This is a genomic window from Pseudomonas cremoricolorata DSM 17059 = NBRC 16634, from assembly GCF_000425745.1.
Lineage (GTDB): Bacteria > Pseudomonadota > Gammaproteobacteria > Pseudomonadales > Pseudomonadaceae > Aquipseudomonas > Aquipseudomonas cremoricolorata.
The window spans coordinates 1-86663 of sequence record NZ_AUEA01000018.1; the positions used below are offsets into that span (position 1 = coordinate 1).

70 protein-coding genes and 1 tRNA gene are annotated in these 86663 nt (G+C 63.9%); 40 read left to right on the forward strand and 31 right to left on the reverse strand.

Features of this window, described 5'->3' with window-relative positions; translation table 11 throughout:
- The first annotated feature begins 82 nt into the window (after positions 1–82).
- Genes H618_RS0118080 through H618_RS0118095 form a run of 4 tightly spaced genes read left to right on the forward strand, consistent with a single transcriptional unit; the run spans position 83 to position 2830 of the window.
- Entirely contained in the window at positions 83–559 is a 477-nt protein-coding gene (locus H618_RS0118080) for an aromatic-ring-hydroxylating dioxygenase subunit beta (RefSeq protein WP_028696406.1), read from the forward strand.
- A gap of 10 nt (positions 560–569) precedes the next feature.
- The gene (locus H618_RS0118085) at positions 570–1310 is read left to right on the forward strand and encodes an SDR family NAD(P)-dependent oxidoreductase (RefSeq protein WP_028696407.1); all 741 of its coding nucleotides are present in this window, start codon (positions 570–572) and stop codon (positions 1308–1310) included.
- A gap of 51 nt (positions 1311–1361) precedes the next feature.
- Positions 1362–2321, forward strand: coding sequence for a PDR/VanB family oxidoreductase (locus H618_RS0118090; RefSeq protein WP_028696408.1), 960 nt, complete (start codon positions 1362–1364; stop codon positions 2319–2321).
- Between the two features lie 11 nt (positions 2322–2332).
- On the forward strand, positions 2333–2830 hold the full coding sequence (locus H618_RS0118095; protein WP_028696409.1) for a flavin reductase: 498 nt from the start codon (positions 2333–2335) through the stop codon (positions 2828–2830).
- Between the two features lie 11 nt (positions 2831–2841).
- On the opposite strand, the gene H618_RS0118100 is transcribed toward H618_RS0118095, so the two are convergent.
- A complete protein-coding gene (locus H618_RS0118100) occupies positions 2842–3321 on the reverse strand; it encodes a MarR family winged helix-turn-helix transcriptional regulator (protein ID WP_028696410.1) in 480 nt (159 codons plus the stop codon).
- Between the two features lie 206 nt (positions 3322–3527).
- On the opposite strand from H618_RS0118100, the gene H618_RS0118105 reads away from it, so the two are divergent.
- From H618_RS0118105 to H618_RS0118145, 9 genes are all read left to right on the forward strand, one after another.
- Positions 3528–4664 (forward strand): amidase, encoded by a 1137-nt coding sequence (locus H618_RS0118105; protein ID WP_028696411.1) that lies wholly within the window; start codon positions 3528–3530, stop codon positions 4662–4664.
- Complete coding sequence (locus tag H618_RS0118110; protein ID WP_028696412.1) at positions 4661–5176, forward strand: nuclear transport factor 2 family protein; 516 nt, start codon at positions 4661–4663, stop codon at positions 5174–5176. The genes H618_RS0118105 and H618_RS0118110 overlap by 4 nt, the downstream gene beginning before the upstream one ends.
- A gap of 206 nt (positions 5177–5382) precedes the next feature.
- Positions 5383–6591, forward strand: a complete 1209-nt coding sequence (locus tag H618_RS0118115; protein WP_028696413.1) for an MFS transporter — start codon at positions 5383–5385, stop codon at positions 6589–6591.
- A 119-nt stretch (positions 6592–6710) separates the two neighbouring features.
- Positions 6711–7610 carry a transcriptional regulator FeaR gene (feaR, locus tag H618_RS0118120; RefSeq protein ID WP_028696414.1) on the forward strand — a complete coding sequence of 300 codons (900 nt, stop codon included), beginning with the start codon at positions 6711–6713 and terminating at the stop codon, positions 7608–7610.
- A 123-nt stretch (positions 7611–7733) separates the two neighbouring features.
- Positions 7734–9221: an aldehyde dehydrogenase family protein gene (locus tag H618_RS0118125; RefSeq protein WP_028696415.1), complete on the forward strand. Its 1488-nt coding sequence runs from the start codon at positions 7734–7736 to the stop codon at positions 9219–9221.
- A gap of 255 nt (positions 9222–9476) precedes the next feature.
- The gene (locus tag H618_RS0118130) at positions 9477–10415 is read left to right on the forward strand and encodes a helix-turn-helix domain-containing protein (RefSeq protein WP_028696416.1); all 939 of its coding nucleotides are present in this window, start codon (positions 9477–9479) and stop codon (positions 10413–10415) included.
- Between the two features lie 265 nt (positions 10416–10680).
- A complete protein-coding gene (locus H618_RS0118135; RefSeq protein ID WP_028696417.1) occupies positions 10681–11820 on the forward strand; it encodes an ornithine cyclodeaminase family protein in 1140 nt (379 codons plus the stop codon).
- A gap of 27 nt (positions 11821–11847) precedes the next feature.
- On the forward strand, positions 11848–12270 hold the full coding sequence (locus tag H618_RS0118140) for a RidA family protein (RefSeq protein WP_028696418.1): 423 nt from the start codon (positions 11848–11850) through the stop codon (positions 12268–12270).
- Between the two features lie 43 nt (positions 12271–12313).
- Positions 12314–13609, forward strand: coding sequence for an NAD(P)/FAD-dependent oxidoreductase (locus tag H618_RS0118145; RefSeq protein WP_028696419.1), 1296 nt, complete (start codon positions 12314–12316; stop codon positions 13607–13609).
- Between the two features lie 6 nt (positions 13610–13615).
- Here the strand turns inward: H618_RS0118145 and H618_RS0118150 are convergent, their stop codons facing one another.
- Positions 13616–14419 carry a class I SAM-dependent methyltransferase gene (locus H618_RS0118150; RefSeq protein ID WP_033727777.1) on the reverse strand — a complete coding sequence of 268 codons (804 nt, stop codon included), beginning with the start codon at positions 14417–14419 and terminating at the stop codon, positions 13616–13618.
- A 173-nt stretch (positions 14420–14592) separates the two neighbouring features.
- On the opposite strand from H618_RS0118150, the gene H618_RS0118155 reads away from it, so the two are divergent.
- Positions 14593–15579, forward strand: coding sequence for a zeta toxin family protein (locus tag H618_RS0118155; protein ID WP_028696421.1), 987 nt, complete (start codon positions 14593–14595; stop codon positions 15577–15579).
- Between the two features lie 166 nt (positions 15580–15745).
- On the forward strand, positions 15746–17539 hold the full coding sequence (locus H618_RS0118160) for a thiamine pyrophosphate-requiring protein (protein WP_028696422.1): 1794 nt from the start codon (positions 15746–15748) through the stop codon (positions 17537–17539).
- A gap of 47 nt (positions 17540–17586) precedes the next feature.
- Here H618_RS0118160 and H618_RS0118165 read toward each other — a convergent pair whose 3' ends face one another.
- On the reverse strand, positions 17587–18360 hold the full coding sequence (locus H618_RS0118165; protein WP_028696423.1) for an alpha/beta fold hydrolase: 774 nt from the start codon (positions 18358–18360) through the stop codon (positions 17587–17589).
- A 187-nt stretch (positions 18361–18547) separates the two neighbouring features.
- On the opposite strand from H618_RS0118165, the gene H618_RS0118170 reads away from it, so the two are divergent.
- Positions 18548–19873, forward strand: a complete 1326-nt coding sequence (locus tag H618_RS0118170; protein WP_154660684.1) for a hypothetical protein — start codon at positions 18548–18550, stop codon at positions 19871–19873.
- Between the two features lie 97 nt (positions 19874–19970).
- A complete protein-coding gene (locus H618_RS0118175) occupies positions 19971–20720 on the forward strand; it encodes a FadR/GntR family transcriptional regulator (protein ID WP_028696425.1) in 750 nt (249 codons plus the stop codon).
- Between the two features lie 60 nt (positions 20721–20780).
- Here the strand turns inward: H618_RS0118175 and H618_RS0118180 are convergent, their stop codons facing one another.
- From H618_RS0118180 to H618_RS0118205, 6 genes are all read right to left on the reverse strand, one after another.
- Complete coding sequence (locus tag H618_RS0118180; RefSeq protein ID WP_028696426.1) at positions 20781–22361, reverse strand: aldehyde dehydrogenase (NADP(+)); 1581 nt, start codon at positions 22359–22361, stop codon at positions 20781–20783.
- Between the two features lie 25 nt (positions 22362–22386).
- A complete protein-coding gene (garD, locus tag H618_RS0118185; protein WP_028696427.1) occupies positions 22387–23940 on the reverse strand; it encodes a galactarate dehydratase in 1554 nt (517 codons plus the stop codon).
- A gap of 76 nt (positions 23941–24016) precedes the next feature.
- The gene (locus H618_RS0118190) at positions 24017–25381 is read right to left on the reverse strand and encodes an MFS transporter (RefSeq protein ID WP_028696428.1); all 1365 of its coding nucleotides are present in this window, start codon (positions 25379–25381) and stop codon (positions 24017–24019) included.
- A 103-nt stretch (positions 25382–25484) separates the two neighbouring features.
- Positions 25485–26396 (reverse strand): 5-dehydro-4-deoxyglucarate dehydratase, encoded by a 912-nt coding sequence (gene kdgD, locus H618_RS0118195; RefSeq protein WP_028696429.1) that lies wholly within the window; start codon positions 26394–26396, stop codon positions 25485–25487.
- Positions 26397–26867: 471 nt separating this feature from the next.
- On the reverse strand, positions 26868–27362 hold the full coding sequence (locus H618_RS0118200) for a DUF934 domain-containing protein (protein WP_028696430.1): 495 nt from the start codon (positions 27360–27362) through the stop codon (positions 26868–26870).
- Positions 27346–28998: a nitrite/sulfite reductase gene (locus H618_RS0118205; RefSeq protein ID WP_028696431.1), complete on the reverse strand. Its 1653-nt coding sequence runs from the start codon at positions 28996–28998 to the stop codon at positions 27346–27348. The genes H618_RS0118200 and H618_RS0118205 overlap by 17 nt, the downstream gene beginning before the upstream one ends.
- Before the next feature lie 212 nt (positions 28999–29210).
- Between H618_RS0118205 and H618_RS0118210 the strand changes: the two genes are divergently transcribed.
- From H618_RS0118210 to H618_RS23025, 3 genes are all read left to right on the forward strand, one after another.
- Complete coding sequence (locus tag H618_RS0118210) at positions 29211–30278, forward strand: ABC transporter substrate-binding protein (protein WP_028696432.1); 1068 nt, start codon at positions 29211–29213, stop codon at positions 30276–30278.
- A gap of 169 nt (positions 30279–30447) precedes the next feature.
- A complete protein-coding gene (locus H618_RS0118215) occupies positions 30448–35106 on the forward strand; it encodes a hypothetical protein (protein ID WP_028696433.1) in 4659 nt (1552 codons plus the stop codon).
- 220 nt (positions 35107–35326) lie between these two features.
- On the forward strand, positions 35327–35542 hold the full coding sequence (locus H618_RS23025) for a hypothetical protein (protein ID WP_211232369.1): 216 nt from the start codon (positions 35327–35329) through the stop codon (positions 35540–35542).
- Between the two features lie 253 nt (positions 35543–35795).
- Here H618_RS23025 and H618_RS0118230 read toward each other — a convergent pair whose 3' ends face one another.
- Positions 35796–37004 carry an MFS transporter gene (locus H618_RS0118230; protein WP_028696434.1) on the reverse strand — a complete coding sequence of 403 codons (1209 nt, stop codon included), beginning with the start codon at positions 37002–37004 and terminating at the stop codon, positions 35796–35798.
- 136 nt (positions 37005–37140) lie between these two features.
- Between H618_RS0118230 and H618_RS0118235 the strand changes: the two genes are divergently transcribed.
- Complete coding sequence (locus tag H618_RS0118235) at positions 37141–37728, forward strand: TetR/AcrR family transcriptional regulator (protein WP_028696435.1); 588 nt, start codon at positions 37141–37143, stop codon at positions 37726–37728.
- 169 nt (positions 37729–37897) lie between these two features.
- Here the strand turns inward: H618_RS0118235 and metH are convergent, their stop codons facing one another.
- Entirely contained in the window at positions 37898–41605 is a 3708-nt protein-coding gene (gene metH, locus H618_RS0118240) for a methionine synthase (protein WP_028696436.1), read from the reverse strand.
- A gap of 174 nt (positions 41606–41779) precedes the next feature.
- Here metH and H618_RS0118245 point away from each other — a divergent pair, with 174 nt between their 5' ends.
- The 5 genes from H618_RS0118245 (at position 41780) to H618_RS0118265 (ending at position 47242) form a co-directional block, all read left to right on the forward strand.
- Complete coding sequence (locus H618_RS0118245) at positions 41780–44098, forward strand: fatty acid cis/trans isomerase (RefSeq protein ID WP_028696437.1); 2319 nt, start codon at positions 41780–41782, stop codon at positions 44096–44098.
- Between the two features lie 128 nt (positions 44099–44226).
- The gene (locus tag H618_RS0118250) at positions 44227–45249 is read left to right on the forward strand and encodes an acyltransferase family protein (RefSeq protein WP_028696438.1); all 1023 of its coding nucleotides are present in this window, start codon (positions 44227–44229) and stop codon (positions 45247–45249) included.
- Between the two features lie 70 nt (positions 45250–45319).
- On the forward strand, positions 45320–45904 hold the full coding sequence (nfuA, locus tag H618_RS0118255) for a Fe-S biogenesis protein NfuA (protein ID WP_028696439.1): 585 nt from the start codon (positions 45320–45322) through the stop codon (positions 45902–45904).
- 244 nt (positions 45905–46148) lie between these two features.
- Entirely contained in the window at positions 46149–46754 is a 606-nt protein-coding gene (locus tag H618_RS0118260; RefSeq protein ID WP_028696440.1) for an SCO family protein, read from the forward strand.
- Complete coding sequence (locus tag H618_RS0118265; protein ID WP_028696441.1) at positions 46754–47242, forward strand: copper chaperone PCu(A)C; 489 nt, start codon at positions 46754–46756, stop codon at positions 47240–47242. Before H618_RS0118260 ends, H618_RS0118265 begins: the two co-directional genes overlap by 1 nt.
- Positions 47243–47303: 61 nt before the next feature.
- On the opposite strand, the gene H618_RS0118270 is transcribed toward H618_RS0118265, so the two are convergent.
- The gene (locus H618_RS0118270; protein ID WP_028696442.1) at positions 47304–47531 is read right to left on the reverse strand and encodes a hypothetical protein; all 228 of its coding nucleotides are present in this window, start codon (positions 47529–47531) and stop codon (positions 47304–47306) included.
- 469 nt (positions 47532–48000) lie between these two features.
- On the opposite strand from H618_RS0118270, the gene H618_RS0118275 reads away from it, so the two are divergent.
- A complete protein-coding gene (locus H618_RS0118275) occupies positions 48001–50073 on the forward strand; it encodes an Orn/Lys/Arg family decarboxylase (RefSeq protein WP_028696443.1) in 2073 nt (690 codons plus the stop codon).
- 21 nt (positions 50074–50094) lie between these two features.
- On the opposite strand, the gene H618_RS0118280 is transcribed toward H618_RS0118275, so the two are convergent.
- The 7 genes from H618_RS0118280 to H618_RS0118310 form a co-directional block, all read right to left on the reverse strand.
- The gene (locus H618_RS0118280) at positions 50095–50949 is read right to left on the reverse strand and encodes a helix-turn-helix transcriptional regulator (RefSeq protein WP_028696444.1); all 855 of its coding nucleotides are present in this window, start codon (positions 50947–50949) and stop codon (positions 50095–50097) included.
- Positions 50946–51260 carry an AzlD domain-containing protein gene (locus H618_RS0118285; protein ID WP_028696445.1) on the reverse strand — a complete coding sequence of 105 codons (315 nt, stop codon included), beginning with the start codon at positions 51258–51260 and terminating at the stop codon, positions 50946–50948. The genes H618_RS0118280 and H618_RS0118285 overlap by 4 nt, the downstream gene beginning before the upstream one ends.
- A complete protein-coding gene (locus H618_RS0118290) occupies positions 51257–51955 on the reverse strand; it encodes an AzlC family ABC transporter permease (protein WP_033727778.1) in 699 nt (232 codons plus the stop codon). Before H618_RS0118290 ends, H618_RS0118285 begins: the two co-directional genes overlap by 4 nt.
- An 84-nt stretch (positions 51956–52039) precedes the next feature.
- On the reverse strand, positions 52040–52699 hold the full coding sequence (locus H618_RS0118295) for a hypothetical protein (RefSeq protein ID WP_033727784.1): 660 nt from the start codon (positions 52697–52699) through the stop codon (positions 52040–52042).
- Positions 52700–52889: 190 nt separating this feature from the next.
- Complete coding sequence (locus tag H618_RS0118300; RefSeq protein WP_050577347.1) at positions 52890–53984, reverse strand: SGNH/GDSL hydrolase family protein; 1095 nt, start codon at positions 53982–53984, stop codon at positions 52890–52892.
- A gap of 13 nt (positions 53985–53997) precedes the next feature.
- Positions 53998–54633: a LysE family translocator gene (locus H618_RS0118305; RefSeq protein ID WP_028696449.1), complete on the reverse strand. Its 636-nt coding sequence runs from the start codon at positions 54631–54633 to the stop codon at positions 53998–54000.
- Complete coding sequence (locus H618_RS0118310; protein WP_028696450.1) at positions 54630–55412, reverse strand: YqcI/YcgG family protein; 783 nt, start codon at positions 55410–55412, stop codon at positions 54630–54632. Before H618_RS0118310 ends, H618_RS0118305 begins: the two co-directional genes overlap by 4 nt.
- 158 nt (positions 55413–55570) lie before the next feature.
- Between H618_RS0118310 and H618_RS0118315 the strand changes: the two genes are divergently transcribed.
- Positions 55571–56491, forward strand: a complete 921-nt coding sequence (locus H618_RS0118315; RefSeq protein WP_028696451.1) for a LysR substrate-binding domain-containing protein — start codon at positions 55571–55573, stop codon at positions 56489–56491.
- Positions 56492–56505: 14 nt separating this feature from the next.
- On the opposite strand, the gene H618_RS0118320 is transcribed toward H618_RS0118315, so the two are convergent.
- Together H618_RS0118320 and H618_RS0118325 are read right to left on the reverse strand one after the other, a co-directional pair.
- Positions 56506–57192 carry a GNAT family N-acetyltransferase gene (locus tag H618_RS0118320; protein ID WP_028696452.1) on the reverse strand — a complete coding sequence of 229 codons (687 nt, stop codon included), beginning with the start codon at positions 57190–57192 and terminating at the stop codon, positions 56506–56508.
- Between the two features lie 99 nt (positions 57193–57291).
- Positions 57292–58449, reverse strand: a complete 1158-nt coding sequence (locus H618_RS0118325) for a cysteine desulfurase family protein (protein ID WP_033727779.1) — start codon at positions 58447–58449, stop codon at positions 57292–57294.
- Positions 58450–58756: 307 nt separating this feature from the next.
- Here H618_RS0118325 and H618_RS0118330 point away from each other — a divergent pair, with 307 nt between their 5' ends.
- The gene (locus H618_RS0118330) at positions 58757–60097 is read left to right on the forward strand and encodes an MFS transporter (protein WP_028696454.1); all 1341 of its coding nucleotides are present in this window, start codon (positions 58757–58759) and stop codon (positions 60095–60097) included.
- On the opposite strand, the gene H618_RS0118335 is transcribed toward H618_RS0118330, so the two are convergent.
- The 3 genes from H618_RS0118335 to H618_RS0118345 all read right to left on the reverse strand — a co-directional run bounded on the left by H618_RS0118335 (position 60086) and on the right by H618_RS0118345 (position 64046).
- Positions 60086–62269, reverse strand: a complete 2184-nt coding sequence (locus tag H618_RS0118335; protein WP_028696455.1) for an ATP-binding protein — start codon at positions 62267–62269, stop codon at positions 60086–60088. The two genes, H618_RS0118330 and H618_RS0118335, sit on opposite strands and share 12 nt — an antisense overlap.
- Before the next feature lie 228 nt (positions 62270–62497).
- The gene (locus H618_RS0118340; RefSeq protein ID WP_028696456.1) at positions 62498–63586 is read right to left on the reverse strand and encodes an asparaginase; all 1089 of its coding nucleotides are present in this window, start codon (positions 63584–63586) and stop codon (positions 62498–62500) included.
- 244 nt (positions 63587–63830) lie between these two features.
- Positions 63831–64046 carry a hypothetical protein gene (locus tag H618_RS0118345; RefSeq protein ID WP_028696457.1) on the reverse strand — a complete coding sequence of 72 codons (216 nt, stop codon included), beginning with the start codon at positions 64044–64046 and terminating at the stop codon, positions 63831–63833.
- A gap of 281 nt (positions 64047–64327) precedes the next feature.
- On the opposite strand from H618_RS0118345, the gene H618_RS0118350 reads away from it, so the two are divergent.
- The gene (locus tag H618_RS0118350; RefSeq protein WP_028696458.1) at positions 64328–64660 is read left to right on the forward strand and encodes an I78 family peptidase inhibitor; all 333 of its coding nucleotides are present in this window, start codon (positions 64328–64330) and stop codon (positions 64658–64660) included.
- Positions 64661–64731: 71 nt separating this feature from the next.
- Here the strand turns inward: H618_RS0118350 and H618_RS0118355 are convergent, their stop codons facing one another.
- Both H618_RS0118355 and H618_RS0118360 read right to left on the reverse strand, forming a co-directional pair.
- Positions 64732–64944, reverse strand: coding sequence for a cold-shock protein (locus H618_RS0118355; protein ID WP_012273095.1), 213 nt, complete (start codon positions 64942–64944; stop codon positions 64732–64734).
- Between the two features lie 161 nt (positions 64945–65105).
- Positions 65106–65408: a hypothetical protein gene (locus tag H618_RS0118360; protein ID WP_028696459.1), complete on the reverse strand. Its 303-nt coding sequence runs from the start codon at positions 65406–65408 to the stop codon at positions 65106–65108.
- A 336-nt stretch (positions 65409–65744) separates the two neighbouring features.
- On the opposite strand from H618_RS0118360, the gene thrS reads away from it, so the two are divergent.
- The 10 genes from thrS (at position 65745) to H618_RS21875 (ending at position 74654) form a co-directional block, all read left to right on the forward strand.
- Positions 65745–67667, forward strand: coding sequence for a threonine--tRNA ligase (gene thrS, locus H618_RS0118365; RefSeq protein ID WP_028696460.1), 1923 nt, complete (start codon positions 65745–65747; stop codon positions 67665–67667).
- On the forward strand, positions 67667–68218 hold the full coding sequence (gene infC, locus H618_RS0118370; protein WP_211232370.1) for a translation initiation factor IF-3: 552 nt from the start codon (positions 67667–67669) through the stop codon (positions 68216–68218). Before thrS ends, infC begins: the two co-directional genes overlap by 1 nt.
- A 60-nt stretch (positions 68219–68278) precedes the next feature.
- Positions 68279–68473 (forward strand): 50S ribosomal protein L35, encoded by a 195-nt coding sequence (gene rpmI / locus H618_RS0118375; RefSeq protein WP_028696462.1) that lies wholly within the window; start codon positions 68279–68281, stop codon positions 68471–68473.
- Positions 68474–68501: 28 nt separating this feature from the next.
- Positions 68502–68858 carry a 50S ribosomal protein L20 gene (rplT, locus tag H618_RS0118380; protein WP_003250671.1) on the forward strand — a complete coding sequence of 119 codons (357 nt, stop codon included), beginning with the start codon at positions 68502–68504 and terminating at the stop codon, positions 68856–68858.
- Positions 68859–68969: 111 nt separating this feature from the next.
- The gene (gene pheS / locus H618_RS0118385; protein WP_028696463.1) at positions 68970–69986 is read left to right on the forward strand and encodes a phenylalanine--tRNA ligase subunit alpha; all 1017 of its coding nucleotides are present in this window, start codon (positions 68970–68972) and stop codon (positions 69984–69986) included.
- 32 nt (positions 69987–70018) lie between these two features.
- A complete protein-coding gene (gene pheT / locus H618_RS0118390) occupies positions 70019–72400 on the forward strand; it encodes a phenylalanine--tRNA ligase subunit beta (RefSeq protein WP_028696464.1) in 2382 nt (793 codons plus the stop codon).
- A gap of 3 nt (positions 72401–72403) precedes the next feature.
- Complete coding sequence (gene ihfA / locus H618_RS0118395) at positions 72404–72706, forward strand: integration host factor subunit alpha (protein ID WP_009394049.1); 303 nt, start codon at positions 72404–72406, stop codon at positions 72704–72706.
- Complete coding sequence (locus tag H618_RS0118400) at positions 72687–73043, forward strand: MerR family transcriptional regulator (protein WP_028696465.1); 357 nt, start codon at positions 72687–72689, stop codon at positions 73041–73043. Before ihfA ends, H618_RS0118400 begins: the two co-directional genes overlap by 20 nt.
- Before the next feature lie 97 nt (positions 73044–73140).
- Positions 73141–73217, forward strand: a tRNA-Pro gene (locus tag H618_RS0118405).
- A gap of 540 nt (positions 73218–73757) precedes the next feature.
- Entirely contained in the window at positions 73758–74654 is an 897-nt protein-coding gene (locus H618_RS21875; protein ID WP_050577348.1) for a helix-turn-helix transcriptional regulator, read from the forward strand.
- A 10-nt stretch (positions 74655–74664) separates the two neighbouring features.
- Here H618_RS21875 and H618_RS0118415 read toward each other — a convergent pair whose 3' ends face one another.
- From H618_RS0118415 to H618_RS21885, 5 genes are all read right to left on the reverse strand, one after another.
- On the reverse strand, positions 74665–75507 hold the full coding sequence (locus H618_RS0118415) for a class I SAM-dependent methyltransferase (RefSeq protein WP_028696466.1): 843 nt from the start codon (positions 75505–75507) through the stop codon (positions 74665–74667).
- 33 nt (positions 75508–75540) lie between these two features.
- Positions 75541–77457: a saccharopine dehydrogenase NADP-binding domain-containing protein gene (locus H618_RS0118420; RefSeq protein WP_033727782.1), complete on the reverse strand. Its 1917-nt coding sequence runs from the start codon at positions 77455–77457 to the stop codon at positions 75541–75543.
- The gene (locus H618_RS21880; protein WP_050577349.1) at positions 77454–78608 is read right to left on the reverse strand and encodes a saccharopine dehydrogenase family protein; all 1155 of its coding nucleotides are present in this window, start codon (positions 78606–78608) and stop codon (positions 77454–77456) included. The genes H618_RS0118420 and H618_RS21880 overlap by 4 nt, the downstream gene beginning before the upstream one ends.
- A 127-nt stretch (positions 78609–78735) precedes the next feature.
- On the reverse strand, positions 78736–79725 hold the full coding sequence (locus H618_RS0118430; protein WP_050577350.1) for an alpha/beta fold hydrolase: 990 nt from the start codon (positions 79723–79725) through the stop codon (positions 78736–78738).
- A partial coding sequence (locus H618_RS21885) for a non-ribosomal peptide synthetase (RefSeq protein ID WP_050577351.1) occupies positions 79722–86663 on the reverse strand: 6942 nt, incomplete at its 5' end. The genes H618_RS21885 and H618_RS0118430, both read right to left, overlap by 4 nt.

The window sequence follows — 86663 nt, forward strand, 5'->3', positions numbered from 1 at the left end:
TGGTCTCCGACGTGAGTGCCGAAACCGGCATGCGCGCGGCGTACCAGCAGTGGAAGAAGATGATGTCGGTGGAGGCGCAATGATGAACCTGCAACTGCTCAACGAAGTGACCGCCTTCATCTGGCAGGAAGGCGACATGCTCGACCACGGTGAATACACCCAATGGCTGAACCTGTGGGCCGAGAAAGGGACGTACATCATCCCCATCAACCCCAAGGAAACCGACTACGAGAACACCCTCAACTACGCCTACGACGACCACCACATGCGCGAGCTGCGCGTGCAGCGGCTGATCGGCGGCGAGTCGATTTCCACCAGCCCGCAGCCGCGCACCGTGCGCACGCTATCGCGCTTTCGCATCCTCGGTGAAGACGGCCAGACCCTCACCGTGCGCTGCGCGCAGAACGTGCGCGAGTTTCGCAAGGAAAGCCTCAAGCACTACAGCGCCGACCTGACCTACACGCTGCTGCGCAGCGAAAGCGGGCTGAAGATTCAGCGCAAGGTCATCAGCCTGATCAACAGCGACGATGCCCTGGCCGGCATTGGCTACATCCTCTGAGGACGCCGAAATGAAACAGATTGCACTGGTTACCGGCGCTGCCCAGGGTCTGGGCCTGCGCTTCTGCGGCCGGCTGCTGGCGGCAGGCTTCGACGTGGTGGTCAGCGACCGCGACCTCGACGCTGCGCAAGCGGCTGCCGCGCAGCTGCAAGGGCAGGGCGGCAATACCCTGGCGGTGAAGCTCGATGTCGCCAGCAAGGCTGATTTTGAAGCCGCGCTGGCCCAGGTGCTGGAGCGCTTCGGCGCCTTGCACGTGGTGGTCAACAACGCTGCCGTGACCAAGACCACACCGCTGATGCAGATCAGCCCGGAAGAATTCGACGCCGTGGTCGGCCTCAACCTGCGCAGCGTGTTCCTCGGGTGCCAGGTGTTCGGTGCGTATCTGGCCGAGGCCGGCTACGGGCGCATCATCAACATGGCCTCGCTGGCCGGGCAGAACGGCGGCACCGCCACCGGCGCTCACTACGCGGCGAGCAAGGGCGCCATCGTCACCCTGACCAAGGTTTTCGCCAAGGAGCTGGCCAGCCGCGGGGTGACGGTCAATGCCATCGCCCCCGGCCCGATCGACTCGCCTGCGGTGCGTGCCGCTGTGCCGGCCGAGCGCATGGCCGGGCTGCTCGGCAACATCCCCGTGCAGCGCCTGGGCGACGCCGATTTCCTTGGCGACCTGATCGTGCAACTGGCGCGCCCCGAAGCCTACTTCACCACCGGGGCGACCTGGGACGTGAACGGTGGGCTGTTCATGCGTTGACCACCGTGCGCCGGCTGCCTCGGCGCCCTAACGATTTACCGGACACCTGCCATGAATGAACAACTGTTGAACGTCGTCGTGCGCAAGCGCGACATCCAGGGGGTCGATGTCGTCGTGCTCGACCTGGAAAGCGCCGATGGCGCGCCCCTGCCGCGCTTCGATGCCGGTGCCCACGTGGACATCCACGTAGCCCCCGGCCTGGTGCGCCAGTATTCGCTGTGCAGCGACCCCAGCGATGTTCGCTGCTACCGCCTCGGCGTGCTCAAGGACCCGGCCTCGCGTGGCGGTTCACAGGCCGTGCACGAGGCCTTGCTGGAAGGCCGCGAAGTGCAGATCAGTGCGCCGCGCAATCTGTTTCCGCTGGCCGCCGATGCCCAGCGCAGCGTGCTTCTGGGTGGCGGTATCGGCATCACGCCGATGATCGCCATGGCCCACGTGCTGCATCAGCAGGGGGCCGCGTTCGAGCTGCACTACTGCGGCCGCTCGCGCTCGCGCAGTGCCTTTCTCGCCGAGCTGGCCCAAGCACCGTTCGCCAGCCGGGTGCTCACCCATTTCGACGATGAAGGGCTGGAGCAGCGCCTGGACCTGGCCAAGGTGCTCGGCCACGCCGCGCCGGGCACGCATATGTACACCTGCGGGCCGTCCGGCTTCATGGACTGGGTGATCGAGGGCGCACGCCAGCAGGGGTATGCCGAAGAGCATATCCACAAAGAGTATTTCCAGGTGGAGGTGGACAACAGTGGCGCCGGTTTCGAGGTGGTCGCCGCGCGCAGCAACAAGACCGTCCACGTCGCCGAAGGCCAGAGCATTCTCGACGCCCTGGCCGGGGTCGGCATCAAGATCGAAATCTCTTGCGAGCAGGGGGTGTGTGGCACCTGCCTGTGCGAGGTGCTCGAAGGCGAACCCGACCACCGGGACGTGTACCTGACCGAAGACGAAAAAGCCGCCAACGACCAGATTCTGGTGTGTTGCTCGCGGGCCAAATCCAACAAGCTCGTGCTGGATATTTGAGGAGAACGACCATGGTCGACACCACTCGCTTTCGCAATGCAATGGCCATGCTCGGTGGCGCCGTTTCCGTGATCACCACCGATGGCGAGGCCGGGCGCTTCGGCTTCACCGCCTCGGCGGTATGCAGCGTCACCGACTCACCGCCCACCTTGCTGGTGTGCATGAACCGCGCCTCGCATTCCAACGCCCAGTTCAAGGCCAATGGCGCCTTGTGCGTGAACGTGCTGGCCGGCACTCATCAGGAGCTGTCCGGGGCGTTCGCCAACCGCACCCTGAGCATGGACGAACGCTTCGCCAGCGCCGACTGGACGGTGCTGGAAAGTGGCGCGCCGGTGATGCTCGACGCCCTGGTGAACTTCGACTGCCGCATCGTGCAGGTGCATGAGGTGGGGTCGCACAGCATCTTCTACTGCGAAATTCAGGACATCCGCCAGGGCGGCGCCGACGATGGCCTGGTGTATTTCAACCGCGCCTACCACCGCATCTGCGAGACCTCCAAGGCCTGCTGAGCAGGCCCGGTTCAGAGCGTTTCGAGGTTATGGAAGACGGTTTCGAGCATGCGGTTGAGCCGCTGCACCTGAGCTTCGGTGAGGCCCTTGAAACTGCGCTGGAACAGCTCGTGGGTGACGTCCTGCATGCGCGCGATGGCTTGCAGGCCGGTGTCGGTGATGCGCACCTGCGTGACCCGGCCATCCTCGGCGCTCTGCGCGGTGTCGACCAGGCCGTCATCTTTCATGCGGTAGACGATCTTGGTGATGGTCGAGAGCTTGGCGATGGCGTGGGTGGAGATTTCCGAAATGCTCGACTCGCCGTTCTCGTTGAGGATCCACAGCACCCGCCAGCGCGGCACGTCGAGGTCGACCTTCTTCAGCAGGCGCTCCATGTTCTGGGTGTAGCGACCGTGCGCCCGAGCCAGCCAGTAGAAGGGGAAGTCCTCTTTGCGGAAGTCTTCGCTGGCCGGGTCGTGATGGCTGGGGCTCTTGCTCTTGCGGGTGGTCATGAGGGCTATACACATGTGCGGAAAGAGTGGCGACATGATAGACGTTTCGCGTCGGTCGAGCACCGCCTGGTTGCGCTGTCAGGCCCGTGATGACGCGTCCGCGTGGTTGAAGGGCGCAGGACTATTCAATTGACATTTCACGTATCTGGTACAACCTTGGTGCGGCGCTGCAGCAGCGCTTCGCGAGCCATAGAAGGATTACAACAATGACAATCATCATCCAGTCGCTGGCCCTGGGCGGCGACGGCCCCCGAGTCGCACTGAAAGACACCATCGACGTCGCCGGCACCCCGACTCAGGCCTCCAGCCGCGCCTTGCGCGACGCAGCGCCGGCCGAGCGGCATGCCGAAGTGGTCGAACACCTGCTGGCTGCCGGTGCGCGCCTGACTGCCAAGGTCGGCCTGCACGAGCTGGCCTTCGGCACCACCGGCATCAACCACTACACCGGAACGCCGCGCAACCCGCGATACCCCGAGCGCATTCCGGGAGGCTCATCGAGCGGCTCGGCCGCGGCGGTGGCCGCCGGGCTGGTGGACTTCAGCCTGGGCACCGACACCGGCGGCTCGATTCGCATCCCGGCCTGCTGCTGCGGGGTGTTTGGCTTCAAGCCCAGTTTTGGCCGGGTCAGCCGCGTCGGGGTGATGCCGGCGCAAAGCAGCCTGGACTGCGTCGGCCCGCTGGCCGCCAGCCTGCCGATGTTGATTCGCGCGATGGGCATGATCGACCCGACCTTCCAGCCGGCGCCCGTGCCGGATGCCGTGAGCATCGGCGTGGTCACGGTGCCTGCCGAAGCGGCGGTTGCCGATACCGTACAGGCGGCGCTCGAGGCCAGTGGCCTGAGCCTGGGTGAGGTGCAACTGGACGACTTCGTGTCTGCCTACGCGGCCGGCATGGTTGTGATCAACCGCGAAACCTTCGACGCCTGCGGCCACCTGCTGGCCGGTGACGGCGTCGGTGCCGACATTGCCGGACGTCTGGCTGCGGCCGGGGAAACCAGCGACCAGGCGCTGGCCGAGGCCGAGCAGGTGCGCCAGCGCTTCACCGCCCAGGTCGATCAGGCCCTGAGCCGCTTCGACGTGCTGGCGCTGCCGACCATGCCCGATTTCCCCCTGCGTGTGGCCGATGCCGCCGACACCCGCGCGGTGCTCGGCATGACCTCGCTGGTGCGGCCGTTCAACCTCTCGGGCCACCCGGCCCTGAGCGTGCCGCTGGGCAGTGCCTGCGGGCTGCCGGTGGGGCTGCAACTGATCGCCGCCAAGGGCGCCGACGCGCAGTTGCTGGCCGTCGCCGAACGCCTGTTGCTCAACCTGTGTGGCGCCCAGCGCCCGGAGGAGTTGGCATGAACGAGCTCGCAAGCGTGCAGGCGCGCCTGCAAGTGTTCGAAGACCAGCAGGCGATTCGCGTGTGCATCAACCGCTACATGACGCTTTGCGATGCGCTGGATGCCGACACCCCGCTGGACGAGCTGGCCGGGTTGTTCACCGTCGATGCCCGCTGGGAAGGCAAGGGCGCGCGCTATGCGTCGAGTTTTGGTGGCTATCAGGGCCGCGAGGCGATCCGCGCCATGTTCGCCACCTACATGAAGACCCCGGCGCACTTCGCCCTCAACGTGCATTTCCTCACCAGCGAAGTGATCGAGGTCGATGGCCAGCAGGGGCAGGGCAGTTGGGTGATGTTGCAGACCAGCAGCTTCGCCGACGGCGCGTCGCACCTCAACGCTGCGCGCTTGAGCGTGCGCTTCGCAGTCGAAGACGGGCAATGGCGCATCGCGCATTTCCAGACCGAAAACCTGTTCAGCCGGCCGACCCGGGCCTGGGACGACAGCGCGCCGCTGCCGGTGCCTGGGCAGCGCTGAAACGAGTTGCTGCACGCCTGTCGCCTGGCAGGCCTGACCAAATCCCCGGCAAGGTCGAACATGACCGCGCCGGGTGATCCCCGCACACTGATGCCGTGATGATGGCCACGCCTGGCGTGGTCATTGCCTGGATGCGGTGTGGCCGCCCGATGAGGGCGGCGCCGTTGCGTGTGAACCAACCACGATAATAAAAGCAGGATTCACGTATGAGCTCGATCAAGGCTAATCCGATTGACAAGGTCTCGGTGTACATCGCCGCTGGGCTGGTCTCCGGCGCAGGTGCACTGCTGTTGAATGTGTTGCCGCTGCTGTTCGGCGCGCTGGCGGAAAAGTTCGCCCTGGGCGAGAACCAGCTCGGTAACCTGGCATTGGCGATGAACCTGGGCTTCGGCCTGCTGGGTCTGGCCTCGTTGCTATGGGTGCGACGAGTGAGCTGGCGGGTGATCTCGGCGTTGTCGTCGCTGCTGGTGATCGCCATGGTGCTGTACGTGGTGCTGGAACCCTCGTTCGAAGCACTGTTTCTGGTCATGGCCTTGGCGGGGGCGGGCACCGGCGCGTTGTATGCGCTGGCGATGACCATCTTCGGTGACAGCTCGCAGCCAGAGCGGGCCTTCGGCTTCAAACTGGGCATCGAAACCGTGCCGGGGGCCTTGCTGCTGGTGCTGCTACCGGTGGCGGTGATGCCGGTGTGGGGCTTTCACGGCATGCTGCTGACCATCGCCCTGTCGATGCTGCTGATGGGCATCGTGCCGCTGGCCTGGGTGCCGGCGCGCAGCGAGCGGCCCGTGCAGGCAGCGGGATTTTCTGCCGAGGCGTATGCGCTGCGCCGGCCGATCGTCTGGTTGAGCCTGCTCTCGAGCCTGGTGTTCCTTACTGGGATCATGGCGGTCTGGGCGTTTCTGGAGCTGATCGGCAAGAAGACCGGCCTTGCCTCCGAGACCATCGGCACAGTGCTGGCGGTGGGCTTCATCATCAATGCCGGCGGCGGTTTCATCGCCTCGTCGATTGGCCTTAAGGCCGGTCGCTTCCTGCCGGTGGCAGCCATCGTTCTGGCCGAATGCGTGGGCCTGGTGATGCTCGGCCAGTTCGCCTCGCTGACCAGCTACGTGATCGGCGCGGTGCTGTTCCTGTTCTCCATCAGCTTCGTGCTGGCCTACACCTTCGGCATCATGGCCGAGTTCGATGTTTCGGGAAAACTCGTTGCCCTGGGCGCCTTGTGCCTGTCGGCCGGCGCGGCGTTCGGCCCGGCCATCAGCGGCCTGCTGATCGAGCGCTACGGCTACTCGGCGGCGCTGATGTTCTCGGCCGCCTGTTCAGTGCTGGCGCTGGCCGCCTATGGCGCGGCCGTGCTGCGTTCGCAGCACATCCTGCGCCGCGAGCAGCCGGGTGAAGGCGCAGTGCTGTCGCGGCTCTGACGGCTGTACCCCGGGCAGTTGGCCCGCTCCATGCTTGGCCCTTCTTGCGTCGGGTATTTGTTACCCAAAATCACGTGAAAAGCGCACTAATATGGGGCGTGCATCGGCGGAGGTAAGACATGAATGCTGCACCGTTGAACATCTGGAACGAGCGCGTGCACAGCGTCTGCGGGCGCTTCGAAACCCGCTATGACCATTGCCAGAGCCTGTTCATCGGTGAGCTGAACAAGGTCATGCTGGGCAGTACCGAAGTGGCTTACATCCGCAGCAACGCCAGCCTCATCGCCAAGTCGCGGCAGGCGGCGGGCGCCGAGGCCGACCCGTACTGTTTCCTTGTGTTACAGCAGCACGGCGAGATGGACATCGAACTTGGCGACCGCGTGGTGCAGCTGCGCGAGGGTGACCTGGCGCTGCTCGACTGCGCCACGTCGCTGAAAATGATGCCCAAGGGGCTGTTCGGCCATGTCTCGATTCACCTGCCCAAGGCGCGCTTGGCCGGCATTGGCCCGGAGCAGTTCGGCAAGCTCTCCAGCACCGGCGCCTGCGGCCAGTTGCTCAGTACGCTGGTGCGTCAGGTGGCGGGCGGCGAGCTTGGCCAGTGGGCCTGCAGCGAGGACGGCGCGGGCTTGCAGGATGCCTTGTTGGCTTTGCTCGGCTCGGTGTTGCAGTACCGCGCCAGCGAGCATTCCCCCGGCCTGCACCTGCACGAGGTGCAGGCGTTGATCCAGCAGCGCCTCGACTCCCTGCGCCTGAGCCCGGCGTCGCTGGCCGACGAGCTGGGCATCTCCAGCCGGCAGCTGTACCGGCTGTTCGAAGCGCGTGGCGACAGCGTCTGCCGCTACATCCTGCGCGAGCGTCTGCGCAAGGCCGCGCAAGACCTGCGCAACCCGGCCTGCATGCACCGCTCGATCACCGACATCGGCGCCACCTGGGGCTTCGCCGACTCGGCGCACTTTTCCAAAACCTTCAAGAAACAGATGGGCCTGACCCCGCGCGACTACCGCGCGGGCAGCCATTGAGCGACGCCGCGCGGGGTGTCAGGGGCATACAAGGCGCTGGCATTGGCAGACAAGACGCGTTGCGGTGAGCTGCCTACTCTGGCCGCTCATCCGGGGCCAGACTTCTCCCCGCACAGGACCTCTATGAGCCAAGTACCCCTGTTAGCCAGTGTCGACACTTTTCTGCGTGGCCCGTTGGGCAGCTTCGTCGACGGCCAGCCCGTCATTGAAGCCGAGCAACCGCTTCTGGCGGTGGTCGACCCGTCCAGCGGCGAGCCGCTGACCGAGCTGCGTGAAGCCAGCCCGGCGCTGGTCGACCAGGCCGTGCTGTCGGCACGCCGGGCCTTCGAGCACGCCTGGGGCAGCACCACGCCGTACCAGCGCGGCGTGCTGCTCAACCGCCTGGCCGACTTGATCGAGGCCAACGGCGAAGAGCTGGCGCAGCTCGAATCGCTCAGTTCCGGCAAGTCGATTCACCTGACCCGGCAACTGGAAGTGCCGCAGAGCGTGGCCTTCCTGCGTTACTTCGCCGGCTGGGCGAGCAAGATCACCGGGCAGACCATGACCCCTTCGCTGCCTTCGTTGCACGGCGAGCAGTATGCCGCCTTCACCCGCCGCGAGGCGGTCGGTGTGGTGGCCGGCATCACGCCGTGGAATTTCTCGCTGATGATCGGCATCTGGAAGATCGGCTCGGCGCTGACCTGCGGTTGCAGCGTGGTGATCAAGCCCAGCGAGTTCACCCCACTGTCGTTGCTGCGCCTGGCGCAACTGGCGATCGAGGCGGGCATCCCGCCGGGTACGCTGAACGTGGTCAATGGTCGCGGCGCGGTTGGGCAACAGCTGATCGCCCATCCGCAGGTGGCCAAAGTTTCGTTCACCGGTTCCGTGCCCACCGGAGTGGTCGTGGGCAAGGCGGCGTTCGACGCCAACCTGACTCGCGTCACCCTCGAGCTGGGTGGCAAGAACCCGGCGGCGTTCCTCGCCGATGTCGAGGTCGAGGCGGCAGTGCAGGGCATCGTGCAGACCGCTTACGTGCATCAGGGCCAGGTCTGCGCGGCGCCTGAGCGGTTGTACATTCACCGCAGCAAGGTCGAGGCGATCTGCGCAGGACTCGCCGAGCGCCTCGGGCAGATGCAGGTCGGGCCTGCGATGGATGAGCGCGCCCAGTTCGGGCCACTGGCCAACCAGGCCCATCACCGCAAGATCGTCGCCTTGCTCGACCAGGCCAGGGCCCGTGGACAAGTATTGTGCGGCGGCCATGGGCTGCCGGTGCCGGGCTATTTCGTCGAGCCGACCTTGCTGATCGCCCAGGGTGCGGATGACCCGTTCATGCGCGAAGAGACCTTCGGCCCGATCGTCTGCGTGCAGCCGTTCGATGACGAAGAAGAGCTGGTTCGGCTGATCAACGACTCGCCATTCGGCCTCGGTGCCAGCATCTGGACCAACGACCTGAGCAAGGCCATGCGCCTGATCCCGCGCATCGAGGCGGGCACGGTGTGGATCAACATGCACACCTTCCTCGACCCCGCAGTGCCGTTCGGCGGGGTCAAGGGTTCGGGGGTAGGGCGCGAGTTCGGTAGCGCCTTCATCGACGATTACACCGAACTGAAGTCGGTGATGATGCGCTTCTGATGGGGCGGCCAGCGCACGGCAACGGGGCATTCGGGAACGCTGCGCCGTCGCTGTCACCAAAAGTTGGCAACGGTGCGCGTGGCGTGTCCTACGCTGAGCTGATCGCGCGCACCCACCACCCTCGATATTTGCTCGCCAGAGGCTCTAGCAAGGGGCTGCCTGAAGGCCAGTGGCCATTATCGGCCGGGGTGCGCTGATGTGGCACGAATATGGCTACTGATTCACTGGAAAATTCTAATAATCGAGTACCTTGCCATGCACTGTTCAAGCGCCCATTTCGATGATGTCCACCTGCATGCCGGCGCCATTGTTGGCTGGCAGCAGACCTACGATCAGTTGAGCGAGGGACACCCGCACACCTTCCTGCGCCACGTCACGGGCGAGCGCTTCCAGCTCTTTCAGGAAACCCTCGATACCCGTGTGGTGCAGCGCGGCAAAGCGCCAGAGGGCCGTTTGTGCCTGGCCATCCCCCTGGGGCAGGAGCGCAGCGGCATGTTCCAGGGGCAGAACCTGGGCAGCGAACAGGTCGCGCTGTTGCGCGGCGGCGAGACATTTTTCGTCCAGGCCGAGGCGGGCATGCGCCTGCTGGCGATCACCGTCGACCTGGCGCGCTTTGCCCGCGTGGCTGCCTTCGAATTGAGCGACGAGCAGTTGCATCGCCTGGGCCACAGCACCCGGCTGCAAGTGCCTGCCGCGCAGTTACAGCAGGCGACCCAGCGCTTGCAGCGCCTGCTCGAGGTGCACGACCACCCGCTCGATGAGCGCTGGGTCGAGCAGCAGGTGCTGGAGGCCTTGCTCGATGTGCTGGGGCAGGCCGACGACATCAGCCGCCGGCGCAGCGGCAACAAGGCGGTGGGCTCGTACCTGGTGCGCCGTTGCCAGGAACTGGTGATGGCCCAGGCCGATGAGCCGCTGGGCATTCTTGAGCTGTGCGAGCAATTGAAGGTCAGCCGCCGCACCCTGCAAAGCGCCTTTCACGACGCCACCGGCATGCGTCCAGTGGAGTACCTGCGAGCGGTGCGCCTGAACGAAGCGCGGCGCCGCCTGCGCGACCGGCCGGCGCCGGACACCAGCGTCTCGCGGATCGCCAACGACCTGGGTTTCACCCACCTCAGCCATTTCGCAGTGCAGTACAAGCGCCTGTTCGGTGAGCGGCCATCGCACACCCTTGGCGCGGCGGTTGGGGCGCACTGATTCAAGGGTCGCCCGCCACGCCTGAAGCATAAGCGGGGCGTTGATCAACGCCCCTGCGTTATCGATTGACCTGCAAGTAACCCCTCTTACCCCTCGCCATGCACTGTTGCCGATTCGGGATAGCTGGTTATCGGCCCGCTCCTTATCATCGATCACAGTCCTTCAATAAGTCGCCTGGCGCGACCGATTGAAACGGGTCGTCAAAGAACAGGCCTTCATTCCATAACGGCCTTTCTATTTTCCGAAGTTCGGAGCCTGGCTGAGCATGAATCATAATACTAAGATCGACTTCATCTACTTGTCCGAACAGGACATGATCCGCGCCGGCGTTACCGACATGCTCGGCTGCGTCAATACCATGGAAGAGATGTTTGGCCTGTTGTACCACGGTGATTACCGCATGGCCGGGCCGAATAACGATTCCCACGGCGCGATGGTCATCTTCCCCGAGAATTCGCCATTTCCCAACATGCCCAAGCCCACCGCCGACCGGCGCATGATGGCCATGCCGGCGTACCTGGGCGGCAACTTCTGCACCGCCGGGGTGAAGTGGTATGGCTCGAACATCGCCAACCGCGAGAAAGGCCTGCCGCGCTCGATTCTGATGTTCACCCTCAATGACCCGGACACCGGCGCACCGCTGGCGCACATGTCGGCCAACCTGCTGTCGGCCTACCGCACCGGCGCCATTCCAGGGGTCGGCGCGCGGCACCTGGCGCGCAAGGACTCACGCGTCATCGGCCTGCTCGGCCCAGGGGTGATGGGCAAGACCACCGTGGCCGCGTTCATGGCCGTGTGCCCGAACATCGACACGCTGAAGATCAAGGGCCGTGGCGCGCACAACCTGAACAACTTCGTCGAGTGGGTCAAACAGACCTACCCGCAGATCACCACGGTGACGGTGGTCGACAGCATCGAGGCAGTGGTGCGCGATTCCGACCTGGTGACCTTCTGCAACTCGTGCGCCACCGGCGACGTCAGCCAGTACCCGATGATCGAACGTGCCTGGGTCAAGCCCGGCGCTTTCCTGGCCATGCCCGCCGCCACCAACATGGACGAGGGCATGGAGCAGGACGACGTGCGCAAGGTGGTCGACAACACCGGCCTGTACCAGGCCTGGCATGAAGAACTGCCCAAACCCGGCCACCAGCATGTGCCGCTGCTGGGGGTGCGTTTCCTCGACATGATCGATGAAGGCAAGTTGCGCCTCGAGCAAATCGAAGACCTCGGCAAGATCATTGCCGGTGAGGCGCCTGCGCGCACTAACGATGAAGAAATCATCGTGCTGTCGGTGGGCGGCATGCCGGTCGAAGATGTTGCCTGGGGCACCATCATTTATCGCAACGCCGTGGCGCAGAACATTGGCGTGAAGTTGAACTTGTGGGACGTACCGGCGCTGAGCTGAGTGCGACATTGATCAAGGAGTTATTTCGTGACTGACATCATCAAAGTTAAAACCGGTTCCAAGTACGAAGAGATGGGAAGTTACTCGCGACTGGTCGCGGTGGATAATTGGATTCATGTGTCCAATACCGCTGGCCGTGATCCGCAGACCAAGGAAATCTCCGACGACCTGATCGAGCAGACCCACCAGGTGTTCGCCAATATCGAGGCGGCACTGGCGGCAGTCGACGCCAGCCTGGCCGATGTGGTGTGTTCGCGGGTGTTCATCCAGAACCCGGCCGATGTGGCCCAGGTGATGGGCGTGGTCGGTGAGAAATTCCGTGGCATCGACCCGGCCAGCACGGTGACCTGCCCGCCGCTGGGTTCGACGGTGTACAAGGTCGAGCTGGAAGTCACCGCCTACCGCGGTGCCGGACGCGCCAACATCACCCGCATCAACCTGGGCCAGTAAGGCTGGCCCGGCGTCTTTTCTTCTCCTGCATCGAGTTCAGCCCATGGCCCCGACCATCGCCCCCGTACATACCTCCCAACAGCTGCCGCGCGAGACCACGGTGGTGATCATCGGCGGCGGCATCATCGGGCTGACTGCGGCCCTGGCGCTGAGCGAGCGCGGTATCCCGGTGGTGGTGCTGGAAAAAGGCCGCATCGCCGCCGAGCAGTCATCGCGCAACCTGGGCTGGATTCGCAAGACCAGCCGCCACAGCCACGACATTCCCCTGGCCCAGGCCGCCGACCGGTTGTGGGCAGGCATGCCGGAGCGGGTCGGCGCCGATGTCGGCTACCGCCAGGCAGGGATCATGTTCGTTGCCCGCAACAGCGCGCAGATGGCCATGCACGAGGGCTGGATGCAAAGTGTTGGCGGGCTCGATCTGGATTCGCGACTGCTCAGCCGCCGCGAAATCGAACAGCTGGTGCCCGGTGGCCGCGAGCCGTGGGTCGGCGGCATCTACACCGGCTCCGACGGCCGCGCCGAACCGACCCTTGCCTCAAGCGCCATTGCCGCTGCGGCCATGGCCAAGGGCGCGGTCATCATCGAGCAGTGCGCGGTGCGTGCGCTGGTGCGCTCGGCGGGGCAGGTCAGTGGCGTGCTCACCGAGGCCGGTGAAGTGCGCTGCAGCCAGGTGCTGCTGGCCGGTGGTCTGTGGTCGCGGCGCTTTCTTGGCAACGAAGGCGTGAGCCTGCCTACCTTGCCGCTGATCTGCTCGGTGATGCGCACAGCACCGATGGCCGGGCCGACCGAGATCGCTGTCGGTGCCCCGGACTTTTCCTTCCGCAAGCACAAGGATGGCGGCTTCATCGTCACCCAGCGCGGCGCTTTGGATGCCTCGCTGACCCTCGATCACTTCCTGCTGGCGCCCAAGTACATGCCCGCGCTGCGTGCCCAGCGCAGTTTCCTGCGTGTGGGCGTGGGGCGCGACCTGTTCGCCGACCTGGCCCTGGCGCGACGCTGGCGGGGCGATCAGGTGTCGCCGTTCGAGAAGGTGCGCATCAAAGACCCGCAGGCCAACCCCAAGCTCAACGACGAAGCCTTGCGCAACCTGCGCGCCGCCTGGCCGGTGTTCGAGCAGGCGACAGTCGAGCAGGCCTGGGCTGGCACCATCGATATCACCCCCGATTCCAACCCGGTGATCGGCCCGGTCGCGGCAATTCCCGGGCTGACCGTGGCCACCGGCTTCTCCGGCCACGGCTTCGGCACCTCACCGGCTGCCGGGCAACTGGCCGCAGATCTGGTGTCCGGGCAGACGCCGATCATCGATCCTGCGCCATATCACTTCGACCGTTTCGTCTGAACCGGCTCAGGCCTTCTGCGCGACCAGGGTGTAGCACATTGGCACTTGCCGTTCGCCACCCTGTTCGTACAGATCGTAGAGGTCCTCGCGGTTGGAGTGGGCGTACTCCTCGAAGCCGCGCACGTGCAGCCCCGCAGCCACAAGCCCGTTGAATAGCTCACCGAGGGTGTACAGATGCCAGTACGAGGGCAGGCCTATGGCCTGGCCTTGTCCCTCGTAGACAATGGCGCCGTCCTCGATCAGTGGCTCGCGCTGGAAGTACGAACGGGCCACCTGCCAAGGGTCGGCGGCGCTGGGTTCGAACACTTCCAGGAACGGGTGGGTTTCGTAGATCACCAGATGCCCGCCCGGCACCAGGGTGCTGGCGACATGGCGCAGGAACGCGCCCAGATCCGGCATCCAGTTGAGGACGCCGATGGTGATCAACGCCACATCGAAGTGCTGCGTGAGCGGGGCCGGCAGGTGGTGAATATCCGCTTCGATGAAGGTCGGTGCATGGGGTGACAACGCGGTCAGTGCCTGCGCGTGCTCAAGGAATGCCGCCGACTGATCGACACCCACCACCTCGTGCGCACCCAGCGCGAACAGCGACAACACCTCGCGGCCATTGTTGCAGCCCAGCTGGATGACCCGCTTGCCGCTCAGGTCGAGCTGGCTGAGCAGGGCATTGAGTGTTTCGTCCAAGCAGTTGAAGCGCTCGTTGCGCACCGCCTCGCACAGCCACTGCCAGGCGGGTGTATCGCGGTGGTGCGGGGCTGAAGCGTTCCAGGCTTCGCGGTTATGGGCAATCACATCGTCGGTGCACGGCATGGCGTCGATCACTCCTGTTGATCCGGCGTTGGGGGACGCGGCGATAGTGGCGAGCGAACCTCATTCCTGCAAGGGCCCGGCGCAGGCATTAGTTAAGTACCCGGTCCAGCCTGAGGGGCTTCCCTAGAGTGACGCCGGCCACTTCCGGCCGTTTTTCTCTGGAGCCATCCCACATGGACACTCTCTATCCCTTCAGCGACAGCGATGTCACCCAAGCTTTTGAAACCTTGGCTGCCACGCTGTTCGACACCACCCGTGACACCGACTGCGACACCTGCCCGCCAGCGCCCAAGCTGCTGATCGTTGCCGGCGCGCAGGGCTCGGGCAAGACCTACCTGCTGGAGAACAGCTTGCTGCCCAGCGGCCGCTACGACAACTACGTGCGCCTGTACCTGTCGGCGTTCCGCGAACTGCACCCGCACTACGCAGCGATGCAGGCGCACGGCACGCTGCATGTCTACGAGCACACCGAGGCGTTCGTCTGGGCGCTGGGCGGGCGGGTGTTTCAGCATGCCTTCGACAACCACTTCAACATCATCATGGAAAGCGCGTTGGACAGCCCGTTGTTCGCGCAATTTCCCCCCGCTGCGGTGGAGCAGGGCTATCAGTTCGAGGTGCACATGATCGCCTGCCAGAAGGCCTTCAGCCATTGGTCGACCCTGGACCGCTGCATCAAGAGCCTGGCCCGTGACGAGCTGGAGCGTTTCGTGCCGCTGTCGAGCATCGAGGCCTCGCAGCTCAACGCCCGGGCCATCCTCGATGCCTTCGAAAACGCCTGCCTGCAAGTGCCCGGCTCGCAGATCACCCTCTACCATCGCGGTTTCGACACCGAACTGCAGAGCCAGCCGCTGTGCCACAGCCGCTGCCTTAACCCCAGCGAACTGCTGCCGCAGGCCGATTACCGGGGTGTGCCATTCATCACCTTGCCGCAGCTCAACCCGTCCTTCGAGATTCGCCGCGACCCGCAGGCCAATGCACCGTGCAGCTACCTGCAATATGCCCAGGTGGTGCATGCCGGCATCATCGAGGCGGCGCAGCGCCAGCATATGGTGCAGGCCTGCTGCAACAGCCTGGCGCGTGCCCAGGCGCAGATGCCCAAGGTGCCGGCGTCGGTATTTCGTGAGTTGAGCCTGTACGTGCTCACCTATGTGTACCCGTAAGCGCTGGGCAATCGAGCCAATCGCAGGTTGGCGAGTCGGGTGCCTGGCGCCGCGGCTCGCCAACCTGGGGAAATTTCTCTGAACACCCCATCGCCATGCCCGGTCACAACCTCCACGTACCCGTTTTACACACACACCGCACACGCAGCTACCGAGGATCTGGGCCATGACCACCACCGTAGGCGACTTCCTGATCGAGCGACTCAGCCAGTGGGGTGTCACGCGCATCTTTGGCTACCCGGGCGACGGCATCAATGGGGTGTTCGGCGCCATGCGCCGAGCGCCGGGCAAGATCGAGTTCGTGCAATGCCGACACGAGGAAATGGCCGCGTTCATGGCCAGCGCCCATGCCAAGTTCACCGGTGAGCTGGGGGTGTGCATCGCCACCTCCGGGCCAGGTGCCTCGCACCTGCTCACCGGCCTGTATGACGCGCGCATGGACCACATGCCGGTGCTGGCGATTGCCGGGCAACAGGCGCGCACCGCCATCGGCGGCCATTACCAGCAAGAGCTGGACTTGCTGTCGATGTTCAAGGATGTCTCCGGGGCCTTCGTGCAACAGGCCTCTGAGGTGTCGCAGGTGCGCCACCTGCTCGACCGCGCGGTGCGCATCGCCATCGGCGAGCGCCGCGTCACCACTTTGATTCTGCCCAACGACCTGCAAGACCTGCCCTACGAAGAACCCGCCCGCGCCCACGGCACGGTGCATTCCGGGGTGGGCTACAGCCGGCCGAAAACCGTGCCCTACGAGCACGACCTGGAGCGCGCCGCGCAGGTGCTCAACGAGGGCAAGCGGGTGGCGATTCTGGTCGGTGCCGGGGCCTTGGGCGCCAGCGAGCAGGTGCGCGCCATTGCCGAAAAGCTCGGAGCCGGGGTGGCCAAGGCGTTGCTGGGCAAGGCGGTGCTGCCCGATGACCTGCCGTGGGTCACCGGCAGCATCGGCCTGCTCGGCACCGAGCCGAGCTACCAGTTGATGGAAGAGTGCGACACCCTGCTGATGATCGGCTCGGGCTTCCCCTATGCCGAATTCCTGCCCAAGGAAGGCCAGGCCCGAGGCGTTCAGATCGACATCAGCCCAGGCATGCTCAGCCTGCGTTACCCGATGGAGGTGTGCCTGGCCGGTGACGCCGCCGACACCTTGAGCGCCTTGCTGCCGCTGATCGAGCGCAAGGCCGAGCGCAAGTGGCAGCAGAAGGTCGAACGCTGGCATGCGGCCTGGGACAAGAAACTGCACAAGCGCGCGCTGACCAGCGCTGACCCGATCAACCCGCAGCGCGTGGTGCACGAGCTGTCGGCGCAGTTGCCGGACGCCTCGATCATCACCAGCGATTCAGGCTCGTGCGCCAACTGGTTCGCCCGCGATCTGAAAATCCGTGAAGGCATGATGTGCTCGTTGTCGGGAGGCCTGGCCTCGATGGGTGCTGCCGTGCCCTATGCCATCGCCGCCAAGTTCGCCCATCCCGAGCGGCCGGTGATCGCCCTGGTCGGTGATGGCGCGATGCAGATGGACAACCTCGCCGAGCTGATCACCGTCGCCAAGTACTGGAAGCGCTGGGGCAATGGCCGCTGGATCTGCGCGGTGTTCAACAACGAAGACCTCAATCAGGTGACCTGGGAGCAGCGGGTGATGGAGGGCGATCCGAAGTTCGCCGCCTCCCAGGACATCCCCGATGTGCCGTACCACCTGTTCGCCATTTCCATCGGCCTGAAGGGCATTTTCGTCGACCGCGAAGAAGACGTGGCCGCGGCCTGGGAGAAGGCGCTGGCCAGCGATGTGCCGGTGTTGATCGAGTTCAAGACCGACCCCAACGTTGCGCCGTTACCGCCGCACATCAAGCTGGAACAGGCGAAAAAACTCACCTCGACCCTGCTCAAGGGCGATCCGAACGAAGCCGGGATCATCAAGCAGACGGCCAAACAGCTGCTCAGCAGTGTGTTGCCGACGAAAAAGAGCGATTGAGCTTCATTCAGCGCCGCTGCCTGCCAGCGGCGCTGCTGGCGCGCGCGTCAGGCTTCGAGGAAGTGTCGCAGCGTTGGCAGCAGGTCTGCGGTGGCGCTTTCGTGGAGTGAATGCTCGGCGAACGGCAGGTTGAACAGCCGTGCCCCGGCAACCCGCTCGGTCAGCTCGACCACATTGCCGCGCGACACCAGGGGATCGTCGTCGCCGCGCACCACCAGCACCTCGGCCTTGATCTGGCGCACCGAGTCGCCGGGGTAGCCGCTTGCATCAGACGCCAGCCACATGCCGCGCACGGCCTCGAGCAAACGTTCGAAATTCGCCTGCGGGTTGAGGGCTTCGTACCGCGCCACCTCTTCAGGGAACATCTCGCGCCAGGCCTCGGCGCTGATGCGCTGGTACAGCGCGCGGGTCGGGTCGTGCTTAGGCAGCGCCCAGTGCGCGCCGATGCACACCAGCTTGTCGACCTTGAGCGCACCTGCCGCCGCCAGGCGCAGGCCGACGATGCCGCCGTCGCTGTGGCCGATCACGCTGATACCGGGCACCTGCAGATGCGCGACCAAGGCCTGCACGTCACGCTCCAGCCGCGCATAGCTGAGCGCCGCGCTGCCCAGAGTCGAGGCGCCGTGCCCGCGGCTGTCGAGGCCGATCAGGCGGAAACGCTCGCCCAGCGCTGGCAGCAGCGGGTTGAAGGTTTCCAGGGTGCCGAGCCCACCGTGCAGCAACAGCAATACCGGGCCTTGCGGATTGCCGGATTCCTCGTAGTAGAGCTGGGCGTCATCGACGAGCAGGGTGTGGCCGTGTTGATGGGTGAAAGGTGTCATGCAAACGTCCTGTTCGATGGAATGCGGAGCGCAATGGGAACATATCGTGGTGTGCTGCGTCATGGATCACGTGGCAGTCAGGCCACTGGATGGCCGATCTGACTGCAGTTTCGCGCCCGTGCGGGCGGTATTCGCGTTACAGTCGCGGCTCTGGCAAGGGCTTGAATGATGGGCGGGGACGATCACGATGAACACTTCACGGGCCATGGCGCGCCTGACGCTGCCGGCGCTGTGGCTGGCCGCGACCCTGGCCCAGGCCTACGGCCATTATCAGGTCGAGCGCCCGGCGGGTGAGGGCGGCGCTTTGCGGGTCAGCCTGATTCTGCCGCAGGACGCGCTGCCGGAGCTGCGCAGGTTCTACGCCCGCGGGGTGGACTGGGGGCTCGAATCACAGGTGCGCGAGCCGCAGTGCGAGGGCGGCTTCAGGCTCGAGCAGGACGACTACGGCTACTGGCTGGCCCCGCCTGGTTGCCGCGTCATCAGCTGGCGGGTGGACGCCCCGCTGCGCGCCGAGGGCAGCGTGAGTGCGTCGGCGCCGGCCAGCATGGCCCTGGCTGCGGGCGACTGGACGCTGCTTTCAGAGCCGACCTCACTGCTGCGCCCGATTCACGGCGGGCCGGCTGCGCAGACCCTGCACGGCGCTACTGCGCAGACCCCGGTGCTTGGGGCCAGTCCGGGTCAGTCGGGCGGCTGGCAGGTGCCGCAAGCGAGCGCGGGCCTGGAGCTCTACCTGATGGGCGCGGCACGCACTGAGCGGCGTCAGATCGGCGCCTTCGACGTGCGCCATGGCGCCGATGATCTGCAACGGGTGCAGCGTCTGGGCCTGCTCGACGCCCATGGCAAGGTCTTGAAGTACCTGGCCCACGTGGTGTATGGCGCAGTGCCCGTGCCGAAGGATCAGCGGGCGTTGCTGGTGGTCTGGCTGGGCCTCGATGCGGCCCATGGCCCTACGGGTGCAACCGCAGGCGGTCGAAGTCTTTTGCTCAACTACCCGACTGGCGATCAGCCCCACGCTGCCGAAAACCTCGCCAGCAGCCTGGCAAGCCTCGCCCACGGGCAGTTCCAGCAACTGGCAGGCGCCCGGCGCGGCCCGCACCCGGCGTTGCCTGACTGGGTCAGCGAGAGCCTGGCGCAGTATTACGGCCTGCGCGCGCTTGACCACGTAGCGCCCGACAAGGCGGCCGCGACCAGGCTCAGTCAGCGCTTCATCGATCCTCAGCGCGAGGTCACGTTGCCATTGCCAGACGTGCAGCCCTTGTTTGCAAGCGACCGGCCCAGGGCGCTGGAAATGGCCAATCGACAAGGCGCGACGTTCTGGGCACAGCTGGACCGCGCGCTGCGCAGCACGGCTGCTGACAGTCACGGGCTCGATGCCTATATACCGGCGCTGCTGCAGATGGACTTTGCCGAGGACGGCCGCTTGCCGGAGGCTTTTCTGTCGCAGTTGCATGCACTTGAGCGTGAGCCGGTAGACGCGGTGCTGAGCAAGTACCTGAGCGGCGAGGCGCAGTAACCTGCGATCGACTGACTATCCTGAGAGGCCCGGCGGATGTGATCGTACAACTGCTTGCGCTATCATGGCGGCTATTTTCCAACGTGAACGACAGGGCATGACAGAGAAGCAGGTACAGGCCAGCGCCCGGCGCAAACCGCGCAGTCTGGCTCAGGAACTGGTCACGGTGCTGACCGAACGCATCCGCAGCGGCCAGCTCAAGCGCGGTGACAAACTGCCGACCGAATCGCAGATCATGGCGGCCGAAGGCGTCAGCCGCACCGTGGTACGTGAGGCGATTTCTCGGTTGCAGGCCGCCGGGCAGGTCGAGACGCGTCATGGTATCGGCACCTTCGTGCTCAACGCCGCTACAAGTGGAGGCTTGCGCATCGACCCGGCCACTGTGGTGACCTTGCGCGAGGTGCTGGCGGTGCTGGAGCTGCGTATCGCGCTGGAGGTCGAGTCGGCGGGGTTGGCCGCGCAGCGACGCAGCGAAGCGGAGCTTGCCGACATGCGCGCGGCGCTCGACGAGCTCAACGAAGGGGCTGCGCATGCCACCGACGCTGTTTCGGCGGATTTTCAATTCCACCTGCACATCGCCCGGGCCAGCGGCAACCACTATTTCGCCGATATCCTCGATCATCTCGGGACCAGCATCATTCCGCGGACACGCCTCAATTCCGCGCGCCTGGCCCACGATGATCAGGCGCATTACCTGAGCCGGCTGATGCACGAGCATGAAGCGATCTACGAAGCTATTGCCCGTCGCGATGGCGAAGGGGCGAAAATGGCCATGCGCATGCACTTGAGCAATAGCCGTGAGCGCTTGCGCCAGGCCCATGAACACGCCGACGTGCACAAGGCCTGAACGCTCGCGCGCAGCACGACGAAGCCCCGCGAATGCGGGGCTTCGTCATTACCACAGGCGTCAGAGCGGCGCTTCGCTCCATTGCCCGTTGACCAGGCGGCGCAGGCCCAGCGGGTTGCTGTCGCGCAGCGCCTCTGGCAGCAGCGCCTGCGGGTAGTTCTGGTAGCACACCGGGCGCAGGAAGCGGTCGATGGCCAGTGTACCGACCGAGGTACCGCGGGCATCGGAGGTGGCCGGGTAGGGCCCGCCGTGAACCATGGCGTCGCACACTTCCACACCTGTCGGATAGCCGTTGATCAGGATACGGCCGACCTTTTCCTCCAGCAGCGGCACCAGCCAGGCGTAGGCCTGGAAATCCTCCGCTTCGCCGATCAGCGTGGCAGTCAACTGGCCGCGCAGGCCGAGCAGGGCGGCGCGCAGTTGCGCGTTGTCCTGCACCTCTACGGCCACCGTGGTCGGGCCGAACACCTCTTCCTGCAGCAGCGGGTCGGATGTCTCCAGCAGGCGGGCCTGGGCCTTGAACAGCTGCGCGCGGGCCTGATTGCCCTGCTGAACCTGGCCGGCCAGGTGCTGGATGCCGCTGTGGGCTTGAAGGTGTTCGAGGCCGCTGACATAGCTGCGCAGGCCGCCTGCATTGAGCAGGGTCTGGCCAGCCTGAGCGTCCAAGTGTTGGCCCAGATCGGCCAGCAGCTGGCTGAACTGCGGCGATTGCAGACCGATGAGCAGGCCTGGATTGGTGCAGAACTGGCCTGCGCCCATGCACACGGAACCGGCCAGCTCGCGGGCGATGGCCTCGCCACGCTTGGCCAGTGCGCTCGGCAGAAGGATCACCGGGTTGATGCTGGACATCTCGGCGAACACCGGGATTGGCTGCGGACGCTCGGCGGCCATCCGGCACAGCGCATCGCCACCGCTGAGCGAACCGGTGAAGCCGACGGCCTGGATCGCCGGGTGCTTGACCAGCGCCTCGCCCACGCGGCTGCCGAAGATCATGTTGAATACGCCCTTGGGCATGCCAGTGCGCTCGGCGGCGCGGATGATCGCGGCGCCGACCAGATCGGCCGTTGCCATGTGCCCGCTGTGGGCCTTGAACACCACGGGGCAACCGGCGGCGAAGGCGGCAGCGGTATCACCGCCTGCGGTGGAGAAGGCCAGCGGGAAATTGCTGGCACCGAACACCGCCACCGGGCCGACGCCGATGCGCATCTGCCGCAGGTCTACGCGCGGCAGCGGCTGGCGCTCGGGCAGCGCCAGGTCGATGCGCGCGCCGAGGAAATCCCCACGCCGCAGAACCTGGGCGAACAGGCGCATCTGCCCGCTGGTGCGGCCGCGCTCACCCTGGATACGGGCGCTGGGCAGCGCGGTTTCGCGGCAAACGATAGCGACGAAGCTGTCGTCGAGCTCGTCCAGTTCGGCCGCGATGGCGTCGAGGAACTCGGCGCGACGGGCAGGGCTGAGCTGGCGAAATTCGCCGAACGCGGCCTGGGCAGCATTCGCAGCCTGGTCGACTTCGTCGTCGGTGGCCTGGGCGAAGTGGTAGGGCAAGGCCTCGCCGGTGCTGGCGTCGAGGCTCTGCAGGCGCTGCGAACCCGCGGCGCTACGGGCGCCTGCGATGAAATTGTGGCCGAGGATCTCTGGCATGTTGGGCTCCTGGAAGGATGGATGATCAGGTAATCGGTGCCGGATTGAACAAGGTGATGTCGTTGTGCAGGCGGTGCTGTTCTGCCCAGGTCTGTTTGCGGCCGCTGGCGACGTCCAGGTAGTAGTGGAACAGCTCCCAGCCCAGTTCTTCGATGCTCGAGCGGCCACTGGCGATGCGCCCGGCGTCGATGTCGATCAGGTCCGGCCAGCGCTGCGCCAGTTCACTGCGCGTGCAGACCTTGACCACCGGGGCCATGGCCAGGCCATAGGGCGTGCCGCGGCCGGTGGTGAAGACGTGCAGGTTCATGCCGGCGGCCAGTTGCAGCGTGCCGCAGACAAAATCGCTGGCCGGCGTCGCGCAGAAGATCAGGCCCTTGCGTGTGACCCGCTCGCCAGGGCCGAGTACGCCCTGGATCGCGCCACTGCCGGACTTGACGATCGAACCGAGGGATTTCTCCACGATGTTCGACAGGCCACCCTTCTTGTTGCCGGGTGTGGTATTGGCGCTGCGATCTGCCGCGCCTTGTTGCAGGTAACGGTCGTACCAGTCCATTTCGCGCACCAGGGCGTCGGCAACGTTCTGGTCCTGCGCGCGCGAGGTGAGCATGTAGATGGCGTCGCGCACCTCGGTAACCTCCGAGAACAGCACAGTGGCGCCGGCCCGTACCAGCAGGTCGGCGGCATGACCGAGCGCCGGGTTCGCGGTGATACCGGAAAAGGCATCGCTGCCGCCGCACTGCATGCCCAGAATCAGTTCGCTGGCCGGTACCGGTTCGCGGCGGCGCTGGTCGAGTTTCTTCAGGCGGGTTTCGGCCAGCGCCATGATCTGCTCGATCATCTCCACGAAGCCCAGGCTTGCGTCCTGAAGGCGGTAGAGCCACGGTTCGCTGAGGTCGACCGACGGGTCGTCCGCGTGCATGACCTGGTCGGCCTGAAGCTTTTCGCAGCCCAGGCTGATGACCAGTGCTTCGCCGCCCAGATTAGGGTTGCGCGCAAGATTGCGCACGGTGCGAATCGGAATGTAGGCATCGCGGGCGTTGATCGCCACGCCGCAGCCATAGCTGTGGGTGAGGGCGACCACGTCATCGACGTTGGGGTAGTTGGGCAACAGCTCGGCGCGGATGCGCTTGACCGCATGCTCCAGCACGCCGGTCACGCACTGCACGGTGGTGGTGATGCCGAGGATGTTGCGCGTGCCGACGGTGCCGTCGGCGTTGCGGTAGCCGTCGAAGGTAAAACCCTCCAGCGGCGCCAACGGTGGCGGCACCGCGTCACAGCGCGGCAAGCTGTCGAGGGCGGGTGCGGCCGGCATGGCGAGTTGGCTTTCCTGCACCCAACTGCCCTGGCGCAGGTCTGCCAGCGCATGCCCGATGATTTGCCCGTAGCGGCGTACGGGCTCACCCTTGGCAATATCCACCGTGGCGACCTTGTGGCTCTGCGGCACGGCTTCGACCAGGGTCAGGCCGTCGGCGAAACGCGCGCCTTCGCCAAGGCCGCCGTCGTTGACCACGACCACGACATTGTCGTCGTCGTGCAGGCGGACGTAGTGAGGTGAGTCGGAGTGTTCGATCAACTGCATGTTGGGCCTATCTGTCAGGTTCTCAGGCTTTTTGTACATCTGCCCGCAGCGCACCAGCCGCCGCGGGCGTGTTCACTCAGGGGCGCGAGCTGGCCAGTGCGCTGGGCGCATCAGGCTCGGTCTTGGCCTTCGGGGCGTCGTCGCGCAGTTCGATGCGTTTGATCGGGCCGACGATCACCAGGTAGCTGAACACCGCCACCAGCGCGTTGGCACCCACGTACACCAAGGCCCACTTGAACGAGCCGGTGGCGCTGATGATGTAGCCGATGACGATCGGTGTGGTGATCGAGGCGATATTGCCGAAGGTGTTGAACAGGCCGCCCGAAAGCCCGGCGATCTGCTTGGGCGAGGTGTCTGCCACCACCGCCCAGCCCAGCGCGCCAATGCCCTTGCCGAAGAAGGCCAGGGTCATGAAGCCGACTACCATCCACTCGGCGTCGACGTAGTTGCAGAACACCATGGTCGTCGATAGCAACAGCCCGCAGACGATCGGCAGCTTGCGCGAGAAGGTCAGCGAGTTGCCGCGACGCAGCAGCCAGTCCGAGATCACCCCGCCTAGCACACCCCCGATGAAGCCGCAGATCGCCGGCAACGAGGCGATGAAGCCCGCCTTGAGAATGGTCATGCCGCGTTCCTGCACCAGGTACACGGGGAACCAAGTCAGGAAAAAGTAAGTGATGGCGTTGATGCAGTACTGGCCCAGGTAGACGCCCAGCAGCATGCGGCTGGTGAGCAACTGCTTGATGTAGCCCCACTTCGGGCCGTCGTTGCCACGCTTGTGATCCATGTCCACCAGGCCGCCGTTGCGCTCGATGTGCTCGAGCTCGCCGGCGCTGATGCGCGGATGCTGCTTGGGGTTGTAGATGGTTTTCATCCACACCATCGAGAAGACGATGCCCAGCGCGCCCATGACCACGAAGACGTGCTCCCAGCCGAAACTGAACACGATCCAGCCCATGATCGGCGCGAACAGGGCGGTTGCGAAGTACTGCGCCGAGTTAAAGATGGCCGATGCCGTGCCCCGTTCCTGGGTCGGGAACCAGGCCGCGACGATACGCGCATTGCCGGGGAAGGAGGGCGCTTCGGCGAAGCCGACCAGAAAGCGCAGGGTGAACAAGGTGACGACCGCCCAGGCCACCGGCATGCCGCCGACGAAACCCTGCAACAGGGTGAACAACGACCAGGTGAAAATGCTCACGGCGTAGACGTTCTTGGAGCCGAACCGATCGAGCAGCCAGCCACCAGGAATCTGCCCTGCGACATAGGCCCAGCCGAACGCGGAGAAGATGTAACCGAGGGTCACGGCATCGATGCCGAGGTCTTTCTGCAGGCTGGAGCCTGCGATGGCGATGGTGGCGCGGTCGGCGTAGTTGATCGTGGTCACCAGAAACAGCATGAACAGGATCAGGTAGCGCACATGCGTCTTCTTAGTCGCTTGCATGCTGGTTGTACTCCCACTAGTTATTGTTGTGCGGGGTCATTGGATGTAGCCGGAGTGTGACAGGCCCACTCCGGGGTGGCCTCTGCGAGGCCGAGGGATGGGTTTACTGCGGCCCCATCTTGTCCATCAATGCAGCGAGCATTTCGTACTCGTCGGCGGTGAGGTCGGTGAGTGGAGTCCGCACCGGGCCTGCGTCATGGCCGGCAATCCTGGCGCCAGCCTTGACGATGCTCACGGCGTAGCCGGCCTTGCGGTTGCGGATGTCCAGGTAGGGCAGGAAGAAATCGTCGATCAGCTTGCCGACCGTGGCGTGGTCGTCGCGGGCAACGGCGTGGTAGAAGTCCATGGCCGTCTTGGGCACGAAGTTGAACACCGCCGAGGAATAAACCGGTACGCCCAGGGCCTTGTAGGCGGCCGCGTAGACCTCAGCCGTCGGCAGACCGCCCAGGTAGCTGAAACGGTCACCCAGGCGACGACGAATCGACACCATCAGCTCGATGTCACCCAGGCCATCCTTGTAGCCGATCAGGTTGGGGCAGCGCTCGGCCAGGCGCTCCAGCAGGTCGGCATTGAGGCGGCAGACATTGCGGTTGTAGACCACCACACCGATGTTCACCGATTTGCACACGGCCTCGACGTGGGCTGCCACGCCGTCCTGGCTGGCCTCGGTCAGGTAATGCGGCAGCAGCAACAGGCCTTTTGCCCCCAGACGTTCTGCTTCCTGGGCGTACTCGATAGCCTGACGCGTAGCGCCACCCACACCGGCCAGGATCGGCACCGAAGTGGCGCAGGTATCCACAGCGGTCTTGATCACCTGGCTGTACTCGCTGGCAGCGAGGGAGAAGAACTCACCGGTGCCACCTGCGGCGAACAGCGCGCTGGCGCCATAGGGGGCGAGCCATTCCAGGCGCTTGATGTAGCTCGCCTGGTTGAAGTCGCCCTGGGCGTTGAAGTCGGTGACCGGGAAAGACAGCAGGCCGTGGGAGAGGATGGATTTCAGATCTTGTGGATTCATTGTTGTAAGGATCCTGTGGCGCTTGAGGTGAAAGGTGCTGCAGTGCGAAGGTAAGTTATCGTACAACCTAGATGATGACTAGAGGCCTGTTGAGAATTTTTTGCGCTGAAGGAGCTGTATTTCTAACTTTTCGGGCGCTGAGGGGGCGTTTCCTGCGCTATGTCATACGATGACATCAACAGGAATCGCCTGTGCTGGTCACAGCCCAGGCTGTTGCGGGAAGTGCATCGAGTGCCAGCGAGGTGACGTCTGCCGTCTGGGGTGAGCTGGCGCACGTCGGCTCGGCAGGTAGGTCGGAGTCGATGGCGCGCAGCGTTCATTCAGCGCCGATTCTGGCGCCTACAGTGCTGGGGGTGAGGAAGGGGGTGCTGCGGGTGGTTTCGAATGGCTCGAACCGTTACGCCTGCCGCATCGGATGGGCGTAACGGTCGGGCAGCGGCGCTGCCGCCGGGGAGGGCGGAGCGTTATCGATCAGCGGCGTCTGAACAGCGGCAGCGGCTGGTCGGTGGCGCCCTGGTAGGTGACCGAGAAGTCCTTGAGGCCTTCCAGAGCATCGACCGGGTCTTTGTCGGCGCGAATGGCGAATGCGTCGAACCCGCAGCGGGCCATGTAGAACAGTTGGTCGCGCAGCACATCGCCGATGGCGCGCAGCTCGCCAGTGAACTTGTAGCGGTCACGCAGCAGGCGCGCGTTGGAGTAGTTGCGCCCGTCGGTGAAGGCCGGGAAATTCAGCGCGATCACCTGGAAATCGGCAACGTGCTCACCGATTTCCTCGGCTTCTTCGTCGGCATCCAGCCACACACCCAAGCCGCCGTCACGGGCCTTGAGGGCGTGACCATGATCGCGCCACATCTGCAACGGCACGATATAGTCATCGCAGTTGCTCAGCTCATCGAACGAGGCGTCCTTGGGCAACAGGTGCCAGGTTTCGTCGATGATCTGCTGGTTCTTAATGATTCGCTGCATAGACGCGCTCCTTGAAGGGGTCGATACCGATCCGCTGGTAGGTGTCGATGAAGCGTTCGTCTTCGGTGCGTTTCTCGACGTAGACATCGATCAGTTTGCCGATCACATCGGCCATCTGCTCCTGGGCGAACGAGGGGCCGAGGATCTTGCCCAGGCTGGCGTCGCGCGAAGCGTTGCCGCCCAGCGATACCTGGTAGAACTCTTCGCCCTTCTTGTCGACGCCAAGAATGCCGATGTGCCCCACGTGGTGGTGACCACAGGCATTCATGCAGCCGGAAATGTTCAGGTCGAGCTCACCGATGTCGAACAGGTAGTCGAGGTCATCGAAGCGGCGCTGGATGGATTCTGCGATCGGGATCGACTTGGCGTTGGCCAACGAGCAGTAATCGCCGCCGGGGCAGCAGATGATGTCGGTCAGCAGGCCGATGTTCGGCGTGGCGAAGCCGCCCTCGCGCAGTTCCTGCCACAGCGTGTGCAACTGGCGCTGTTCGACGTCGGCAAGAATGATGTTCTGTTCGTGCGAGGTACGCAGGAAGCCGAAGCTGTAGCGCTCGGCCAGATCGGCCACGGCATCGAGCTGCTTGTCGGTCAGATCGCCCGGGGCGATGCCGGTGGGCTTGAGCGACAGGGTCACGGCCACGTAACCGGGGCGCTTGTGCGCACGGGTGTTGCGCGAACGCCAGCGGGCAAAGCCTGGGAAGTCCTGATCGAGGGCGCTGTAGTCGACGTTTTCCAGGGCCTGGTAGGCCGGGTCGACGAAATGCCGCGAGACGCGCTCGACTTCCGCCTCGGTCAGGGTGCTGTCGCCGCCGCGCAGGTGGACCATTTCGGCTTCGACCTTCTCGGCGAACACTTGCGGGGTCAGGGCCTTGACCAGAATCTTGATCCGCGCCTTGTACTTGTTGTCACGGCGACCGTAACGGTTGTACACGCGCAGGATCGCGTCGAGGTAGCTGATCAGGTCTTGCCAGGGCAGGAACTCGTTGATGAACGAGCCGACCACCGGGGTACGGCCCAGGCCACCACCGACCAGCACGCGGAAGCCCAGTTCACCGGCCTCGTTGCGCACCGGCTCAAGACCGATGTCGTGCACTTCGATGGCGGCACGGTCGTCTTTCGAACCGTTGATGGCGATCTTGAACTTGCGCGGCAGGTAGGCGAATTCGGGGTGGAAGGTGGTCCACTGACGGACGATTTCGCACCACGGACGCGGGTCGACCAGCTCGTCGGCAGCGACACCTGCGAACTGGTCGGTGGTGGTGTTGCGCAGGCAGTTGCCGCTGGTCTGGATGGCGTGCATCTGCACGGTGGCCAGCTCGGCGAGGATGTCCGGGATGTCTTCAAGGGCCGGCCAGTTGTACTGCACGTTCTGCCGGGTACTGATGTGGGCATAGCCCTTGTCGTAGTCGCGGGCGATCCTGGCCAGGGTACGAACCTGGGCGGCGTTCAGCTGTCCGTAAGGCACAGCGACGCGCAGCATCGGCGCGAAACGTTGGATGTACAGGCCGTTCTGCAGGCGCAGAGGGCGGAATTCTTCTTCGCTCAGTTCCCCGGCCAGGTAGCGGCGGGTCTGATCACGGAACTGCTTGACGCGGTCCTCGATGATCCGCTGATCGTACTCGTCGTATACGTACATAAAAGTCCTGTCTCAGGCTGCATGCAGCTATTCGCGCGCACGGCCGCGCACTCCGTCTCGGAGCCGGGGAAATGTATCAGGTTGCGTTTATGCGCTAAAGTGATGTTTTTGCATATGCAAATAACCAGTCGAACTAAACGAGACTGACTGTTATTTGTGTCTTTGATCAGGGTGTCTATAATCCGACGTTTGCCCTGCAGGAATGTATCTCGATGCTCAAGGCCCTCGGCCTGTGGCTTGGCGTGTTGTTTCCGGTTGCCGCCCATGGAGCGTCGGTGGTGTTCCTGAATCCGGGTCACGGCAAGGAAGACTACTGGGTGCGCTACGCATCCTTCATGCAGGCTGCAGCCGACCAACTGGGCATGCAACTGCGTGTGGAGTACAGCGACCGTCAGGCCGCCACCACCCTCGATCAGGCACGCCAGGTGCTGGAGTCGGCGAACAAGCCCGACTACCTGGTGATGGTCAACGAGCAGTACGTGGCGCCGCAGATCCTGCGCCTGGCGCAGAACAGCGGGGTCAAGATGTTCCTGGTCAACAACCCGCTGACCGCTGCGCAGACCCACACCATCGACGCTCAGCCACAGGTGTATGCGCCTGTGCTCGGCACCTTGACCGTCAATGACGAGCAGGCCGGTTTCCAGATGCTCCATGCCCTGCTGGCGCAACTGCCGCCCAGCAACGGCCCGATCGACCTGCTGGCGTTCTCGGCGGTGAAGAACACCCCGGCCTCGCAAGCGCGTGAAGATGGCATGCGCCGGGCCCTGGCCGACTACCCGCAGGTGCGCCTGCGCCAGGTGGTTTACGGCGGCTGGAGCCGGCAACGCGCCTACGAGCAGGCCCAGGTGCTGGTGCAGCGTTATCCCGAGGCGCGGCTGGTGTGGTGCGCCAACGACGAGATGGCTTTCGGCGCCATGCAGGCTTTCGCCCAGGTTGGGCGCGAGCCTGGGCGCGATGTGTTGTTCAGCGCGGTGAATGCCTCACCCGAAGCCTTGCAGGCGCGCATCGACGGACGCCTGAGCGTGCTGGTCGGTGGGCATTTGACCGTGGGAGGCTGGGCCATGGTGATGCTGCATGACGATGCCCACGGCGTGCCGGTGGATCGCGACGGACAACGTGAGCACACCGTGCCGGCCCTGCAACTGATCGATGCGCCAGGCGCGCAGCGTTGGTTGCAGCGCCTGCAACAGCGCGACCTGGGCGTGCGTTTCGCTCCCCTCAGCGCCGAAGGGCGTGCCCCGGACTATCGCTATCCATTCCTGCAGCCGCCCCAGTTCTGACACATCTTCGGGCAGCATTAGTTAGCGCAGCACGTGTGGAATGCTTTGCTCTGATGGCCGCTTCTTTTCCCAGAGCAAGCGCGCCATGTCGATACTTTCCTTAACCCCAACCCCAACCCCAACCCCAACCCCAACTGCAGAGGCGCCACTCGCCGACGTCGATCCGACCGTGACGATATACGCCGAAGGCGCCGAGCCGATTCTGCTCAACGCTGACGAGCGCCAGGCCAGCGAGCTGTTGAGCACCGCCATGGCCAGCGTCGAAACGTTCTTCGGCAGCCTCGATGCCACCCAGCGCACGCGTCTGCGCAGCCTGTACGATCTGCCCTCGACCAGCAGCGATGCGCTGCACGCCATCGTCGAGTCGGCCCAGGCCCAGGTCAGCGCCGGGCTGGCCAGCCTGCTGGGCCGCAAGGTGGATCTTGCCGCTGTGCGTATCCATACCGCCCGTTTCGAGCAACCCGCCATCAGTGAGCCGCTGTGGGATTGGCTGAGCCGCGGCACTGCCCTGCAACTGGCCGCGCCACGCCTGACTCGCGATGCCATCGATTTCGTCGACAACAGCTGGCTGAGCGCCGACGGCCACACGCTGCTCAGCGCCGATGGCTCGCCACTGACGGTGGCTGCGGTGATCGAGCTGGGTCGTCAGTTGGACATTGGCCAGTTCATCACCGACCAATGTCAGGCCTGGGCGGGGCAGCCCCAGGTGGTGCGCACGATGCGTCAGGAAGCCGACGGGCGTTTCGAGCGGGCGTTGCTCAACGCCCTCAAGGTTGGCCGAATCAGCGCAGAGCAGTACGCCCAGCTGTGCGTGAGTGCCGGCCTGGCGCTGCCTGGCAGCCTGCCTGCCGGCGATACGGTTTTGGGTCTGGCGCCTGCTTCGGGGCACTTCATGTTGCGTGTGGAAGGCCACGCACTGCCGGTCGCAGCGCTGAGCCATGAACGCAGCGTGTACATCGTGGTTGGCAGCTTTCCAGAGCCGCGCCTGTTCATCGCCGACGCCGAGCAGGGGCTGACGGCTTTGCAGGTGTTCGGCAATGCACTGCGCCAGAACTTGTGGAATACCCGTCGCTGGCGCAACGGCTGGTCGTGGTCGCTGCTGTCGCCCGCCGCGCAGCAGGCCGTGACAATGCGCATGCCGCAACCTTTGCCGGCGGCCAACCAATACCCGGCAGACGCCTACTGGGTTTCCGGGTATGGCGCCTACCTCAACCAGGCCGATTACCAGCGTTACGCCAGCGAAGTACGCCTGACCGCGCCGCTGCCGCTGACCCGCAGCTCGGTGGCGCAGCATTGGGCTTCAGCCCATGTTCAACTGATGAGCAGCCGGGTCGCCCAGCGTTTTACACCCAATCAAGGCAGCACCGTGGACCACGCGCTGCGCATCGGCACGCAGTGGCTGGCAACCACGCTGGACGTGCTGCTGATCGCCGTACCTGGCCAAGTGCGCTTCCCCGGGCGCGCGCTGCTGTTCAAGGCCTTGTTCGCCAAGCAACTGGCAGTGGATCTGCCATTGAGCGCGGTACAGGCCAAATGGCAGGACGTCGGGCAAAGCCTGCTCGACTTTTTCGAAACCGTGCTGGAGATGCAGGCGGGGCGCAAGGCCGGCAAATTGCTGCGCTCGCGACTTGGCACCGTCAGCCGCTTGCTCGGCGAGACGCCCGTCGGGGCCGACCCCGAGAACCGCACACTCACTGCCGCGCAGCGCCTGCGCGAGATGCTCCCGGCCGCGTTGCGCAGCCTGGACGATGCAGCATTGACCTCACTCATGCAGCGCGCAGGGGTCGATGAAGGTCGGCTGGAGCGCTTCTGGAAGGGCCAGGTGGCCCTGGACATGGGCCTGGCGGCCGCGGCCAGTGAAGCGCTCGATCAGCGCCTGATGCAACTGACCTTGGCGCACCTGGCGCAACCGAGCTACACCCAGTTGCCGCCTGCGGTGGAGTGGCCGCTGCTGGGGTGGCTGGCCGAGTCGCAGCAACTGCGCATCGAGGTGGCCGACGAGCAGGGCAGGCCACTCAGGGCGTTCGCCCCCGAGCAGGCACCGGCAGGCAGCGATAGCGCTGCGCTGCCCGAGCTGCGCCTTAGCCGCCATGGCCGTTGGCGCTACCGCAGTCAGTCGTCGAGCGAGGACACGCTCGACTCCCCGTTCGCCAAGGTCGTCGCGCTGCTGCATGGCGAGGTCGCGCCCAGCGAGCAGTTGCGCCTGACCCAAGTGCTCCGAGACAGCGCAGTCGAGCAGTTGCGCGGTGGCGAGCATGGCTATCGCCTGCAACGCGCGTTTCATCACGATGCCCGGCCCCGGGCCAGCGTGCCGGCAGGTGAGGGCGGTTTGCTGGCGCAGACGGTGAGCGGCGCCAGCGAGGTGGCTTCCGGGCAATTGCAGGGCGCCGACGCGGGTACCATCAGCCTGCGCTGCGAGCGCAGCGTGGCGCATCCGACGAGCCTGCAAAACCTGGCCAAGGCGCGCTATCAGGCCGACCTGGCGGCGTTGGCAGGCGGCTACGGTCGCCGTGGTCGGCAGACCCTCAGCCATGCCGCCCAGCAGCTGTACTTCAGCAGCCTGCTGGGCCTGTTCGCCGAACGCGGCGTGCAACAGGTGGCCATTCGTATCCAGGCAGAGGGGCGAAGCATCGCTGCCTGGGGGGCCGCCGATGCTGTGCAGGTTCTGCTGCTGCGGCAAGTGGGCGAAGCACAGGCGTATACCTACACCGGGGTACTGCCCGGCAACGATCTGGTGCTACCGGCAGCGGACAGTCCGACACCGCTCAGCGAGGTGCTGCTGCGGCTACTGGATGATTCAGCGCGCGACCTGCTGGGGTTTGCCATCAGCGATGCCGCGGCGTTGAACGACGCCGTCGTGCAGCGCGTGGCTGCAGGTGCTGCGCAGGGCGACGCTGCGGTAAGCCCGGGCGGTGTCCCGCTGCAGGGCGACCCGCTGCTGGCAGAGTGCCTACAGGACGTCGTGGCGCCAGCGGTCGAGGTAACGGGGGTGGGCGCGCAAGGCGATCAGTACTGGTTACCGTGGGGGCATGGGGCAATTGCCGTGCAGCGCGAGGGCAATGCATGGCGCGCACAGCGCACCGACGCTGGCGCAGGACCGTTGCTGCAGCGCCAGTTTGGCGAATGGCGACGCCTGCAGGAGCCCCTGCCGGAAATGGCCCCGCTGGTTCATGGGCCCGTCAGTGGCAGCCTGCTGCTTGCGCGACTGAACGAGCAGTACCGACGCGATCCATTCGCCCGTGTTTACCACGATGACGCCAGGCAGGACGCTAGCGGTGCTGGCGGCGGCAGCTACATCGCCTGGCGCGGCGAGCAAGTCGGCTTCTACCGCATCAAGCCAGCCGAGGCCGGCGCCCTGGAGTGGGAGATCACGCGCCAGGGTGGTACCGGTGGGGGGCTGTGGGTGCGCGAAGCGCGCGCGGGCCTTTGGCAGTTGGCCAGAACCCTGCCGGGTGGCATGGACAACGATGGCAACGAGCCATGGCGGCCCTGGCTCAGGCCGCAAGCGCAACCGTTGCCCCATCATCTCGGGCTGGTCGGCTCGGAGCATGCACGACGCTTTGTAGTCACAGGCGGCACACACAAAGCGGTGAACCGGTTCTTCCCGTTCGTTCGGCCTTACCGACTCAGGGCCCAGTACGCGCAGCGGCTGGAAGCTGCGCCGGCAGCGATCCGCGCCCCGACCAGCAGCGACAACATCGCTGCCAAAGTCGATCTGTTCCAGCATCAATGGGGCCTGCCCCTGGATCTGAGCGCCTTGCCGTTCTTCCGCATGCCTGGTGTCGTCGCTTCCGAGGTCAAGCACATCGACGGTGCCTTGATCGCCGATCTGATCGGGGCGCGCCTGGGCGAGGCGCCGATCATCAGCAGAGTGATCGAACCGATGTCTGGCTCGGGCTTCTACAGCAACTATGTACGCGCCTGCGGTTTTCGCGGCGAGGTGCTGGTCAATGACATCAATCCACTGGTCACCCACACTCAGCGCGAGATCGTCCGCCAGCCCGATGCGGTCAAACAGCACATCCTGGCCATCAAGCAAACGCTGCTCGAACTATGGGCTGCAAGCAATCCGCCGCAGTTCGACCCGCAGACCCTTCGCGTGACCTTCCCGGACGTTGCTGCAGCAACGGCGTTCGTCAACTCTCCCGAGGTCAAGCGCTTCCGCGAGGACGTGCGCCAGTACTTCTATTCAACGGTGGAGACCCAATTCATCGTGGTCGATGGCCAGATCCAGATCTCGCCTGATTCATCCTTCCTGCTCGATCCGGTCAACGGCGAGTTGCAAGCGCGCGCCTATATCGCCGCCGCTTTCTATCTGATGCAGACCAATAGCGCCAGGAACAACGCGGCGGTAAGGATCAACGAGACTGGACGCCTCGATCTGCCGATGGCGATTGTCATCAAGGACGGTGGGACTGGCTCAGTTCTGATGCTGGGCAAGGGCCTGGCCAACCTCGACGGCCTCAACTACCTCAGCTACCTGCATGCTGCACCGGGTATGCACACCTCGTTCAGCACAGGCGATGGCTGGCAGATGTTGCGGGTCGAAGAGGGTCGCAGCAACCTCGGCGATCTGGCGCTGCTGAGTGGGCATTTCAGTGACGTCTACTTGCGAGAGGAGGCATTCATCACCCAGGTCCGCGAGCAGGTGATGCCGTTCGTGCGCAACCGCGGTCGGCTGATCATGACCAACGCGTATTCACCTTATAAAGAGCGTGCGTTCATCGAAATGGGTTTGCGCGTGCTGGTGATGGAGAATCGCAGCAACGGTTTCCTGCTGGCGGTGAGCGATTCGGTGGCGCGTGACGTCGGGTTGCCCAATGGCTGATGGCAGGCAGTTGGTCGCTCAGGCAAAGACCCTGCTTGAGGGAAGGGAATGGCTGGTCTTAACTGAGCCGTGACAGCTTCATTCCAACGATAAGAGGCCGTGAGATGGGTAATCCAAGCAAGGTCCGCAAACCCGACAGCAGCGTCGATACCTGGGCGATTCTGTGCCTGATCGTGCTGGTGGTGGTGACCGCCGTGTACTGGGTCAGCCACCCGTAGCAGTGTCGTCACCCAGTGCCGGCATCACCCACGCCCGGCTGAGCTATCAGCCGGGCGTTTTGTCATCGGTGCGCGTCGCCTCGCGCAGCCGTGTGCGGCGCACCTCGGCTCGTGCCCATCACCAGCAACAGGGCGCCGCCTCCAAGCACACTGGCCAGGTACAGGCACCCCAGCAGTCCCCAGCCATCCATGGTCTGGCCACCGGCCCAGGCGCCTAGAGCGATGCCGATGTTGAACACACCGACATACAGGGCGCTGACGATTTCCAGCGCCTGCGGCGCGCATCATCCAGGTCATCAGACCGACCGACACACCGCCATAGGCCAGCCCCCCACTTCGAGCATCTTGGTGGTCACGACCGAGAAGGTCGCAAGACCCACGGCGAGTACGGCCAACCAGCGTTGACCGGGATGGAGGTAGGCAGGTAGAGCAAGGCGTATAGACATGATCCGCGTTCCCAGGCAGGTGATCTTAGGCGGCGTCCGCGAGCGGTTGGTGCTGTGGGCGCAGGTGCAGATACCCCAGTAGTGCAGCGAGCAGCACCGCAGCGCCTGCGCACGCCGCAACCCTGAACCCGGCCTGTGCACCGTTGCCATCGACGACCTGACCCGCAACCGCTGCGCCCAGTGCGACGCCGACATTCAGCCCCGCGAGCAGCCAGGTCATGCCTTCGGTGATTCTGCGTCCGGGCACCAGCCGCTCGACCAGCGACATGGCTACGATCAGCGTGGGTGCAAAGAACACCCCTGCCAGCAGCACGGCTGCCGCCATCGCGCCAATGCTGTCGATCATCGTCAGTGGCAAGGTGGCGGCTGCCGTCGCCACACCCCCGAGCAACAGCAGGCGCGGTAGAGGCACGCGCAGCTTGAGGGTGCCGAATACCAGGCCCGCCACACATGAACCCACGGCGTACGCAGACAGCACGACACTGGCCGCAGCCGGTTGGCCGACATGCGCGGCGAAGGCCACGCTGACAATGTCCACGCTGCCAACGATCACACCCATGGCTATCATCAGCAGCGTGAGTAGTTGCACACCCCTGCGGCGCAACAGCGATCGGCAATCGTCGAGCGCATCGAGGGGCGCCTCGACCGCTGGGGCGCTGGCCGTTTGTACCACCAGCGCCGCAACTCCGATCACCAGCAAGGCAGCGGCCGCCAACGGGCCGGCCTGGGGCAGCACAGCGACGGACAATCCTACCGACAGCGGCGGCCCGATGATGAACGTCACCTCGTCCAGCACGGTTTCCAGCGAGTAGGCAGTCTGCAAGCGCGGCTGGTCGCGATACAGCGCAGTCCAGCGAGCGCGCAGCATCGCCGACACACTGGGCATGCAGCCAGCCAGCAGGGCACCCAGGTAGAGCGGCCAGACCGCAGCCTGCCACCTAGTGCCTGTCAGCAGGATGGCGAAGCCCAGCACGCTGACCGCCGAAGCCCCGGGCAGCACGCGGCGCTGCCCCAGGCGGTCGACCAGCCTGGAAACCTGTGGCGACAACACGGCGTAACTGAGCACGAACAGCGCGCAGACGCTCCCGGCCAGGGTGTAGCTGCCGTGTAACTGGGCAAGCATGGTGATGATGCCGATGCCGGTCATCGGCAGGGCAAGTCGGGCGAGCAGGCCAGCAAGGGTGAAGCGCAGCGTGCCGGGCGCAGCGAACAAGTCTCGATAGGGCTTGAGCATGTCATCTCCAAAAAGCCAGGCCTTGCCTTGGGCGGGCGAGGCAGGAAGAATACGTACAAGGCGTATGAATAAAAGCCTATATTCATACGCAGTGTTTGTAAATAATCATGCGCTTCGTATGTAAGGAGTTGGAACAATGGTTCGTCGCACTCGCGCCGAAATGGAGGAGACACGTGCCAGCTTGCTGGCTACCGCACGGCAGTGCTTCGCTGAGCTTGGTTACGCTGCCACCTCCATGGACGATCTAACCGCCCGGGCCGGCTTGACCCGGGGGGCGCTGTACCACCACTTCGGTGACAAGAAGGGTTTGCTGGCCGCCGTGGTCGAGCAACTCGATAGCGAAATGGATGCGCGCCTGCAGGCCATCTCCGATGGCAGCGCAGATCCTTGGGAAGGCTTTCGTCAACGCTGTCACGGCTATCTGCAGATGGCCCTGGAGCCGGAAATCCAGCGCATCGTGTTGCGCGATGCGCGGGCGACGCTGGGGGGCGCCTCGCCTGACTCGCAACGCCACTGCATCGACTCGATGCAGCGCTTGATCGACAACCTCATGCAGCGACAGGTAGTGGCCCAGGCCGATGCCCAGGCCTTGGCGTCGCTGATCTACGGCAGCCTGGCGGAAGCGGCGTTCTGGATTGCCGAGGGCGAGGAGGGGGTTGCGCGGCTCGAGCGCTGCAAAGCTGCGCTGGACCTGCTGTTGCGCGGGCTGCTGGTGCGGGCGTAGGGCTGCGAGGCAGGGTCAGACTGCGAGCCAACACCACGTCAGGCTGCTATGCAGCATCCGACAGAACGACAGCGGTTTAAAAAATTGGGATCGTCCATGGCTGCGGCGCTCGCGGAGGGCCCGCAGCCAGTGGAGACCCGACGCCTGAGGGGGCGTCGGGTGTTACCGGTCAGTGATCGTAGCCCAAGTTCGGCGCCAGCCAGCGCTCGCTGAGGCTGACCTCTTGCCCTTTGCGTGCGCTGTAGCTGTCGATCTGGTCCTTGTCGACCTTGCCGACGGCGAAATACTGCGCCTGCGGATGGGCGAAGTACCAACCGCTGACCGCCGCGGCCGGGAACATGGCGAAGTGCTCGGTGAGGAAAACACCGCTGGCGCCGGTTTCGCCGATGGCGGTGCCGTCGAGCAGGCGGAACAGGGTTTGCTTCTCGGTGTGATCGGGGCACGCCGGATAGCCGGGAGCAGGGCGGATACCGCGGTACTGCTCCTTGATCAGCGCTTCGTTGTCCAGATGCTCGTCGCGGGCATAGCCCCAGTGCTCCTTGCGCACCTGTTCGTGCAACCACTCGGCGCAGGCCTCGGCCAGGCGGTCGGCGAGGGCCTTGACCATGATCGAGTTGTAGTCGTCGCCCTTGTCCTGGTAGGCCTTGGCCACTTCTTCGGCACCGATGCCGGCGGTAGTGATGAAGCCGCCGACGTAATCGATGACGCCGCTGTCTTTCGGCGCGACGAAGTCGGCCAGCGACCAGTTCGGCTTGCCATCGGGCTTGATGGTCTGCTGGCGCAGGTGGTGCAGGGTCGCCAGCGGCTGGCCGTCATCGCCATAGACTTCGATGTCGTCGTTGCGCACCTGGCTGGCGGGCCAGAAGCCGAACACGGCGCGGGCGCTGATGAGCTTCTCGTCGATCAGCTTGTCGAGCATCTCGCGGGCATCCTGATACAGCGCCGTCGCCGCTTCGCCGACCACCTCGTCGCTGAGGATGCGCGGGAACTTGCCGGCCAGGTCCCAGGAAATGAAGAACGGCGTCCAGTCGATGTACTCGCTCAAAGTGCGCAGGTCGATGTCTTCCAGGACCTTGACGCCGGTGAAGCTGGGCACTGCCGGCTGGTAGGCGTTCCAGTCGTACTGCGGCTTGGCGGCGATGGCCTGGGCGTAGCTCAGGCGCTCGGTGCGGGCGCTGCGGTTGGCGGTGCGCTCACGCACTTCGACGTACTCCTGGCGGGTCTTGTCGACGAACGAGGGCTTGAGCTCCTTGGACAGCAGCTGGGTAGCCACGCCCACGGCCCGTGAGGCGTCGGTGACATACACCACGGCATCGTTGCTGTACTTGGGTTCGATCTTCACCGCCGTGTGCGCCTTGGAGGTGGTGGCGCCGCCGATCATCAGCGGCAGGCTGAAGCCCTGGCGCTGCATTTCCCGGGCAACGTGGACCATTTCATCCAGCGAGGGGGTGATCAGCCCGGACAGGCCGATGATGTCGCACTTCTGCTCGCGGGCGGTCTGCAGGATCTTTTCGGCCGGCACCATCACGCCAAGGTCGACGATGTCATAGCCGTTGCAACCGAGCACCACACCGACGATGTTCTTGCCGATGTCGTGGACGTCGCCTTTCACCGTGGCCATCAGAATCTTGCCCTTGGCTTCGGGCTTGTCGCCTTTTTCGGCTTCGATGAAGGGAATCAGGTGAGCCACCGCCTGCTTCATCACCCGCGCCGACTTGACTACCTGGGGCAGGAACATCTTGCCCGCACCGAACAGGTCGCCGACCACGTTCATGCCACTCATCAACGGGCCTTCGATTACCTCGATCGGCCGCGCGCACTGCTGGCGGCACTGCTCGGTGTCTTCGACGATGAACGCGGTGATGCCTTTGACCAACGCGTGCTCCAGGCGTTTGTCGACCGGCAGCGAGCGCCACGCTTCGTTTTCCACTTCCTTGACCGCGCCGCCACCTTTGTAGTCGTCGGCGATGGCCAGCAGCGCGTCGGTGCCTTCCGGGGTGCGGTTGAGCACCACGTCCTCGACCTTTTCGCGCAGTTGCGCCGGGATCTCGTCGTAGATCTCCAACTGACCGGCGTTGACGATGCCCATGGTCAGGCCATTCTGGATGGCGTGGAAGAGGAACACCGAGTGAATCGCCTCGCGCACCGGGTTGTTGCCGCGGAACGAGAACGACACGTTGGACACACCGCCCGAGGTCAGCGCATAGGGCAGGTGGTCGCGAATGTAGGCGCAGGCTTCGATGAAGTCGACGGCGTAGTTGTTGTGCTCTTCGATACCGGTGGCGACGGCGAAGATGTTCGGGTCGAAGATGATGTCTTCGGCTGGGAAGCCCACTTCATCGACCAGGATGTCGTAGCTGCGCTGGCAGATTTCCCGCTTGCGCGCGGCAGTGTCGGCCTGACCGACTTCATCGAACGCCATCACCACCACCGCAGCGCCATAACGCTTGCACAGGCGGGCGTGGTGCTTGAACTGCTCGACGCCTTCCTTCATCGAGATCGAGTTGACGATGCCCTTGCCCTGAATGCACTTCAGGCCTGCCTCGATCACCTCCCACTTGGAGGAGTCGATCATGATCGGCACCCGGGAAATGTCAGGCTCACCGGCGATCAGGTTGAGGAAGCGCACCATGGCCGCCTGGGAATCGAGCATCCCTTCGTCCATGTTGATGTCGATCACCTGGGCCCCGGCCTCGACCTGCTGCAGGGCCACCTCCAGCGCTTCGGTGTAGTTCTCCTCGCGGATCAGCCGGGCGAACTTGGCCGAACCGGTGATGTTGGTGCGCTCGCCAACGTTGACGAACAGCGACTGCCGATCGATGGTGAACGGCTCCAGGCCCGACAGGCGGCAGGCCTTGGGAATGTCGGGAATGGCTCGTGGTGCGTACTTGCCGACCGCCTCGGCGATCGCCTGAATGTGCCCAGGGGTGGTGCCGCAGCAACCGCCGATGATGTTGAGAAAGCCGCTGGCGGCGAATTCTTCGATCACCGCAGCCATTTCTGCCGGGGTTTCATCGTATTCGCCGAAGGCGTTGGGCAGGCCGGCGTTGGGGTGGGCCGAGACATGGGTGTCGGCCTTGCTCGACAGCTCTTCCAGGTAAGGACGCAGGTCCTTGGCGCCCAGCGCGCAGTTCAGGCCCACGGAAATCGGCTTGGCGTGGCGCACCGAGTTCCAGAACGCCTCAGTGGTCTGCCCGGAAAGCGTGCGTCCGGAGGCGTCGGTGATGGTGCCGGAGATCATGATCGGCAGTTGCACGCCGTCGTCTTCGAACACCTGCTGCACGGCGAAGATCGCGGCCTTGGCATTGAGGGTGTCGAAGATCGTCTCGATCAGAATCAGGTCGGCGCCGCCCTCGATCAGGCCGCGGGTGGCCTCGATGTAGTTTTCCACCAGCTCGTCGAAGGTGACGTTGCGGTAGCCGGGGTCGTTGACGTCCGGTGAGATCGAGCAGGTACGGCTGGTCGGGCCTAGCACGCCGGCGACGAAGCGCGGCCGCTCGGGGGTTTCCAGGGTCTTGGCGTCGGCCACCTGGCGGGCGATGCGCGCGCCTTGCACGTTCAGCTCGTACACCAGGCTTTCCATGCCGTAGTCGGCCTGGGAAATCTGCGTGGCGTTGAAGGTGTTGGTTTCGAGAATATCGGCACCTGCATCCAGGTAAGCTTTCTCGATCGCAGCGATGATGTCCGGCTGGCTGAGCAGCAGCAAATCGTTGTTGCCTTTGACATCGCTTGGCCAATCGGCGAAGCGCGTGCCACGATAGTCGCTTTCTTCCAGGCGGTAGCTCTGGATCATGGTGCCCATGCCGCCGTCAAGAATCAGGATGCGCTCCTTGAGAGCATGCTGGAGGGCTTGAAGGCGAACGCTGCGGTCGGACATGGCAAACTACCTGGTCGGGCGGATATCAGAAGGTGCGGGATGATAGCAAAGTTGCACGGTTTTTAGACGAGCCGCGCTTTTGCATGAAACACGCTCATGTTCACGCACCCACGTCATTCAAGCGCTTTACTGTTCCCAATCGTGATGGCTTTCTAGAACCAGGATTCTCCGTACATGATGCATCGTTGTCGTTCCCTTGCCGGCGCCCTGGTCTGCGCCCTGGCCGTGCTGCTCAGCCCTGCGAGCCTGGCGGCCGGCCCTCAGTCATCGCCGGTGATTTCCTACACCCGTGACATCCAGCCGATCCTCACCGAGAAGTGCGTTGCCTGCCATGCCTGCAACGATGCCGCCTGCCAGCTCAACCTGGGCAGTGCTGAGGGCGTGCAGCGCGGCGGTTCCAAGGTGCCGGTGTACCAGGGCGAGCGCAGCACCGCCGTGCCGACCACGCGCCTGTTCGTCGATGCCACCAATGAGCAGGACTGGCGCAGGAAGGGCTTTTATTCGGTGCTCGACCAACAGGGCGGCCAGGCGGCGCTGATGGCGCGCATGCTCGAGCTCGGGCACAAGACCCCGCTGACCCCCAACGCGAAGATTCCCGACGACATCGTGCTGGGCCTGAACCGCACCAACATGTGCCCGGCGCCGATCGAATTCGACGCCTACGCCGGCGCCCATCCCAGGGAAGGCATGCCCCTGGCGGTGACCGGCCTGACCGATCAGGAACACCAGACCCTGCAACGCTGGCTGGCGGCCGGTGCCCCGGTGGAATCCAGCGCGATCAAGCCAAGCGCCGCCGAGGCCCGGCAGATCGCCGACTGGGAGGCTTTGCTCAACCGTCCGGGGGCCAGCGAGGCGCTGGCCGCGCGCTGGTTGTATGAGCATTTGTTCCTGGCCCACATCTATTTCCAGAACGGTGAGCGCGGGCACTTCTTCCAGTGGGTGCGTTCGCGCACCCCGTCGGGCCAGCCGGTCGATCTCATCGCCAGCCGCCGGCCCAACGATCCGCCGGGCAGCGATTTCTATTACCGCCTGGTGCCGGTGCAAGGGGTGATCGTGCACAAGACCCACATCACCTATCCGGCAAGCCCCGACAAGCTCGCGCGAATCAAGCAGCTGTTCTATGCCGGGGACTGGCAAGTGGCGTCGCTGCCCGGCTACGGGCCGCAGCGTCGGGCCAACCCATTCGAAACCTTCGAAGCCATTCCGGCGCGCTCGCGCTATCAGTTCATGCTCGACAACGCCGAGTACTTCGTGCGCACGTTCATTCGCGGCCCGGTGTGCCGCGGGCAGATCGCCACTGATGTGATTCGCGACAACTTCTGGGCGCTGTTCCAGGACCCTGAGCACGACCTGTACATCACCGATGCCCGCTACCGCGGCGAGGCCACGCCACTGCTGGCCATGCCCGGGCAGAACGACGACGTCGGCAGCGTGCTCGGCCTGTGGCGTGCCTACCGCGACAAACGCAACGACTACGAGATGCTGCGCCGCGACGCTTATGCCGACACACCGCCGCCCACCTGGGAAACCTTGTGGAGCGGCAACGACAACGCCCTGCTGAGCATCTTCCGTCACTTCGACAGCGCTTCGGTAACCAAGGGCCTGATCGGCGACGTGCCACTGACCACCTGGCTGTTCGACTACCCGTTGCTGGAGCGCACCTATTACCAGTTGGCGGTCAACTTCGACGTGTTCGGCAATGTCTCGCATCAGTTGCAGACGCGGCTGTATTTCGACCTGATTCGCAATGGCGCCGAGGTCAATTTCCTGCGCCTGCTGCCGGCGAGCAAGCGCGGTGACATCCTCAGCGACTGGTACCAGAACAGCGGCAAGCTGAAGATGTGGCTCGACTACGAAGACATCGACACCAGCACTGCAAGTGCCTTGGGCATCGACCCTCACCATGCCACCCGCGACTTCGGCCTCAAGCTGCTGCAGCGCACGGCCGGCCTCAACGTCGCGCCCGATCCGATCAACCGCTGCACCGGCGCCTATTGCTCGCGCCCCGACCAGCCAGAGGCGTTGCGCAATGCCGAGCAGTCGCTCAGCCGCTTGGTATCGCGGCCGGCGGCGGGGCTCAAGGTTATCGGCCAGTTGCCCGAAGCGACCATGCTGCGCATCGAGCTGCCCAACGGCCAGCGCGAGGTGTACAGCCTGCTGCGCAACCGTGCGCACAGCAACGTCGCCTTCCTGCTCGGCGAGGCGTACCGCTACCAGCCAGGCCTGGACACCCTGACGCTGTACCCGGGCGTACTCAGCAGCTACCCCAACTTCATGTTCAATATTCCAAGCGATGAGGTACCGGCGTTCGTCGATGCCCTGCAGAGCGCGCGGGACGACAAACAGGCCTTCGAAGCCATCGTCGTGCGCTGGGGCATTCGCCGCAGCCATCCGCAGTTCTGGGACTATTTCCACGACCTGAGCCGTTACATCGAACAGACCCAGCCGGTCGAGGCCGGGGTGCTGGACATGAACCGCTACGAGAACCTGTAAGACGAAGGTCGGGGAGGGCACTGACCTTTCCTGGCCTGTTGCGGTCGTATTGCCTGAATCGCCCTGACAGCCTGGTCATCGCGACCGGCCCGTCGGGGCAGCAATGCACCAACGACGCAGGAACACGCATGCTGTATTCCCTTCAGGCACTGCGGGCGTTCGCCGCCTGGGTGGTGGTTTGCCATCACTTCATGCAGATCTTTTTCGACTTCCATGCCTCCGGCCCCATCGGCCGCCTGTTCACCGAACGCGGTGCGGTGGGGGTGGACATCTTCTTCGTCATCAGCGGGCTGGTGATCTACCTCTCCACCCGCGACAAAGACATCGCGCCGCGACAGTTCATGCTGCAACGCCTGCTGCGCATCGTTCCGGCCTACTGGTTCTACACCGCGCTGATGGGCCTGCTAATGCTGGCCGCCAGCCGCTGGATGCCGCATCAGGTGTTCGAGTGGCAGCACCTGCTGCTGTCGCTGCTGTTCATTCCGGCCGAGAACCCGGGAGGCTACGGCATGTACCCGACCCTCAACGTCGGCTGGACGCTTAATTTCGAGATGTTCTTCTACGCGCTGTTCGCTCTGGCCTTCTTCGTGCGTCAGCGCCACCAGCTGGTGCTGGTGAGCGTTGCGCTGCTGGTTGCCAGCGAACTGCTGGGACGTTTCGGTGTGCTCAGTACGTTCTACAGCAACAACATCATCTACGAGTTCCTGCTGGGTATCGCTATCGGTGTGGTCTACCGCCGCGGCCTGATCCGTGAGGGGCTGTGGTTGCCGCTGACGGTGCTGGCCGCCGCGTGCTACGCGATCTACCACCTCGATGCCTCCAGCCGGTTGCTGCACTGGGGTCTGCCCAGCGCACTGATCGTGCTGGCTTTCATTGCCCTGGAACCGTACTTTCGCGGCAATCAACTGCTCAAGGTGCTCGGCGACTGCTCGTACTCGGTGTACCTGATCCACGTGCTGGTGCTGTGGAGCGGCTGGCTGATCAGCCAGCGCCTGCAACTGGACCCGTACCTGACCTTCGCCTTCTGCGTGCCGTTGATCGCCCTGGCGTCGTGGGCCAGCTATCAGTGGCTCGAGCGCGGCCTGTACCGCAAGGGCAGGGCGATGATGGAAGCGCGAGCCGAGGAAAACCGTCAGCCGGCGCTTTCCTGACTAGAATGCTAGGACTTTGTTCGTCGAGCCGGTTGGCGTACACTTGCCGGCAAGTCTGTGAGGAACTTCCATGAGCGCTATAACCATTACCGACGCCGCCCATGACTACCTGGCCGATCTGCTTTCCAAGCAGAACACGCCGGGCATCGGCATCCGCGTATTCATCACCCAGCCGGGTACTCAGTACGCCGAAACCTGCATCGCCTACTGCAAACCGGGTGAAGAAAAACCCGAAGACACCGCAGTGGGCCTGAAGAGTTTCACCGCCTACATCGATGCACTGAGCGAGCCGTTTCTCGAAGACGCGCTGGTCGACTACGCCACCGACCGTATGGGCGGTCAACTGACCATCAAGGCGCCGAACGCCAAGGTGCCGATGGTCAGCGACGACAGCCCGATCAACGAGCGTATCAACTACTACCTGCAAACCGAGATCAACCCGGGCCTTGCCAGCCACGGCGGCCAGGTCAGCCTGATCGAAGTGGTCGAAGACGGCATTGCCGTGTTGCAGTTCGGCGGCGGTTGCCAAGGTTGCGGCCAAGCCGATGTGACCCTGCGCGATGGCATCGAGCGTACCCTGCTCGAACGCGTCCCTGAGCTCAAAGGCGTTCGTGATGTGACCGATCACAGCCAGAAAGAAAACGCCTACTACTGAGTGAGTAGCACATGACGGGCCCGGCGCTTGCTGCTCCGGGCCCGTTGCGTTTCCGGCGGTAACTAGCAACAAACTGTTACTTTTACAAGCACTGCGACAACAGGCCGCAGCCTGATTCCACGGGGCTTTGCGGCCGATCACGGCATTGCCCGGTGGTTGTGCTGGAGACGTCATGCAAGAATGCCCGCGGTTTTCTGGCCGACCCCGTCGAGGGGCCGGCACCTCCCCTGTAAAGGATGGTTCCATGACTGATCTGTTGAGCCGGCGCGCCGTGGTCGCCGGAATGGGCGTCCTCGGGCTCGGCCTGCTGGCAGGCTGCAACCCGGCGCGCGGACTTGAATTCAAGTACGGCAAGAACATGAGCAACGAGATTCTCGGTCGCTCGTTCCGTCTCAAGGACCCGCAAGGCAACGTCCGTACTCTGTCCAGCTTCTACGGCAGCATGCCGATGATCTTCTTCGGCTTCACCCAGTGCCCGGCCGTGTGCCCGACGGCGCTGGCGCGCGCCGCGCAGATCAAGAAGCTGATGGGCCGCGATGCTGGCTTCTTGCAAGTGGTGTTCATCACCCTCGACCCGGAACGCGACACCCCGGAAGTACTCGATACCTACGTCAAGGCCTTCGACCCTTCGTTCACCGCGCTCACCGGCACCCCGGAAGAGATCGACCAGGTGGCGCGTGAATTCAAGGTGTTCTACGAAAGGGTACCGGCGGGCGATACGTACACCATCTCTCACTCGTCCACCAGTTACGTCTATGATTCGCGCGGCACGTTGCGCCTGAGCCTGGGCCATTCGCTCAATGCCAAGGAATGCACCGAAGACCTGCTCACCCTGATGGAGATCTGCTAATGGCTGTTTCGCTGCATTCGTTCACCCGTCGTCTGGCTGCCGTGGCGCTGCTGGGTCTGTCTGCCTCGGCCATGGCCGACACCACCGTCAGCGAGCCCTGGGTGCGCGCCAGCGTGCCGCAGCAGCAGGCCACCGGCGCCTTCATGGTGCTGACCGCCGAGCGCGACAGCGCGCTGGTCGGCGTGGCCTCGCCCGTGGCCAAGACTGTGCAGATTCACCAGATGACCATGAATGGCGATGTCATGGGCATGCAGCAGGTCAAGGTGCTGGCCCTGCCTGCCGGCAAGCCGGTGACCCTCGATGCCAATGGCTACCACGTGATGCTGATGGGCCTGAAGCAGCAGGTGAAGGAAGGTGAGCAAGTGCCGCTGACCTTGACCATCAAGACCGCCGAAGGTGAGACCCAGACCCTCAAGGTTCAGGCACCCGTGCGCGGCTTGACCGCTCAATCCCCCGAGCACGCTCACGACCACGGCAACATGCACTGACCAAGCTACACGGGGCCACACCGCTGGCCCCGTGGTTCATGCAGCGCCGCGTGAAAATCGCCTAGCTACGAAAACGTGGCAACGGCCGGTCTTGCCTGAGGCTGGACAAGCGCTTGCGCAGCTGCGCCTCATCGGCCTCCAGGGCCCTCAGGCTGTCACGGATCTTGCCGGCTGCGGGGACATCGCCCTGGCGGTCGATCCACTCGGCGATTTCCTTGCAGGTGCTGGTCAGATGCACCTGGCGCTGGTTCATCAAGGTGAGCAGGGTGTTGATCTCTTTGGCTGACATGGCAAGTTCCTCCGGTCGGCCCAGACAGTGTAGCAGTGGCCTGGGCAAATGCTGCCCTGGGCGCGGGGCCGAGCGGCGGCTCGTAGTGGGCGCTGCAGGGGCTTGTTACAACCTCCCATCAGACCATTCCTACAATCTTTCCAGCGTTTACAACAGATTGTTCGAGCTGATCGTCATCTGACACGCTTTCGGCGCAACCCCCTCCGTTCATCGCCTCATCCTCAATGCCTCGCCGGTGAACAGCGTGTGTGCCCAGCTGCGTGCCTGGTGGGTGCGGAAGATGCCTGACCGATGCGTACACATCTTGTTACCTCGCTAGGCCTGTCGATGCCGCTATCGACTCCTAGCGTGAAAGCGAAGGGCGTCCTGCCAGCACCGATACCCAGGCCAGAGCCTGTGCTCTGGCCTGCGCTGGCCGCCGCGTCGTGACGGGCGCCCACCTGTGTGGTCTGGTCAGGAGGATTTCGCCGTGAGTGTATTGATCGTGCATAGCGCCGCCTTGGTGCTGCCGCAATGGTGTGACGCAACCGGGCAGGTCTTCGACGCGCCGATGTGCCTGGCCGAGGCCTCGGCGTTGCTGCTGGGTGATGATGACGCGCGCCATCCAGGTGTTGCCCAGGCGGTGGCTCGCTGGGGCTTGCCGCTGTTCATCGTCAGCGGAGCTGAGCCTGCGCTTAAGCCGGTAGCGGGCGCGGTGCTGCTGAGCCTGCCGCTGCGCGCCAGCGATTATCCGCGCATCATCGCTGCGGCGCGCGCCTACGAGCAGCAGGCCTTGCCGCCGCTGACCCGGGCATTGGCCGGACTGATCGCAGCCACCACCGAACGCTACGCAGGCCCAGGCCATCGTGGCGGCTCGGCGCTGGATCAGCATCCGGCTGGCGCGCGCTTCAGGCGCTTGCTTGGCAGCCAGGTATTTGCCGCCGACTTGCCGCAAGGTGCGGTCGAGGGCTGCGCCCTGGACTGGCAAGCTGACCTGGTGCATGAAGCCCAGCGCCTGGTGGCGCAGGTGTTCGGTGCCGAACAAACCTGGTTCGTGCTCAACGGCGCTGCCACCGCCAACCGTATCGTCGCCAGTGCGCTGCTGCGCGCAGGTGACTTGATCCTGATGGACCGCGCCTGCCATGCCTCGGTATTTCAGGGGGCATTGCTGCAAAGCGGTGCCTTGCCGGTGTACCTCGACACCATGTACGACGCCCGGGGCATTCTTGCCGGCTACCGCTGTGGCACCCTGCAGGAAGGGCGCTTACGCCGGGCTGCGGCGGCCCGTTGCGATGCCCGCAGCAGTCGGCGCAGGCCGTTCCGCCTGGCCGTGGTGCAGGCCGTGACGCGCACCGGCGTACTGCTCGACGCCGCAGCCTGGCTGGCGCGCGTTGGCCATCTGTGTGATTACGTGCTGTTCGATGCCGGCTGCGGTGGGCATGAGGCGTTCATCGACCCGCTGGCGCATCTGTCGCCCCTGGCAGCGCCGGTGGATGACACCTCGCCCGGCATCATCGTGACCCACTCGGTGCATCAGCAGATGGCCGGGCTGACCACCGCCGCGCAGATTCACAAGCAGGATCGCCACTTGCGCCACCTGCCGCGCTATTGCAGCGCCGCGGTGTTCAGCAGCGCCTGTGCGCAACACGCCTCGGCGAGTCTGTCGTGCCCACCGTTGATGTCGCTGGAGATCAACGCGGCCATGTTTGCCGCAGGGGAAGGGCAGCGGCTCTGGCAACAGGCGCTGCTCAGTGCCCATGAGCTGTGTGTTGCCGTCAGTGCTCGCTGCCGCCTGCTGCGGCCGCTGGCCATGCCGCACCTGCAATCGGCGGTCAGCGAATACATCGCCCTGAGTGGCGATGATGACCTGCCGCAGGAGCCGCGCCTGCATTATCACGACCCGTGCAAGATCACCCTGATCAGTGACGGGGCTGGCGATGCGGTACCGATCCCTGCGGCTGTGCTGGTAGCGTTTCTGCATGACCACGGCTTTACCGTCGACCGGCCTGAACTGTACAGCTTCACCCTGGTGGTGACGCCGTTCAGTGATCAGGCCGGGCTGGGTCGGCTGGTCGATTGCCTGGTGGCTTTCGAGCAGCACGTGCAACTGCGCACCAAGGTGCTCGAGGTCCTGCCCTCGTTGCGCCAGGACGCTGCGCGCTACGGCGCGATGACCTTGGCCGATCTGTGCAGCCGGCTCAACGGGCTGATCGCCGTACAGGGGCTAGGGCATCTTCAAGGGGCGGTGTTCAGTGCCGACGAACAGGCGTCGTACGTGTGTTCGCCGTATCACGCCAATCAACTGTTCATTGGTAATGCCACGCGCTGGGTCAGCCTCAGCGACGCCCCTGGGCGGGTTGCCGCCGAAGCGGTGATTGCCTTGCCCAGCGGCACCTTGTGCATCGCCCCCGGCGAGCGCTGGACGTCGGCTTTGTTGGCTTACCTGGAAGGTGTCGAAGCCCTGCAGGCGCAATACCCGCAGTTCGCCCCACAGGTTCAGGGCGTGCACTCCAGGCGAGACGACAATGGCATCCGCAGTGTGGGTGTCTACGTGCTTGATTGAATCGGTGCTGGCGGACCCTACTCAAGCCGAGGGCGCCAGCGCAGCGCCATAGGCCAGGCGGTAGGCGCCAGGGGTGACGCCATAGGCTTGCTTGAATTGTCGTGTCAGGTGGCTCTGGTCGGCAAAGCCCAACAGGCAGGAGACCTCCAGCGCAGACGTCGCATGCCTGAGCAACTCCCGCGCCCGGCTCAGGCGACGCTGCTTGAGCCAGGCGTGGGGTGGCAGACCGGTGGCTTGGCGAAACACCCGGGCGAAATGAAACGGCGACAGGTTGACTGCACTGGCCAGCGCCTCAAGCGACGGCGGGTTGGCCAGTTGACTGTCGAGCAGCTCGCGAGCGCGCGCCACGGCCAGCGGTTCGCGGCCAGGCGCGGCGAGGTTCAGGCCAGGGCCCTGGGCGTGACGCTGCACCAGCATCAGCACCGCCTGGCGCCAGGCAGTCTGCTGCTGCAAGGCGCTGGCCTGGGCTTCGCACAACTGGTGCAGGTGGCTGAAGGCATGGGCCAGGGTCGGGTCATGGATGACGCTGTCCTTGAACAGCGGTACGCCCCGGCCAGACGCCTGCAATTCATCCAGCACGCCGGTGACCCGTTCGATATCCGGATAGAAACCGCGATAGCCCCAGCCCGCTTCATGGGCCTTGGCACCGGTGTGCAGTTCGTCGGGGTTGATCAGCACCATGCTGCCGACTGGCGCCAGGTGCTCACTGCCGCGATGACAGAAGCGCTGGGCGCCGGATTCGATCACGGTGAACACGTAGCCTTCGTGCACGTGCGGCGCGAAGCGCTGCTGCAGGTAACGGGCATGCAGCATCTCCACATCGCCCAATGCCTGCGCCTGCCACAGGTGTGTGCGCTCGCTCTGTGCCGCGCTCATGCCAGGCCTGTGCGCAGGATCAGGAACAGCCCCATGCTCAGCAGCAGGCTGAGCAGCACCCGGCCGGTCCACAGCATCAGCGCCACGGCGGCCAGGGCGCCGAGCAGATAGGGGTTCAACGGGCTCAGGTTGAGCTGATGCTCGGGCAGAAAGATGATCGGCCCGCAGATCGCCGTGAGCATGCCGGGTACGGCAAAGCCCAGAAACTGCCGCGCATTGGAGCTCAGCCGCAGCGGCAGGCGCGGTTCGAGAAATGCGTAGCGATTGAGAAACACCGCGATGCCCATTGCCACGATGAGCAGCCAGATCATCGACGTACCCCTTGCAGTTTCAGGCACACGAAGCCGGCCGCCATGCCCAGCAGGCCTGCCGCAACGAGCGCGGTTTCCCAGTGCCAGAGGCTGAACAGCACTGAGCAGAACAACGACACCAGCACACACACGGCGGTCGGCACATCGCGCACCCGTGGTGCGATCAGCGCGACGAAGGTGGCGACGATGGAGAAATCCAGGCCCAGGCCCTGCAAGTTGGGGATGCGCTGACCCAGCACGATGCCGGCGAAGGTGAACAGGTTCCAGGCGATGTAGAAGGTCAGCCCCACGCCCAGGGCATACCAGCGGTTGAACTGGCGTTCGTCGTGCTGGCTGATAAGGGCGAAAAACTCGTCGGTCAGCAGAAAACCCAGGCCCAGCCGCCAGCGCAGCGGCTGCACCGCCAGCAGCGGGCGCATCGACAGCCCGTACAGCAGGTGCTGCGAGGTCAGCAACAGGCAGGTGAGCAGGATCGACAGCAGGCCGGCTCCGCTTTTCAGCATGCCGATAGCCACCAGTTGCGCCGCTCCGGCGAACACGATGGCCGACAGACCCTGGCCCTGCCAGGCGCTAAGGTTGGCTTCGATGGCCATGGAGCCAGCCAGCAAGCCCCATGGGGCGACGGCCAGGCTCAGCGGCAAGATAGCGATGGCACCATGCAGAAAAGCCTGGCGGGCGAGAGCGGAAGGATTCATGGGCAGGACAACGACTGGACAAGGACGCTCAGCATGCCTGAACCCTCGAGACGCTGGCTTGAACGTTCTTGCTCAAGCCGCGCTTCAACGGTGGCTGGTGAGCAGGCGCTGGGCGCTGGCACAGCCGTTGATTTCCACGGCTTTTTGCAACAGCACCTGGCGCCTGCCAGGGTCGAGGTCACCGAGCAGGCGGTAGACCTCGGCCTGGAAATCGCGCTGGCGACCCCACTGCATCTGCAGACCCTGCGGACGACTGCGGCTACAGGCCAGCACCGCGGCAGGTTGCGGGTAGTACGAGGCGTACACCGTGGCCATGCCGGGCAGGGCGTCCAGCGCTTCGCGATAAGCCTGGCTGGCGTTGTAAGGCGGGCACCAGGTGGCGATGGCCGAGGCCGGCGGAGCGAAGCCCTGGCTCAGGCTTTGCTCCAGCAATGGGCAGGCGGCATCCGGGATCTGCGCCGCGGGCAGGTAGGTCATGTAGTACAGGGCCAGGCGATACTTGGCGACCGGGTGATCCAGGGCCACGGATTTTTTCAGCAAGGCTACCGCGGTGGGCAGGGTACGTGCCATGGCCTGACCCTGGCGGGTGAGTTCCGGATCGCTGTCGAGCACCGGCAGCAGCGGATTGCCCTCGCCCTGCGCGTCGGCTTGCTCGAGCAGCGGCAGCGCCTGCCGGTAGAGCAGGTCGGCATGGGCATCGATCTGCACTTCGAGCGCCTGCGCCGTGAGCGGAGCGCACAGCATCAGCAGCCACGTGGCCCGCGAGCGGCGAATCACAGGCCAGCTCCTGCTGCATGCGAAGTGCGCAAGGAGGCCTGTGGCAGGACAACGATTGGGGAATTCATGAATGACAAACGTATGCCTCAAGCCTGACAGGATCTGCGGCCTATTCTAGACACGCTTTGCGTAATGTCGGAAGTCCGGCTCATGGGAATCAGACGAGCTTGACCGGCAGGGCGTTGCGCGCCGGGTGTTTTTCCTGGGCCAGGCCCAGTTTTGCGGTGATGACCTTGGCCAGCGCGTTGTTGCCCAGGTCGTTGAAATGCAGCCGGTCGATGAACAGCTGCTCGGCGAATACCGGCGAGCTGCTGAGCATGCCGTTCATGTCGTAGCACGGCACGTCATCGGCCTGACGCTTGATGCGCCGGAAGAAACCTGCGTGGTGCTCGGCGCCGATTCCGACCAGCAACCCGTCGAACGGCTTGGCCTGCTGCTGCAGCGCGGCAAGCATGGCCTGCTCGGCGGCAGGCAGCACTTCCCGGCACCAGGGCAGCCACGGCTGCAGCATGAAGGTGAGGGTGGTGTCGCTGCCAGACAGTAGTTGCTGCCATTGTCGCAGGGTTCGACCGATGCTGTCGGCTGCGCGCATCAGTCGCTGCTCGGGCGGCGTGCAGGGGGCAGCGCTCGGCCGCGGCGGCGCCGACGGCTTGCGCCACCAGTGGCGCAGGCGTCGCCAGGTCGAATCGACAGGTGGCGGCACCTGTACGCCCTCGTGGAAAGTGCTGAGAAACTGCTCGCAGGCGCGCAGCTCGCTCTGCGCCGGGTCGCTGCCGATCAGTTCGGTCAGCGCTTCATGGGCCAGGGTGTTGAGCCCGCTGAGCAGCACCACGTGCCCGACCCTGCTCAGCCGGTGTTGGTGGGTGAGAAACAGCAGCAGCTCCTGGGTCGCGTTCAACCCGCATCCGGCCAGGCTCAGCCAGGCTTCGCCGGTAAGGGTGCAGAGGCAGGAGGCGACGGTGCGTTCATCGCAGCTGGCGCCGATGCCCTGAGCGGTCGAGCCGCCGACCAGCAGGTTGACCCGCGCCAGTCCGCCGCGGTCGGCCAGGGACAGCCGTTTGCCGGCCCAATGGCTGTAGCGCAGGCCAAGGGCGTCGGTGTTGAGGGTTGGCGAGCGGTAGTCACGTTCCTGCACGTACAGGGTCAGCGGCAGGCGCCTGTGGCCAAGCCTGATGAAACGCTGGTAGTCCTCGGCCAGCGCCGCCGCACTGGCGGCGCCCAGGTGGGCAGCGGTTATCGAAGGCTGACTCATCGCAGTACGACCTTCATTCCAGCAGCGCGCGCAGGTTGTACGCCAGGCCTACGGCGGCGATCAGCATCAGCATGACCCCGGACACCAGGGTGATCAGGCGGTTGCTGCGCGGCGAGGCGATCTTGCCGATGGCGAAAATGTACAGGCTCAGTACCGCGAAATCGATGGCGATCCACAGCAGCGACAGCACCACCATGCTTTTTTCGAACGACTCGGTGATCTGGATGAACTGCGGAAAGAAAGAAATGAAAAAGATGATGTCTTTGGGGTTCGAGATACCCACCATGAAGCCCTGCCACAGCCCCCCGCGCCCTGGGCGCGGCGCTGCATCCGGCGCGGGCTCTGCGCTGCGCGTCTGAGGCTGCAGGGCTTCTTTCAAGGTGCCGAAGGCGATATAGCCGATGAACAGGCAGCCCAGCAGGCTCATGCCGCTGAGCCAGGCCTGGTCGATGGCCGCGCTGGTCATGATGATCCAGGCTGCCGCAGCGATCAGCACCAGCGACGCCCAGTTGGTGCCCAGCGCGGTGAACAGCGCCTTGCGTGGGCCGGACGCGGCGGCGGTGTTGACGATCAGCGCCACCACCGGGCCGGGCGTGGCGATCAGCAGCAGGACGGTCAGGGCGTAGGTGGCGGTCAGCGCGGTATTCACGGTTCATTCTCGTTGAGGGTGTCGTCGGCATGCAGCGCGCGGAACGGACAGCGCTGCGGGTTCAGCGATCCGGGTTCCTGCAGCTGGTACTGCTGCCATTCGTAGTTATCCGCAGCGCCGAAGAAGCCAAGGCTCGCGGGGATGGTTCCATCGTTGTAATCAGCGACGCGCTGGCGAATGCGCTGGCGAATGCGTCGGCCGCTTTCGCTGTGGGCGCTGGCCACTTCGTCGAAGCTTTCTCTGGGATTGATGACGAAGACCGTATGCGCGCCCAGGTTGCGGCTTCTCATCAGGGCATGGCCGGGAAAGCTCATGTTGATGAACAGCGGCATGCCGTTGAAACAGAATGCCCATTGCGTGTCGTGCGGATCGCGGGCGACTTCATCCGGCCATGGGTAAGGGTCGAGGCGGTGCACCTGCTGCAGCACGTCCCAGGCCAATGACTGTTGATCGGCCAGGTCGCTGTCAGGCGCGGTCTGCAGAAACACCAGCAACGGGTTGCCGATGCGCTGCTTGAGGGCGATCGGCTGCAGCAGCTCGACGTAATTGCGCAAGCCATTGGCAATATCGGCCGCCAGCGCTTCGGCCCGGGCGAACACCAGATGGCAGGTTTGCCCGGCCACCGCCTTGCGCCCGAACAGACACGGAAAGCTCGGGTCGGCAAGGCGTGTGCGGAACTGGCGCAGCGCGGCGCAGGTCCAGTGCTGTTGATCGGCCGCATGTTCATCGGCAAGCTCTAGCGCATCCAGGCGATAGCATTTTCCATAACCCGTAAACATTATTCCCTCAAGGGCGTCGACCACTGCTCGCAGGCACCACGAAGGCGCCTGAGCTGGAGGTAGTAGGTATTCACGGCATTTTCAGAGATGGTCCGGGCGTTGTAAAACCGGTGGAACTATGACCTACTATTAGTTTTACTCATGATTAGGCGGTGCCGATGTCGGAACGCATCCAAGCTCTACATGCCCTGCGCGCATTCGAGGTGGCCTCTCGCTATGGCTCCTTCACCCGCGCCGCCCAAGAGCTGGCATTGACTCAGGGTGCGGTCAGCCATCACGTCAAGACCCTCGAGGATTTGTTCGGTTGCAGCCTGTTCGAGCGCCGCGGACCGAAGCTGCACCTGACCGAGCACGGCCGTTTGCTGGCCCAGGAACTCAAGGTCGGCTTCAAGATCATCGAAAACGCCTGCTCGCTGTTGCGCCAGGATCGCTACGGCCTGCGCCTGAAGGCACCTTCGACACTGACGGTGCGCTGGCTGTTGCGGGCCCTGGATGGCTTCAAGAAAGTCGACGACAACTGCAGCGTGCAGTTGTCGAGCGTGTGGATGGACATTGATTCGGTGGACTTCTACTCCGAGCCCTATGACTGCGCCATCCTGCTGGGCAACGGCCGCTTTGCCGCCGATGTGGAAAGCTGCAAGCTGTTCGATGAATGGCTGATTCCAGTCTGCCACCCGGACTACCTGCCCAGCCCGTCGCCTGATCTTTCGATACTGGCGCAATGCGAACTGCTGCATCCCTCACCGGATCGGCGCGACTGGCGGCGCTGGCTGGCACGCCTTGAAGCGCTGCACATCGGCCTCGACCAGGGGCAGGTGTTCGACACCCTCGATCAAGGCATTTCCGCCGCCCAGCAGGGCCTGGGCATCTCGGTGGTCGATCTGGTGCTGGCCAGTGCCGACCTTGCAGCCGGGCGCCTGATCACCCCGTTCAAGCAGGCGGTGTCGACCGGTGACGGCTATTACATGACCTGGCTCAAGGCCAGCCCCAAGGCGCGGCAGATGCACAAATTGCGCGACTACCTGCTCGGTCAGGTGCCGTCTGCGCTCAATCGCGACCTCAACTACCTCTACGACTGAGGCTGCGCCAGGCCTCAGTGCAGGTTGCGCCGCTCACTGACGCATGCGTTGGCGCGCTCGGCCAACTGGTCGAGATGTTCATCGCGCTGGGCTTCAGCGGCGATCATGGCCTGCTCGCCGTGTTGCTTGAGCAGGTAGGCATGAATCTGGCGAACTTCGACGGTCTGGTAGATCGGCGCGATGTCGAGACGACCGATCAATGCCCCACTGGGCTGGCCGGTGCTGCTCATCAGCACCTGCGGGCCGCTGGCCTGTACCACCTGCAGGCCCATGGCTTCGAACCAGGCCACCTGGTGCGCGAACGCGTTGAGTTCCAGGCGCGGGTAGCGAGCGTGCAGATCGGCCAGCAGCGCCCGCGCGATGCCTTGCCGGCGATGGGCGGGGTCGACTGCCATGAACGCCAGGGTACAGGCCTGAGCATCGTCACTGGCGGGAATCGCCAGGGCGAAGCCGAGCAGGCGTTCGGGCGCATCGGCGTCCAGCGCCAGGGTCAGCGTTACCGACAGACCGCGGGTGCCATCGAGTGCCTGCAGGTATTGATGCACTTCCAGGCCGACACCGTACTGGTACAGCGGGTACAACGGGTTGTCAGCACTGATGGCCACGCTGCTCAGCTCGCCAACATGGTCGATCACCAATTGACGAATCTGGTTCTGGAAGGATTCTGGGGGCACACCGTCGAGGCGGTGGAGGATGAACATCGCAGGTACGGCTCCGGCTGGACTGACTGACCTGCGCACGGCGGCGCAGGCCGGCCAGTCTACCGTTTTTCACGCGTTGGCGGGGCGGCTCCGACCTGCCTACCAGAGCGCCTTGGACGCCGCGCCGATGACCCGGGCGAATACCGTGATGGCGGCGTCGACTTCAGCTTCGCTGCTGTAGCGGCCCAGGCTGATACGCACGCTGCTGCGCGCCGCCTGCTCATCGAGGCCCAGCGCCAGCAGCACATGAGAGGCGGCGTTGCTGGCTGAATTGCAAGCCGAGGTGGACGACAGGGCCAGCTCGGTGCTCAGCGCCCCCGGGTTGAAGCCGGCGGCGGCGATGCGCAGGTTGAGGGTGTGCGGCACGCGCTGACGAATGCTGCCATTGACAGCCGTGCCGGGCAGCGCCAGCAGGCCTTCATGCAGGCGCTGGCTGAGCTGTTGCAGGCGCCGATGCTCGGTATCACCGGGTTCACCGGAGAGCTCGAAGGCATAGCCCATGCCGACGATCTGATGGCTGGCCAGCGTGCCCGAGCGCATGCCACGCTCGTGACCTCCGCCGTGCATCTGCGCACGCAGCAGCGCCTGTGCCCGCGGCCCGACATACAGCGCGCCAATGCCTTTGGGGCCATAGACCTTGTGTGCCGAGAACGACATCAGGTCTACCGCCTGACGACCAAGATCGATCTCCAGTTTGCCAACCGCCTGCGCCGCGTCGACGTGCAACAGGGCGCCGTGGGCGCGCACCAGCTCGCCAATCGCGGCGAAGTCGGTGAGGGTGCCCAACTCGTTGTTGACCGCCATCAACGACACCAGGCGGGTGTCGGCCCGCAGCGCGGCGCGCACCGTTTCGGGCTGAACAAGGCCGTCGGCATCGGGCAACAGGCGCGTGACCGTCCAGCCGCGCTGCTCGAGCTGCGCTGCGGTGTCCAGTACGGCCTTGTGCTCCAGCGCGCTGGTCAGCAGGTGCCCCGGTTGCGCGAAGGCCTCGGCGATGCCTTTGAGCGCCAGGTTGTTCGACTCGGTGGCGCCGGAGGTCCAGACGATCTGTTCTGCCGCGGCCTTGATACGGCTGGCCACCTGGTGCCGCGCCTGCTCGACCCGTGCCCGCGCCGCGCTGCCATAGGCATGCCCTGAGGAGGCTGGATTGCCGAACTCACTGTGACGACCCAGACAGGTGAGCATCATCTCGATGACGCGGTCATCGACGGGCGTGGTGGCGGCGTAATCGAAATACAGGGGCGATGGCGAGTTCATGGCGCTGTGCAGGTCCGTGCAGGGTGAAAGGTGCAGGTGAGGGGGACATGCTACGGGGCGAGGAGGGCAAAGGTTTTTCGTTTTTTCGCTCTGTTGGTCGCCGTGGCGGAACAGAATTTCGGAAATATCCGCTTGCGCAGAAAATTCATCCTGAACTGCACACCATTGGGTTCAAACAGATATCCCAGTGTCGCTCAGGTAGAAGTGCAGGTCGTTCGTAGGCGCTTTACTGGGTGCACAACAACGATAACGCTGCCCATCTGCAGCACACCCTACAGGCTGCCTATGGAAACCGGAGAGCACGCGCATGTCCGTCACACATGAGGTCCCCCCAGCCACCCTTCGCCGGGTAATCGCCGCATCAGCGGTAGGCAATTTCGTCGAGTGGTTCGACTTTGCGGTTTATGGCTTTCTCGCCACCCTGATCGCCAGCCAGTTCTTCGCCAGCTCCGATCCAGGCGTCGGTCTGCTCAAGACCTTCGCGGTGTTTGCCGTGGCCTTCGCCCTGCGCCCGCTGGGCGGGGTGGTGTTCGGCGCGCTCGGTGATCGGCTTGGACGCAAGCGCGTGCTGTCGATGACCATCCTGATGATGGCCGGCTCGACCACCTTGATCGGGCTGTTGCCCACCTATGCCAGCATCGGCTTGCTGGCCCCCGTGCTGTTGACCCTGGCGCGCTGCATTCAGGGCTTTTCCGCAGGCGGCGAATACGCCGGTGCCTGCGCTTACCTGATGGAACACGCGCCTCGGGAAAAACGTGCCTTCTACGGCAGTTTCGTCCCCGTTTCGACCTTTTCCGCCTTCGCCTGCGCCGCGGTGCTGGCCTATGGTCTGGAGGCCAGCCTGTCGGCCGAAGCGATGGCCAGCTGGGGATGGCGCATACCGTTTCTGGTCGCCGCACCCCTGGGCCTGGTAGGGCTGTATCTGCGCTGGCGCATGGAGGAAACCCCGGCGTTTCGCGCGGCCATGGCCGAAGGCAAGCAGCATGAACATTCACCGCTCAAGGACACCCTACGCCACCATGGACGCACGATCTGCAACCTGGGTGCGTTCATTTCATTGACGGCGCTGTCGTTCTACATGTTCACCACCTACTTCGCCACCTACCTGCAACTGGTCGGCAACCTGAGTCGTGCGCAGTCGCTGTTGGTGACCACGGTGGCCTTGCTGTTCGCCGCCGGCGGCTGCCCGCTGGCCGGCGCGCTGTCCGACCGATTCGGTCGGCGCCGGACCATCATGTTCACCTGCTTCTGGGTCATCGCCTGCGTGTTCCCGGCCTATTGGCTTGCCAGTTCGGGGTCGTTGTCCTACGCATTGGTGGGTGTCATTCTGCTCGCCGTCGGGGCACTGACCAGTGGTGTCGTCACCGCTGCCTTGCTTTCGGAGAGCTTCCCCACCCGCAGCCGCTACACCGCTTCGGCCATCACGTACAACGTCGCCTACACGCTGTTCGGCGGCACCGCGCCGCTGGTCGCAACCTGGCTGATCAGCCAGACCGGCAGCAGCCTGGCGCCAGCGTTCTACTTGGTGGTAATCGCCTTGCTGGCGCTGGTGGGCGGTCTGGCATTGCCGGAAACCTCACGCGTGTCTCTGCATGATGAGAGCCCCCATGCAGGCAACACGCCGCGCGCCGCCGCCTCAGGTGCGTAACACCTCGGCAAGCAGGGTGCACACCTGCTGCGCGGAGTAGGGCTTGGCCAGAAAGGCGAAGCCCGCATGCCCACCTTCGGCGACAGCCTCGCTGTAGCCGGAGGTGAGGATAACTGGCAGGTCGGAATAGCGCGTGCGAATTTCCCGTGCCATCGCCAGGCCGCCCATGCCGGGCATCAGCACATCGGAAAATACCGCATCGAACGGCACCTGCGCATGCTCCAGCTGCACCAGAGCATCTTCGCCGCAGTCGGCCCAGCTCACCTGGAAGCCGTGCTCGCTGAGGATCTGCGTGGTGAAGTTGCCGACGTCGGGGTTGTCTTCCACCACCAGTATCCGTTTGGCTGAGGTCTGGCCGACGCCGGCCTGAGCCTGCGCCAGGCTGCTTGCCGGTGCCGCCTGCGGGGCGCTGGTCTGCGGCAGGTAGAGCATGAAGGTCGCACCTTGGCCTGGCTCGCTGCTCACCTGCACGTCGCCACCCGATTGTCGGGCGAAGCCGAACACCTGAGACAAGCCCAGGCCGGTGCCCTGTCCCAGCGCCTTGGTGGTGAAGAATGGATCGAAGATGCGTTCGAGCAGCTCTGGCTCGATGCCTGGGCCCTGATCGATCACCTCGATGGCGGCGAACGGTCCCGCCGGGCTTGGTTGGCCCGGCAGGTCGAGCCGGTGGTTGGCCGTCAGGCGCAGGCGCAAAGTGCCTTCGCCGGACATGGCATCACGGCCATTGATGACCATGTTGATCAGCGCAGTTTCCAATTGGCCAAGATCGGCGCAGATGTAGCAGGGCGTTTGCGGTAGCTCGAGCAATACCTGCAGCCTTGCACCGGTGACGGTATCGAGCATTTCACTGATCGCCGAGAGCCGTTGCCCGGCGTCGAATACCTGCGGGCTGAGGGCCTGGCGGCGGGCGAAGGCCAGCAGTTGGCCGGTGAGTTTGGCGCCGCGCTCGACGGTGTCGACCATGGTCTTGAGGTAGCGGCTGCGGCGCTCTGCTTCCAGCTCCGGGCGTTGCAGAAAGTGCAGCGACGAGCGAATGATCGTCAGCAGGTTGTTGAAGTCATGGGCGACACCGCCTGTGAGCTGGCCGATCGCCTCGAGCTTCTGGCTCTGGCGCAGCACCGCCTCGGTGTGCAGTAGCTGGTCGGTGCGCTCTCGCACACGTTGCTCGAGGGTGGCGTTGAGGGCCTCCATGGCGGCCATGGTGTCGCGCACTTCGAGATGGGCTTGAATGCGCTGGATGTGCGCCCAGCTGCGCTCGATCACCTCGCCTATCAAGGCCTGGTCGGCGCCGGTCCAGCGCCGTGGCTGATTGTCGTGGACCGCCATCAGCGCGGTCAGGCGACCTTCCTTGATCAACGGCATGCACACGGTGGCGCGTGCGCCGAGTTCGCTGAACGTCGCGGCCGCTTCAAGGGGCAATTCGCGCAGAGTATCGTTGATCACCAACGGCAGCCCGTCGCGCAGGCGCTTGAGTGGCAGCTCACCAAAATCCCTCAGGCGGTAGCGGCCAAGCAGGTTGGTCGAGGCATCGGCGACCCATTCGCCGCTGATGGTGAAACCGTCCTGATCGTCGTCCATCAGCGCGTAGGCGCAACTGCTCAATTGCAGGTATTGCCCGAGCATTTGCGTGCTGATGTCGAGAATGCGCGCAGGATCGGTGGCGTTGGCGACCGCGCGGCTGAGGCTATCGAGAAAATTCAGCCGCTGGTTGGCGAGTACGGTAGGGGTGGTTTCGGCGACCGTGTCGAGCATGCCCACGATGGTTCCGTCGGCGTCACGGATGGGGCTGTAGCAAAAGGTGAAATAGGCCCGTTCGGGGCGTGCCTGGCGCTCGATCAGCAAGGGGAAGTCCTGAATGAACACCGCTTCGCCACTCAGTGCATGGCTGACCATCGGGCCGATGTCACTCCAGGCTTCCTGCCAGACCTCACTGAACGGGCGACCAATGGCCAAAGGCTTGTCGCCGAGGATTTCGGTAAAGGCGTCGTTGTGCAGGGTGATCAGTTGCTCGCCCCACAGAATCGCCTGGGGAAATCGCGAGGCCAGGCACAGTGCAACGCTGGTGCTGAGCACTTGCGGCCAGTCATGCAGTGGCCCCAAGGGTGTAGCGGACCAGTCGTGGTGTCTGATCCGCTCTGCCATCTCGCCACCGCCCGCCAGCCACTTTGCCATGATCGCGCACATCCCTTTACCAAACCCGTTGAAATCGCTGTGGCGTCTCGCTCCACGCACACGCATGCCTTTGTCAGCGCTGCGCGGCGCAGTTTACCGCGCTCCGGGAAGCTTGGCGTAGTGGAGTCTGGAGGGATTTGATGGCGTGGAGTGTTGGCCTGTAGCAGAGGGAGGTGGCGCAGCCGCCGTACAGCAAGCGGCCGAGCCAGTGTTGCAGGGGGTGCGAACTCAGTACTCCCAGAAAATACGCTGCAACTCTTTGCTGTCCTGGGTCTTGGTCATGGCGACCATGGCCAGAATGCGGGCTTTCTGCGGGTTCAGATCGTGAGCGACGACCCAGTCGTTCTTGTCGTCAGGCTGCTCGGCGTTGCGCAGTACGAAACCGCCTTGGTTGACGTGGGAAGAACGGATGATCTGCACACCGTTATGACGAAGCTCCTGCAGCGCAGGCACCACCCGCGACGACACCGAGCCATTGCCCGTGCCTGCGTGGATCAGCGCTTTGGCGCCGTTCTGGGCCAAGGCTTTGTAGGCGGTATCGCTCACATTGCCGTAGCCGTAGGCGATATCTACCGCGGGCAGGCTGGTGATTTGCTTGATATCGAACTCGGAATTGATGGTGTGGCGCTTGGCTGGCAGGCGGAACCAGTACGACTTGCCTTCCACGACCATGCCCATTGGGCCCCAGGCGCTCTTGAACGCTTCGGTCTTGATGTTCACCGACTTGCTCACATCGCGACCCGACTGGATCTCGTCGTTCATGGTCACCAGCACGCCTTTGCCCCAGGACTGTTTGTCCCCGGCCACCGCGACGGCGTTGTACAGGTTGAGCATGCCATCGGCGGACATCGCCGTGCCTGGGCGCATCGAGCCGACCACCACGATTGGCTTCTCGGTTTTTTCGACCAGGTTAAGGAAATAGGCGGTCTCTTCGAGGGTGTCAGTGCCATGGGTGATGACGATGCCGTCCACATCCGGGCTGTCGGCCAGTTCGGCGACTCGTTTGGCGAGTTTGAGCAAGTCGTCATTGCCGATGCTTTCCGAGGCGATCTGCATGACCTGCTCGCCGCGCACGTTGGCCAGATCGGCCAGTTCCGGGACGCCTGCGATGAGTTTGTCGACGCCCAATTTAGCCGCCTGGTAGGTCGCGCTGTTGGCAGCGCTGGCACCAGCGCCGGCAATGGTGCCGCCTGTGGCAAGAATCACCACATTGGCGCGTTTTTGTTGGGTTTGTGCTTCCTGGGCCGAAACACCGGCCGGGATCAGCAAGAACAGCGCCAGCGCGCTGGGGGCAAAAGTCTTCAGTGCAGCATTCATTATTGTTGGCTCTCTTTTCCGTTGAGATAGCGGTTGCTGTATCGCCTGCACGGCCACGCAGTTTTCGTACCAGCTGCGAGACGCCGGCGGATTTTCCACGGCAGCGGGCCGAATAGGGCGTTGTTTTGCTTCAACGGGTCGAATGCTGGAGGGCGGGTGTTCGGAATTCCGACCGGCCTGGTAGTTGGCGGTCGGATTTCCGATTAGAGGAGGCGTTAGCGAGCTCTGCTGGCACAGCCTTCGGTCAGGTCGCCGAAGCGGTGGCTGGATCATCTTGAGTGGCCGGCGCATGCCGCTCGATGACCTGCTCGATGAAACCGCGTGCGGCGTCGCTGCCCAGTTCACGCACCAGCAGGTCGACGGCGATGAGCATCAACTCCTCTGGGCTCGCCGGGCTGTAGGCGCGATGGCCGCCGGCCAGTTTGACCTTGATGTCGGCATCGATGGTGATGGTACTCATGTGCGGCTCTCGTAGCGGGCGCGGATAAGGCATTCAAGCGCGGCCACTGCATGCAGCAGCTGGCTCGGCGGCTTTTATTGCATTGAATCATGCCCTTGCAGCGCAGGCTCTGCGACCAAGGCATCAGTTCAATACTGGCAAAGTTATCATGTCGTGCAAAATCCAGTCACGATTACCTTGACGCCCAGCCGCTTCAGAACGGGCAGAATTGCACGATTTTGCAACGAAAAGAGCTCAGGCCTGTCGCATTAGGCAGATTCCGTTACTGATTAGGAGGATTCATGGTTGGTACTCGCGCTTGTTTGGCCTCGCTACTGGTGCTGGCTGCCCTTGCCGGTTGCAGCAGCGGCGGCACCACGGACGCAGGCCAGGGTGCAGCCCCGGCTGCAGGCTCCGCGCAGAGCAATGATGGTCGTTGTCAGTCCAGTGCTGCCGACTTCGCCATCGGCAAACAGGGTACGCCTGCACTGCTTGAGCAGGCGCGTGAGGCGAGCGGGGCGCAGATTGCCCGGCTGCTCAAGCCGCACGACATGGTGACCCTGGAGTATCGCTCGGAGCGCCTGAATCTCAACGTCAACGAGCAGGGTGTGGTCAATCGCGTCAACTGCGGATGACGTGTTTCGAGCTTATCGAGGTCAACAAAAAACCCGCCGTCACTGGCGGGTTTTTTGTAGGACGAGCCGAATTATTCCGGACGAACCTGCGCTGCTTGCATGCCTTTCTGGCCACGCTCAGCGACGAACGAAACGGTCTGGCCTTCTTTCAAAGACTTGAAACCGTCGCTTTCGATGGCTTTGAAGTGAACGAACAGGTCGTCGCCGCCGCCTTGTGGGGTGATGAAGCCGAAGCCTTTCTCATCATTGAACCATTTAACGGTGCCGGTTTGGCGATTGGACATGGGGTGGATCTCCAGACATTAGTTTTTTCAGTAGTGCAATGTTGCCGAGGCTACTGTGCACGAGGAGCATGATAGTTCATTTCCTCGCTTCTAGCGCCAATTACCTTGTCTGAACATTGACTGACATCAATTACGGCGCAGATTTTCTCGCGACGTCGTGCTCAGCTTTTCTTCGAACAGGCCATGACTACGGCGGCTTGCGCGCGTTCGACCAGCGGCGGCTCAGGGTTTTTTCCATTCAAGCTCTCGAGCTCGTCGTCACTGAATTCTTTCTCCAGCACCTTCGCGCCGCACTCGCAGTGCTGCTTGGCGGCCTGAGCGCTGAGGCCCTGGCTGGTGGACGACTCGATGCAGGTCTGGGTATACGTGCTTTCGGTGCCTGGGGGGAATTTGCCGGCATTGGCTGCCAGGGGCAGTGACAGCGCAGTCGCAGCGACGATGGCCAGAAGCGGTTGAAGTCGCATAGCTTGAAACTCCTTTGGGTTGATCAACGATAGTGGGGTCAGTAGGTCAGAGGGGAAACACGCCCAAAGAGTTCACCGCCGGCGATGGCATTCAAATAATCCTGCGGCATCGCAAACCCGCGTGCTAGCATGCTCGGCTCGCAGCGCGCCAGTGATGGTGCGCTGGCGATCCGATCATCATTCTTTTCCAGTCACTCTGGTTCGCTCCTGACAAGCCGAAAGGCTTCTGCCACTGTGAGGCAGGCTTCGCTTCAGCGAGGGCAGGTCGGATCTTGTACTGGCTCATCCCAACCCACGTGACCTTTGGTAGGGGTCACCACTAGGAGAGGAGGCGCCATGCCCACCATTACTCTTCCCGATGGCAGTCAGCGTTCGTTCGACGACGCCGTAACCGTGGCTCAAGTTGCCGCATCCATTGGCGCAGGTCTGGCCAAGGCCACCTTGGCCGGCAAGGTCGATGGCAAGCTGGTCGATGCCTGCGAGCTGATCGAGCGCGATGCCACGCTGCAAATCATCACCCCCAAAGACGAAGAGGGACTGGAGATCATCCGTCACTCGTGCGCCCACCTGATCGGTCATGCGGTCAAGCAGTTGTATCCGACCGCGCGCATGGTGATCGGTCCTGTGATCGACGAAGGCTTCTATTACGACATCGCCTACGAGCGTCCCTTCACTCCGGACGACCTGGCAGCGATCGAGAAGCGCATGCATCAGCTGATCGACAAGGACTACGACGTCATCAAGAAGATGACGCCGCGCGCCGAGGTCATCGAGGTGTTCGCCGCCCGTGGCGAGGAATACAAGCTGCGTCTGGTCGAAGACATGCCCGACGAGCAGGCCATGGGTCTGTACTATCACGAAGAGTACGTGGACATGTGCCGCGGCCCACACGTGCCGAACACCCGCTTCCTCAAGGCATTCAAGCTGACCAAGCTGTCGGGCGCCTACTGGCGTGGCGATGCCAAGAACGAGCAGTTGCAGCGCGTGTATGGCACCGCCTGGGCTGACAAGAAGCAGCTGGCCGCCTATATCCAGCGCATCGAAGAAGCGGAAAAGCGCGATCACCGCAAGATCGGCAAGCAGCTCGATCTGTTCCACCTGCAGGAAGAAGCACCGGGCATGGTGTTCTGGCACCCGGACGGCTGGACCGTCTATCAGGTGCTCGAGCAGTACATGCGCACCGTGCAGCGCATCAACGGCTATCTGGAAATCAAGACCCCGCAAGTGGTCGATCGGATTCTCTGGGAGCGCTCCGGGCACTGGTCGAACTATGCGGAAAACATGTTCACCACCTCGTCCGAGAGCCGCGACTATGCGGTCAAGCCGATGAACTGCCCGTGTCACGTGCAGGTGTTCAACCAGGGTCTGAAGTCGTACCGCGACCTGCCGCTGCGTCTGGCCGAGTTCGGCGCCTGTCACCGTAACGAACCCTCCGGCGCGCTGCACGGCATCATGCGCGTGCGCGGCTTCACTCAGGACGACGCGCATATCTTCTGCACCGAAGAGCAGGTGAAGAAGGAAGCGGCCGACTTCATCAAGCTGACCCTGGATGTGTACAAGGACTTCGGCTTCACCGATATCGCCATGAAGCTCTCCACCCGTCCCGCCAAGCGGGTAGGTTCCGAAGAGCTGTGGGACCGCGCGGAAACCGCGTTGGCCGACGCCTTGAACGAATCGGGTCTGGAGTGGGAATACCAGCCGGGCGAGGGCGCTTTCTACGGTCCGAAGATCGAGTTCACCCTGCGCGACTGCCTTGGCCGGAACTGGCAGTGCGGCACCTTGCAGTACGATCCGAACCTGCCCGAGCGTCTGGATGCCAGCTACATTGCCGAAGACAACGCCCGCAAGCGTCCGGTCATGCTGCACCGCGCCATCCTGGGCTCGTTCGAGCGCTTCATCGGCATGCTCATCGAGCATTACGCCGGGGTCTTCCCGGCCTGGCTGGCGCCGACCCAGGCGGTGATCATGAATATCACCGACAAACAGGCCGATTTCGCCCTCGAGGTGGAAAAAATGTTGGCCACCGAGGGCTTCCGTGCCAAGTCCGACTTGAGAAATGAAAAGATCGGCTTTAAAATCCGCGAGCATACTTTGCTCAAGGTCCCGTTCCTTTTGGTTATAGGGGATCGCGAAGTCGAAACGCAAACCGTTGCCGTGCGCACCCGCGAAGGCGCAGACCTGGGCTCAATGCCGGTCGCGCAGTTCGCCGCCCACCTTTCGCAAGCGGTTTCCCGGCGTGGTCGCCAAGAATCGGAGTAATGACTATTAAGCGTGATATGAGAAACGATAAACGAGCTGCACCGAAGGCCCCGATCAACGAGAATATCTCGGCACGCGAGGTTCGGTTAATTGGTGCTGACGGCGAGCAGCTAGGCATCGTCTCGATCGAAGAAGCGCTTCGTATCGCTGAAGAAGCGAAGCTGGATCTGGTAGAGATTTCTGCTGACGCCGTACCGCCTGTCTGCAAAGTCTTGGACTACGGCAAAAGCCTGTTCGAGAAAAAGAAGCAGCAGGCGGCGGCCAAGAAGAACCAGAAGATCATCCAGATCAAAGAAATCAAGTTTCGTCCAGGGACGGAGGATGGAGATTATCAGGTAAAACTACGCAACCTGATACGTTTCCTAAGTGATGGGGACAAGGCCAAGATCTCTCTGAGATTCCGTGGTCGTGAGATGGCCCACCAGGAGCTGGGCATGGAACTGTTGAAACGGGTCGAAAATGACCTGATCGAATACGGTACCGTTGAGCAGCATCCGAAGATGGAAGGACGCCAGCTTATGATGGTCATCGCCCCCAAGAAAAAGAAGTAACCTCCCGGGCACGGCAGGCCTGATGGTTATGTGTAATTTTATCGAATGCGGAGTTCCAACATGCCAAAAATGAAAACCAAGAGCGGTGCTGCGAAGCGTTTCCTGAAAACGGCAACCGGCTTCAAGCACAAGCACGCTTTCAAGAGCCACATCCTGACCAAAATGTCGACCAAGCGTAAGCGTCAACTGCGCGGTAGCAGCATGCTGCATCCGTCTGACGTCGCAAAAGTCGCGCGCATGCTGCGCGTTCGTTAATTCTGGTCAAAGATAGAGGAAGTTACTCATGGCTCGTGTAAAGCGCGGCGTCATCGCTCGCAAGCGTCACAAAAAAATCCTGAAACTGGCTAAAGGCTACTACGGCGCTCGTTCGCGCGTATTCCGTGTTGCCAAGCAGGCTGTCATCAAGGCTGGTCAATATGCCTACCGTGACCGTCGCCAGAAAAAACGTCAGTTCCGCGCACTGTGGATCGCTCGTATCAACGCCGGTGCACGCACCAACGGCCTGTCGTACAGCCGTTTGATCGCTGGCCTGAAAAAAGCGTCGATCGAAATCGACCGCAAGGTTCTGGCTGACCTGGCAGTGAACGAAAAAGCGGCGTTTGCTGCAATTGTCGAGAAAGCTAAAGCCGTTCTGGCTTAAGTACCCACGACAATCATCCGCTGGCGCGTCGCGCTGGCGGGTGTAGAACGTCATCGATAGGGGAAGAGCCTTCAAAAGCTCTTCCCCTATTTTTGTATCTGGAGTCTGTACATGGAAAACCTGGATGCGCTGGTCTCCCAAGCCTTAGAGGCCGTGGAACGCGCTGAAGACATCAATACCCTGGAACAGATCCGGGTCCAGTTTCTCGGCAAGAAAGGCGAGCTGACTCAGGTGATGAAGACCCTGGGTAACCTGCCTGCCGATGAGCGCCCCAAGGTCGGCGCGCTGATCAACGACGCCAAGGAACGCGTCACTGTAGTGCTCAACGCTCGCAAGACAGCGTTCGAAGCGGCTGAGCTGAATGCCCGTCTGGCGGCTGAGCGTATCGACGTCACTTTGCCGGGCCGCGGGCAGACCACCGGTGGTCTGCACCCAATCACCCGTACCCTTGAGCGCATCGAACAGTTCTTCACTCATATCGGCTACGGCATTGCCGAGGGCCCTGAGGTCGAAGACGACTACCACAACTTCGAAGCGCTCAACATCCCCGGCCACCACCCGGCGCGGGCGATGCATGACACCTTCTATTTCAATGCCAACATGCTGCTGCGCACGCACACCTCGCCAGTGCAGGTGCGCACCATGGAGTCCAGCCAGCCGCCCATTCGCATCGTCTGCCCAGGGCGGGTCTACCGCTGCGACTCGGATATCACCCATTCGCCGATGTTCCACCAGGTCGAAGGCCTGTTGATCGACCGCGACATCAACTTTGCCGATCTCAAAGGCACCATCGAAGAGTTTCTCCGGGTGTTCTTCGAGAAGGAACTGGCGGTGCGTTTTCGTCCATCCTTCTTCCCGTTCACCGAGCCGTCCGCCGAGGTGGATATCCAGTGCGTCATGTGCTCGGGCCAGGGCTGCCGGGTGTGCAAGCAGACCGGCTGGCTGGAAGTGATGGGCTGCGGCATGGTGCATCCGAACGTGCTGCGCATGTCGGGCATCGATCCGGAAACCTTCCAGGGCTTCGCGTTCGGCATGGGTGCCGAGCGTCTGGCGATGCTGCGTTACGGCGTCAATGATTTGCGTCTGTTCTTCGACAACGACCTGCGGTTCCTCGCGCAATTCCGCTAGGCCCGTACCTGACGCACATTTAGGAGAGCAGCATGAAATTCAGTGAACAGTGGCTGCGTGGTTGGGTCAACCCGCAAGTCTCCCGCGACGATCTGGTCGCACGCCTGTCCATGGCCGGCCTGGAAGTCGACAGCGTTACGCCTGCCGCCGGCCAGTTCAGCGGCATCGTGGTCGGTGAAATCCTTGCCACCGAACAGCACCCGGACGCCGACAAGCTGCGCGTCTGCCAGGTCAGTGACGGCAAGGAGGCTTTCCAGGTCGTGTGCGGCGCGCCAAATGCGCGCCCAGGCATCAAGATTCCATTCGCCATGATCGGTGCCGAGCTGCCCGGCGACTTCAAGATCAAGAAGGCCAAGCTGCGCGGCGTAGAGTCGTTTGGCATGCTCTGTTCGGCAGCCGAGCTGCAGATCAGTGAGGAAAACGACGGCTTGCTGGAGCTTGCCAGCGACGCGCCAGTCGGTGAGGACATCCGTCAGTATTTGAGCCTGGACGATGCCAGCATCGAGATCGGTCTGACCCCCAACCGCGGCGACTGCCTGTCGATCGCGGGCCTGGCGCGCGACGTCAGCGCGCTGTACGACGTTGCCGTGCAACGGCCGGAAGTGCCAGCGGTGCTCGCCAGTCACGATGAAGTGCGCTCGGTCGAGGTAACTGCGCCTGCCGCCTGCCCGCGTTACCTGGGCCGCGTCATCCGTAACGTCGATCTGTCCAGGCCGACCCCGTTGTGGATGGTCGAGCGTCTGCGTCGCAGTGACGTGCGCAGCATCGATGCTGCCGTCGACATCACCAACTATGTGATGCTCGAGCTCGGTCAGCCGATGCATGCCTTCGACCTCGCCGAAATCAACGGCGGCATTCGTGTGCGCATGGCTGAAGAGGGCGAGAAGCTTGTGTTGCTCGACGGCCAGGAAGTGGCATTGCGCAGCGATACGCTGGTGATTGCCGACCACGCGCGGCCGCTGGCCATTGCTGGGGTGATGGGCGGGGAGCACAGCGGCGTCGATACCGAGAAGACCCGCGATCTGTTCCTCGAGAGCGCATTCTTCGAGCCTGTATCGGTTGCCGGCAAGGCCCGTTCGTACGGCCTGCATACCGATGCATCGCATCGTTTCGAGCGCGGCGTGGATTCACAATTGGCCCGTGAAGCGATGGAGCGCGCCACGCGTCTGATCATCGAGATCGTCGGTGGTGAAGCAGGCCCGGTGATTGAAAGTGTCAGTGCCGAACACCTGCCGCATATCGCACCCATCACCTTGCGCGCCGAACGCGTCAGCCAGATGCTGGGCATGGACATGCAGCCTGCGCAAATCGAGCAGTTGCTCAATGCGCTGGGCCTGTCGACTCAGGCCGATGGGGCAGGGCAGTGGACTGTCACAGTGCCAAGCCATCGTTTCGATGTCAGCCTGGAAGTCGACCTGATCGAGGAGCTTGCCCGGCTGTACGGCTACAACCGTCTGCCAGTGCGCTACCCGCAGGCGCGCCTGGCGCCGCAAGCGCGCCCCGAGTCGCGCAGCGAGCTGCCAACCCTGCGCCGCCTGCTGGTGGCTCGTGGCTACCAGGAAGCGATCACCTACAGCTTCATCGATACGAAGTTGTTCGAGCTGTTCAATCCTGGCGTCGAGCCGCTGCTACTGGCCAACCCTATCTCCAGCGACATGGCGGCCATGCGTGGCTCGTTGTGGCCAGGCTTGGTCAAGGCGTTGCAGCACAACCTGAACCGCCAGCAAGACCGTGTGCGTTTGTTCGAGAGTGGTCTTCGCTTCGTTGGCCAACTGGGCGAGCTCAAGCAAGAGCCCATGATCGCAGGTTTGATCAGCGGTAGCCGACTGCCCGAAGGCTGGGCCAATGGTCGTGACAGCGTCGACTTCTTCGATATCAAAGCTGATGTCGAAGCGGTGCTGGGGTATGCCGGGGCGCTGCATAGCTTCACCTTCACCGCCGCGCAGCATCCAGCCCTGCATCCTGGTCAAACCGCTCGAATCGAGCGCGATGGCAAGGAAGTCGGCTACATTGGCGCATTGCACCCCGAGCTGGCTAAAGCGCTTGATCTGGATCGTCCGGTATTTGTTTTCGAGATGATTCTGGCGCAAGTTGTCGAAGGGCAACTTCCGGCATTCAGCGAGCTGTCGAAGTTCCCCGAAACCCGTCGCGACCTCGCCTTGATCGCAGGCCGTGAAGTGGCGGCGCACGAGGTGCTCGACATCATTCGTGACAATGCTGGGCAATGGCTGACGGACCTTAGGCTGTTTGATGTCTATCAAGGTAAAGGTATTGATCCTGATAGAAAAAGCCTGGCGGTCGGCTTGACCTGGCAGCATCCATCACGCACTCTTACCGACGATGAGGTGAACGCCACCCTGCAAACCATTCTCACCTCGCTCGAACAAAGGTTGAACACCACGTTAAGGAAATAGCGTATGGGTGCTCTGACGAAAGCTGAGATGGCCGAACGGCTGTACGAGGAGCTGGGGCTCAACAAGCGCGAAGCCAAAGAATTGGTCGAGTTGTTTTTCGAAGAAATTCGCCACGCACTTGAAGATAACGAGCAGGTCAAGTTGTCCGGTTTCGGCAACTTTGATCTTCGCGACAAACGTCAGCGGCCGGGCCGCAACCCCAAGACTGGGGAAGAGATCCCGATCACCGCACGCCGAGTCGTCACCTTTCGTCCAGGGCAGAAACTGAAAGCCCGGGTTGAGGCCTATGCTGGAACCAAGCCATAACGACGAGCTGCCCCCCATTCCGGGCAAACGCTACTTCACCATCGGTGAAGTTAGCGAGCTTTGCGCGGTAAAACCGCACGTGTTGCGGTACTGGGAACAGGAATTTCCACAGCTCAACCCGGTCAAGCGCCGCGGGAATCGCCGGTATTATCAGCGCCAGGACGTGCTGATGATCCGCCAGATCCGCGCCCTGCTTTACGATCAGGGCTTCACCATCGGCGGCGCCAGGCTGCGCCTGTCCAGCGATGAAGCCAAGGAAGACACGACTCAGTACAAGCAGCTGATTCGACAGATGATTGTCGAGTTGGAGGATGTGCTGGTAGTGCTGAAGAAGTAGGCCCGATCCATCGATGAAAGTTTTTTGAGAAAAAGCTTTCATTTATCAAAAGGTTAGGGTACATTTCTTCCCGTTCTCGGCAATATCGAGAACAGTTCGGGGCGTAGCGCAGCCCGGTAGCGCACTTGCATGGGGTGCAAGGGGTCGAGTGTTCGAATCACTCCGTCCCGACCAAAATACCCTAGAAAATCCAGTCACTTAGCGGTGACTGGATTTTTTTATGGGCGAGTGTGCGCAAAGAATGCGCAAAACTCGCGCAAAACTATTGGGCGATATCGCCGTTACCCAGCCACGCTCAACCTTCCTCTTAATGTCTGGTCATGCCTTCGGTCGCATGGCCAGCGATCTTTTGAACGTCTTTTCCAGCTTGCTTGTACAGGTCTAGGGAGAGGGCGCACACCTCAGCACCCAGCAGGCAGCTTCGCGGTTGAATCAATGCGTAAAGGTACGGCGTTGCTGGAGCATCCAGCATTTCCCTGTGGCAAGCATTCTCGTCTGGAAGGGTCTCCGGGGTAAGTAGACCGCTACACCGGACAGTTATTCACCAAGGGATCGAACGCACTGTTTGGTAATTTGGGCTCTTCCTGCGTTCAAGGGGGAGCGTAGTCCATGTGGAAATTTCCTACACATTCGATTTACATCGCCGCAGCCTCGCCTTACCATCGACGCCAATGAGAATCATTAACGGTATCGGTCAGGCTCGAGGGCATGCTTATGGACCATCGAGAAGCGACGCACACCCAACTGCAAATCACCAGTAAGGGCCTGCAGCTTCAACCGGGGCTCATCGTCAACCTGACTTGCGCCAATCCCGATAACACCAGCGTCACGCGGACGTCCTACCAGCACACCAGCGAGTACATCCACTTCAATTGCCTGTTGCAGGGCAACTTTCAGGCGAAGGTCAGAAACCACGAGATCTCGCTATCACCCGGTGACCTCAACGTGGGGTATGCCAATGGCGAACACTTCAATGTGGCCCATTGCTCTGACCTGTCCAATATCGAGCTGCTGGTCGATCCTCAATTGTTGTTGTCTCTGGCTGGCGAGGATTGCCACCTGGTGACACCGACCACGCTGGGGCGATTCTTCACCCACAGTTGCCCGGCCAGCAACCGGGCGCGCTTTGCGGCGGCGCAACTGTTCTGCCACCTGAGCAGCCCTGATTATCCGCAATTGCTCATCCACTCGGCCGCGCTCGACTACCTGTACTGGCATCTGCACGCCTTCAAGGGCGAACCTGACGATGAACCGGTGGCACAATTCGAGCGGCGCCGACTGCTCGAAGCGCGTGATTTTCTGCTGCAGGACCTCAGTTCGCCGCCCACCATCGCGCAGATCGCGCAGAAGGTCGGGCTGAACGAATTCAAGCTCAAACAGGGCTTCAAGAAGCTCTTCAGCAACAGCATCTATGCCTATTTTCAGGGTGAACGGATGAAGAAAGCGCAGGCTCTGCTGCAACATCACAACGTCACTGAAACCGCGATGATCCTCGGTTACAGCAACGTCAGTCATTTCAGCAGTGCCTTTCGCAAGCAGTTTGGCGTGCTGCCGGGCAGCCTGCGCCAGGACCCGGACAGTCTGCTGTTCGGTGCGCCGCCCCTGCGTTGAGCGGCGTGGCTCAGTTGCCGCTGCCGAACGCGCAGTGAATCAACCCCGGCGCAAAGCGCCTGCGTAGGTAGCCGATACGCGACATCAAGGCGAACAGGCGCATGTAGTGCGGGTAGGGCTGGGCAAAGGTCGGACACGACAACAGCCGCAGCCCTGGCACCTGCTTCACGAACGACGGGACCCGGCCCAGCGGCATGCCAAATGGCATGGGCGGCGCGGTGTAGCCGGTTGACAGTTTCCAGCCCCTGAGCGTCTTGCGCGAGAACCATGGCGGGATGGTGTCGAAGAACACTTCGCCGCGTTCGAAACGACGGGTGATCTTTTCCAGCAACGCCAGCACCTGCGCTTCGGTGAAGTACATGAACAACCCCGCCGCGCTGATGAACACCGGGCCCTTGACCTGTTGCGCGACCTGTTCCAGCCACTGATCGTCCAGTGCCGAGCAGGCGATCAGGTGGTTGCGTTCGTGAGCGGGCAGTAGACGCTGGCGAATGCCGATCGACTCGGCAAGATCAACCGAATACCACTGTACCCGCGGATGAGCGACGCGCCAGAACTGGGTCTCCAGGCCTTCGCCCAACACCACCACCGACCCTTCGGGTTCCCGCGCTAGAAAGGTATTGATGCGTTCATCGGCGTAGCGCGAGCGCACTGCATGCACAGGGGTCGGTGGGCCGAAGCGCCCGCGAAAGTCGTAGTCGATACGCTGCATCAGCGACATCAGCAGCGGGTCGTTGAGCAGGCTGTGCGGGCCGTCGGAATAGGCCGAGCGAGTCCAGATGGTCAGCAGCATGGTTTCCGGCACGCCTTGCAGGCCCGGTGAAATGCGTTCGAGGTCAACCGCAGCGTTCATTGTGTGTTCCTTGTCGACAAGCGCGTGCCAGCCTCACAACGAGGCGGCCTGCGTGGTAGTGGTGTGGGCGGGCAGTGCGGCGGCGGCGGGGGCGTTCAAGCTGACGGTGGCACAGCCGTCGGCAGCCGATTGCCAGTCGATTTCCAGCGTTGTCAGGCGCGCCATGTACGCCAGCGCCTCGTGCTCCATTTCCCGCATCAGGGTGTTCAGCTCAGGGCTGCCCAGAAGGGTGAACATTTCGGCGAAGGTGCAGTGGTCAATGCGATAGCCGTTCTCAGTGCGCTGGCCCCTGAGCAACCCCAAGGTCTGATAGCGCGCCATGAAGGCCTGCCAGTAGCTGCGCACCGCACCCGACGGGTCGTCCGTGGCGGCGATGACCTCAGGTACCGGCCACAGCCAGCGCATTTCCATTTTGCCCGTGGCCAGGAACATCTCCCGGTACAAGGCATAGGCCTGTTGCTGACCCAGCAGGTCGCGTACGCGGCTGTAACCTGCGGTAAACATGCTTATATCGCGGGTGATCTTCGCCCATTCGGCGGCGTAAGTCGGGTGACGGCTGCGAAAGCTTGCGAGGCGCCGGTGATGCTCCCGCCAGCGCCACAGGAAGCTGGCCACGAAGCCGCCCATGGCCAGCCCGGGTTTTTTCTCACGCAGGCGTGCCCACACGGCCGAGTCGGTGAGGTAGGTGGTCTGCAAGGCAGGCATGCGCGGATGCATCGCGGCGTCGTACCAGCACTGGCCGAAGTGCGGCAACTCATGGCTGCTGCCGCTGACTACCTGGCACCAGCCGAACTGCAATGGGTCCATGGCGGGGTCGAGGTCCTTCGCCCGGCGTGCGCTGATGCCGTGCCGGCGCAGAATCGTTTCCATCGCGTGATGAGCGCTGGCCGGCAGTTGTTCCATGCTGTAGACCCCGGCGCCGATCTCGCCCGACTCGGCCAATAACCACTGCACGGCCGCGCAGGCGGTGAGGGCGGTGAAGTCGTAGGAAGAGATGCAGCCATGCACCACCCATCCGTCCTCCGGGCGATTGTCCGGGTAGACCCACAGGCAGCAGTCGGGGTCGGCCTTCTTGCGCTTTTTCATCGACTGGCCGCTGCTGTAGAACATCTTCGCCAGACGTTCGCGCACGCCTTTCCAGCGGCTCAAGCGGCCCATCAACCGGGCGCTGCGCGGCGACAGGAATTGAATGCTGTAACGGTAATCCAGGGTGTTGATCGTGTGGGTCGTTTGGCTGGAGTCATGCGCGCCCAAGGTCGCGATTTCCGGTGCCGAGTAGGCGATTAAGGGCGCGGGCGTTGCGTGGCCAGAGAAGGTGAACCGACTGTGGGCATCGCCCCAGGGCGCAGGCTGGGTCTGGCGTTTGCCATCGATGAAGGCCGTCAGCGTCGGCTTGAAACTGTCCAGCAGCACGTAGGGGCTGGTTTCGCCTCCGCCGTAGGCTGCGCCTGCATAAAACCGGCTGCGGTAGGTGCCGCTGGCGGACGCCTGTTCGCGGACCAGTTTCATCAACAGGATGCCGGACAGCCCGGGCGTCAGCCCCATGCCGGTCAGCACTCGGCGACCCTGGGCCAGTGCGCTGGAGTTCAGGGCTTGAATGGCGTCGGCGGCGCTCAGGCTGTCGTTGACGTCCACGCAGTCGATGCCTGCTTGCAGACACAGGGTATGGGGACGCGCACCATAGGCGTCCATCGGCCCCAGCGCGATGATCGCCAGGTCGAACTGACGCAGGACCGCCACGGCGCTCTGGCTGTCATCGATGTCCAGCGCCACCCGTGAGACTCCGGCAGGCAGGGTATCGCTGCGGTCCGGGCGACGTGCCGCGCAGCTCAGGCGCACGTGCGGGCAGCGCCTGTGCAATGCTCGCAGAATGCGGCGTCCGGTTTCGCCGGTGCCGCCGATCACGATGACGTTCTTCGAGGGCGGTACGCCGTTGTTCAACGCGTTCATGACAAACCTCCTTGCCATTCGGGGTGGGGCTGCGCCGTCAGGCCGTCGATAGCGAGCAAGCCTTCGGCCCTGAACAGCTGCATGAAACGGCGACTGTCGATGGCCTCGTGCAGCATCTGTACGCCGTTGGCCAGCGGATCACCTTCCAGCAGGCAGCGCGCGGTGATGGCGATTGCAACGCCAGTGGCCTGGTAGGTGTCGGCGACCACCAAGGTGGCGCTTTCGCGCTGTTCATCGGCGTAGGTCACATCGACCCGCAAGCCATACACCGGCTGTAGATTGCGCAGGTCCCGCGCCGATGCCTTGGCCAGGCGTTGTGCCGCACGGTGGATCTTCTCGGGGGTACGGAATTGGCCGAGCAGTTTGGCCCGCAGGCAGGCCAGCGCCGCCCGTGGACCGACGTTGCTGCCGTAGGCGCGGGCCTCGGGGATGTTCAGTTGCCTGGCCAGGCGCGCCAGTTCTTCGCTGGGCATCAGCATCGTGCTGACGCGGCCAATCTGCCCGGGAAAGGTCACCTTGCGCATGGCCTTGAAAAAGCCCACTGACCGATGCACGCCGTGACGGATGACCGGAAAACCACGGTCCTGGCCAAAGTCGCCGAGGCTGTGGACGATGTCCCACGCCGAGTTGTAGGTCCAGGCATCGCGGCCAATGCAGCAGGTGTCCAGGCGCAGCGGGGTGCGTCCGTGGGCAGTGGAATCGATCACGTACTTGGGAAACAGCCCGGTCAGGCCGGGCATCAGGCCGACGCTGATGATCAACGGCACATCGACTGGCTCTTGGTGCTGACGTGCTTCCAAGGCCTTGAGCAACGGGTCGTAGCCGCCGGCGTCGATCAAGGGTGTGTCCACCTCGATGCAGGCGCGTGCGACCCGTTCACCGAGCACCCCGGAAGGCCCGATGCAGGCGATCACCAGGGCCGCGTCCGCAAACGCCTGCCTCAGCGCCTGAGGGTCGTTGGCGTCCAGCACCAGGCTGACGAGGCGCGGGTCGTTCGGCGTCGCACCGTTGGCCGATGCCGAGTGCGCGCTGCGCGAGGCGATGATGATTTTGTGGTGGGTGTGCCGCAGCAGATACCTCACCACTTCGCGTCCGACCCGCCCATTGCCGCCCATGACGATGATGGGGCGGTGGTTTGCTTGATTGTGCATGCTGCTGTCCCGACAAGAGGGGGAGTACTCGATTCAATAAGAATCGTTCTCAAAGGAGCCGACTATGGAATCGCCAGCCAGTGCCGACCACCCGATCCGGGAGTGGGCCCCCCGGATCCGGAGCTTTTCAGCGCCGTGGCAGTTGTTCCAGCGCCGCCCTGACCACGTCCAGCACGCCGTCCTGCTGTTGCATCAAGTAGAAATGCCCGCCGGGAAAGCCGCGGTGAACGAACCCGGCCGTGGTTTCATCGGCCCACGCCAACGCATCGCCCAAGTCCAGCCCGTGAAACTCGTCGCCGGTCAGGGCGGTGATCGGTACCGACACTGGCAAGCGTTGCGGATCGGGCACATACGTCTCGATGGCCTGGTAGTCGCTGCGGGTCACTGGCAGTACCAGTTCCATCAGTTCAGGTGAGTGCGCCATGGCGTCTTGCGTGCCGCCCAGGCGCAACATTTCGTCCATCAAGCGTTGGTCGCTCGCCAGGTGAAACGCCTCGGCCTTGCGCCGGCTGGGCGCTTCGCAGGCGGACAGCAACAGGTGCTGCGCCAGCGGCAAGCCGCGCTGTTGCAAGGCGCGATGCAGTTCGTACGCCAGTGCCGAACCCATGCTGTGGCCGAACAACAGGTACGGTTGCTGCAACAGATGAGGCGTTCGTTGCAGGGCATCGGCAATGGCTGTAACCAGCAGCGTCAGGTCACTGATCAGAGGGGCGTCGATGCGTTCTTCACGGCCAGGGTATTGCACCGCGATCAGCTCGACATGGGCGGGCAACGCCGCACCCCAGTGTCGAAAAAAGCTGGCCGAACCCCCGGCATGGGGCAGGCAGATCACCCGTTGCGTGGCGTGTGGGCGGGGCTGCCAGGTCTTGAACCAGTCCGCTGCAATGCTGCCCTGGCGCGTGTCCGCAGGCCCAGGCGTGCTGCCTGCCAGGCACGCCAGAACTTGCTCCCGGTTGCGTTTGAGCTGCTCGCGCAACGCATCGGTCAGCGCGCCTTGCGGGGCACGAAAGCGCAACTGGCCGTCCTGATTCCACAGGTCCACGCCCAGGCTGCGGGCGTTGGCGAGGATTGCAGCGATGCTGTCGTCGGCCGGAAAGGATGGGGTGGCAGTATTCACAGGATGCCCTCTTCGTAGAGCGCCTGTTCAACGGGCGCAGGACGCAATGGATGGGATCGCCCGCAGGCTTGGATATGAGCGGCCAGCGCGGCCACTGTGGGTGCCTGGGCGTAGAGTGTGCGCAACGTCACCGCCTGGGCGCCAAGACGCTCCTGGAGCAGGGTGACGATGCGGGTGGCACTGAGGCTGTCGCCGCCAATGGCGAAGAAATCGTCATGGCGTGACACGGCCGGGCGTTGCAGCACCGCGCGCCACACTGCAGCGATTTCGCTTTCCAGACCTGCCAGTGGCGCTTGATGAGCGCTGGCTTGCGGGTGCACATCAGCGAGCTGCGCGAGCACCGTCGCACGGTCTACCTTGCCGTTGGCACTGAGCGGCAGTTGCGCCAGTAACAGCAGGTGTGCAGGCACCATGTAGTCCGGCAGCACTTCGCCCAGGCGCTGCTTGAAGGCGCCGATACACGGTGCCGGATCGGCTGGCACAACGGCCATGACCAGCGCCGCTGCCAGCGTTGCCGGCGAGCCGGTGGTCACCGCAATCGCGTGGTCGACACCCGGCAGAGCGGCGAGGGCGGTTTCGATTTCGCCCAGTTCGATGCGGTGGCCACGCACCTTGACCTGATGGTCGAGCCGACCCAGAAATTCCAGGTTGCCGTCCGGCCAGTAGCGCCCGCGATCCCCGGTGCGGTACCAGCGCTGGCCATCGTGCTCGACGAAGCGCTGGGCGGTGAGCTCCGGCGCGCCGCGATAACCGTCGGCCACCCCCACACCGCCAATCCACAGCTCGCCCGCCACCCAGTCCGGGCAGTCGCGGCCTTGATCGTCGACCACGCGGTAGTGCTGGTTGCCCAGCGGTTTGCCATAGGGGATCGAGGTCCAGTGCGCAGGTAACTGGGCGGGTACGTCGAAGACGTTGGACCAGATCGACGCCTCGGTGGCACCGCCCATGGCGATCATCCGCGCCTGGCCGTTGGTGCATTGCTGCAAGCGAGCCGGTAGATCGAGGCCGATCCAGTCGCCCGACAGCATCACGTTGCGCAGCGGCAACACCGCCTGCTCGTGCCGCGCGACCACCAACAGCATGTCCAGCAGCACTGGCACCGAGTTCCACAGGTTGACCTGATGAGCCTGGATCAACGCCAGCCAGCTGGCAGCATCGCGTTGCTGCTCTTCGCTGATCAGCACCAGCGAACCACCGGCGCCCAGCAGGCCGAAGAGGTCATACACCGACAGGTCGAAATCCAGTGCCGAGACGGCCAGGCCACGGCTTGACTGATCGATGCCGTAGCGACGGTTGAGATCATCGAGGGTATTGGCGGCCGCGTGGTGCGCGATCTGCACGCCCTTGGGTTCACCGGTCGAGCCTGAAGTGAAGATCACGTAGGCCGGCCCCGCTGGATCGACGTCCAGCGCTGGTGCCAGCGGGGTAAACTCTTGCGCCTGTTCCACCGCAATCAATGTCACCTGATCATCGGCGAGCAGCTCGGGGCAGTGGTCAGCGCTGCACAGCACATGGCCAATGCCCGCTGTGCGGTGAATCTTCGCCCGGCGGCTGGCCGGCTGCTTGATGCCAATGGGCACATAGCAGGCGCCTGCGGCCAGCACGCCGAGGACCGCGATGATCTGCTGACGCCCGCGCGGCAGGCTGACGGCAACCGGCATCTGCGCCTGTACGCCCGATTCGATCAGGCAGGCGGCGACGGCGAGGGCGCGTTGAGTCAGTTCGGCGAAGCTCAGCGCGCCTGCATCATCGATCAGCGCGGTGCGTTCGGGGGCGTGCAGGGCGCGGGCGAAGACATCGGTATGCAGGCCGCGCAAGCGACGTGGGCGTTCAGTGGCGTTGGCTTTCAGCCGCGCCTCGAGGTCGCGGGGCGGCAGGGCCAGTGAGGTCGGTGCGCTCCAATCGTGTTCCACCAACCCCTCCAGCCGCGCCACGAATGCGGCGAACATGCTGTCGATCAGCCCCTCGGGGAACAGCGCCTCGACCACGTCCCAGGAAAACAGCAGCTCGCCATGGTGCTCGTACATTTGATGATCGAGCCAGACTTGCGGCGTCTGTGAGAGGCCACCGTCGGCCAGGTCCGGGAAACCGTCTGGCAGTGCCTGATCGAACAGGCTGTCGGAGATCCCCAGGGTGCTGGTGAACACCACCGGCAGTGCGGCGCCGCTCGACCCCAGACGCCGGGCACGCTCGCGCTGCACCCAGATCGAGGACACTTCGCGGTGGTCCAGCGCGTCGGCGATCTCCTGCTGCATTGCCTGGGCCTGCTGCAACAGGCTGGCACCGTTTTGCGGGTCATAGGCCACCGGCGCCAGCGAGGTGAAGTCGCCCAGCACACGATGGATGTCCGGATGCACATCCTGGCGGTCGAACAAGGTCATGTTCAGGGTGTGGGCAGTGCCACCGCTCCATTGGCTCAAGACCTGGGCGTAGGCCACCAGTACCAGTACGCTCGGTGTGACCGCGTGTTGGCGGGCCAGGCTGCGCAGCTGTTGCCAGGTCGCTTGATCGAGCCGCCCCGAACGGCGGGTGAACTGCACGTCGGTGAGGGTCTGCGGATCACAGGCCAGAGGCAGGGCGGCAGCGGCGGGCAAGTGCTCGAGTTTCGCTCGCCACCAGGCTTGCGCCCGGCGCAGGGCCACGGGGTCGGGACGTACCTGCTCGACGTAGTCCCGAAAGCCGATGCCGATGTCGGGCAGCGCCTGGCCCGGCCGAGCGAACACCGTCGCCAGTTCATTGAGCAGCAGCTTGATGCTGTAGCCGTCCAGCGCCATGTAGTTGAGGAAAATGCCCAACCGCCAGCGTGCCTGACCATAACGCACGGCGCGCAGGGCGAACAGTGGCCAGTGCCCCAGCTTCACCGGCTGACCGTGCCAGGCCTGATGCAAGCGAGCGCGGGCCTGGGCAAGATCCGTGGCCGCGTGGCTGTCGATGTCGATGCGCACTGGCGGCACCTGGGCCAGCACCCGTTGCGTGCGGTCGGCGTCGAACACCACGCGCAGCATGTCGTGACGTTGCACCAGATGATTCCACGCCTGTTCGAGGCGCGGCAGATCGACCTGCTCACCGTCCAGCTCCAGCAGATAATGACTGCCGCAGCTCAACGGCAGGTCGCCGTGTTGACCCATCCAGTACGCCCGTTGCACTTCGGTGAGCGGGAACGGCGCATGGCGCGCCTCGATGTTGGCCGTGAGCCGGCGGGGCGTGTCGCTCAGCGTTTGCGCGCCTAGCCGCGCAGCGAAGTCAGCCAGTTGCGGGTTGGCGAACAACTGACGCAAGCCTTGCTCGCTGCCAAGTCCTGATTGCTTGAGGCGGGCGATGACCTGAGTGCCCGAAAGACTGTCACCACCCAGGGCGAAGAAGCTGTCGCGGCGACCCACGCGAGGTTGTTGCAACACCTCTTCCCAGACTGCCGCGACCTGTCGCTCACGGGCATCCTGCGGCGCCTCGAAGGCATCGCTCGCAGGTTGCGCCAGCTGCGCGAGGCTGGCCAGCACCCGCTTGCGATCCACCTTGCCATTGGCGCTTAGCGGCAGCTCATCGAGCAGCACCAGGGCGCTGGGCACCATGTAATCGGGCAGCGCTGCGCTCAATTGCTGGGTGAGCTGCCGAAGGTAGGTGCGTTCGTCGAGCGGCCGACGCTCGACCACCAGCGCCGCGGCCAGGGACGCCGGTGAGCCGGTGGTCACGGCGATGGCATGATCGACTCCAGGCAATGCGCTGAGGGCGGTCTCGATCTCACCCAGTTCGATGCGGTGGCCACGCACCTTGACCTGATGATCGAGGCGGCCGAGAAATTCCAGATTGCCATCGGGCCAGTAGCGCCCGCGATCACCGGTGCGGTACCAGCGTTTGCCATTGTGCGCGACGAAACGCTGCGCGGTCAGTTCCGGGGCGCCGCGATAACCGTCGGCCACGCCCACGCCGCCAATCCACAGCTCGCCCGCCACCCAGTCCGGGCAGTCGCGGCCCAGTTCGTCAACCACGCGGTAGTGTTGGTTGCTCAACGGTTTTCCGTACGGGATCGAGGTCCAATGGGCAGGCAACTGGGCGGGCACGTCGAAGACGTTGGACCAGATCGAGGCCTCGGTGGCGCCGCCCATGGCGATCATCCGCGCCTGACCTTGGGTGCAGAGCTGCAAGCGAGCTGGTAGATCGAGGCCGATCCAGTCGCCCGACAGCATCACGTTGCGCAGCGGCAACACCGCCTGCTCGTGCCGCGCGACCACCAACAGCATGTCCAGCAGCACCGGCACCGAGTTCCACAGGTTGACCTGGTAGCGCTGGATCAATCCCAGCCAGCTCGCGGCATCGCGGTGCTGCTGCTCATTGAGTAGCACCAGCGAGCCACCGGCCCCCAAAAGGCCGAACAGGTCGTACACGGAAAGATCGAAGTCCAGTGCCGAGACGGCCAGGCCACGGCTTGACCGATCGATGCCGTAGCGGCTGTTCAGATCGTCGATGGTATTGGCTGCGGCATGGTGCGCGATCTGCACGCCCTTGGGCTCACCGGTCGAGCCTGAGGTGAAGATCACATAGGCGGCAGCGGTGTGGGGCACATCCACCGTGCCTGGCAATGGCGTGAAGGTCAGCGCCTGCTCGACTGGAATCAGTGCCACTGCGTCGCCCGCTTCCAGCTCGGGGCGCTGCTCGATGCTGCACAGCACATGACCGATGCCCGCTGTCCGGTGGATCTTCGCCCGTCGGCTGGCCGGTTGCTTGATGCCAACGGGCACATAGCAGGCGCCTGCGGCCAGTACGCCGAGCACCGCGATGACCTGCAGGCGACCCCGAGGCAGGCTCACCGCGACCGGCATTTGTGCCTGCACACCCGCATCGATCAGGCAGGCGGCCACGGCCAGCGCGGCCTGTCGCAATTGGCCGAACGTCATCACTCCCGCCTCGTCGATCAGCGCCGGGCGCTGCGGGTGGGCCATGGCTTGGGCGAAGGTGTCGGCGTGCAAGGTGCGCAGGCGACGTGGGTCTTCGCTGGCGTTGACCCGTTGACGCATCTGGCGCTGACTCTGGGGCAGCGCCAGGTTCAACGGCTGTTCCCAGGTGGCGTGCTGAAGCTGTGCCAGTAGCGCCTGATAAGCGCCGAACATGTCGTCCAGCAGACCGGCGGGGAACAATGCATCGACAGCGTCCCAGGTGAGCACCAGCGCGCCGTTGTACTCGTAGACCTGATGATCGAGCCAGACTTGCGGTGTTTCGGACATGCCCGCTGCCACCATCTCCGGGAAACCGGGTGCCGGACGTTCGAACAGGCCGCCACCGAGCCCCAGCGTGCTGGTGAAGACGATGGGCAGGGCGGCGCTGGCCCGATCGCCGATACGGCTGCGTTCGCGCTGAATCCAGATCGAGGAGACCTCGCGGTGCTCCAGTGCGTCAACGATGCCTTGTTGCAGTGCCCGGGCATGCGCCAGCAGCCCCGCATCCTTATGTGGATGAAACGCCACCGGCGCCAGCGAGGTGAAGTCACCGAGCACCTGATGAATGTCAGGGTGCACCTCCTGACGGTCGAACAGGGTCAGGTTCAGCGTGTGCGACGTGCCGCCGCTCCAGCGGCTGAGCGTCTGCGCATAGGCGGTGAGCAACAGCACCGACGGCGTGATGTCGTGCTGCCGCGCCCGATTGCACAGGGCCTGCCAGTCTGCGGCAGGCAGTACCACCTGGCGCCGGCGAAAGTGCACGGTGCTCAGGCTTTGCGGGTCGCAGGCCAGTGGCAGCGCTGCGGCGCAGGGCAGATCATCCAGGCGGGCGCGCCAGTACTCCTCGGCGCGCTTGACCGCGCTGGCCGAGGGCCTCACCTGATTGACGTAGTCACGGAAGGTCAAGCCCGGCGCTTCTGTGGTTGCCTGCGGGTCGGCATACAATCGCGCCAGCTGCTCCAGTACGCGCTTGATGCTGAACCCGTCGAGGGTCATGTAGTTGAAGATGATCGCCAGCCGACAGCGCCGGTCGCCGTAAAGGAAGGCGTGCAGGCGGTGCATTGGCGCGGCTTGGCAGCAAGCCTGTTGCCAAGCCTGGTTCACCTGCGCCGCCAGTTGTCCTGCATCGGCGGCACCGAGCTGTTGCAGCTCGATGGAGGCGGCAGGCACGTGCGGCAGGATTCGCTGTTGACCGTCTTCGTCGATCACCGCCCGCAGCATGTCGTGTTGCAGCAGCAAGCGGTTCCATGCCTGCTCGATGCGCGATAGATCGACATCCTGGCCGTCGAGCTCCACCAGATACCGGGTGCCGCAGTTGAGCGGCAGACCGCTGCTCTGGCCCATCCAGTAAGCGCGCTGTACTTCGGTCAGCGGGAAGGGCGCATGGCGCTGGGCCGGTTCGGCCAGTACCGGTGCCACGGACTCGCCCGCCTGTATCGGCTGCAACTGCGCAGCGAAATCAGCGAGTCTGGGCTGAGCGAACAGCACGCGCAGGCCGTGCGCCGTGCCCCATCCAAGCCGTTTGAGTTGGCTGATGACTTGCGTTGCCAGCAGGCTATCGCCACCCAAGGCGAAGAAGCTCTGCTGACGGCTGATGTCGTTGCGCTGCAGGATCTGCTGCCAGACCTCGGCGACCCGCCGCTCCCGCTCACCCTGGGGTGGCTCATGGTCAACGGTGACCTGCGTGGTTTGCGCCTGGAGGCTTTGTAGCACTTGCTTGCGGTCAACCTTGCCGTTGCCGCTCAACGGCAGCGTGCTCAACAGGCTCAGGCACGACGGCACCATGTACTCCGGCAGCCGGGCAGACAACTGCAGTTTGACCTCAGCGATCCAGGCCGCTTGATTCTCCGGCAGGCGAGGCACCACCAGTGCGGCGGCCAGGGTGAGCGGTGAGCCGGTGGTCACCGCGATGGCGTGGTCGACACCCGGCAGGGCGGCGAGGGCGGTTTCGATTTCGCCCAGTTCGATGCGGTGGCCACGCACCTTGACCTGATGGTCGAGCCGACC

What these genes read in the sequence shown, in the direction of transcription:
- H618_RS0118080 (WP_028696406.1), top strand. Translation starts at nt 83, where the DNA reads ATGAACCTGCAACTGCTCAACGAAGTGACCGCCTTCATCTGGCAGGAA.
- H618_RS0118085 (WP_028696407.1), top strand. Translation starts at nt 570, where the DNA reads ATGAAACAGATTGCACTGGTTACCGGCGCTGCCCAGGGTCTGGGCCTG.
- H618_RS0118090 (WP_028696408.1), top strand. Translation starts at nt 1,362, where the DNA reads ATGAATGAACAACTGTTGAACGTCGTCGTGCGCAAGCGCGACATCCAG.
- H618_RS0118095 (WP_028696409.1), top strand. Translation starts at nt 2,333, where the DNA reads ATGGTCGACACCACTCGCTTTCGCAATGCAATGGCCATGCTCGGTGGC.
- H618_RS0118100 (WP_028696410.1), bottom strand. Translation starts at nt 3,321, where the DNA reads ATGACCACCCGCAAGAGCAAGAGCCCCAGCCATCACGACCCGGCCAGC.
- H618_RS0118105 (WP_028696411.1), top strand. Translation starts at nt 3,528, where the DNA reads ATGACAATCATCATCCAGTCGCTGGCCCTGGGCGGCGACGGCCCCCGA.
- H618_RS0118110 (WP_028696412.1), top strand. Translation starts at nt 4,661, where the DNA reads ATGAACGAGCTCGCAAGCGTGCAGGCGCGCCTGCAAGTGTTCGAAGAC.
- H618_RS0118115 (WP_028696413.1), top strand. Translation starts at nt 5,383, where the DNA reads ATGAGCTCGATCAAGGCTAATCCGATTGACAAGGTCTCGGTGTACATC.
- feaR (WP_028696414.1), top strand. Translation starts at nt 6,711, where the DNA reads ATGAATGCTGCACCGTTGAACATCTGGAACGAGCGCGTGCACAGCGTC.
- H618_RS0118125 (WP_028696415.1), top strand. Translation starts at nt 7,734, where the DNA reads ATGAGCCAAGTACCCCTGTTAGCCAGTGTCGACACTTTTCTGCGTGGC.
- H618_RS0118130 (WP_028696416.1), top strand. Translation starts at nt 9,477, where the DNA reads ATGCACTGTTCAAGCGCCCATTTCGATGATGTCCACCTGCATGCCGGC.
- H618_RS0118135 (WP_028696417.1), top strand. Translation starts at nt 10,681, where the DNA reads ATGAATCATAATACTAAGATCGACTTCATCTACTTGTCCGAACAGGAC.
- H618_RS0118145 (WP_028696419.1), top strand. Translation starts at nt 12,314, where the DNA reads ATGGCCCCGACCATCGCCCCCGTACATACCTCCCAACAGCTGCCGCGC.
- H618_RS0118150 (WP_033727777.1), bottom strand. Translation starts at nt 14,419, where the DNA reads ATGCCGTGCACCGACGATGTGATTGCCCATAACCGCGAAGCCTGGAAC.
- H618_RS0118155 (WP_028696421.1), top strand. Translation starts at nt 14,593, where the DNA reads ATGGACACTCTCTATCCCTTCAGCGACAGCGATGTCACCCAAGCTTTT.
- H618_RS0118160 (WP_028696422.1), top strand. Translation starts at nt 15,746, where the DNA reads ATGACCACCACCGTAGGCGACTTCCTGATCGAGCGACTCAGCCAGTGG.
- H618_RS0118165 (WP_028696423.1), bottom strand. Translation starts at nt 18,360, where the DNA reads ATGACACCTTTCACCCATCAACACGGCCACACCCTGCTCGTCGATGAC.
- H618_RS0118170 (WP_154660684.1), top strand. Translation starts at nt 18,548, where the DNA reads ATGAACACTTCACGGGCCATGGCGCGCCTGACGCTGCCGGCGCTGTGG.
- H618_RS0118175 (WP_028696425.1), top strand. Translation starts at nt 19,971, where the DNA reads ATGACAGAGAAGCAGGTACAGGCCAGCGCCCGGCGCAAACCGCGCAGT.
- H618_RS0118180 (WP_028696426.1), bottom strand. Translation starts at nt 22,361, where the DNA reads ATGCCAGAGATCCTCGGCCACAATTTCATCGCAGGCGCCCGTAGCGCC.
- garD (WP_028696427.1), bottom strand. Translation starts at nt 23,940, where the DNA reads ATGCAGTTGATCGAACACTCCGACTCACCTCACTACGTCCGCCTGCAC.
- H618_RS0118190 (WP_028696428.1), bottom strand. Translation starts at nt 25,381, where the DNA reads ATGCAAGCGACTAAGAAGACGCATGTGCGCTACCTGATCCTGTTCATG.
- kdgD (WP_028696429.1), bottom strand. Translation starts at nt 26,396, where the DNA reads ATGAATCCACAAGATCTGAAATCCATCCTCTCCCACGGCCTGCTGTCT.
- H618_RS0118200 (WP_028696430.1), bottom strand. Translation starts at nt 27,362, where the DNA reads ATGCAGCGAATCATTAAGAACCAGCAGATCATCGACGAAACCTGGCAC.
- H618_RS0118205 (WP_028696431.1), bottom strand. Translation starts at nt 28,998, where the DNA reads ATGTACGTATACGACGAGTACGATCAGCGGATCATCGAGGACCGCGTC.
- H618_RS0118210 (WP_028696432.1), top strand. Translation starts at nt 29,211, where the DNA reads ATGCTCAAGGCCCTCGGCCTGTGGCTTGGCGTGTTGTTTCCGGTTGCC.
- H618_RS0118230 (WP_028696434.1), bottom strand. Translation starts at nt 37,004, where the DNA reads ATGCTCAAGCCCTATCGAGACTTGTTCGCTGCGCCCGGCACGCTGCGC.
- H618_RS0118235 (WP_028696435.1), top strand. Translation starts at nt 37,141, where the DNA reads ATGGTTCGTCGCACTCGCGCCGAAATGGAGGAGACACGTGCCAGCTTG.
- metH (WP_028696436.1), bottom strand. Translation starts at nt 41,605, where the DNA reads ATGTCCGACCGCAGCGTTCGCCTTCAAGCCCTCCAGCATGCTCTCAAG.
- H618_RS0118245 (WP_028696437.1), top strand. Translation starts at nt 41,780, where the DNA reads ATGATGCATCGTTGTCGTTCCCTTGCCGGCGCCCTGGTCTGCGCCCTG.
- H618_RS0118250 (WP_028696438.1), top strand. Translation starts at nt 44,227, where the DNA reads ATGCTGTATTCCCTTCAGGCACTGCGGGCGTTCGCCGCCTGGGTGGTG.
- nfuA (WP_028696439.1), top strand. Translation starts at nt 45,320, where the DNA reads ATGAGCGCTATAACCATTACCGACGCCGCCCATGACTACCTGGCCGAT.
- H618_RS0118260 (WP_028696440.1), top strand. Translation starts at nt 46,149, where the DNA reads ATGACTGATCTGTTGAGCCGGCGCGCCGTGGTCGCCGGAATGGGCGTC.
- H618_RS0118265 (WP_028696441.1), top strand. Translation starts at nt 46,754, where the DNA reads ATGGCTGTTTCGCTGCATTCGTTCACCCGTCGTCTGGCTGCCGTGGCG.
- H618_RS0118270 (WP_028696442.1), bottom strand. Translation starts at nt 47,531, where the DNA reads ATGTCAGCCAAAGAGATCAACACCCTGCTCACCTTGATGAACCAGCGC.
- H618_RS0118280 (WP_028696444.1), bottom strand. Translation starts at nt 50,949, where the DNA reads ATGAGCGCGGCACAGAGCGAGCGCACACACCTGTGGCAGGCGCAGGCA.
- H618_RS0118285 (WP_028696445.1), bottom strand. Translation starts at nt 51,260, where the DNA reads ATGATCTGGCTGCTCATCGTGGCAATGGGCATCGCGGTGTTTCTCAAT.
- H618_RS0118290 (WP_033727778.1), bottom strand. Translation starts at nt 51,955, where the DNA reads ATGAATCCTTCCGCTCTCGCCCGCCAGGCTTTTCTGCATGGTGCCATC.
- H618_RS0118295 (WP_033727784.1), bottom strand. Translation starts at nt 52,699, where the DNA reads ATGCTGTGCGCTCCGCTCACGGCGCAGGCGCTCGAAGTGCAGATCGAT.
- H618_RS0118300 (WP_050577347.1), bottom strand. Translation starts at nt 53,984, where the DNA reads ATGAGTCAGCCTTCGATAACCGCTGCCCACCTGGGCGCCGCCAGTGCG.
- H618_RS0118310 (WP_028696450.1), bottom strand. Translation starts at nt 55,412, where the DNA reads ATGTTTACGGGTTATGGAAAATGCTATCGCCTGGATGCGCTAGAGCTT.
- H618_RS0118315 (WP_028696451.1), top strand. Translation starts at nt 55,571, where the DNA reads ATGTCGGAACGCATCCAAGCTCTACATGCCCTGCGCGCATTCGAGGTG.
- H618_RS0118320 (WP_028696452.1), bottom strand. Translation starts at nt 57,192, where the DNA reads ATGTTCATCCTCCACCGCCTCGACGGTGTGCCCCCAGAATCCTTCCAG.
- H618_RS0118325 (WP_033727779.1), bottom strand. Translation starts at nt 58,449, where the DNA reads ATGAACTCGCCATCGCCCCTGTATTTCGATTACGCCGCCACCACGCCC.
- H618_RS0118330 (WP_028696454.1), top strand. Translation starts at nt 58,757, where the DNA reads ATGTCCGTCACACATGAGGTCCCCCCAGCCACCCTTCGCCGGGTAATC.
- H618_RS0118335 (WP_028696455.1), bottom strand. Translation starts at nt 62,269, where the DNA reads ATGGCAAAGTGGCTGGCGGGCGGTGGCGAGATGGCAGAGCGGATCAGA.
- H618_RS0118340 (WP_028696456.1), bottom strand. Translation starts at nt 63,586, where the DNA reads ATGAATGCTGCACTGAAGACTTTTGCCCCCAGCGCGCTGGCGCTGTTC.
- H618_RS0118345 (WP_028696457.1), bottom strand. Translation starts at nt 64,046, where the DNA reads ATGAGTACCATCACCATCGATGCCGACATCAAGGTCAAACTGGCCGGC.
- H618_RS0118350 (WP_028696458.1), top strand. Translation starts at nt 64,328, where the DNA reads ATGGTTGGTACTCGCGCTTGTTTGGCCTCGCTACTGGTGCTGGCTGCC.
- H618_RS0118355 (WP_012273095.1), bottom strand. Translation starts at nt 64,944, where the DNA reads ATGTCCAATCGCCAAACCGGCACCGTTAAATGGTTCAATGATGAGAAA.
- H618_RS0118360 (WP_028696459.1), bottom strand. Translation starts at nt 65,408, where the DNA reads ATGCGACTTCAACCGCTTCTGGCCATCGTCGCTGCGACTGCGCTGTCA.
- thrS (WP_028696460.1), top strand. Translation starts at nt 65,745, where the DNA reads ATGCCCACCATTACTCTTCCCGATGGCAGTCAGCGTTCGTTCGACGAC.
- infC (WP_211232370.1), top strand. Translation starts at nt 67,667, where the DNA reads ATGACTATTAAGCGTGATATGAGAAACGATAAACGAGCTGCACCGAAG.
- rpmI (WP_028696462.1), top strand. Translation starts at nt 68,279, where the DNA reads ATGCCAAAAATGAAAACCAAGAGCGGTGCTGCGAAGCGTTTCCTGAAA.
- rplT (WP_003250671.1), top strand. Translation starts at nt 68,502, where the DNA reads ATGGCTCGTGTAAAGCGCGGCGTCATCGCTCGCAAGCGTCACAAAAAA.
- pheS (WP_028696463.1), top strand. Translation starts at nt 68,970, where the DNA reads ATGGAAAACCTGGATGCGCTGGTCTCCCAAGCCTTAGAGGCCGTGGAA.
- pheT (WP_028696464.1), top strand. Translation starts at nt 70,019, where the DNA reads ATGAAATTCAGTGAACAGTGGCTGCGTGGTTGGGTCAACCCGCAAGTC.
- ihfA (WP_009394049.1), top strand. Translation starts at nt 72,404, where the DNA reads ATGGGTGCTCTGACGAAAGCTGAGATGGCCGAACGGCTGTACGAGGAG.
- H618_RS0118400 (WP_028696465.1), top strand. Translation starts at nt 72,687, where the DNA reads ATGCTGGAACCAAGCCATAACGACGAGCTGCCCCCCATTCCGGGCAAA.
- H618_RS21875 (WP_050577348.1), top strand. Translation starts at nt 73,758, where the DNA reads ATGGACCATCGAGAAGCGACGCACACCCAACTGCAAATCACCAGTAAG.
- H618_RS0118415 (WP_028696466.1), bottom strand. Translation starts at nt 75,507, where the DNA reads ATGAACGCTGCGGTTGACCTCGAACGCATTTCACCGGGCCTGCAAGGC.
- H618_RS0118420 (WP_033727782.1), bottom strand. Translation starts at nt 77,457, where the DNA reads ATGAACGCGTTGAACAACGGCGTACCGCCCTCGAAGAACGTCATCGTG.
- H618_RS21880 (WP_050577349.1), bottom strand. Translation starts at nt 78,608, where the DNA reads ATGCACAATCAAGCAAACCACCGCCCCATCATCGTCATGGGCGGCAAT.